This window comes from Flavobacterium aeripolare, assembly GCF_013294025.1.
Taxonomy (GTDB): Bacteria; Bacteroidota; Bacteroidia; order Flavobacteriales; family Flavobacteriaceae; genus Flavobacterium.
In genome coordinates this window covers 1-115,343 of sequence record NZ_JABSNL010000002.1, presented here as the reverse complement: position 1 = coordinate 115,343, position 115,343 = coordinate 1, and the positions used below count along the sequence as shown (strand labels likewise).

117 protein-coding genes, 1 tRNA gene and 1 rRNA gene (1 of these 119 running past the window's edge) are annotated in these 115,343 nt (G+C 33.7%); 38 read left to right on the top strand and 81 right to left on the bottom strand.

What is annotated here, in order from left to right; genetic code table 11:
- The 14 genes from HNQ00_RS02760 to recR all read right to left on the bottom strand — a co-directional run.
- Window positions 1-58, bottom strand: the 5' end (the start) of a protein-coding gene (locus tag HNQ00_RS02760; RefSeq protein ID WP_173836815.1) for a glycosyltransferase family 4 protein. 1,091 nt of this gene lie to the left of the window's left edge; the window shows 58 of its 1,149 coding nt (coding positions 1-58); the start codon lies at window positions 56-58; its stop codon lies beyond the left edge, outside the window.
- Window positions 59-85: 27 nt separating this feature from the next.
- The gene (locus HNQ00_RS02755) at window positions 86-1,222 is read right to left on the bottom strand and encodes a right-handed parallel beta-helix repeat-containing protein (RefSeq protein WP_173836814.1); all 1,137 of its coding nucleotides are present in this window, start codon (window positions 1,220-1,222) and stop codon (window positions 86-88) included.
- Window positions 1,206-2,321 (bottom strand): glycosyltransferase, encoded by a 1,116-nt coding sequence (locus tag HNQ00_RS02750; protein WP_173836813.1) that lies wholly within the window; start codon window positions 2,319-2,321, stop codon window positions 1,206-1,208. The genes HNQ00_RS02755 and HNQ00_RS02750 overlap by 17 nt, the downstream gene beginning before the upstream one ends.
- A gap of 225 nt (window positions 2,322-2,546) precedes the next feature.
- Complete coding sequence (locus HNQ00_RS02745; protein ID WP_173836812.1) at window positions 2,547-3,560, bottom strand: glycosyltransferase family protein; 1,014 nt, start codon at window positions 3,558-3,560, stop codon at window positions 2,547-2,549.
- Complete coding sequence (locus tag HNQ00_RS02740; protein ID WP_173836811.1) at window positions 3,550-4,755, bottom strand: hypothetical protein; 1,206 nt, start codon at window positions 4,753-4,755, stop codon at window positions 3,550-3,552. The genes HNQ00_RS02745 and HNQ00_RS02740 overlap by 11 nt, the downstream gene beginning before the upstream one ends.
- 131 nt (window positions 4,756-4,886) lie before the next feature.
- Window positions 4,887-6,341: an oligosaccharide flippase family protein gene (locus HNQ00_RS02735; protein WP_173836810.1), complete on the bottom strand. Its 1,455-nt coding sequence runs from the start codon at window positions 6,339-6,341 to the stop codon at window positions 4,887-4,889.
- Between the two features lie 16 nt (window positions 6,342-6,357).
- Window positions 6,358-7,632: a nucleotide sugar dehydrogenase gene (locus tag HNQ00_RS02730; protein WP_173836809.1), complete on the bottom strand. Its 1,275-nt coding sequence runs from the start codon at window positions 7,630-7,632 to the stop codon at window positions 6,358-6,360.
- A 297-nt stretch (window positions 7,633-7,929) separates the two neighbouring features.
- Entirely contained in the window at window positions 7,930-9,003 is a 1,074-nt protein-coding gene (locus HNQ00_RS02725) for a Wzz/FepE/Etk N-terminal domain-containing protein (protein ID WP_173836808.1), read from the bottom strand.
- A 9-nt stretch (window positions 9,004-9,012) separates the two neighbouring features.
- Window positions 9,013-11,421 (bottom strand): SLBB domain-containing protein, encoded by a 2,409-nt coding sequence (locus HNQ00_RS02720; RefSeq protein ID WP_173836807.1) that lies wholly within the window; start codon window positions 11,419-11,421, stop codon window positions 9,013-9,015.
- 296 nt (window positions 11,422-11,717) lie between these two features.
- Window positions 11,718-12,722, bottom strand: coding sequence for a mannose-1-phosphate guanylyltransferase (locus HNQ00_RS02715; protein WP_173836806.1), 1,005 nt, complete (start codon window positions 12,720-12,722; stop codon window positions 11,718-11,720).
- A 49-nt stretch (window positions 12,723-12,771) separates the two neighbouring features.
- A complete protein-coding gene (locus HNQ00_RS02710) occupies window positions 12,772-13,236 on the bottom strand; it encodes a UpxY family transcription antiterminator (RefSeq protein ID WP_173836805.1) in 465 nt (154 codons plus the stop codon).
- 29 nt (window positions 13,237-13,265) lie between these two features.
- The gene (locus tag HNQ00_RS02705) at window positions 13,266-14,657 is read right to left on the bottom strand and encodes a UDP-glucose 6-dehydrogenase (RefSeq protein WP_173836804.1); all 1,392 of its coding nucleotides are present in this window, start codon (window positions 14,655-14,657) and stop codon (window positions 13,266-13,268) included.
- Window positions 14,658-14,700: 43 nt separating this feature from the next.
- Window positions 14,701-15,669 carry an SDR family oxidoreductase gene (locus HNQ00_RS02700; RefSeq protein WP_173836803.1) on the bottom strand — a complete coding sequence of 323 codons (969 nt, stop codon included), beginning with the start codon at window positions 15,667-15,669 and terminating at the stop codon, window positions 14,701-14,703.
- A 261-nt stretch (window positions 15,670-15,930) separates the two neighbouring features.
- Window positions 15,931-16,551, bottom strand: a complete 621-nt coding sequence (recR, locus tag HNQ00_RS02695; protein WP_173836802.1) for a recombination mediator RecR — start codon at window positions 16,549-16,551, stop codon at window positions 15,931-15,933.
- Window positions 16,552-16,683: 132 nt separating this feature from the next.
- Between recR and HNQ00_RS02690 the strand changes: the two genes are divergently transcribed.
- Window positions 16,684-18,198 carry a sodium:solute symporter gene (locus HNQ00_RS02690; RefSeq protein ID WP_173837115.1) on the top strand — a complete coding sequence of 505 codons (1,515 nt, stop codon included), beginning with the start codon at window positions 16,684-16,686 and terminating at the stop codon, window positions 18,196-18,198.
- An 84-nt stretch (window positions 18,199-18,282) separates the two neighbouring features.
- Here the strand turns inward: HNQ00_RS02690 and HNQ00_RS02685 are convergent, their stop codons facing one another.
- The gene (locus HNQ00_RS02685; RefSeq protein WP_026706989.1) at window positions 18,283-18,648 is read right to left on the bottom strand and encodes a CoA-binding protein; all 366 of its coding nucleotides are present in this window, start codon (window positions 18,646-18,648) and stop codon (window positions 18,283-18,285) included.
- A gap of 172 nt (window positions 18,649-18,820) precedes the next feature.
- Between HNQ00_RS02685 and HNQ00_RS02680 the strand changes: the two genes are divergently transcribed.
- Entirely contained in the window at window positions 18,821-19,450 is a 630-nt protein-coding gene (locus HNQ00_RS02680) for a MarC family NAAT transporter (protein WP_173836800.1), read from the top strand.
- A 78-nt stretch (window positions 19,451-19,528) separates the two neighbouring features.
- On the opposite strand, the gene ctlX is transcribed toward HNQ00_RS02680, so the two are convergent.
- The 37 genes from ctlX to rpsL form a co-directional block, all read right to left on the bottom strand.
- Window positions 19,529-20,464 carry a citrulline utilization hydrolase CtlX gene (gene ctlX, locus HNQ00_RS02675; protein WP_173836798.1) on the bottom strand — a complete coding sequence of 312 codons (936 nt, stop codon included), beginning with the start codon at window positions 20,462-20,464 and terminating at the stop codon, window positions 19,529-19,531.
- Window positions 20,465-20,514: 50 nt separating this feature from the next.
- On the bottom strand, window positions 20,515-21,429 hold the full coding sequence (locus HNQ00_RS02670; RefSeq protein WP_173836796.1) for a dimethylarginine dimethylaminohydrolase family protein: 915 nt from the start codon (window positions 21,427-21,429) through the stop codon (window positions 20,515-20,517).
- Window positions 21,430-21,504: 75 nt separating this feature from the next.
- On the bottom strand, window positions 21,505-22,776 hold the full coding sequence (locus HNQ00_RS02665) for a citrate synthase (RefSeq protein ID WP_173836794.1): 1,272 nt from the start codon (window positions 22,774-22,776) through the stop codon (window positions 21,505-21,507).
- Between the two features lie 156 nt (window positions 22,777-22,932).
- Window positions 22,933-24,225: a phosphopyruvate hydratase gene (gene eno / locus HNQ00_RS02660; RefSeq protein ID WP_173836792.1), complete on the bottom strand. Its 1,293-nt coding sequence runs from the start codon at window positions 24,223-24,225 to the stop codon at window positions 22,933-22,935.
- 257 nt (window positions 24,226-24,482) lie between these two features.
- Window positions 24,483-25,580 (bottom strand): glutamine-hydrolyzing carbamoyl-phosphate synthase small subunit, encoded by a 1,098-nt coding sequence (gene carA / locus HNQ00_RS02655; RefSeq protein WP_173836789.1) that lies wholly within the window; start codon window positions 25,578-25,580, stop codon window positions 24,483-24,485.
- 210 nt (window positions 25,581-25,790) lie between these two features.
- Window positions 25,791-26,279: a 50S ribosomal protein L17 gene (rplQ, locus tag HNQ00_RS02650; protein ID WP_173836787.1), complete on the bottom strand. Its 489-nt coding sequence runs from the start codon at window positions 26,277-26,279 to the stop codon at window positions 25,791-25,793.
- A 63-nt stretch (window positions 26,280-26,342) separates the two neighbouring features.
- On the bottom strand, window positions 26,343-27,335 hold the full coding sequence (locus HNQ00_RS02645) for a DNA-directed RNA polymerase subunit alpha (protein WP_026706997.1): 993 nt from the start codon (window positions 27,333-27,335) through the stop codon (window positions 26,343-26,345).
- Window positions 27,336-27,356: 21 nt separating this feature from the next.
- On the bottom strand, window positions 27,357-27,962 hold the full coding sequence (gene rpsD, locus HNQ00_RS02640) for a 30S ribosomal protein S4 (RefSeq protein WP_026706998.1): 606 nt from the start codon (window positions 27,960-27,962) through the stop codon (window positions 27,357-27,359).
- Between the two features lie 89 nt (window positions 27,963-28,051).
- Window positions 28,052-28,435 carry a 30S ribosomal protein S11 gene (rpsK, locus tag HNQ00_RS02635; protein WP_024981527.1) on the bottom strand — a complete coding sequence of 128 codons (384 nt, stop codon included), beginning with the start codon at window positions 28,433-28,435 and terminating at the stop codon, window positions 28,052-28,054.
- 8 nt (window positions 28,436-28,443) lie between these two features.
- The gene (rpsM, locus tag HNQ00_RS02630; RefSeq protein ID WP_026706999.1) at window positions 28,444-28,818 is read right to left on the bottom strand and encodes a 30S ribosomal protein S13; all 375 of its coding nucleotides are present in this window, start codon (window positions 28,816-28,818) and stop codon (window positions 28,444-28,446) included.
- A 2-nt stretch (window positions 28,819-28,820) separates the two neighbouring features.
- Window positions 28,821-28,937, bottom strand: coding sequence for a type B 50S ribosomal protein L36 (gene ykgO / locus HNQ00_RS02625; protein ID WP_008992256.1), 117 nt, complete (start codon window positions 28,935-28,937; stop codon window positions 28,821-28,823).
- 12 nt (window positions 28,938-28,949) lie between these two features.
- Entirely contained in the window at window positions 28,950-29,165 is a 216-nt protein-coding gene (gene infA, locus HNQ00_RS02620) for a translation initiation factor IF-1 (RefSeq protein ID WP_007136545.1), read from the bottom strand.
- Between the two features lie 4 nt (window positions 29,166-29,169).
- Entirely contained in the window at window positions 29,170-30,516 is a 1,347-nt protein-coding gene (gene secY, locus HNQ00_RS02615) for a preprotein translocase subunit SecY (protein ID WP_173836784.1), read from the bottom strand.
- Between the two features lie 11 nt (window positions 30,517-30,527).
- Window positions 30,528-30,980, bottom strand: coding sequence for a 50S ribosomal protein L15 (gene rplO, locus HNQ00_RS02610; protein ID WP_026707001.1), 453 nt, complete (start codon window positions 30,978-30,980; stop codon window positions 30,528-30,530).
- A gap of 11 nt (window positions 30,981-30,991) precedes the next feature.
- On the bottom strand, window positions 30,992-31,174 hold the full coding sequence (gene rpmD / locus HNQ00_RS02605) for a 50S ribosomal protein L30 (protein WP_026707002.1): 183 nt from the start codon (window positions 31,172-31,174) through the stop codon (window positions 30,992-30,994).
- 12 nt (window positions 31,175-31,186) lie between these two features.
- Complete coding sequence (rpsE, locus tag HNQ00_RS02600; RefSeq protein WP_026707003.1) at window positions 31,187-31,711, bottom strand: 30S ribosomal protein S5; 525 nt, start codon at window positions 31,709-31,711, stop codon at window positions 31,187-31,189.
- A 6-nt stretch (window positions 31,712-31,717) separates the two neighbouring features.
- Window positions 31,718-32,068 (bottom strand): 50S ribosomal protein L18, encoded by a 351-nt coding sequence (gene rplR, locus HNQ00_RS02595; protein WP_173836782.1) that lies wholly within the window; start codon window positions 32,066-32,068, stop codon window positions 31,718-31,720.
- A 13-nt stretch (window positions 32,069-32,081) separates the two neighbouring features.
- Window positions 32,082-32,624 (bottom strand): 50S ribosomal protein L6, encoded by a 543-nt coding sequence (rplF, locus tag HNQ00_RS02590; protein WP_026707005.1) that lies wholly within the window; start codon window positions 32,622-32,624, stop codon window positions 32,082-32,084.
- A 15-nt stretch (window positions 32,625-32,639) separates the two neighbouring features.
- Window positions 32,640-33,038, bottom strand: a complete 399-nt coding sequence (gene rpsH / locus HNQ00_RS02585) for a 30S ribosomal protein S8 (RefSeq protein ID WP_026707006.1) — start codon at window positions 33,036-33,038, stop codon at window positions 32,640-32,642.
- 71 nt (window positions 33,039-33,109) lie between these two features.
- Window positions 33,110-33,379, bottom strand: coding sequence for a 30S ribosomal protein S14 (rpsN, locus tag HNQ00_RS02580; RefSeq protein WP_026707007.1), 270 nt, complete (start codon window positions 33,377-33,379; stop codon window positions 33,110-33,112).
- A 3-nt stretch (window positions 33,380-33,382) separates the two neighbouring features.
- Window positions 33,383-33,934, bottom strand: a complete 552-nt coding sequence (gene rplE / locus HNQ00_RS02575) for a 50S ribosomal protein L5 (RefSeq protein ID WP_026707008.1) — start codon at window positions 33,932-33,934, stop codon at window positions 33,383-33,385.
- A gap of 2 nt (window positions 33,935-33,936) precedes the next feature.
- Window positions 33,937-34,251: a 50S ribosomal protein L24 gene (rplX, locus tag HNQ00_RS02570; RefSeq protein ID WP_026707009.1), complete on the bottom strand. Its 315-nt coding sequence runs from the start codon at window positions 34,249-34,251 to the stop codon at window positions 33,937-33,939.
- A gap of 11 nt (window positions 34,252-34,262) precedes the next feature.
- Window positions 34,263-34,631, bottom strand: a complete 369-nt coding sequence (rplN, locus tag HNQ00_RS02565; protein WP_007136556.1) for a 50S ribosomal protein L14 — start codon at window positions 34,629-34,631, stop codon at window positions 34,263-34,265.
- Window positions 34,632-34,633: 2 nt separating this feature from the next.
- Entirely contained in the window at window positions 34,634-34,894 is a 261-nt protein-coding gene (gene rpsQ, locus HNQ00_RS02560) for a 30S ribosomal protein S17 (RefSeq protein WP_026707010.1), read from the bottom strand.
- A 17-nt stretch (window positions 34,895-34,911) separates the two neighbouring features.
- The gene (gene rpmC / locus HNQ00_RS02555) at window positions 34,912-35,103 is read right to left on the bottom strand and encodes a 50S ribosomal protein L29 (RefSeq protein WP_026707011.1); all 192 of its coding nucleotides are present in this window, start codon (window positions 35,101-35,103) and stop codon (window positions 34,912-34,914) included.
- A gap of 13 nt (window positions 35,104-35,116) precedes the next feature.
- On the bottom strand, window positions 35,117-35,542 hold the full coding sequence (gene rplP, locus HNQ00_RS02550; protein WP_016989325.1) for a 50S ribosomal protein L16: 426 nt from the start codon (window positions 35,540-35,542) through the stop codon (window positions 35,117-35,119).
- A gap of 18 nt (window positions 35,543-35,560) precedes the next feature.
- Window positions 35,561-36,310: a 30S ribosomal protein S3 gene (rpsC, locus tag HNQ00_RS02545; protein WP_026707012.1), complete on the bottom strand. Its 750-nt coding sequence runs from the start codon at window positions 36,308-36,310 to the stop codon at window positions 35,561-35,563.
- 6 nt (window positions 36,311-36,316) lie between these two features.
- Window positions 36,317-36,727 (bottom strand): 50S ribosomal protein L22, encoded by a 411-nt coding sequence (gene rplV / locus HNQ00_RS02540; RefSeq protein WP_173836780.1) that lies wholly within the window; start codon window positions 36,725-36,727, stop codon window positions 36,317-36,319.
- A gap of 6 nt (window positions 36,728-36,733) precedes the next feature.
- Entirely contained in the window at window positions 36,734-37,012 is a 279-nt protein-coding gene (rpsS, locus tag HNQ00_RS02535; RefSeq protein ID WP_007136562.1) for a 30S ribosomal protein S19, read from the bottom strand.
- Between the two features lie 6 nt (window positions 37,013-37,018).
- Window positions 37,019-37,843, bottom strand: a complete 825-nt coding sequence (gene rplB / locus HNQ00_RS02530) for a 50S ribosomal protein L2 (RefSeq protein ID WP_026707014.1) — start codon at window positions 37,841-37,843, stop codon at window positions 37,019-37,021.
- A gap of 9 nt (window positions 37,844-37,852) precedes the next feature.
- The gene (gene rplW / locus HNQ00_RS02525; protein ID WP_026707015.1) at window positions 37,853-38,143 is read right to left on the bottom strand and encodes a 50S ribosomal protein L23; all 291 of its coding nucleotides are present in this window, start codon (window positions 38,141-38,143) and stop codon (window positions 37,853-37,855) included.
- A gap of 6 nt (window positions 38,144-38,149) precedes the next feature.
- The gene (gene rplD / locus HNQ00_RS02520; RefSeq protein WP_026707016.1) at window positions 38,150-38,779 is read right to left on the bottom strand and encodes a 50S ribosomal protein L4; all 630 of its coding nucleotides are present in this window, start codon (window positions 38,777-38,779) and stop codon (window positions 38,150-38,152) included.
- Entirely contained in the window at window positions 38,779-39,396 is a 618-nt protein-coding gene (gene rplC, locus HNQ00_RS02515; RefSeq protein WP_173836778.1) for a 50S ribosomal protein L3, read from the bottom strand. The genes rplD and rplC overlap by 1 nt, the downstream gene beginning before the upstream one ends.
- A gap of 156 nt (window positions 39,397-39,552) precedes the next feature.
- Window positions 39,553-39,858, bottom strand: coding sequence for a 30S ribosomal protein S10 (gene rpsJ, locus HNQ00_RS02510; protein WP_007803605.1), 306 nt, complete (start codon window positions 39,856-39,858; stop codon window positions 39,553-39,555).
- A gap of 10 nt (window positions 39,859-39,868) precedes the next feature.
- On the bottom strand, window positions 39,869-42,025 hold the full coding sequence (fusA, locus tag HNQ00_RS02505) for an elongation factor G (protein ID WP_173836777.1): 2,157 nt from the start codon (window positions 42,023-42,025) through the stop codon (window positions 39,869-39,871).
- 10 nt (window positions 42,026-42,035) lie between these two features.
- A complete protein-coding gene (gene rpsG / locus HNQ00_RS02500) occupies window positions 42,036-42,512 on the bottom strand; it encodes a 30S ribosomal protein S7 (RefSeq protein ID WP_026707019.1) in 477 nt (158 codons plus the stop codon).
- A gap of 73 nt (window positions 42,513-42,585) precedes the next feature.
- Complete coding sequence (gene rpsL, locus HNQ00_RS02495) at window positions 42,586-42,969, bottom strand: 30S ribosomal protein S12 (protein ID WP_007136570.1); 384 nt, start codon at window positions 42,967-42,969, stop codon at window positions 42,586-42,588.
- Window positions 42,970-43,814: 845 nt separating this feature from the next.
- Here rpsL and HNQ00_RS02490 point away from each other — a divergent pair.
- The 5 genes from HNQ00_RS02490 to HNQ00_RS02470 all read left to right on the top strand — a co-directional run bounded on the left by HNQ00_RS02490 (window position 43,815) and on the right by HNQ00_RS02470 (window position 54,915).
- On the top strand, window positions 43,815-46,910 hold the full coding sequence (locus tag HNQ00_RS02490) for a SusC/RagA family TonB-linked outer membrane protein (protein ID WP_173836775.1): 3,096 nt from the start codon (window positions 43,815-43,817) through the stop codon (window positions 46,908-46,910).
- Between the two features lie 11 nt (window positions 46,911-46,921).
- Window positions 46,922-48,457 (top strand): SusD/RagB family nutrient-binding outer membrane lipoprotein, encoded by a 1,536-nt coding sequence (locus HNQ00_RS02485; protein WP_173836773.1) that lies wholly within the window; start codon window positions 46,922-46,924, stop codon window positions 48,455-48,457.
- Between the two features lie 74 nt (window positions 48,458-48,531).
- On the top strand, window positions 48,532-49,266 hold the full coding sequence (gene rlmB / locus HNQ00_RS02480) for a 23S rRNA (guanosine(2251)-2'-O)-methyltransferase RlmB (protein ID WP_173836771.1): 735 nt from the start codon (window positions 48,532-48,534) through the stop codon (window positions 49,264-49,266).
- Window positions 49,267-50,204: 938 nt separating this feature from the next.
- Window positions 50,205-53,459 (top strand): SusC/RagA family TonB-linked outer membrane protein, encoded by a 3,255-nt coding sequence (locus tag HNQ00_RS02475; RefSeq protein WP_173836769.1) that lies wholly within the window; start codon window positions 50,205-50,207, stop codon window positions 53,457-53,459.
- Between the two features lie 4 nt (window positions 53,460-53,463).
- Window positions 53,464-54,915, top strand: a complete 1,452-nt coding sequence (locus HNQ00_RS02470) for a SusD/RagB family nutrient-binding outer membrane lipoprotein (RefSeq protein WP_173836767.1) — start codon at window positions 53,464-53,466, stop codon at window positions 54,913-54,915.
- Window positions 54,916-54,989: 74 nt separating this feature from the next.
- Here the strand turns inward: HNQ00_RS02470 and HNQ00_RS02465 are convergent, their stop codons facing one another.
- Window positions 54,990-55,763, bottom strand: coding sequence for a rhomboid family intramembrane serine protease (locus tag HNQ00_RS02465; protein WP_173836765.1), 774 nt, complete (start codon window positions 55,761-55,763; stop codon window positions 54,990-54,992).
- A gap of 216 nt (window positions 55,764-55,979) precedes the next feature.
- Here HNQ00_RS02465 and HNQ00_RS02460 point away from each other — a divergent pair, with 216 nt between their 5' ends.
- Window positions 55,980-57,257, top strand: a complete 1,278-nt coding sequence (locus HNQ00_RS02460) for a replication-associated recombination protein A (RefSeq protein ID WP_173836763.1) — start codon at window positions 55,980-55,982, stop codon at window positions 57,255-57,257.
- 63 nt (window positions 57,258-57,320) lie between these two features.
- Here the strand turns inward: HNQ00_RS02460 and HNQ00_RS02455 are convergent, their stop codons facing one another.
- The 6 genes from HNQ00_RS02455 to HNQ00_RS02430 form a co-directional block, all read right to left on the bottom strand.
- Window positions 57,321-58,097 (bottom strand): hypothetical protein, encoded by a 777-nt coding sequence (locus HNQ00_RS02455; protein ID WP_173836761.1) that lies wholly within the window; start codon window positions 58,095-58,097, stop codon window positions 57,321-57,323.
- Between the two features lie 3 nt (window positions 58,098-58,100).
- Window positions 58,101-58,790: a YjjG family noncanonical pyrimidine nucleotidase gene (locus tag HNQ00_RS02450; protein ID WP_173836759.1), complete on the bottom strand. Its 690-nt coding sequence runs from the start codon at window positions 58,788-58,790 to the stop codon at window positions 58,101-58,103.
- Window positions 58,791-58,800: 10 nt separating this feature from the next.
- On the bottom strand, window positions 58,801-59,493 hold the full coding sequence (gene radC / locus HNQ00_RS02445) for a RadC family protein (protein WP_173836757.1): 693 nt from the start codon (window positions 59,491-59,493) through the stop codon (window positions 58,801-58,803).
- Between the two features lie 70 nt (window positions 59,494-59,563).
- A complete protein-coding gene (locus HNQ00_RS02440; RefSeq protein WP_173836755.1) occupies window positions 59,564-60,022 on the bottom strand; it encodes a GNAT family N-acetyltransferase in 459 nt (152 codons plus the stop codon).
- 6 nt (window positions 60,023-60,028) lie between these two features.
- Window positions 60,029-61,384, bottom strand: a complete 1,356-nt coding sequence (locus HNQ00_RS02435; protein ID WP_173836752.1) for a UDP-N-acetylmuramate--L-alanine ligase — start codon at window positions 61,382-61,384, stop codon at window positions 60,029-60,031.
- A gap of 22 nt (window positions 61,385-61,406) precedes the next feature.
- Window positions 61,407-62,090, bottom strand: coding sequence for a tetratricopeptide repeat protein (locus HNQ00_RS02430; protein WP_173836750.1), 684 nt, complete (start codon window positions 62,088-62,090; stop codon window positions 61,407-61,409).
- Window positions 62,091-62,324: 234 nt separating this feature from the next.
- Here HNQ00_RS02430 and HNQ00_RS02425 point away from each other — a divergent pair, with 234 nt between their 5' ends.
- From HNQ00_RS02425 to lysM, 3 genes are all read left to right on the top strand, one after another.
- Complete coding sequence (locus HNQ00_RS02425) at window positions 62,325-63,314, top strand: glycosyltransferase family protein (RefSeq protein WP_173836748.1); 990 nt, start codon at window positions 62,325-62,327, stop codon at window positions 63,312-63,314.
- Window positions 63,315-63,516: 202 nt separating this feature from the next.
- Window positions 63,517-63,978 carry an Mpo1 family 2-hydroxy fatty acid dioxygenase gene (locus HNQ00_RS02420; RefSeq protein WP_173836746.1) on the top strand — a complete coding sequence of 154 codons (462 nt, stop codon included), beginning with the start codon at window positions 63,517-63,519 and terminating at the stop codon, window positions 63,976-63,978.
- A gap of 99 nt (window positions 63,979-64,077) precedes the next feature.
- A complete protein-coding gene (gene lysM, locus HNQ00_RS02415; RefSeq protein WP_173836744.1) occupies window positions 64,078-64,536 on the top strand; it encodes a peptidoglycan-binding protein LysM in 459 nt (152 codons plus the stop codon).
- A 73-nt stretch (window positions 64,537-64,609) separates the two neighbouring features.
- On the opposite strand, the gene obgE is transcribed toward lysM, so the two are convergent.
- From obgE to hpt, 4 genes are all read right to left on the bottom strand, one after another.
- Window positions 64,610-65,611, bottom strand: a complete 1,002-nt coding sequence (gene obgE / locus HNQ00_RS02410) for a GTPase ObgE (protein ID WP_173836742.1) — start codon at window positions 65,609-65,611, stop codon at window positions 64,610-64,612.
- Between the two features lie 122 nt (window positions 65,612-65,733).
- A complete protein-coding gene (locus HNQ00_RS02405) occupies window positions 65,734-67,008 on the bottom strand; it encodes a hemolysin family protein (RefSeq protein ID WP_173836740.1) in 1,275 nt (424 codons plus the stop codon).
- Window positions 67,009-67,099: 91 nt separating this feature from the next.
- Window positions 67,100-67,672, bottom strand: coding sequence for an adenylate kinase (locus HNQ00_RS02400; protein WP_173836738.1), 573 nt, complete (start codon window positions 67,670-67,672; stop codon window positions 67,100-67,102).
- 16 nt (window positions 67,673-67,688) lie between these two features.
- The gene (gene hpt / locus HNQ00_RS02395) at window positions 67,689-68,219 is read right to left on the bottom strand and encodes a hypoxanthine phosphoribosyltransferase (RefSeq protein WP_173836736.1); all 531 of its coding nucleotides are present in this window, start codon (window positions 68,217-68,219) and stop codon (window positions 67,689-67,691) included.
- A gap of 111 nt (window positions 68,220-68,330) precedes the next feature.
- On the opposite strand from hpt, the gene HNQ00_RS02390 reads away from it, so the two are divergent.
- The 3 genes from HNQ00_RS02390 (at window position 68,331) to purE (ending at window position 70,810) form a co-directional block, all read left to right on the top strand.
- Window positions 68,331-68,861 (top strand): hypothetical protein, encoded by a 531-nt coding sequence (locus HNQ00_RS02390; RefSeq protein WP_173836734.1) that lies wholly within the window; start codon window positions 68,331-68,333, stop codon window positions 68,859-68,861.
- A gap of 54 nt (window positions 68,862-68,915) precedes the next feature.
- On the top strand, window positions 68,916-70,070 hold the full coding sequence (locus tag HNQ00_RS02385) for a 5-(carboxyamino)imidazole ribonucleotide synthase (protein WP_173836732.1): 1,155 nt from the start codon (window positions 68,916-68,918) through the stop codon (window positions 70,068-70,070).
- Window positions 70,071-70,327: 257 nt separating this feature from the next.
- Window positions 70,328-70,810 carry a 5-(carboxyamino)imidazole ribonucleotide mutase gene (purE, locus tag HNQ00_RS02380; protein ID WP_173836730.1) on the top strand — a complete coding sequence of 161 codons (483 nt, stop codon included), beginning with the start codon at window positions 70,328-70,330 and terminating at the stop codon, window positions 70,808-70,810.
- 70 nt (window positions 70,811-70,880) lie between these two features.
- On the opposite strand, the gene HNQ00_RS02375 is transcribed toward purE, so the two are convergent.
- Complete coding sequence (locus HNQ00_RS02375; RefSeq protein WP_173836728.1) at window positions 70,881-71,549, bottom strand: hypothetical protein; 669 nt, start codon at window positions 71,547-71,549, stop codon at window positions 70,881-70,883.
- A gap of 222 nt (window positions 71,550-71,771) precedes the next feature.
- Here HNQ00_RS02375 and HNQ00_RS02370 point away from each other — a divergent pair, with 222 nt between their 5' ends.
- From HNQ00_RS02370 to HNQ00_RS02345, 6 genes are all read left to right on the top strand, one after another.
- Window positions 71,772-73,799 carry a M3 family metallopeptidase gene (locus HNQ00_RS02370; protein ID WP_173836725.1) on the top strand — a complete coding sequence of 676 codons (2,028 nt, stop codon included), beginning with the start codon at window positions 71,772-71,774 and terminating at the stop codon, window positions 73,797-73,799.
- Between the two features lie 160 nt (window positions 73,800-73,959).
- Window positions 73,960-74,463 carry a GbsR/MarR family transcriptional regulator gene (locus HNQ00_RS02365; RefSeq protein WP_173836723.1) on the top strand — a complete coding sequence of 168 codons (504 nt, stop codon included), beginning with the start codon at window positions 73,960-73,962 and terminating at the stop codon, window positions 74,461-74,463.
- A gap of 61 nt (window positions 74,464-74,524) precedes the next feature.
- Entirely contained in the window at window positions 74,525-74,887 is a 363-nt protein-coding gene (locus HNQ00_RS02360) for a hypothetical protein (RefSeq protein WP_173836721.1), read from the top strand.
- Window positions 74,884-75,705, top strand: a complete 822-nt coding sequence (locus HNQ00_RS02355; RefSeq protein WP_173836719.1) for a DCC1-like thiol-disulfide oxidoreductase family protein — start codon at window positions 74,884-74,886, stop codon at window positions 75,703-75,705. Before HNQ00_RS02360 ends, HNQ00_RS02355 begins: the two co-directional genes overlap by 4 nt.
- A 10-nt stretch (window positions 75,706-75,715) precedes the next feature.
- Window positions 75,716-76,624: a TIGR01777 family oxidoreductase gene (locus HNQ00_RS02350; RefSeq protein ID WP_173836717.1), complete on the top strand. Its 909-nt coding sequence runs from the start codon at window positions 75,716-75,718 to the stop codon at window positions 76,622-76,624.
- The gene (locus HNQ00_RS02345; RefSeq protein ID WP_173836715.1) at window positions 76,621-77,073 is read left to right on the top strand and encodes an SRPBCC family protein; all 453 of its coding nucleotides are present in this window, start codon (window positions 76,621-76,623) and stop codon (window positions 77,071-77,073) included. Before HNQ00_RS02350 ends, HNQ00_RS02345 begins: the two co-directional genes overlap by 4 nt.
- Before the next feature lie 9 nt (window positions 77,074-77,082).
- Here the strand turns inward: HNQ00_RS02345 and HNQ00_RS02340 are convergent, their stop codons facing one another.
- The gene (locus HNQ00_RS02340) at window positions 77,083-77,895 is read right to left on the bottom strand and encodes a UbiA prenyltransferase family protein (protein WP_173836713.1); all 813 of its coding nucleotides are present in this window, start codon (window positions 77,893-77,895) and stop codon (window positions 77,083-77,085) included.
- A gap of 138 nt (window positions 77,896-78,033) precedes the next feature.
- Here HNQ00_RS02340 and gcvP point away from each other — a divergent pair, with 138 nt between their 5' ends.
- From gcvP to HNQ00_RS02310, 6 genes are all read left to right on the top strand, one after another.
- Window positions 78,034-80,877, top strand: coding sequence for an aminomethyl-transferring glycine dehydrogenase (gcvP, locus tag HNQ00_RS02335; protein WP_173836710.1), 2,844 nt, complete (start codon window positions 78,034-78,036; stop codon window positions 80,875-80,877).
- 289 nt (window positions 80,878-81,166) lie between these two features.
- Window positions 81,167-82,225, top strand: coding sequence for a 3-oxoacyl-ACP synthase III family protein (locus HNQ00_RS02330; RefSeq protein WP_173836708.1), 1,059 nt, complete (start codon window positions 81,167-81,169; stop codon window positions 82,223-82,225).
- A 179-nt stretch (window positions 82,226-82,404) separates the two neighbouring features.
- A complete protein-coding gene (locus HNQ00_RS02325) occupies window positions 82,405-82,926 on the top strand; it encodes a methyltransferase (RefSeq protein WP_173836706.1) in 522 nt (173 codons plus the stop codon).
- A gap of 83 nt (window positions 82,927-83,009) precedes the next feature.
- Entirely contained in the window at window positions 83,010-83,858 is an 849-nt protein-coding gene (locus HNQ00_RS02320) for a glycosyltransferase family 2 protein (RefSeq protein WP_173836705.1), read from the top strand.
- 78 nt (window positions 83,859-83,936) lie between these two features.
- Entirely contained in the window at window positions 83,937-84,686 is a 750-nt protein-coding gene (locus tag HNQ00_RS02315; RefSeq protein WP_035675149.1) for an MlaE family ABC transporter permease, read from the top strand.
- Entirely contained in the window at window positions 84,683-85,444 is a 762-nt protein-coding gene (locus HNQ00_RS02310; protein WP_173836702.1) for an ABC transporter ATP-binding protein, read from the top strand. Before HNQ00_RS02315 ends, HNQ00_RS02310 begins: the two co-directional genes overlap by 4 nt.
- 17 nt (window positions 85,445-85,461) lie before the next feature.
- On the opposite strand, the gene HNQ00_RS02305 is transcribed toward HNQ00_RS02310, so the two are convergent.
- The 7 genes from HNQ00_RS02305 to HNQ00_RS02275 all read right to left on the bottom strand — a co-directional run bounded on the left by HNQ00_RS02305 (window position 85,462) and on the right by HNQ00_RS02275 (window position 93,411).
- A complete protein-coding gene (locus tag HNQ00_RS02305) occupies window positions 85,462-85,728 on the bottom strand; it encodes a DUF445 family protein (RefSeq protein WP_173836700.1) in 267 nt (88 codons plus the stop codon).
- 100 nt (window positions 85,729-85,828) lie between these two features.
- Entirely contained in the window at window positions 85,829-86,329 is a 501-nt protein-coding gene (locus HNQ00_RS02300; RefSeq protein WP_173836698.1) for a hypothetical protein, read from the bottom strand.
- Window positions 86,317-88,308: a dynamin family protein gene (locus HNQ00_RS02295; protein ID WP_173836696.1), complete on the bottom strand. Its 1,992-nt coding sequence runs from the start codon at window positions 88,306-88,308 to the stop codon at window positions 86,317-86,319. The genes HNQ00_RS02300 and HNQ00_RS02295 overlap by 13 nt, the downstream gene beginning before the upstream one ends.
- The gene (locus tag HNQ00_RS02290) at window positions 88,302-89,939 is read right to left on the bottom strand and encodes a dynamin family protein (protein ID WP_173836694.1); all 1,638 of its coding nucleotides are present in this window, start codon (window positions 89,937-89,939) and stop codon (window positions 88,302-88,304) included. The genes HNQ00_RS02295 and HNQ00_RS02290 overlap by 7 nt, the downstream gene beginning before the upstream one ends.
- Window positions 89,940-89,982: 43 nt before the next feature.
- The gene (locus HNQ00_RS02285) at window positions 89,983-91,731 is read right to left on the bottom strand and encodes a dynamin family protein (RefSeq protein ID WP_173836692.1); all 1,749 of its coding nucleotides are present in this window, start codon (window positions 91,729-91,731) and stop codon (window positions 89,983-89,985) included.
- Window positions 91,732-91,904: 173 nt separating this feature from the next.
- On the bottom strand, window positions 91,905-92,177 hold the full coding sequence (locus HNQ00_RS02280; protein WP_173836690.1) for a hypothetical protein: 273 nt from the start codon (window positions 92,175-92,177) through the stop codon (window positions 91,905-91,907).
- A 322-nt stretch (window positions 92,178-92,499) separates the two neighbouring features.
- Window positions 92,500-93,411: a helix-turn-helix transcriptional regulator gene (locus HNQ00_RS02275; RefSeq protein ID WP_173836688.1), complete on the bottom strand. Its 912-nt coding sequence runs from the start codon at window positions 93,409-93,411 to the stop codon at window positions 92,500-92,502.
- A 369-nt stretch (window positions 93,412-93,780) separates the two neighbouring features.
- On the opposite strand from HNQ00_RS02275, the gene HNQ00_RS02270 reads away from it, so the two are divergent.
- Window positions 93,781-94,005 (top strand): hypothetical protein, encoded by a 225-nt coding sequence (locus HNQ00_RS02270; protein ID WP_173836686.1) that lies wholly within the window; start codon window positions 93,781-93,783, stop codon window positions 94,003-94,005.
- A 192-nt stretch (window positions 94,006-94,197) separates the two neighbouring features.
- Window positions 94,198-94,449 carry a hypothetical protein gene (locus tag HNQ00_RS02265; protein ID WP_173836684.1) on the top strand — a complete coding sequence of 84 codons (252 nt, stop codon included), beginning with the start codon at window positions 94,198-94,200 and terminating at the stop codon, window positions 94,447-94,449.
- Between the two features lie 214 nt (window positions 94,450-94,663).
- On the opposite strand, the gene HNQ00_RS02260 is transcribed toward HNQ00_RS02265, so the two are convergent.
- The 3 genes from HNQ00_RS02260 to HNQ00_RS02250 all read right to left on the bottom strand — a co-directional run bounded on the left by HNQ00_RS02260 (window position 94,664) and on the right by HNQ00_RS02250 (window position 97,208).
- Complete coding sequence (locus tag HNQ00_RS02260) at window positions 94,664-95,263, bottom strand: SprT-like domain-containing protein (RefSeq protein WP_173836682.1); 600 nt, start codon at window positions 95,261-95,263, stop codon at window positions 94,664-94,666.
- A 15-nt stretch (window positions 95,264-95,278) separates the two neighbouring features.
- Complete coding sequence (locus tag HNQ00_RS02255; RefSeq protein ID WP_173836680.1) at window positions 95,279-95,956, bottom strand: SDR family NAD(P)-dependent oxidoreductase; 678 nt, start codon at window positions 95,954-95,956, stop codon at window positions 95,279-95,281.
- A 112-nt stretch (window positions 95,957-96,068) separates the two neighbouring features.
- Window positions 96,069-97,208: an acyl-CoA dehydrogenase family protein gene (locus HNQ00_RS02250; protein WP_173836678.1), complete on the bottom strand. Its 1,140-nt coding sequence runs from the start codon at window positions 97,206-97,208 to the stop codon at window positions 96,069-96,071.
- Window positions 97,209-97,423: 215 nt separating this feature from the next.
- Between HNQ00_RS02250 and HNQ00_RS02245 the strand changes: the two genes are divergently transcribed.
- From HNQ00_RS02245 to HNQ00_RS02215, 7 genes are all read left to right on the top strand, one after another.
- A complete protein-coding gene (locus tag HNQ00_RS02245) occupies window positions 97,424-98,533 on the top strand; it encodes an anhydro-N-acetylmuramic acid kinase (protein ID WP_371738734.1) in 1,110 nt (369 codons plus the stop codon).
- Between the two features lie 104 nt (window positions 98,534-98,637).
- Window positions 98,638-99,864, top strand: coding sequence for a Glu/Leu/Phe/Val dehydrogenase dimerization domain-containing protein (locus HNQ00_RS02240; RefSeq protein ID WP_173836676.1), 1,227 nt, complete (start codon window positions 98,638-98,640; stop codon window positions 99,862-99,864).
- Between the two features lie 207 nt (window positions 99,865-100,071).
- A complete protein-coding gene (locus HNQ00_RS02235; protein WP_173836674.1) occupies window positions 100,072-100,776 on the top strand; it encodes a MotA/TolQ/ExbB proton channel family protein in 705 nt (234 codons plus the stop codon).
- A gap of 44 nt (window positions 100,777-100,820) precedes the next feature.
- The gene (locus HNQ00_RS02230; protein WP_173836672.1) at window positions 100,821-101,213 is read left to right on the top strand and encodes an ExbD/TolR family protein; all 393 of its coding nucleotides are present in this window, start codon (window positions 100,821-100,823) and stop codon (window positions 101,211-101,213) included.
- A gap of 37 nt (window positions 101,214-101,250) precedes the next feature.
- Window positions 101,251-102,060 carry an energy transducer TonB gene (locus HNQ00_RS02225; RefSeq protein ID WP_173836669.1) on the top strand — a complete coding sequence of 270 codons (810 nt, stop codon included), beginning with the start codon at window positions 101,251-101,253 and terminating at the stop codon, window positions 102,058-102,060.
- A 48-nt stretch (window positions 102,061-102,108) separates the two neighbouring features.
- A complete protein-coding gene (locus HNQ00_RS02220; protein ID WP_173836667.1) occupies window positions 102,109-103,329 on the top strand; it encodes a bifunctional folylpolyglutamate synthase/dihydrofolate synthase in 1,221 nt (406 codons plus the stop codon).
- Window positions 103,330-103,415: 86 nt separating this feature from the next.
- A tRNA-Val gene (locus HNQ00_RS02215) sits at window positions 103,416-103,490 on the top strand.
- A 103-nt stretch (window positions 103,491-103,593) separates the two neighbouring features.
- Here the strand turns inward: HNQ00_RS02215 and HNQ00_RS02210 are convergent.
- Window positions 103,594-104,175 carry a MiaE family protein gene (locus tag HNQ00_RS02210; RefSeq protein WP_173836665.1) on the bottom strand — a complete coding sequence of 194 codons (582 nt, stop codon included), beginning with the start codon at window positions 104,173-104,175 and terminating at the stop codon, window positions 103,594-103,596.
- A gap of 298 nt (window positions 104,176-104,473) precedes the next feature.
- Between HNQ00_RS02210 and HNQ00_RS02205 the strand changes: the two genes are divergently transcribed.
- Complete coding sequence (locus tag HNQ00_RS02205; protein ID WP_173836663.1) at window positions 104,474-105,709, top strand: glycosyltransferase; 1,236 nt, start codon at window positions 104,474-104,476, stop codon at window positions 105,707-105,709.
- Between the two features lie 169 nt (window positions 105,710-105,878).
- Here HNQ00_RS02205 and HNQ00_RS02200 read toward each other — a convergent pair whose 3' ends face one another.
- The 4 genes from HNQ00_RS02200 to porV all read right to left on the bottom strand — a co-directional run bounded on the left by HNQ00_RS02200 (window position 105,879) and on the right by porV (window position 110,433).
- The gene (locus tag HNQ00_RS02200; RefSeq protein WP_173836661.1) at window positions 105,879-107,558 is read right to left on the bottom strand and encodes a pyruvate dehydrogenase complex dihydrolipoamide acetyltransferase; all 1,680 of its coding nucleotides are present in this window, start codon (window positions 107,556-107,558) and stop codon (window positions 105,879-105,881) included.
- A gap of 7 nt (window positions 107,559-107,565) precedes the next feature.
- Window positions 107,566-108,564, bottom strand: a complete 999-nt coding sequence (gene pdhA / locus HNQ00_RS02195) for a pyruvate dehydrogenase (acetyl-transferring) E1 component subunit alpha (protein WP_173836659.1) — start codon at window positions 108,562-108,564, stop codon at window positions 107,566-107,568.
- Between the two features lie 143 nt (window positions 108,565-108,707).
- Complete coding sequence (gene cdd, locus HNQ00_RS02190; protein ID WP_173836657.1) at window positions 108,708-109,190, bottom strand: cytidine deaminase; 483 nt, start codon at window positions 109,188-109,190, stop codon at window positions 108,708-108,710.
- Window positions 109,191-109,263: 73 nt separating this feature from the next.
- Window positions 109,264-110,433, bottom strand: coding sequence for a type IX secretion system outer membrane channel protein PorV (gene porV / locus HNQ00_RS02185; protein WP_173836655.1), 1,170 nt, complete (start codon window positions 110,431-110,433; stop codon window positions 109,264-109,266).
- 609 nt (window positions 110,434-111,042) lie between these two features.
- Here porV and gldJ point away from each other — a divergent pair.
- Window positions 111,043-112,719, top strand: coding sequence for a gliding motility lipoprotein GldJ (gene gldJ, locus HNQ00_RS02180; RefSeq protein ID WP_173836653.1), 1,677 nt, complete (start codon window positions 111,043-111,045; stop codon window positions 112,717-112,719).
- A gap of 57 nt (window positions 112,720-112,776) precedes the next feature.
- A complete protein-coding gene (locus HNQ00_RS02175; protein WP_173836651.1) occupies window positions 112,777-114,060 on the top strand; it encodes a UDP-N-acetylmuramoyl-tripeptide--D-alanyl-D-alanine ligase in 1,284 nt (427 codons plus the stop codon).
- Between the two features lie 951 nt (window positions 114,061-115,011).
- Here the strand turns inward: HNQ00_RS02175 and rrf are convergent.
- Window positions 115,012-115,121, bottom strand: a 5S ribosomal RNA gene (gene rrf / locus HNQ00_RS02170).
- Between the last annotated feature and the right edge of the window lie 222 nt (window positions 115,122-115,343).

Sequence of the window (115,343 nt, the reverse complement as noted above, 5' to 3'; positions counted from 1 at the left end):
CTTTCAGTAATATTTTTAAAGAAACTGGTACCGTAGTGATACGAATTAATTTTCTCATTCTTAATTTAATCTTAAATATTTCATACTACTTAAATTTGACCCAATCAAAATCCTTATATTTCAACTTTATACCAAGCATTTGTGCTGTGGTAGTTGACTTACTATCGATAACACTATTAGTGAAATCAACTTTAATGCGATCGTTTTTTAAATCATAAAATTGGATAGGCGAAATCTTACTTTTTTTCCAAAGCGAATTTTTAATATTAATGCGTCCTTGTACGCTATTTCTATTTAAATCTTTTTGAGAATCGAGTGACATGCCTATTGCAAAACCAGATTGATCGTCAGTATGATTAAGGATGTTTATTGAAATATCTTTAATTGTATGTCCATAAAAATTGTTTAAAGCCAATAAAATACCTCTATTTTTATTATTAAAGGTTATTGCATTAATGATATTTATATTTTGTAATTCCTCTCCGTTCGTATTAGGTTCAATATCTATGCCTGCCATAGGATTTATCCCATTAGTATTTGATATTAAAGGACTTATTATCTGTAAATTTATTGCAGAAATAACTGATATTCCATTTCTCCTATTATTGTCTAAAGAAGCATTTTCTATCACAATATTTATGTTGGGACCTTTTCCCGATCCAATATAAATGCCGTCTCCCCAACAATTTGATATAGTTGCATTATATACTTTAACATCTTCGCTACCTCTGATGGATATACCCATTCCCCATTCCCCTTTTGTACTAGTATGTAAATCTCTTTCTCCAATTATTGTAGGAGCATATAACGACAGATTACTAACATCGTGAATTCTTAATATTTCATAACTAGGTAAATTATTTCCAATTGCAACTAACTTTGAATTTTTAGGAAAAAGTAAAGTACTATTACTCTTCAATGTGAGACCTGTACTATTTATTAATAATGGGCAATTAGGAAAGTTAACTACAACATTATTATTAAGAACATCTTGGATAATGGCAGTGTAATCAACTTTTCCCTGTGTATTGAAATTTTCAGGTAATGCTTTGCTTAATTGAAAAGCTTTTGCATTTAAGGAATCAATTTTTTCTCCAACAAATTTTTCACTAAGACTATTGACCCTTTTATAATTTGAAGGAATTTTTAGTTTAGTATAACTTTGACTTATGCAGCTTACTTGCAAAAACAATAAAAAATAAAAACTACAAATTGACTTCATGTAAAATATTATTTAAATATATTGTACTATCCCTCTTATTTAGATACTCATCAAATAAAATTCTATTAGATAAAGAGCATTGACTTAAACTTCTTTTTAATGCATTAAAAATACTAATATCAGTAGTTTCAGTGGCTACTATAATACCAGGAATTTCAGTTATACCTCCCGCACAATTTGTAGAAATGACATTCACGTTCTGAGACATCATTTGTAGCAATACATTTGGGAAACCTTCAATTCGTGAAGAAACAATACATAAATCTGCTTTTCTAAAAAAAGGATAAACATTTGATTGAAATCCAAGTAAAAAAACATTGTCACTTAAATTCGAAGCTATTATTTGAGCCTCTAGTTTAGCTCTCTCAGGTCCCTCTCCTAATATATATAGACAAATATTGGGATTATAAGTTTCAATAAGTAACTTAACACTTTTTATCAAAATGTCAAAGCCTTTTTCTTGAATGAGTCGACCAGCTGTAACAATAATTTTATTTTCTTTCTGATTTTGATCGAATGTGGTTATGGTATCTAATGAACACTTTGCTATCATTTGTATATTGATAGGATTGTCCATCACTTTAATATGTGTTCTACTCTCTAAGTACGGTAAATTTTCAACTAATTGATCCTTCATGAATTTAGTTTGACAAATTAAAAGATCTACTTTTTTATAACCAATCCAGTATAAAAACTCATAACTTTTTTTCTTTAATCCTGTGAATCTTTTAAAAATTGAAGTTGACTCCCGACAGACTACTTTTTTAATTTTTAAACAGTGGAAATAATTTAAAATACCTACTAAAGATGTACAAGCTACGTGTGACGTAATAGCTAACGTATATTGCTTCCGGATAAAAATCATTTTAAGAAAAAATTTAAGAAAGCCTCTTTTCTCACTTTTCTGATCAACTATAATATAGGTTACGTTTGCGATATCATTCCAACCTCCATCAGTGAAATATTTTAAGAAGAACACATCAATGTCATAATTCTTCTTGGCTAAGCCTTCTACAAGCATCAACAGCACCTGCTCAGCTCCACCTAATTTGTTATTAGGTAGAACAATTAAAGCTTTATTTTTTAGCGACTTGTTCATGAATTGGTTTTCTTGTTTTAGAGATTTAAACTTGTCATTATACTACTATTTTATAAATAAAATATAGACGCAAATATTTGAAAAACAAAAAATTATACATCTTTTATTAACACTATATCTTTTATCAAACAACTACATTCAAAGTTAAACATGCAATCTATTGGGATTTTAAGGCACATTATGAGAATAAACAATTATGTTATAACAATTATTATTAATTCAAAATCATACTAATTTACTAAAGCTATCATGAACTTTATTAGCGATGATGTTAACATCAAAATTATTTAAGATTGCACTACGACCATTGTTTGCAAATCTATTTTGCAAAGTTTTCGACATTATAATTGTTTCAATTGCATCTACCCATTCATCATTATTACTAACTCCGAACCCAATCTCTCCTAATTTTAGCACATCATTATTCATACCTACAGCAGAGACTACAACGGGCAACTTTCCTGCCATGTAACATAACATTTTGTAACTACATTTTCCCCTAGTTTGAATGTTATCCGGTAAAGGCATAATCCCTAAGTGACAGTTTTTAATAGAGCTAAATTCAATTTCCTCAGACCAATAAGAGAACTCAAAGTCGCCATACTGTAACAATTTAAAATCAGGTGGAGAATTCGATATTATTTTAATTTTTACAAAATCAAATTTGTCGACTATAACTTTCAGTGCTTCCTCCATCTCGTAAACAAAAGGATAACCTGAACTACTACCTGTCCATAAAATATAAAAAATATCATCGTTAGATGTTTTTGGAGTAGAATCATAACGAGATAGATCGACAGCTGTTGGTATAATGTCAATATTCTTATTAAAATTAGAGAAATAATCAGCTAAAAAAATGTTTCCACAAATTACTCTATCTGCCTTCATCGCGATTTTCTGCGCAAATATCCCTCGATTCTTAACAAAAATCGCATCATCAACATCAAATATCAATGGATTTTTTAAAAATCTTTCAAAAGTGTAGTGCTTAGAAAACATTACCTTCTGCAGCCAAGTCACATCTGCATCTGGTTGCATCAAAACTTTTAAAGCATTTTCAGTAAGATTTTTTGCAGCCCAAATAAGTTGATTGTTTATACCCGATGGAGGAAAAGCTCCAGCGCTAGAAAACATCTCACTAACAGTGACGTTCTTCTTCTCAAGGTAAGGTACAAGCTGTCTCACTCTATATCGAGCACTAGGCGTAAGGTATCCTGTCGTGTATGCATTAACTTTCATTGGAACTTGTATCTAAATGATTACTATAAACGATATAAAACGGTATAAAATATATAAATCTAATGTATAATAAAACAGGATAGCCTATTTCAAACAGTAGCGTAATAAATATAAAAAAGTAAGCTTCTCTATTGTTGCAAAGATTGTTTTTTATTAATAGAATGAATCCAAAATAAATACCAAACATCAAAAAAATAGAGCCGCGAAGAAAATAGAGAATAAAACCTGAATCACTATAATATAACTTATCTGAATAAGTAAGACCTAATGGAGAAAAAGGGTTACTTAGTATATAATCCATAGTAACTTGTAATGGTGAAGCTGATGAATAACGACCTTGTAAACCGTTTTTATCACTAGATAGAATTGAAGATATGTCGAAATTTTTTAAAAATAAAATGACACTATCATCTATAAAACCAAAATAGATAATTATTAAAATCACCAACAAAGCAAAATAAATCAAACTAGACTTATTTGACACAAACAATTTAAATAAAATCAAAAAAGAAAATGAAATAAAAACTAATGCACTGTTAGATCTAATAAATAATAGTAACAACAAGAATAAAACTGCTGTCAATAAGTAAATATTTTTTTTAAAACTTTTATAGGCCTTGATATTTAAATAGAAAAAAATAAAAAGAAACAGTGCAGCAATAGAATGTGTTGCAAACGTAGCAACTGGCTTAAGACCAGATAACATATTAGGTAACAAAGCATCGTAACCTGCAGTATAATGATCTAGAATAAAATTTAGTATGGGAATAACTCTAAAAATTATTCCAAAACCTAAAGTAATTATTAAATAACTACATATGAGAAAGAAGAAATTAATACTCTTGTTAACTTGTATATTCTTTAGATCCAGCAAAAACAGACAACTAAGGAATAAAAAATTTGGATAGATCCCAAAAGAATATGTTGAGAGAATAAGAGTACCGGATAAAGTAAAAAAAATAAGGCTACCATTTATTAACAAAAACAAGATTACGTTCGACTTCGTTAATCTCTTTTTTACAAAGATACTAAGGATAATAAATAAAAATCCGAAAGCTATAAATGTAAGAAATGAATTCATAACCCCTCCAGCAGAAGTGGGAGAAAAGACTCCAATGAAGAGCAAAACGACAAAGGTCAAAGTATTCAATCTTTTAAAACTTGTGCCTTTAACTAAATTTAATTTTTCTTTCAATATTATTATTTAACCTTTTAATAGAACTAATTTTAAAACTTTACCTCTAATCAAATACCTGTTATAAATACAGTTTAAACTTAGTGATAAATGATAATTTAAAAGCCATTTATGATTAATATCACATCTGATTAAGATATTATACCCAGCGATTTGAGAATATTAATGAATATTCTTTTGTTAATTATGATCACAACACATAGAAAAATTAAAACTCCTGAACCAACTTTAATAGCAAGCCAAAATACGTCAACTACATTGCCATATAATTGCATGGTAATAAACATAAATAAAGCAGCAAGAATAATTTTAAAAATCGGCACAAAGTCTATTGGTATATATATTATTTTCTTGGTTGCAAAATAAGTACCTACTACGGCAATTGTGCTTGTCACAGAACTACACCAAACAGCAGCTATATATCCATATTGTGGTACAAAAATTAGGTTTAAAGAGATATTAATAGTTGTTACTGCTAATAAAATTAACATTTGAAGTTTGGTTTCTTTCTTTAAGTAAAAGAAAAGATCAAAATAGTAACTTTTAATTCCTAGCACAAATGCATTCACAGAGACTATCGGAAGAAACATGTTGTCTAGTCGAGAGAATTTCTCACCTAGTATTAAATTTGATAAATCAACAGATGTAGAGCAAAAAATAATAACTATTGGCAAGGCAATAAAAAATATCATCAGCAGAGACTTGTTCATATGCAAATGTAATTTTTCGGTATTGCCATGTTCTGTAAATAATTTCATTGCAATTGGAAATGCTGAAGTCGCAGCTATTGAGATAAATACTCCTATAGTTTGCTGGCTAAAGTCAAAACCCAAGGAAAACAATCCCGTTTCCTCTACACTTCGATAATGATTAATGATAAATCGATTAGAATATGAAAGAAAAAAACTCAAACCTGCAGATGCAGACAAGGGCAAACTGTATTGAGTTATTTTAATTAGTAAAACTTTATCTATAGTAAGACTAGCGGAATTTTTCGGGAAATTAATTTTAAGTAGAGAATAGCTGGTAGAAAATAAAAAACTTGCAATAGCACCAATTATTAAACTCAAATATCCAAAACCTAAATAAACAAATAAGACACTGACAACTACTGCAAAAAAGGACCGTATAAAATTAGCCCACATATAATTTTTGGGTTTGAGTTCAGTAATAAATATCTGTGTCAAAAGAGTAAAAACGTATTGCAAAACAACTAAAACTCCTATATATAGAATAAATTCCCTATCAATTCCCATGTTGGGTAATAGTGGTATAGCCAGGTACCATAAAAAACAAATAACAGAAAAAATGAGTATGGCTATTCTCATCTTATTTTTCACAAATAGTAAAAAAACATCACGTTCTCCACTGGCGATATACTCAGGTAGAAAACGTGACATCCCAAAACGGAACCAATCAAAGCATACGATATTAACAATTCCTACAACACTAATTATTAGTGAATAAATACCATAATCCTCAGGACTTAAGTTTTTAGAATAATACAATATTGCTAAAAAAGAGAGTATACCTGGTAAGCCTTTACTTAAAAAGTATATAAAAGTATGTTTTATAAATGTGTTCAATCTTAATACAGATATATTAAAGTTTGCCGTCAACCTTAAAATTAGAAACTCCCTTTACATCATAAATTATACTGTTGTCTTTCTTTAGATTATCTACATTTAAATCTAAAAATTCTTTATGAGCTACACCAAGAATAATTGCATCAAATTTATCGTTAGGAATAGTGGTACTAGTTTTCAATTGATATTCATGCATAACCTCAAGTGGATTGGCCCATGGATCATAAATTGTCACATTAATACCGTAATCCGATAAGGCTGCGATAACATCAACAATTTTAGTATTCCTCACATCAGGACAATTCTCCTTGAACGTTATACCTAACATTAATAATTTTGAGTTATTAACCGGTATACCTTTTTTAATCATAATCTTAACAACTTGAGAAGCAACGTATTCTCCCATGCTATCATTCAATCTTCTACCCGCTAAGATAATTTCGGGATGGTATCCATATTCTTGAGCTCTTTGAGCAAGGTAATAAGGATCTACACCAATGCAATGTCCTCCAACTAACCCTGGTTTAAAAGGTAAAAAATTCCATTTTGTACCAGCAGCTTCAAGTACAGCGTGTGTGTCAATATCCATTAAGTTGAAAATCTTAGCTAATTCATTAACAAATGCAATATTAATGTCACGTTGTGAATTTTCAATAACTTTTGCAGCCTCAGCTACCTTAATTGTAGGTGCTAGATGTGTACCCGCAGTAATAACTGATTTATATAATTCATCTACAACAATACCTATTTCTGGAGTTGACCCAGCAGTCACTTTTAGAATTTTTTCAACTGTATGTTCTTTATCTCCCGGATTAATTCTCTCTGGAGAGTAACCTGCAAAGAAATCTTCATTAAATTTCAAACCAGATATTTTCTCTAATACAGGAACACATTCGTCTTCTGTAACTCCAGGATAAACCGTAGATTCATAAATTACTATATCTCCTTTTTTAAGAACATTTCCTATTGTCTCACTTGCTTTGTACAAAGGAGTCAAATCTGGCCTATTATTTTTATCCACCGGTGTTGGAACCGTTACTATAAAAATATTGCACCCTTTTAAATCTTTTAAATTATTGGAACAAAATAGACCTTTACTGTCGGACAGATGATCTACTAATACCCTTTTTAGAATATCATCATCTACTTCTAGAGTACTGTCGTGGCCTGCATTTAATGCAGAAATTCTACTTTCATTAATATCAAATCCCAATGTTGGGTATTTAGTAGCAAATAACCTAGCTAAAGGTAATCCAACGTATCCAAGTCCAATTATAGCAATTTTCTTCATTTTTTAATTTTTTATTATTTTGGCAATGAGTTTAAAATTTAGGTTATTTCAAGTTATTAAAATATCTGTTAACAGCTTCTTTTGAAGCATCATAATTTGAAAACTGTAGATTGTACCCCAGCAGTCGTTAAGCTTTATCGATACTTGCAAGTGAATGTATTATTTCCCCAGTGCTATTGGGACCATCAATAACATTCAAGTTATTGATTTTAGAATCATATTATATTTTTTTGCTAAGAAATATATAGTCAAATTTAAACCTGTAAATCTAGCCTCATCTGTTATTGAAATTTTTATCTATTTTAGACTTCTTCTTAAAATTAAAAATAAACTTATAAGAAAAGTTGATAGAAATCCACCGATTACAAATCCTTTAATAGGTCCAAGTTTATCCCTCTCTAATGGTAATATGGGTTTATCTATGATTTGAATTAAAGGTGTTTCTTTTCTAAGAGTTACTTTTGCCAACTCAGTCTGCTTTACCAGCTCAGTAAGTATGGCGGTATTAGCCTGAACATCTACTTGCTTGCGAGCAGACGGAGCCCTTTTCACATTAAATGCAGGATTCAAATTAAAGGTATTATCATTAGCGACAGCTACACCTGTAATGGCGCCGTTCAATGCACCTCTAATCGAATCAGTTTGACGCTGCAGAATGAGCATGTTTTCACGTGACTTCTTACTCTTGGTCTCAATATAGAAATTCGAAACTTGCCTAACTAAACCTTCAGTAAATAATTTAGCAAAGAGCTCATCATTTGAAGACATGTTAATATTAATTATAGAAACCTTAATATCTTTTTGCTCTACATTCAAGCAGTTTTTAGAAAGATCGTTGTATATCACCCCTAAAATACTGTCTTTAGCTCTAATAGTTTGTTTTTGATCTTTACTAGTCTCGAAAGTTAATAACTTTAGTTCAGGATTTTCATTCCATTTATCTCTCCAGCCATGACTCTGAATATACATTTCGGCTAATGTAATTTTACTCCCATCTAAACTGACATTGCTTAGCAACGCTTTTTCAACCATAGAGCGCGATTTAAATAGTTCTATTAAGTTAGCGCTAGAGAACATGCTACCGCCACCACCGCCTAAATCTATACCGAAGGTACTTGCTAAACCCATAGCACTACTTAGCCCACCACCAGCTTTATCATCCTCAATTACAAAACTAAGATTAGCCTTATATAAAGGCTTACTAATAAAAGAGTATGTCAAACCTAAAAAAGCACCTAGACTACTAACAATAAGTATTAATTTCCATTTCGATAATAAATGATCAAACCATTCCTTCCCTTTAATAACAACTTCTTTTAGCGATATGTCATCATTTGTGATGATCTTTCCATTGTAATTATGTACATCCATCTCTAGCTATTATTTAAAAGCGGTAATAATCAGTAATGCTAAACTCGCAATCACACTACCTATACTTACTACCTCTGTTGTATTTAGTTTTGTCGATTCCGGTTTTTCTGGAACAATAATTTGCGATCCTGGAGTAACTTTTGGGTATGATTTTATAAATAAGAAAGAATGTGTAACTGCGGCTTTACCATTCGGGTAAATGATATACGCTTTCTTTTTCCATGCTTTAGCATCAAGTCCACCTACCGCATCCAAATAGTACCTAAATCCCTTTCCTTTACTGTAAGGAATCTCAGAAGTTAATAAAACATTTCCAGCCACTTTAACCCCTTCATTAAAAGTACCAACCTCAATAATATCCCCAGGCAATAACCTAACATTTGTACTACTTAAAGGATTCTTCACAATTGCTTTCCAATCAACTGGTATAATAGCATACTTAACGTCATCTTTCAATCTTTTTTCAATATTCTTCTGAATACTATCGTTTAGACCAAGGTTTAGATCAACATTTTCTACTGCTTCTATTTGTTTGGCTTGAATAGGCCTTTTGATTTTCACACCACTAAAATCAGCTAAAGTGGTTAAACCTCCCGCTCGTTCAATAATGTCAGCTATTTTTGATTTTTTACTTGCTAAAACATATTTACCTGCATAATGTACTGCGCCAACAACACTAACAGATTGTGGCTTATCATAAACAGCCATTCTTCTAATGTTGATAACATCAAATGGTTTCAGTACAAAATTCTTTACTTGCTCGTTGTTAGAAGGACTTATTTCGATATTGAATAACTCTGCCTTGTTTGGATTGTTATTATCAATATCTTCTGAAACAATCATTCTCGCTATTTCAACTCTTTTTGATGCAGAACCAGCTAAGCCGCCTGCTTGAATCAATAGGTCATTTAACGTTAAACCTGAGTAAAAATCGTACACACCAGGGTTTTTGATTTCGCCATCAATGGTAACCTTATATTCTTCAGTAAAATCGAGAATGGAATATACTGTAAGAACATCCTCCTTATTTAATAGAATATCAGCTTCTACGTTACCTGACAAAGCGTTTTCTAAATCAACATTGATGACTTCGGCCGTTAAGTTAGCAGTGATACGCAGTATTCTCGCTCTTTTACTGTAGGCATCCTCTTTTAACCCATCAGCTTTCGCAATTAAATCTGAAACACGCATTCCTTCTGTAAAGGAGTATGTATCTGGTCTAAATACGGCACCCTCAATAGCAATTCGATTTTCAAACCTATTTAAAATTTTATTTACTTTGTAGATGTCTCCTGCCTGTGGAATATATGTTGCAAACTCAGAATTACTAATGTCTTGCACTTTAAACTCTTTACTTGTTTTTTGTATCACATTTACGGAAGCAGTGTAAGCAGATTCACTAAAACCAGATGTAAAACTTAATAATGCCGCGAAGGTTTCTCCTTTTTTCAATTCGAATATTCCAGGACGTTTTACCTCTCCCTCTACAGTAACTCTTTTTGTATATGCCGGAATACGGATAACATCATTGTCTTTTAAATTAACGTTTGCCGACTGGTCTCCCTTTACTAGAAAATCATAAATATCAATATATTTTATGACTTGATTATTTCTAATTAATTCAATATTTCTATAAGTACCATTTTTTGACGGCCCACCAGCTAAATGCAAGGCATTATAAACAGAAGCTAAAGACGAAACGGAATAATTACCTGGTTGCTTCCCTCCAATAATGGTAACTTTAATTGTTCTAATTTTACCTAAACTCACGCTAACTTGCGATTGACCTGAAGCTACGGTACTGTATACAGCTGCGATTGCATTTCTAATTTTCTGAGTGGCAGCTTCAATTGTCATCCCTGAGACATATAGCTGTCCTACAGCATCAATTGCTATTTTACCTTCAGGACTCACTTTGATTGTGGCGTTGTATAATTGCACTCCGTACACACTGATTTGCAATTCATCACCAGGTCCTAAAACGTAATTTACTGGAGTTGCCAACTGTAAATCGGGAGCGAAATTAAGCGTTGGATTATCAAATAGCTCCGAACCAAAAATTAATGCGTTTTCAGTATCTTTGACTTTAACATTAGTTATTTCTAATTGCTGAACTGCCCCAGCTGACTGAGCTGCAGTACTATTTTGTAAGGCTGGGACGCTATTATTTGACAATCTTCCTTTTAACTTTTCAAATTCAGACGCACTCAATCCTTTTGCCAGTAAACCTGATTGTGCTTGATCAATCGTCATATTATTACTTGACAACTGAGATTGTATGTTAGCAATATCACTAGGTGATAAGTTATCTACATTGATCGTAGTGAGATCCCTAGATTGCAATGCACTTTGAGCTGCACTATCATGACCCATTAATAACGATACAAATAGCAGCATCGCGAACATTATTTTTTTCATATAATTTGAATTCTAAATTTCGGTTAATTGAACGGCTACGCCACTGCAAGTCACAAAAAGCATACTTACAACGCACATTATCAGAAAATATTAGTATGAGTTTAATAAAAATAATATCTCCTGATTTTTGGCAAATATAGCTAAAACGAAATTTTTAATAAAGCTTTAACACTACAATAATATTTAAATACAAAATCAACTCCATATTAAACAACGGACCAACTACATAGCTATAGTAATATCACCTTATTTGGTTAGTACATTTTAATGTTATATATCATAAACAGATGGTAGTTTTAACTCAATAATGATGGATTATCACGCTCTAGCATTCCATAAACATTTTTGACGTCTTGTGAAAATTCCTTTTGTAGAATTAAATGCGCCGTATCAGTATAGATGAATATGGCATCTTTCATTCCTATAAATGAAGTAAACTTATCAGTACCTATAACCATATTCCTATTTTTATCTATAGGGTGACCTATACTCACTAAATAATCATAAACAGATTCAAAAGAGCCCAAATCTGACCATATAAATTTAGAAGAAACTACCTTGATTTTTTTACTTCTTTCCATTACTGCATAATCTACACTGATAGATGGAATTTCCATTGATGCAGCAAGATCTATGACTCCATCTACATTTTTATCCCAGGCAATTTTAGCCTTTTCATATACTTTAGGAGCATAGGTTTTTAATTCATCTAAAAATACTGATGCTTTAAAACAAAACATTCCACTGTTCCATAAAAAATCCCCTTTAGCAATAAAATCAGCTGCAGTAACTTGGTTTGGCTTTTCTCTAAACGAAATCACATCGTCCCCTTTTCTTTCAATATAACCATAACCTATTTCAGGCTTTGTAGGAATGATCCCAAAAGTAACGATATACCCTTCATTTGCTTTAAGAATAGCTTCATCGATAGCTTCTTCATAAGATTTCATATCACCTATAATGTGATCTGAAGGAGTTACTATTAAAACATCCTCAGGGTTAGAGGCGAATGCAGCAAATGCAATAGCAGCAGCAGTGTTTCTAGGTGTTGATTCTATGATATCAACATAACTGCTATTGCTCTTTTCTAAAATTGCTTTACTTAAATGGCAGTTATCAATATTCCCGACAACCATTATTTTGTTTGCAATATTACTGTTACGATCTACAGTCATTTCAAACAGTGACTTACCATCAAATATATCCAAATATTGTTTTGGTCTCGATTTTCTTGAAAGTGGCCAAAGACGGCTTCCTACTCCTCCTGTAAGAATGACGTGCGAAATTGATTTTTTTTCCATATTTACGTAATTTATATATTAGATAACAAGTACCACGTATAAGCATTTGTTACTTATGATTTATTTTTAATACACAACCTAAACTTTCTAATACTAGTAAGTAATGGTTGTTTGTTACTTCTTGTACTATTGCTCTTTGATTAGCAAAAGGACCTGATTCTACAGTTATTGTTTCCCCTACTTTTATTTTATCCACGGTAAGATCAAATTTCTCTGGAGCATCTAACCATTTTTTTATTACGTGAATTTCATCATCTTTAACTATTGCCGGCTTCCCTAACCAGAATAAATACCGCACAACACCAGCAGATTGAAATATTATATTGCGATCTTTATCCTCTAGACGTACAAATACATACGAATTAAACAGGGGCACTTCTACTTTTTTCTTTCGATCAGACCACTGTTTAATTTGAATAATTAAAGGACAGTAACATTCAATGCCACTTCGAGACAATTGCTCAGCAACTTTTTTCTCCCATTTTGGCTTTGTATAAACAACGTACCAGTTCATACTTTTTATTTTTTTACTTAACTTTTACTTTACGATCCAATGGCTTGATACTTAAATCCTATTTTTGTCAATTCGGCGCTATTTAATATATTTCTTCCATCAAAAACAAAAGCAGGTTTTTGCATATTGTCGTATATTTTTTGCCAATCATACGATTTAAACTCATCCCATTCAGTTAAAACAGCAATCGCATGCGCTCCTTTACAGGCTTCATAAGAAGAGTCAAACGATGACAAGTACTTTTTATTTTGCTCTGCTGATCTTGTTTCAAGATAAGTGATATCACTCAACATTTTATCTTGCGAAACTTTAGGATCATAAACCGCTATTTCTGCTTGCTCGTTTATTAAATCATCAGCTACATAAATTGCAGCAGATTCTCTAGTATCGTTTGTATCTTTCTTAAATGCCCATCCTAAAAACGCGATTTTTTTTCCAGAAACGGTATTATACAAAGTTTGCACAATGTTACTAGAGAAACGCTTTTTTTGGTAATCATTCATGATAATCACTTGCTCCCAGTAATCAGCAACCTCATTTAAACCATAAGACTTAGCGATGTACACTAAATTTAAAATATCTTTTTGAAAACAAGACCCACCAAATCCAACAGAAGCTTTTAAAAATTTAGAACCAATTCTACTATCCATTCCTATAGCTCTTGACACTTCACTTACATCAGCTCCAGTCTTCTCACACAATTCAGACATCGCATTTATAGAGGAAATACGTTGGGCTAAAAATGCATTAGCGGTAAGTTTAGACAATTCAGACGACCAGACATTTGTACTTAAAATTTTTTCTGGAGCGAGCCAATTTGCATATACGCTCGTTAATGCTGCAATAGCCTCTTGTCCTTCTGCTGATTCATCTCCTCCTATCAAAATACGATCTGGATTCAATAAATCTTCAATCGCTGTTCCCTCTGCTAAAAATTCTGGGTTAGATAATATTTGAAATTGAACACCATTTCCAGTATTATCTAAAATACTTTTTATAGCCTCTGCTGTGCGCACTGGCAGTGTAGATTTCTCTACCACTATTTTATCTTCCTTAGAAACTCGAGCTATTTGTCTCGCGCAAAGTTCGATATATTTTAAATCGGCTGCCATTCCTTTACCTTTACCATAGGTTTTAGTAGGCGTATTTACAGATATAAATACAATTTGAGCTTCATCAATTGCTTGGTCTACATCTGTGGAGAAAAACAAGTTACGCCCTCTAGCCTCTGAAACAATTTCAGCAAGCCCTGGTTCGTAAATTGGGATATTATTGACATCTTTATCATTCCACGCTGCAATGCGATCTTCATTTAAATCTACAACCGTAACCTTAATGTGTGGGCACTTTTGCGCAATAACTGCCATTGTAGGTCCGCCTACGTATCCTGCACCGATGCAGCAAATATTTGTAATTTTCATTTAATATCCTTTATATTTCTTTTCGAATAAACATTTTTAGGCACTACTTTAAATTTGCCCAATACCAAGCTACAGCCTCTTTTAAACCTTCTTGCAAAGAAAACTGAGGATCGTAACCTAGTAAATTCTTAGCTTTATCAATACTCGCTAAAGAATGTGGTATATCACCTGCTCTATTAGGACCATATTCGATCGTAACATTTTCAATTTTTGGGTTGTATTCTGATAAATATTTTTTCAAATAAGTCATCAAATCGTTTAACGTGTTTCTATCTCCGTAGGCTGTGTTGTAAACGGTATTAATAGCATCCTGATTTTTTGTATTCATCGCTAAATCATTCATTTGAATCACATTATCGATGTAAGTAAAATCTCGAGAATAATTCCCATCACCATTTATTTTTGGTGATTCTAATTGCATTAGCTGCATAACAAATTTTGGAATAACAGCTGCGTAAGCACCATTTGGATCTTGTTTTCGACCAAAAACATTAAAATAACGCAAACCTATAGTCTCTAGACCGTACGTCTTGCTGAAAATATCAGCATATAATTCGTTTACATATTTAGTTATAGCATACGGTGACAACGGTTTTCCGATAACATCCTCGACCTTAGGCAAACCTTGTGAATCCCCATAAGTTGAAGAACTTGCAGCATATATAAACCGTTTCACATTTGCATCTCTAGCGGCTACTAACATATTTAAAAAACCTGATACGTTAACATCATTACTAGTGATAGGATCATTGATAGACCTTGGTACTGAACCCAAGGCAGCTTGATGAAAAACGTAGTCAATACCTGCTACTGCATTTGCACAGTCATCAGTGTTTCTAATATCGCCTTCAATTAATTTGAAAGTGTCATATTCGAAACATTTTTCTAAGTTATGTTTATGTCCAGTTGCAAAATTATCCAAACACGTTACTGAATGTCCTTTAGCCAAAAAATATTCACATAAATTTGACCCAATAAATCCTGCTCCACCTGTAACTAATATCTTATTCATTTTACTTATTTTTTTTAAATTATTTTTACCACTGATAAAAGCTTGCTCCTATTGCCTAGTTGTAAGACTAGTACCTTCAAAAAATTGTTTAGCATATTCGTTTTTAATTCGCTAATAACACTATTTCGATACCTATCAAACATGCAAATATTACAAAACATCAAGATCCACCTCATACTATCCCATAGACTATAATACATCTGGTAGACAAATATAGCTTTTCATTGACCATATTGAAACTTTCCCTATTTTTTTAAGCAACTAATTATTTTTAAATGATTTTTCAAAAGGCACCCGATGTAAAATACTGCGTCCTAAAGTTACTTCATCTGCATATTCTAGTTCATCTCCCACAGCAATTCCTCTAGCGATTGTAGACATAGTAACACCTGAATTTATAATTTGTTTATAAATATAAAAATTGGTCGTATCCCCTTCCATGGTAGAGCTAAGAGCAAAAATCACCTCCATCACTTGTCCACTTTTTACCTTTTCAACTAGTGTAGGGATTTTTAACTGACTAGGTCCTACACCGTCAATAGGTGATATTTTGCCACCTAAAACGTGATAAACCCCTCTAAATTGCCCCGTATTCTCGATAGCCATCACATCTCTTATGTCTTCAACAACACATACTAATTGATGATCACGATTTTTATTAGAGCATATTTCGCACACGGAATTATCAGAGATATTATGGCAACTCTCACAGTATTTTATTTCCTCACGCATTTGCAACAGTGCCTGTGACAGGAAACTTGTTTGCTCTTTTGGTTGTTTTAATAAATGTAATACTAGACGCAAAGCTGATCGCTTACCTATTCCTGGTAGTTGAGCAATCTCATTTACTGCTTTCTCTATTAATTTTGATGAAAATTCCATAGCTGCAAATGTAACAAATACTTTACTTTTTAATTTACTAATAATTCTATTTACACACAATATTTTAAATAATTTGCATGGTAAATTCCTCATTCATTAAAAAATTGTATTTTGGACTTCAAAAATCAGCCAATGACTCCTTTTACTATACTAATCCTAATGATCACCTACTTTGGGATATTATTTGCAATATCACACTTCACTAGTAGCAAAGACAGTGGGAACGAAGCTTTTTTCAAAGCCAATAAAAATTCAAAATGGTATTTGGTTGCCTTTGGTATGATAGGGACCGCACTATCTGGAGTTACTTTTATATCAGTCCCTGGTGAAGTAGGTTCTCCTAATGGTGAGCAATTTAAATATTTTCAATTTGTGCTAGGAAATGCTATTGGTTTTATCATAATAGCAAAAGTATTATTACCCTTATACTATCGTCTCAACTTAACCTCAATTTATAGTTATATTGAAACGCGATTAGGAACCTATTCCTACAAATCAGCAGCAAGTATTTTTCTGCTAAGCAGGACTATAGGATCGGCCTTTAGACTATATCTTGTTGTCATTGTTTTACAGCGTTATGTATTTGATTTTTATCAAATTCCATTTGCTGCTACAGTATTGATTTCGCTCGCTTTAATATTTGCATACACCTATCGTGGTGGTTTGAAAACGATCATTATTACGGATACATTGCAAACATTTTTCCTTGTAACTTCTGTATTTATGACTATTTACTTTATTTGCGATAGCCTCGATTTGAATGTCGTTCAGGCATTTGAAGCGGTTAAAAATAGTAATTACTCAAAAGTATTTTTTTACGATGATTTTCTTGGAAATAGATTTCACGTTGTAAAACAAATTTTAGGAGGTGTTTTTGTAACTATCGCAATGGTGGGTCTTGATCAAGATTTAATGCAAAAAAACTTGAGCTGTGCGACCATTAAAGAAGCTCAAAAAAACATGTACAGCTTTACTGCTATTTTTGTTTTTATAAATATTTTCTTTTTGAGTGTGGGTGCTCTACTTTACTTATTTGCAAGTAAAAACGGCATTGAAGTTCCGTTAGATTTAGTTACTGGAAAACCTCGAACAGATTTGCTATTCCCAGAAATCGCTTTTAACCATTTAACAATCGTCCCTTCAATAGTTTTCTTGTTAGGATTAACTGCCGCAACATTTGCTACTACCGATTCAGCGTTAACAGCATTAACTACATCCTTTTGTGTTGATTTTCTCAGTATGGATAAAGCAGAGAATCTAAATAAACCTAACGTAGTGCGAACAAGACATTTTGTACATGTGGGCTTCTCTTTACTAATGTTTTTTGTAATCTTATTTTTTAACTCAGTAAACGATAGCTCTGTAGTAGGAATGATTTTCAGGGTAGCATCTTACACCTACGGACCTTTATTAGGGCTCTACAGTTTTGGATTGTTTATGAAATCCAAAACTGTCATGGATAAATTTGTCCCTTTAATTTGCATTTTATCTCCTGCAATAACCTACTTCATTAGTGAGAATTCTAAAACTTTATTCTTTGGTTATGTCTTCGATAATGAATTAATTATTATCAATGGACTACTAACATTCATAGGCTTATTAGTGATTAGTAAGCCAATTTCTAAATCGATAGTAGATGATTTTTAGCCCTGATAGCAGTGTAAATCCTTTTACTTTTTTCTTTAGAAAGTAAAAGATTGCAACGTATAGCAGGAATAGCTTCTAAATAAATTAATATCTATTAGTAGTTAAAAGCACTAATGTACAGGCAACTTCTGACTTGATATTGTTTAATTCTAACAACTGCATTAACTCCGGATTTTCGGTACCTGGATTAAATATGACACGTTTTGGCTTAGCTTCTACGATATAATTATAATAATCTCTTTGACGAGCAGGATTTAAATATAAGGTGATTGTATCTATATTTGACAATGGTATCGCTTTAGTTTTAATTTTTACTCCTGCAACTTCCCCAGCGTTTTGACCAATAGCGAGAACAGAATGTCCTTTCTCAGTTAACATGCTTATTGCTTTAAAAGCGTATCGTTCTGGTTTTGTGGAAGCCCCAAGAACCAAAGTTTTTTTATTTTTCATTACGTATAATTTTTTGTAAAAGTACTAAAATAGTAGGGTTGATCTCAATTAAAATTAATATCTTTCTTTTCTACTAAAGCAATAACAAATGTTAAAAGAAAACAATAACTTTTTCTTAATCTCGATTGAGCATCAGTAAGCTAACTAACCAACTAATTTCGCGCAAAAAACAATGGAACTTTTTATTTATTTATTCGCTGCCTTATTCTCTGTAATTAATCCCATTGGTACAGTACCTATTTTTGTGGGGCTTACTATGGATGATGATGAAAAAGAGCGCTCAAGAATCTCACTATGGACCGCAATTAACGTTTTTATAATTTTAATTATCTCCTTCTTTTTTGGAGAATATGTTTTGACCTTTTTTGGAATTAGCATTGAAGCTTTGCGTATTGCGGGAGGAATTATAATTGCCACATCTGGATTTTCATTACTTACGGGAAATTTCAATAAGAAAAGAGGTGTAAATAAAAAGGTAGAAAATGATGCTCAACGTAGAAACGACATAGCTCTAACACCACTTGCCATACCCATGCTAGCTGGACCTGGATCTATATCTTTATTGATTGCTTTTTACCATGAACACAATAATCTCACTGATATTTTAGTATCTGTATTTGCAATATTAGCAGTAGCTATAGCAATTTTTATAGTACTTAGAAGTGCACATTACCTGGCTAAAATTCTAGGAGCCTCAGGTATTGTTGCAATATCTAGAATAGTAGGCTTCATTGTTATTGCGATTGGTGTGCAATATATCATCAGTTCGATAATTGCCATTGTTCAAGCTAACTTTATGTAACACCGATAATCATTAAAATTAGAAATGCCCCAAGAACAGATCGCTTTTGGGGCATTTTTAATTAGTATCGAATTTGCTTTATGCTAACGGTAAGAATATCTCTGCCATCATGCATCTTGCGCTTCCACCACCACAAGCCTCGATAGTGTCTAAACTAGAGCTTAATATTGTGGCGTGTTTTTCAAGTTGTTCAATTTGCTTACTAGTCAGACTTTGATGTGCAGCAGCGCTCATAATAAGATATCTCTTATCATCGGCTCCACGAACTTCTAACATATTACCTGCAAAATTATTAACTTGAGCTTCTGTTATTAGTATCACCTCTTTACCATCTTCTTTTAGGTTATCGATTACCATTTTACGCTCTTTTTTATCATCGATACATTCTGAACATATAACAGCAAATGTTTCACCTAAACACATCATAACATTTGTATGATAAATCAATTTACGTTCTCCATCAACAGTTTGAAATGCTTCAAAGATAACGGGCGCATAATCAAAATCTTCACAAAACTCGATGAACAATTCTTCATCTGCACGCGGAGACAGCGCACAATAAGCTTTGTGATTCGCTCTATCTAATAATAGAGAACCTGTTCCTTCAAGAAAATAACCATCCTCTTCTGCAGATGTGTAGTCAACAATATTTTCTATTTTAAAACCTTCTTCTTCTAATTGATCCAAAATTTCTTCGCGACGCTCTGCTCTTCTATTTTCAGCAAACATTGGATACATTGCTGCATCGCCATTCTCATGAAATGAAACCCAATTATTAGGAAATATTGAATCTGGTGTGTCTGGATTTAAAGTATCGTTTACCACGGTAACATTAACCCCCACAGCTCTTAATTTAACAACAAAATCGTCAAATTCTTGCTGTGCTTTTGCATTAACTGTTGCAGGTAAAAGTCCATCAATGACTTTTTGGTAATAATTATTTACCGCAGTTTGCTCGTTCATACGAAACGCCACTGGACGAATCATCAATATTGAATTTGTAGTTTGTTTCATTTTATATTATATTTTTTTCTCCATACTATCAATATACAGAGACGTTTATTTTATTCTCTTATTAATGGCAATGTCGAGCAGCGCAACAATCCCTCTTGTTTAGAAATCTCTGCATAAGGAACTTCTTCAACTATAAAATCATTTGCACGTAGCCAATTATTCAAGCGAGTAAAGTTGCGCTCAGAAACAACAACATTAGTATCTATAGAAAACACATTAGAATTCATGTTATACATTTCTTCACGTGTTATGTGAAAAAGGTTTTCTTTTCCAAATAAATCGACTAAGAACATATAGTCTGCTTCTTCACGAAAACCACTTTTATAGATAATCCCTTTATCAGTCCCTATAGGTTGAAAACAACAATCTAAGTGCAATGCATTATCTCTTGCTTCTAATTTAGATTTTACTAGATCAAATTCTTTTACAATTTTATTTGGAAAAAGATTTTTGATAAAGGCAACACCCTCCTTATTAGTACGAGCAGTCATGTAATCCTTGTAATCACTCCCCTTGTAAGTACCCACAAAAATATAATCATTCCATGGCATTACATCTCCTCCTTCAATGTGAACTTCTTCAGGAGGGCGAACTACTTTTAAAGGATTAATTTTATCGATTATATATTGAATAGCATCAAGCTCCCTTTCTCTATCTGGCAATATATTTGCTTTGATAAATATATCATCAATTACAAAACCAATGTCACGTGCAAAAATTTGATTGTAATTTTCGATCAACTGTGGGCGATACACTTCTACATTATACTTTTTTAAAATAGTATAAAAAGCATCCATTTCTTTGATCATATCGCTCTCAATAGGATAACTATTTGCAAGGATGTGTTCTAATGATTTGGGGTCATATGCTTCTTCCGCTAATGGAGTGGGTCCATTATTTTCTGCAATACCTAAAACAACAGCGCGTAGCTTAGCCGTTTCATTACTTACTTTTATATCTAACATATAGTGCGATTAATTTAAACAAAGGTAAAAAAAAGCCCCACTATAAAGTGAGGCTTTTAAAGATATTTTGTGAACTTATTTTTTAAATTCTCTTAAAGGAGAACCTGTATAAATTTGTCTTGGTCTACCAATAGGTTCTTTATTCTCTCTCATTTCTTTCCATTGAGCGATCCATCCTGGCAAACGACCAATAGCAAACATTACTGTAAACATATCAGTAGGAATACCTAAAGCTCTGTAAATGATTCCTGAATAGAAATCAACATTAGGATACAAGTTTCTTGATTTAAAATACTCATCTTCTAAAGCTGCTGCTTCTAACTTTTTAGCAATTTCTAAGATAGGATCCTCTACACCTAAAGTTTCTAATACTTCTTTGGCTGCTTTTTTAATAATCTTAGCACGTGGATCAAAGTTTTTATATACTCTATGACCAAATCCCATTAAACGGAATGGATCATTTTTATCTTTGGCTTTAGCCAAATAAGCATCAGTATCTCCTCCATTATTATTGATTTCCTCTAACATTTCAAGTACCGCTTGATTAGCACCTCCATGTAATGGCCCCCATAAAGCGGAAACTCCTGATGAGATAGAAGCAAAAAGTCCAGCATGAGAAGAACCAACCATTCTAACTGTTGATGTCGAACAGTTTTGCTCGTGATCAGCATGTAGAATAAATAATTTATCTAATGCTTCAATTACTACTGGATTAGCTTTGTAAGGCTCAGTAGGTAATTCAAACATTAATCTCATAAAGTTTTCAACGTAACCTTTTGTATTATCATAGTAATTCAAAGGATACCCCATACTTTTTCTGTATGTCCATGTAGCAATTACTAAAAATTTACCCATAGTTTTACAAACTGCATGGTACATTTCTTTCTCATTATCTACATTAACCGATTTAGGGTTGAAAGCAGTCAAAGCACTTGTTAACGCAGCTAAAACACCCATTGGATGAGCTGTTCTAGGAAAACCATCAATGATATTTTTCATTTCTTCGTTAACCAAAGTATGTTTTCTGATATCATTCTCGAATTGCTCCAACTGCGTTGCAGTAGGTAGCTCACCAAAGATTAATAAGTAAGAAACTTCTAAGAAATCAGCTTTTTCAGCTAAATCCTCAATAGAATACCCTCTGTAACGTAGTATTCCAAGTTCCCCATCAAGAAAAGTAATCTTACTCGTACAAGAACCTGAATTTTTATATCCTGGATCTAAAGTAATATATCCCGTTAAATCTCGTAATTTGTTAATATCGATAGCCTCTTCATTTTCTACTCCTTTAACAGTAGGAAATTCGTACTTTTTACCATCGATTTCTAATATAGCTGTTTTTGACATAATATTTTGGAAATAAATCTTAGTATTTAATAATTTACCAAATCTAAGGATAAAAACAATAACTAAAAAGAGAAAATCACAATGATATTGTTAAATTTAACAAAAAAAGCCATCCGCAAAATACGGATGGCTTCTAGACAACTATTTAGGATAGTCTTATTTTATTTTAAATGCATTTTTACCAGGAAAATACGCAGTATCACCTAGTTCTTCTTCTATTCTTAATAGTTGATTGTATTTAGCCATTCGATCAGAACGAGAAGCTGAACCTGTCTTAATTTGACCACAGTTTAATGCAACTGCTAAATCAGCAATAGTATTATCTTCAGTCTCACCTGAACGGTGTGACATCACTGATGTATATCCAGCATTTTTAGCCATATTAACTGCAGCAATAGTCTCAGTCAAAGTACCAATTTGGTTTACTTTAATTAAAATAGAATTTGCGATCCCTTTATCAATACCAGTTGATAAACGCGTAACATTTGTAACAAACAAATCATCTCCCACTAATTGAACTTTATCACCAATCTTATCAGTTAATAACTTCCAACCATCCCAATCATTTTCATCCATACCATCTTCTATAGAGATAATAGGATATTTAGCTGCTAATTCAGCAAGATAATCAACCTGCTCTGCAGATGATCTTACTTTGCCTGTTTCACCTTCAAATTTAGAATAATCATATTTACCATTTACATAAAATTCTGCAGCAGCACAATCTAATGCAATCATAATTTCGTCTCCAAAAGAATAACCTGCATTTTCAACCGCCTTTTTAATAGTATCTAAAGCGTCTTCAGTCCCGCCAGGTAAGTTAGGTGCAAATCCTCCTTCATCACCCACTGCAGTACTCAATCCTCTATCGTGAAGAACTTTTTTCAAACTATGAAAAATCTCAGTACCCATTTGCATTGCATGTGTAAAAGAAGTTGCCTTCACAGGAAAAATCATAAATTCTTGGAAAGCAATAGGAGCATCAGAATGCGAACCACCATTTATGATATTCATCATAGGGACAGGTAAAGTATTAGCTGAAACTCCACCTACGTATCTATATAATGGTAAACCTAATTCATTTGCTGCAGCTTTAGCAACAGCTAAAGAAACCCCTAAGATAGCATTGGCTCCTAAATTAGATTTATTTGGAGTACCATCTAAATTAATCATAGTTTGATCAATTAAGTGTTGCTCAAAAACAGAAGTACCTAATAATTCCTCAGCAATGACAGTATTAACATTTTTCACAGCATTAAGAACACCTTTCCCCAAGTAAGCTTTTCCTCCATCACGTAGTTCTACAGCTTCATGTTCACCAGTTGAAGCTCCTGATGGAACAGCAGCTCTACCTAAAACGCCGTTATCAGTAATTACATCTACTTCAATAGTAGGATTTCCTCTTGAATCAAAAATTTGTCTTGCGTGAATTTTAATAATAATACTCATATCTATATAATTTTTAAATTTTTATTACAAATATATTCTATCTTTTCTAACAGTAATGTGAAATAAGTGAATGTTATTAACGAAAACGTTGTATATTTTAATAATAATTAAATAAAATTAAAATTTACTAATGTTATTACTGTAAATAAATATGATCGCTTAAAAACTAGCAACAATTTTAAATCATCAATTAGATCATTATCGGTTTAGAAAATAAAAAGGATTACATAAATTAATGTAATCCTTTTTATTTTACTCTATGATAAACTGTCAATAAATTGATCAAAAAGGTAGGATGAATCATGTGGACCCGGACTAGCCTCTGGATGGTACTGCACAGAAAAACATTTTTTATTTTTCATTCGCATCCCTGCAACTGTTCCATCATTTAAATGCACATGAGTTATCTCCAATTCACTATTTTTTTCTAACTCTTCTCTATTTACACTGAAGCCATGATTTTGGGACGTAATCTCTCCTTTACCAGATAACAAATTTTTTACCGGATGATTAATCCCTCTGTGGCCATTAAACATTTTATAAGTAGCTACACCATTTGCCAAACCAATAATCTGGTGGCCTAAGCAAATTCCAAAAAGTGGTTTATCAGATTTAATAATATCTTGCGCAACTTTAATCGCACTTAATAAAGGTTCTGGATCACCAGGTCCATTAGATAAAAAATAACCATCTGGATTAAAACTAGCTAAATCTTCAAAAGAAGCATCGTAAGGAAACACCTTTATATAACAGTCTCTCTTAGCTAAATTTCTGAGAATATTAGTCTTAATACCCAAATCTAAAGCCGCTACTTTATACTTAGCATCTTCATTACCGTAAAAATAAGGCGATGTGGTTGATACTTTAGACGCCAACTCTAAACCTTTCATATCTGGAACATTAGCAAGCGCTATTTTTAAGTCATCAATAGACGTTCCATCTGTACAAATAACAGCATTCATAGCGCCATTATCTCTAATATAACTAACTAATGCTCTTGTATCTACATCAGAGATGCAAATTAAATTTTGCTTAATAAAATAGTTCTCTAAACTGTCACTAGCTCCTTCTCTTGAATAATTAAAACTAAAATTTTTACAAACCAATCCAGCAATTTTCATACTATCAGACTCAACATCATTTTCATTAACCCCATAATTTCCTATGTGAGGATTAGTTGTAATCATGATCTGACCAAAATATGACGGATCAGTAAAAATTTCTTGATAGCCAGTCATTCCTGTATTGAAGCAAACTTCACCAAATGTAGTTCCGCTTATCCCAATTGATTTACCGTGAAAGATTGTTCCATCACTCAATAATAAAATAGCGCTTTGTCGTGTTGTATATTTCATGTGTAGTTAAATATATTGCAAATTTAATTCTTTAATAGAATAGGTGCAAATTTAATAATTTTAATATGACGTAAATTAGTTAAATAATCAACACATGCAGTACTACTGCAATACCATACTCAAGATGGCATGTATCGAAAAAATAAACAAAAAAAAAGGATAAACTATAAATAGTTTATCCTTAATATTATTGAATTATTACCTTCATAATTATTCAGCAGCGTCTGTAGAAGTTTCAGTGTCAGCAGCTGGAGCTTCAGTAGCTTCATCTGCTTTCTTAGCTTTTCCACCACGACGGCTTTTAGCTTTCTTAACCTCTTTTTTACCACCATTATAAAGTTCATTGAAATCTACTAATTCGATCATTGCCATATCAGCATTATCTCCTAAACGATTTCCAACTTTGATGATACGAGTGTATCCACCTGGACGATCTCCAACTTTAGCAGCTACATCTCTAAATAGATCAGTAACAGCATACTTGCTACGTAGGTAAGCAAAAACGATACGACGGTTATGAGTAGTATCTGATTTTGACTTTGTAATTAAAGGCTCAACAAATTGTTTAAGCGCTTTTGCCTTAGCAACAGTAGTATTAATACGTTTGTGCTCGATTAGAGAACAAGCCATATTAGCTAACATAGATTTTCTATGAGCTGTCTGTCTGCTTAAGTGATTGAATTTTTTTCCGTGTCTCATGACTTGTATTTTTATACTTTCATCTTGATACTATCCGCTTTGGAGATCAAAATATGAAGTAATTTATTCTTTATCTAGTTTGTATTTCGCTAAGTCCATACCGAAGGTTAAATTCTTTACAGCGACAAGTTCGTCTAACTCTGTTAAAGATTTTTTACCAAAATTACGGAATTTCATTAGGTCATTTTTATTGAAAGATACTAAATCTCCAAGAGTATCAACTTCAGCCGCTTTCAAGCAATTTAATGCTCTCACAGATAAATCCATATCAACAAGCTTAGTTTTAAGCAATTGTCTCATATGCAATGATTCCTCATCGTAAGATTCTGTTTGTGCAATTTCATCAGCCTCCAGTGTAATTCTTTCATCAGAGAACAACATGAAGTGGTGAATTAAAACTTTAGCAGCTTCAGTTAAAGCATCTTTTGGATTAATAGAACCGTCAGTTTTAATTTCAAAAACTAACTTTTCATAATCTGTTTTTTGCTCTACACGGAAGTTTTCTATTGCATATTTTACATTTTTTACCGGAGTAAAAATCGAATCTGTAAAAATAGTTCCAATTGCAGCATTCTGTTTTTTGTTCTCTTCAGCAGGAACATATCCTCTACCTTTTTCAATTGTCAAATCAAAATTCAATTTGATTTTACTGTCTAAATTACAAATTACCAGTTCTGGATTCAAAACTTGAAAACCTGAGATAAACTTTTGAAAATCACCAGCTGTTAATTGATCTTTACCTGAAACAGAAATAGTAACTGCTTCATTATCGATATCTTCAATTTGACGTTTAAAACGTACTTGTTTTAGATTAAGGATAATTTCGGTAACATCTTCAACAACTCCTGAGATAGTAGAAAACTCATGATCTACACCTTCTATGCGGACAGATGTAATTGCATAACCTTCTAATGCTGAAAGCAAAACTCTTCTAAGTGCATTACCAACGGTTAATCCGTATCCTGGTTCTAAAGGTCTGAATTCAAACTTTCCTTCAAAATCAGTCGAATCAATCATGATAACTTTATCGGGCTTCTGAAAATTAAATATTGCCATAAATTTCGACTAAGTCAATTATTATTTGTTGTACAACTCTACGATTAATTGTTCTTTAATATTTTCTGGAATTTGAAGTCTAGCTGGTACAGTAACAAAAGTACCTTCTTTAACATCATTATTCCAAGTAATCCATTCATAAACATGACTTGAATTAGATAAAGAACGTTCGATAGCTTCTAATGATTTAGATTTTTCACGAACAGCAACCTTATCACCAGGCTTAAGGTGGTAAGAAGCAATATTTACCACATCACCATTAACAGTGATATGTCTGTGAGATACAAGCTGTCTAGCACCTCTACGAGATGGAGCAATACCCATTCTGAATACTACATTATCTAATCTTGCTTCACATAATTGTAAAAGAACCTCACCAGTAACACCTTTAGTAGCTGATGCTTTCTTAAATAAACCTCTAAATTGTTTTTCTAAAATTCCATAAGAATATTTAGCTTTTTGTTTCTCCATTAACTGGATAGCATATTCAGATTTTTTACCTCTTTTTTTCGCCATCCCGTGTTGTCCAGGTGGGTAATTTCTTCTTTCGAATGATTTATCATCTCCGAAAATTGCTTCGCCAAATTTACGAGCAATTCTAGTTTTTGGACCAGTATATCTTGCCATTTCTAAAAATTAATTAAGGTAGAGATTATGAATTCAGGTCATATCCTTCGATAATCGTTTATTCTACCTAGTTATACTTAAATATATTATTAAACTCTACGTCTCTTTGGAGGACGACATCCGTTATGAGGCATTGGAGTAACATCGATAATCTCTGTAACTTCAATTCCACCATTATGTAAAGAACGGATAGCAGACTCACGTCCGTTTCCTGGCCCTTTAACATAAACCTTAACTTTTTTTAGTCCAGCTTCAAGAGCTACTTTACTACAATCTTCTGCTGCCATCTGAGCCGCGTATGGAGTATTCTTTTTAGAACCTCTAAAACCCATTTTACCAGCTGAAGACCATGAAATAACTTCACCTTTTTTGTTTGTCAAAGAAATAATGATGTTATTGAAGGTAGCAGAAATATGAGCTTCTCCCGTTGATTCAACGATAACTTTACGTTTTTTTGCAGTTGCTTTAGCCATATTACTTATTATTTAGTTGCTTTTTTCTTGTTCGCAACAGTTTTTCTTTTACCTTTTCTAGTTCTAGAGTTATTCTTAGTTCTTTGTCCCCTTAAAGGAAGACCAGTTCTATGACGGATACCTCTATAACATCCAATATCCATTAAACGTTTGATGTTTAAAGAAACTTCAGAACGTAATTCTCCTTCAATTTTAAAAGAACCAACTACTTCACGAATTGCTCCGATTTCGTCGTCATTCCAATCTTGAACTTTTTTGTCTTGGCTAACTTGAGCTTTTTCTAAAATCTCAATAGCTCTACTTCTTCCTAATCCGAAGATATAGGTTAGTGCTATAACACCTCTCTTATTTTTTGGGATATCTACCCCTGCTATTCTTGCCATAATTATCCTTGTCTTTGTTTAAATCTAGGATTCTTTTTGTTTATAACGTACAATCTCCCTTTTCTACGCACAATTTTGCACTCGGGACTTCTCTTTTTTACTGATGCTCTAACTTTCATAGTGAATATCCTTTAATATCTATAAGTAATTCTCGCTTTTGACAAATCATAAGGGCTCATTTCTAACTTCACTTTATCACCAGGTAATAATTTGATGTAATGCATACGCATTTTTCCAGAAATATGAGCAATTACAATATGTCCATTCTCTAATTCTACACGGAACATAGCATTTGATAATGCTTCAATTATTGATCCGTCTTGTTCTATTGCTGATTGTTTTGCCATAAAATTAAGCTACTGCTTTTCTATTTTTTCCACTTTTCATTAATCCGTCATAATGTTTATTTAACAAATATGAATTGATTTGCTGAATTGTATCAATTGCAACACCAACCATAATGATTAATGAGGTACCCCCAAAAAACATTGCCCAAGATTGTTGAACATCCATAACACTTACAACAATCGCTGGAAACACAGCTATTAGAGCAAGAAATAAAGATCCTGGGAAAGTTATCAATGACATCACTTTATCTAAGAAGTCTGAAGTCTCTGCACCCGGTCTAACACCTGGTATAAATCCTCCACTCCTCTTAAGGTCGTCTGACATCTTATTAGTAGGAACAGTAATGGCAGTATAAAAGAAAGTAAATACAACAATTAATGTTGCAAACAATAAATTATACCAAAACCCAAACATATTACTAAAAGCGCCAGCGATTGATTGAGATGCTTCTGATTTTGATAACCCAGCTACAGCAGCAGGAATAAACATAATTGCTTGAGCAAAGATAATAGGCATAACTCCCGAAGCATTAAGCTTCAAAGGTATCCATTGTCTATTACCACCCATCAAATCTTGTTCATAATCTCCTGATGTAGTACGGCGTGCGTACTGCACTGGTATTTTTCTAATTGCCATAGTCAACAAGACACAGGCAACAATTACTAAGAGCCAAATAATGATTTCAATAACCAATAACATTGGACCTCCATTGTTATTTGTAACTCTTGTAGTAAACTCTTGTATAAACGCTTGAGGAAATCTTGCAAGTATACCCACCATAATTAACAGCGAGATACCATTCCCAATTCCTTTATCAGTTATTTTTTCTCCTAACCACATAGCAAAAATAGTACCAGTGACCAAGATTATTACTGAAGAAAATAAGAATTCAAAAGAATTAAACCCTAATAAAAATGCACTACTAGGTAAAGTTCTATAGAGATTATAGATATAAGTTGGTCCTTGCAACAAGGTAATCCCTATTGTTAACCAACGTGTGATCTGATTAATCTTTTTTCTACCACTTTCACCATCACTTTGAAGCTTTTGCAAATAAGGAATAGCAATTCCCATTAACTGAACAACAATAGATGCCGAAATATAAGGCATAATTCCTAGAGCAAAAACAGACGCTTTTGAGAATGCACCACCAGTAAACATATCTAAAATAGAACCAATACCACTTTTGGTTTGTCCTGCTAAAGTTGTTAGTTGCGTTGCATCAATTCCCGGAAGCGTAACATGTGCTCCAAAACGATAAACTAAAAGCAGGCCTAAAGTAATTAGAATCCTGTTTTTTAGCTCTTCGATTTTCCAAACATTACTTATTGATTCAATAAATTTCTTCATAAATTGAAAAATTACATTGTTACAGCTTCTCCACCAGCAGCTTCAATAGCAGCTTTTGCAGTAGCAGTAAATTTGTGAGCGGTTACTTTTAATTTTGCTTTCAATTCTCCTCTACCTAAAATCTTAACGATTTCATTTTTAGTAGCTAAACGATTTGCAACGTAAGTTGTCATATCGATTGAATCAGTAATGATTCCATTATCTACTAAAGCTTGAATCGTATCAAGATTAACACCCTCGTAATCTTTACGATTGATGTTTGTGAAACCAAACTTAGGCACACGTCTTTGAAGCGGCATTTGACCTCCTTCAAAACCAATCTTTTTAGAATAACCAGAACGAGATTTTGCTCCTTTGTGACCTCTTGCAGAAGTACCACCTTTTCCAGAACCTTCTCCTCTACCTAACCTTTTATTTTGATTGTGTGTTGACCCTTCAGCTGGTTGTAAGTTACTTAAATTCATAACAGTATTTGTTATTTAGCTTCCTCTACAGAAACTAAGTGTTTAACTTTGTTTATCATCCCAAGGATTGCAGGGTTTGAATCATGTTCTACAACTTGACCCATTTTACGTAGACCTAAAGCTTCTAATCCTCTTTTTTGATCAAGTGGACAGTTGATTTTACTTCTAACTTGTTTTACTAATAATTTAGCCATAATTTCCTTGAATTAACCTTTAAAAACTTTTTCTAAAGAAACTCCTCTTTGTTTTGCAACACTATAGGCGCTTCTCATTTGTAATAAAGCATCAAAAGTTGCTTTAACTACGTTGTGAGGATTTGATGATCCTTGAGATTTAGATAATACATCGTGAATACCTACTGACTCAAGAACTGAACGAACAGCTCCACCAGCAATAACTCCAGTACCATGAGAGGCAGGAATTAAAAATACACGTGCACCACCAAATTTACCTTTTTGTTCGTGTGGTACTGATTGACCATTTAAAGGAATCTTCACTAGATTTTTCTTAGCATCTTCTACCGCTTTTGCGATTGCTTCAGAAACATCTTTAGATTTTCCTAATCCATGTCCTACAACACCATTCTCATCACCTACAACTACAATAGCAGAAAAACCGAAAGCTCTACCACCCTTTGTAACTTTAGTAACACGATTAACACTCACCAAACGATCTTTTAATTCAAGACCAGTTGGTTTTACTAACTCTACATTCTTGTATTTATTAGACATAATATATTAGAATTTAAGTCCAGCAGCTCTCGCGCCTTCTGCTAATGATTGAATACGCCCGTGATACAAGTAACCTCCTCTATCGAATGTCACAACTTCTATCCCAGCTTTTAATGCTTTCTCTGCAACTAGTTTCCCAACTGCAGTAGCAACCTCTACGTTCGTACCTTTTCCTATTTCCTTTTCTCTTGAAGAAGCAGCTAATAAAGTAACTCCATTTACGTCATCAATAAGTTGCGCGTATATTTCTTTGTTACTTCTAAAAACAGATAGTCTTGGATTAGTAGCAGTACCACTAATTGATTTTCTAATTCTGAATCTAATTCTCTGTCTTCTTTCAGGTTTTGTTAATGACATAATCTCTTATTTTTTAAGCTGATTTACCTGCTTTTCTTCTTAATACTTCACCCACAAATTTAACACCTTTTCCTTTATAAGGCTCAGGCTTGCGGAAACCTCTAATCTTCGCCGCAACTTGACCTAAAAGTTGTTTATCAATTGATGTTAACTTTACGATTGGGTTCTTTCCTTTCTCAGAGATCGTCTCCAATGTAACTTCTGGAGCTACATCCAATACGATATTATGAGAAAATCCAAGAGCTAAATCCAATTTTTGACCTTGATTTGAAGCTCTATAACCAACACCTACTAATTCTAATGATTTAGTAAAACCATCAGTTACACCTAAGATCATATTATTAATCAATGATCTATATAATCCGTGCTTTGCTCTTTGGTCTTTATGATCCGATGATCTTTCAACTTGAACTTGATCACCTTCAACTGTTACAGTAACGTCCGAAAACTCCTGAGTTAGTTGACCGTTTTTTCCTTTTACTGTAATAATACCGTCTTTAACTTCTACAGTTACGCCAGCAGGGATTACAATTGGGCTTTTACCTATTCTTGACATCTTATAGTCTTTTTATTAGTATACGTAACAAATTACCTCTCCACCAACATTAAGTTGTTTTGCTTTTTTTCCAGTCATCAAACCTTTAGATGTTGAAACAATAGCAATTCCTAATCCGTTAAGGATTCTTGGAATAGAAGAAGAACTTGAATATTTACGTAAACCTGGTTTACTAATTCTCTGGATATCTTTAATTACTGACTCTTTAGTATCTTTATCATACTTCAAAGCAATTTTGATCGAACCCTGAACAGCGTTGTCTTCAAATTTGTAACTTAAGATATAACCTTGATCAAATAAGATCTTAGTTATTTCTTTTTTTAGATTAGATGCAGGAATTTCGACAACTTTGTGGTTTGCAGCCACAGCGTTTCTAACCCTAGTTAAATAATCTGCAATAGGATCTGTATACATATGTATATATTTGCGGTTATGGTTTTCGCCAGACTTTCTGGCGAACCTTTAACCAATTAAAATTCAATTTTTTACCAACTAGCTTTTTTAACTCCTGGTATCAATCCATTATTAGCCATTTCACGAAATGTAACACGTGAAATACCGAATTGACGCATATACCCTCTTGGTCTACCAGTCAATTTACATCTATTATGCAAACGAACAGGTGAAGCGTTTTTCGGTAACTTTTGCAAACCTACGAAATCTCCAGCTTCTAACAAAGCTTTTCTTTTCTCAGCATACTTTGCTACCGTTTTTTCTCTCTTAACCTCGCGGGCTTTCATTGATTCTTTAGCCATAACTTAATTCTTTTTAAAAGGTAATCCTAGTTCAGTTAACAACGACTTTGCTTCCTTATCTGTCTGAGCAGTAGTAACAAAGGTGATATCCATTCCCGAAATTTTGTTCACTTTATCAATGTCAATTTCAGGGAAAATGATCTGCTCTAAAACTCCAAGATTATAATTTCCTCTTCCGTCGAAACCTGTAGCTTTAATCCCACTAAAATCTCTAACACGTGGTAAAGCTGAAGTAATAAGCCTATCTAAAAACTCATACATTCTCTCTCCACGTAAAGTAACCTTTGCTCCAATTGGCATCCCTTTTCTTAATTTGAAAGACGCAACATCTTTCTTAGAAATTGTAGACACTGCTTTTTGCCCAGTGATTTTAGTTAACTCATCAACTGCATAATCGATAAGTTTTTTGTCAGAAACAGCTGCTCCAACTCCACGGCTTAAAACGATTTTTTCCAATTTAGGAACTTGCATTACGTTTACGTAACCGTACTCTTCTGTAAGAGCAGAGATAACTCTACTCTTATATTCTTCTTTCAATCTAGGTGTATACGCCATTACTATAGTACTTGATTAGATTTTTTTGAAAATCTTACTTTCTTATCTCCTTCAACTCTAACTCCTGTTCTAGTTGCTTCCTTAGTTTTAGGATCAATTAGAGAGATATTAGATATTTGAATAGAAGCTTCTTTTTTTACAATACCACCTTGAGGGCTTTTTGCACTTGGCTTCGTATGTTTAGAAACCATGTTCACACCTTCTACGATAGCTTTGTTTTTCTCACGGTCAACACGTAAAACTTTACCTTCTGAACCTTTATGGTCTCCAGCAATTACTCTTACAATGTCACCTGTTTTTATTTTTAGCTTTATCATCTTAAAACGAATTAAAGCACTTCTGGTGCTAATGATACAATTTTCATGAATTGTTTTTCACGAAGTTCTCTTGCTACGGGTCCAAAAACACGAGTTCCTCTCATTTCTCCTGCAGCGTTTAATAAAACACATGCATTGTCATCGAAACGGATATAAGAACCATCAGCTCTTCTCACTTCTTTTCTGGTACGTACAACAACTGCAGTTGAAACAGCTCCTTTTTTAACGCTTCCGTTAGGAGTTGTATCTTTGATAGAAACTACAATCTTGTCACCAACAGAAGCATACCTTCTTTTGGTACCTCCTAAAACACGGATAGTTAAAACTTCTTTAGCTCCTGTGTTGTCTGCTACTTTTAGTCTTGATTCTTGTTGTACCATAATTATTTAGCTCTTTCTAGGATTTCAACTAATCTCCAACATTTTGATTTACTTAAAGGACGCGTTTCGCTAATTCTTACAGTATCTCCAATGTTACAGTCGTTTGTTTCGTCATGCGCTACAAATTTCTTTGTTTTCAACACGAACTTACCGTATAATGGGTGTTTTACTTTAGTAACTTGCGCAACAACAATAGACTTATCCATTTTGTTTGAAGTTACAACACCAACTCTTTCTTTTCTTAAATTTCTTTTTTCTTCCATCTTTCAGCAGATTACAATTATTGTAACTCTCTTTTTGTAAGTTCTGTAGCTAATCTTGCAACTGTTCTTCTTACACCTCTAATTTGAAGTGGATTCTCAATTGGAGAAATAGCGTGAGCCATTTTTAGGTCGGCATATGCCTTCTTAGTTTGACTAAGTTTTTCTTGCAACTCCGCTGCAGAAAGATCTTTTATTTCTGATTGTTTCATAATATAATATAGATTATGCTTCGAAATCTCTAGCAACAACGAATTTAGTTTTTACTGGAAGCTTTTGAGCTGCAAGACGTAATGCCTCTTTAGCAACTGACAAAGGAACTCCTCCAACTTCAAACATAATTCTTCCGGGTTTAACAACGGCAGCCCAATACTCAACTGCTCCTTTACCTTTACCCATACGTACCTCAAGAGGCTTCTTAGTAATTGGTTTGTCTGGAAATATTTTGATCCATAATTGTCCCTCTCTTTTCATGAAACGAGTAGCAGCAATACGAGCTGCCTCTATTTGACGAGAAGTTAAAAACATTCCATCTTCATGTACAGATTTAATACCAAACATTCCATTAGAAAGTTCATGCCCTCTTCCAGAGTTCCCTTTCATTTTACCTTTTTGTACCTTACGGTATTTTGTTCTTTTAGGCTGTAACATTTTTCTTTAATTTAAAAATTACTTTCTTTTACGAGCGTCTGGTTTTCCACCTTTATTAAAGTTAGATTTCCCACGAGGAGAATCTCCACCTTTTCCGCCAGATTGTTTCTTGTCCATTCCAGCAAGCGGAGAAAGATCTCTCTTTCCGTAAACTTCACCTTTCATGATCCACACTTTGATACCCATTCTACCATAAGTAGTATGCGCTTCAGCTAATGCATAATCAATATCGGCTCTGAAAGTTGATAAAGGAACTCTTCCCTCTTTGAAACCTTCTGAACGTGCCATCTCAGCACCATTCAAACGACCAGAAATCAAAACTTTGATACCTTCAGCGTTCATACGCATAGAAGCAGCAATAGCCATTTTGATTGCACGTCTGTAAGAAATACGGCTTTCGATTTGACGACAGATGCTTGTAGCAACTAGATACGCGTCAAGTTCAGGTCTTTTAATTTCAAAGATGTTGATTTGAACCTCTTTGTCTGTAATTTTCTTAAGCTCTTCTTTCAACTTGTCTACCTCTTGACCACCTTTTCCGATAATAATACCAGGTCTAGCAGTAGTGATAGTAACGGTTACAAGTTTCAAAGTTCTTTCGATAATTACCTTTGATACACTAGCTTTTGATAAACGAGCATGGATATACTTTCTGATTTTGTGATCTTCGGCAAGTTTATCACCATAATCATTTCCACCATACCAGTTTGAGTCCCATCCTCTGATGATACCAAGTCTATTTCCAATTGGATTTGTCTTTTGTCCCATCTTGTATTAAATTGCTTGTGTGTTATTAATAGATCCAAGCACGATTGTTACGTGATTAGAACGTTTTCTAATTCTGTGTGCACGACCTTGTGGAGCTGGACGAAGTCTTTTTAACATCATTCCACCATCTACTCTGATCTCCTTAACAAATAAACCAGCTTCTTCTAAACTAGCATCAGCGTTTTTTTGCTCCCAATTGTTGATTGCAGATAAAACTAACTTTTCTAATTTACGTGAAGCTTCTTTAGAACTAAATCTTAAGATGTTAAGTGCTCTTTCTACCTTCTGACCTCTTACCAAGTCCGCTACTAAGCGCATTTTTCTAGGTGAAGTAGGGCAGTTATTCAATTTCGCGAAAGCAATAGACTTATTAGCCTCTTTTCTCGCATCTGCTGTTTCTCTTTTACGAACTCCCATTGCTTCTTATTTTTTACCTTTATTTTTTGCTCCAGCATGACCTCTAAAAGATCTAGTTGGTGAAAATTCTCCTAATTTGTGACCTACCATGTTTTCAGTAACATAAACAGGTACGAATTGACGACCGTTATGAACTGCGATAGTTTGCCCAACAAAATCCGGAGTAATCATAGAAGCTCTAGACCATGTCTTTACAACTCCTTTATTTCCACCTGCTATATTTTCTTGAACTTTCTTGTCTAACTTATAATGAACGAAAGGTCCTTTTTTTAATGAACGTGCCATATCTTATTATTTCTTTCTACGTTCTACGATATACTTGTTACTCGGGTTTTTCTTAGAACGAGTTCTATAACCTTTTGCTGGTATTCCATTTCTTGAACGTGGATGTCCACCAGAAGAACGTCCTTCACCACCACCCATTGGGTGATCGACAGGGTTCATTGCTACAGGTCTTGTTCTAGGTCTTCTACCTAACCATCTTGTTCTACCTGCTTTACCAGACACAACTAATTGGTGATCAGAATTAGAAACAGCTCCAATAGTAGCCGAACAAGTCAACAAGATTAATCTTGTTTCACCAGAAGGCATTTTAATTGTAGCATATTTTCCATCTCTTGCCATTAATTGAGCAAATGTACCAGCAGAACGAGCTATAACAGCACCTTGACCTGGACGTAACTCAATACAAGAAATAACAGTTCCTAATGGAATTTTACTCAAAGGTAAAGTATTACCAATTTCCGGTTGAGACTCAGGTCCTGAAACCAATTTTTGACCAACTTTTAATCCGTTTTGAGCAATGATATACGTTTTCTCACCATCAGCATAAGCTAATAAAGCGATAAATGCAGTACGATTTGGATCATATTCAATTGATTTTACCGTAGCAGGAATTCCTTCTTTAGTACGTTTAAAATCAATGATACGATATCTCTGCTTGTGACCACCACCCGTATAACGCATGGTCATCTTTCCTTGACTATTTCTACCTCCAGAGTTTTTTATCGGCGCTATCAAAGAGCGTTCCGGCTTATCAGTTGTAATAGCGTCATAACCATTCACAACTCTAAATCGCTGACCTGGGGTAATAGGTTTTAATTTTCTTACTGACATTTTTCTATCTTAGATATTGTTGTAAAAATCAATTGTTTCTCCTTCTTTTACTTGAACAATTGCTTTCTTAATTGCATTTGTTTTTCCAGTAATTAAACCACTTTTAGTGTATTTTGTAGTTCTATCCGGTCTTACGTTCATCGTGTTAACACTCAAAATAGTTACACCATAAGCAGCTTCTACAGCTTTCTTAATCTCAACTTTATTTGCTTTTTTGTTAACTACGAACCCGAAGCGGTTTAAAACTTCACTTTCTTTGGTTACTTTTTCCGTTACTATAGGTTTAATTATGATACTCATATCCTATTATTTACTTAAATTTTCTTCAATTACTTCCAAAGAACTCTCCAAAAGCACTAAATTATTAGCGTTCAATATAGCGTAAGTACTTAATTCTAAACTACTTACAACACTAGCCGCTTTTAAATTACGTGACGACAAATATACGTTTTTATTCGTATTGCCCAACACAAACAATGATTTTTTATTCTCTAACTCTAAAGCTTTCAAAACATTAATGAAATTTTTAGTGTTTGGAGCATCAAAATTAAAGTCTTCAAGAACGATTATGTTTGACTCTTTTGCTTTCATTGAGAATGCAGATTTTCTAGCTAAACGTTTCAAGTTTTTATTCAATTTGAATGAATAACTTCTTGGTCTAGGTCCAAAAACTGTTCCTCCTCCTTTAAACAATGGATTCTTTGCACTACCCGCACGAGCAGTACCAGTTCCTTTTTGTTTTTTAATCTTACGTGTACTTCCCGCTACTTCAGCTCTTTCTTTAGCTTTGTGCGTACCTTGTCTTTGATTAGCTAAATATTGCTTAACATCAAGATATACAGCGTGATTATTTGGTTCAATTGCGAATACTGAATCAGAAAGTTGAACTTTTCTTCCAGTATCTTTTCCGTTGAAATCTACTACTTTTACTTCCATTACTTGTGAATGATTACATAAGAGTTATTATGACCAGGAACACATCCTTTAATCACAAGTAGATTCTTTTCAGTAACTACTTTTAAAACTCTAAGGTTTTGAACGTTTACATTTTCTCCTCCCATACGTCCAGCCATACGCATTCCTTTGAATACTCTAGATGGATAAGAAGAAGCTCCTACAGAACCTGGCGCTCTTAAACGGTTATGTTGACCATGAGTTGCTTGACCAACACCACCAAAACCGTGACGTTTTACAACCCCTTGAAAACCTTTACCTTTAGACACACCTTGTACATCTACAAATTCTCCTTCTACAAACATAGAGACATCAATAAGATCCCCTAATTTTTGTTCTGTTGCAAAATTTTGGAATTCAACGACTTTTTTCTTAGCTACAGTTCCAGCTTTTTTAAAGTGACCTAAAGCCGCTTTAGTGGAATGTTTCTCGTTTTTGTCATCGAAACCCAGTTGCAACGCTTCGTACCCGTCAACACCTTTGGTTCTGACTTGGGTAACAACACACGGACCAGCTTCGATTACTGTACAAGGAACATTTTTCCCGTTTTCATCAAAGATGCTAGTCATGCCGATTTTTCTACCAATTAACCCAGACATAAATATTAATTATTAATTATTAAATATAAAAATAGAACACATCATTTAAGTGAACTCTTATTTTTAAAGTGGTGCAAAAGTATAACTTATTTACACACAATCCAAAAAAAGTTTTCACTTAAACAAAGTGCCCTCAATTTTCCTTTATTAAGATACTTAAACTTTGATCTCTACTTCAACTCCACTAGGCAATTCTAATTTCATTAAAGCATCAATTGTTTTAGATGAAGATGAATAAATATCAATTAATCTCTTATATGACATTACTTCAAATTGTTCTCTCGCTTTTTTGTTAACGTGTGGAGAACGCAATACTGTAAAAAGTTTTTTGTGAGTTGGCAATGGGATTGGCCCTGTAACAACTGCACCAGTAGTTTTAACTGTTTTTACAATCTTTTCAGCAGACTTGTCTACTAACATATGATCGTAAGATTTTAGTTTTATTCTGATTTTTTGACTCATTTTCTTAAAATTAAGCGTTTCCTTTTGCTTTTTTGATTACTGCTTCCGAAATATTAGAAGGCGTTTCTGCGTAGTGTGAAAATTCCATAGTTGAAGTTGCACGACCTGAAGACAAAGTTCTTAAAGTTGTAACATATCCAAACATTTCAGATAATGGCACATCTGCTTTAATAGTTTTTGCTCCATTTCTATCACCCATGTCATTAACTTGACCTCTACGACGGTTGATATCACCTACGATATCTCCCATGTTTTCTTCAGGAGTAATAACTTCCATTTTCATGATTGGCTCAAGAATTACAGCTCCAGCAGCTTTAGCCACTTCTCTATAACCCATTCTAGCAGCTAACTCAAAAGAAAGTGCATCAGAATCCACAGGATGGAAAGATCCATCCAATAAAGTTACTTTTAAACTATCAACTTGATATCCTGCTAAAGGACCAGTCTTCATAGCTTCTCTAAATCCTTTCTCTACAGAAGGAATATATTCTTTAGGAACGTTACCACCTTTTACAGAGTTAACAAACTGTAATCCAACAGGAGCTTTACCATCAACTTCATCAGCAGGCTCTAAAATAAATACGATATCACCGAATTTACCACGACCTCCAGATTGTTTTTTGTAAGTCTCTCTATGTTGAGCAGTTCTAGTAAATGCTTCTTTGTATTCAACTTGAGGCTCACCTTGGTTTACTTCAACTTTAAATTCACGACGCATTCTATCTACTAAGATATCCAAGTGAAGCTCACCCATACCAGAAATAATTGTTTGCCCTGAAGCCTCATCAGTTCTAACTGTAAACGTAGGATCTTCTTCAGCTAATTTAGCCAAAGCCATACCCATTTTATCTACATCAGCCTTAGTTTTAGGTTCAATAGCAATACCAATTACCGGTGCAGGAAATTTCATTGACTCAAGAATAATTGGGTGTTTTTCATCACACAATGTATCTCCAGTTTTAATATCCTTAAATCCTACTGCCGCTCCAATATCTCCAGCTTCAATATAATCGATTGGATTTTGTTTGTTAGCATGCATTTGGTAGATACGTGAAATTCTTTCTTTGTTACCTGAACGTGTGTTCAAGACATAAGAACCGGCATCTAAACGCCCTGAATAAGCACGGAAGAAAGCTAAACGACCTACGAATGGGTCAGTAGCAATTTTAAATGCTAAAGCAGCGAAAGGCTCTTTAACATCTGGCTTACGCAAGATTTTAGTTTGATCTTCTTCTAATAACTCAGCATCATCAGGATGAATTCCTTCAATCCCGTCTTTATCCATTGGAGATGGCAAATATTTACATACCGCATCTAACATGAATTGAACACCTTTGTTTTTAAAAGACGACCCTGCAATCATAGGTATGATCGCCATATCCATTACAGCAGCTCTTAAAGCAACATTGATCTCTTCTTCTGTAATAGATTCAGGATCTTCCATATACTTGTCAAGCAAATTCTCATCATAATCAGCAACTGCTTCGATAAGAATATCTCTGTATTCTTTAACTTCATCAACCATATCAGCAGGAATATCAACAACTTCATAAGTCGCTCCCATTCCAGCATCATCCCAAACAATAGCTTGGTTTCTTACTAAATCAACAACACCTCTAAAGTCATTTTCTTCACCAATAGGTAAAGTAATCGCAACAGCATTAGATTTCAACATATCTCTTACTTGTTGACATACCATCAAAAAGTTAGATCCTTGTCTATCCATTTTATTAACGAATCCAATACGAGGCACTTTATATTGATCAGCTAATCTCCAGTTAGTTTCTGATTGAGGCTCAACACCATCAACAGCACTAAACAAGAAAACTAAACCATCAAGAACACGTAACGAACGGTTTACTTCAACTGTAAAGTCAACGTGTCCCGGTGTATCGATAATATTAAAGTGATAAGGTAGCGTCTCAGGTAAAATTTTACCTTGAGTAGTTGGAAAATTCCACTCACAAGTAGTAGCAGCAGAAGTAATTGTAATACCTCTTTCTTGCTCTTGTGCCATCCAGTCCATTGTTGCAGCACCATCGTGTACTTCACCAATTTTGTGTGACTTTCCTGTATAGAATAATATACGCTCAGTAGTTGTTGTTTTACCAGCATCAATGTGAGCAGCAATTCCTATGTTTCTTGTATATTTAAGTTCTCTAGCCATTTCTTAAGAATTAAAATCTAAAGTGAGAGAAGGCTTTATTTGCTTCTGCCATTTTGTGAGTATCCATTCTTTTCTTAACTGCAGCACCTTCTTCTTTAGCCGCAGCTAAACATTCTGAAGCTAATCTCTGAGCCATTGATTTTTCGTTTCTTCTTCTTGAATAAAGAATCAACCATTTCATCGCCATAGAAATTTTTCTATCTGGACGAATTTGCATTGGAATTTGAAATGTCGCTCCACCTACTCTACGACTACGTACTTCTACGTGAGGCATAACATTAGTTAAAGCATCTTTCCAAATTTCTAACGAAGGTTTTTCTGCATCTTGCTTTTTAGCCTCTATAATGTCAATTGCATCATAAAAAACTTTAAAAGCTGTTGATTTCTTACCATCCCACATTAGGTTGTTCACAAAACGTGTTACCAATTGGTCGTTAAACCTAGGATCTGGTAAAAGTGGTCTTTTCTTTGCCGCTCTTTTTCTCATGTCTTTTTTTTAATAAAACAACACACCAATATAGCTGCGATAAATCACAACACTATTAGCACATTACTTTAAATTACTTTTTTGCTTCTTTTGGGCGTTTTGCTCCGTACTTAGATCTTCTTTGCGTTCTTCCTGCTACTCCTGACGTATCAAGTGCACCACGAACGATGTGATATCTAACTCCTGGTAAATCTTTTACCCTTCCACCCCTAACTAATACTATCGAGTGCTCTTGTAAATTGTGTCCTTCTCCAGGGATGTAGGCATTTACTTCATTACCATTTGTCAAACGTACACGCGCTACTTTACGCATTGCAGAGTTTGGTTTTTTTGGTGTTGTAGTGTAAACACGCGTACAAACCCCTCTTCTTTGAGGACAAGAATCTAAAGCAACCGATTTACTCTTCTTAGTTATCTGAGTTCTTCCTGTTCTTACTAATTGTTGAATTGTTGGCATAATTAATACTAAAAATTTATTATGTATATTTAATTCCCGCTTTTTACGGGGTTGCAAATGTATTAAATATTTTTTACCCTGCAAACCATAAATCATTAATTTTCAACAACATTATTTATTTAAAGACCAACAACTTGCAAATACACCTAAATACAACAGCTAACTACACCTATATAAATAACCCCAAAATCAATATACTGTGTTAAGAAGAAGGTAAAAACAACAAAAAAGAAGGATTTAAAAATCGTAGCTAATTAACAACGGAAAATTACAACCAATTAAAACATCCTTTTTTTACAAGAATTTCTCAACTACATCACTTTTAAAGTTTGTTCCAAAACATTATACATTAAAGACCACCATGTCAGAAAATCTGAACGAATGAACAAACCTTTAATTTTATCTTAAAAATCGTGAACTACAATTAAGAATTAGAACGCTTAATTTACAATAACATTAACTTTAACTAACGAAGCTTCACAAGGATAGAGACACTAATTTTCATAAAATTAAGATAAAAACAATTAAAATTTAAGAAAAAAAATTAGCGTGTCATTTATTATTTATCTTTATAATTAAAAACTTACAAATAAGTTTTATTCTAATTTTAACTACTTTAAAAACAGTAACTGCATTTAATGTATTAAAAATATAAATAAAAACAGCTTTTTTAACTATAAAATAATCCCAGCATTTGATATCAACACAATAAACACGTGTAAGTAAAGTACCCACTGTATCAATAAAAGTTAAAATTCGCAATAGATAGAAAAATACTACAGTACTTATTAGGAAAGTTAACGAATTATTAAGAAGTTCGCAAGACTAATTCAAATAAACATAAAATGAAACTAAAGTTCAATGGAATCTTAGTACTACTATTAGTACTAATGGCGCAATTAACCTTCGCGCAAGAAAGACCCGTAAAGGGAAGTGTTTCCGATAATGCAGGATTACCACTACCAGGGGTAAGCGTATTAATTAAAGGCACACAAAACGGAACACAGACTGACATTGATGGTAAATACTCCATCAAAGTAAGCCCGAACCAAACGCTAACGTTTACCTACATTGGAATGAAACGTCAAGAGGTTTTGGCAACTTCTTCAACAATTAACATCAAACTATTAGATGATTCAATTGAACTTGAAGGAGTAATTGTAGGAGCACTAGGTATAAAAAGAAAAAAAGACGCAGTAACTTCTGCTTCACAAATCGTTAAAAGCGAGGAACTTACTCAAGCAGCAAATCCTAACGTTGTACAATCTCTTGTAGGAAAGGTATCAGGACTACAAATCAACAAGACTTCAGGAGGTGTGAATGGCGGCACTAGAATAGTTCTAAGAGGGTCAAGATCTATTACGGGTAACAACGAAGCATTAGTAGTTATAGACAATGCTATTTCAACAGCATCTGCTTTACAACAATTACCTCCAGAATTAATTGAAAGCCTTAACGTTCTTAAAGGTGCACAGGGAGCAGCATTATATGGTGAACAAGGAGTAAACGGTGTTATAATTGTTTCTACTGTAAAAGGCGCAAAACAAGGCTCTAAATTAACAGTAAATGTAAATTCAGTAATTGATTTTGAATCAGTTGCTTATGTTCCTACTACACAGAGCAAATATGGTCAAGGTTGGTTTGGAGCACATGATCCATACGAAAACGGATCATGGGGTGAAAAATTTGACGGTAGCATCAAAGAAACAGGGCTTCCTCAAAAAGATGGAAACTCAATGAGCTTACCTTATTCTTATGTCAAAGACAATGTGAAGCAATTTTACCAAACAGGCACAACATACCAAAACGGTTTCTCTCTTAATGCAGGAAGCAGCGATTCGTACGTATTATTCTCTGCAAACAACCTTAAAACAGACTTTGTTGTAAAAGGAGATGTTCTAGAAAGAAATAGTTTTTTATTGAAAGCCGGAAAAACTTTAGGTAAATTTAGCATAGATGGAAATATCAATTATAACTACCAAAGCTCGAGTGAAACATCACCTGACTTACTTAGTGACTTAATTCAAACTCCTGGAAACATTCCAATATCACAATTTGCGAATTCTAGTAATGAAGGTCATTGGACACAATACTACTTAAGCCCTTATTGGACTCAAGCTAACAATCGTAGTGAAGCTTCAAGATCTTTCGTAAACGCGATCGCAGCTTTAAAGTATGAAATCAATAAAAACATTAATGTTACATATACGGGAAACTTACAGTTTACCAATACAGACTCACAATCACATATAAACGCCTACAAGGAAAATGCTTTTTTAGCAGGAATTGGAGCTAATAGGGATCAAACATCTGAGTACTATGCAACTCAATCATTTACCAGGAATTTTTATGGAGATTTACTAGTTAATTTCGACTACGATTTAAACGATGATTTAAATTTAAAGGCTAATATTGGTAGCAACATGCAAGACAACTCTTATAGAGTAACATCGCAAGGAGGAACAAATTTAGACATCCCTGGCTTCTACAACATTAAAAATGTTTTAAGCCCAGCAAATCCATCTACATTAGATAATAGGTATTTGAAATCAAATAGAGCGTCAGCTTTAGCGAATATAGATTTAGGTTATAAAGACTATTTATTTTTAAACGTAACAGGAAGAAATGATTGGTCTTCAGTGCTACCTAAAGACAACAATAGTTTCTTTTACAGTAGTGCAGGACTATCATTTATTCCAACTGTAGCATTTGAAAGTTTACGTGGAGATGTATTAAATTATGCTAAAGTTTCTGCCAACATTACCTCTGTAGGAAATTCATCAGCAGTTGGTACTTACGCTATTAACGACATAGGTGTATCACCTACAGGGTTTCCTTACGGTAATCTAGGGTCATATATTGACAATCAAAGACCTACAGATAAAAACATCAAGCCTGAGTTTGTAACAACAACAGAACTAAACTTGAGCTTAGGATTTTTTAAAAATAGAATCACACTAGATGGTTCAATTTATAAAGCTGAAACAAAAGATTTGATTACAGCTGCAACAACATCATCTGCGTCAGGATTAGCTACATCTCAATCTAATATTGGCGACATGACTACGACAGGATTCGAAATTGATTTAGGATTAACACCTTTTAAAACAGAAAATTTTAATTGGAATATTCGCGCAAGCTACTCTACTAATAAATCAGTAATAAATGCATTAGCACAAGGAGCTAACGAAATCAACTTACTAACAGACACAACTACCGGAACTGGAATATTCGCTCAAGTAGGACAAGAGTTCCCATTAATTAAAGGAACGACATTTGTTAGAGACGAAAACGGAAGTATTATCGTAAATGACCAAGGTTTACCATCAAGAACTTCTTCTAATTCAATTTTAGGAAAAGCAACTCCAGACTATATATTAGGCTTAACTAATTCATTTGAGTTTAAAGGATTAAAATTAACTGTAGTAATGGATTATAGAACTGGTCACTCAATTATTTCTGGAACTAAATATGCTTTAACTTGGCCGGGACGATTAGAGGAATCAGCAGGTTTTGATAGAGAAACTGGATTCATACTTCCTAATTCTGTCATAGAAACGGCACCAGGATCTGGAGTTTACACAAAAAATACTACCGTAGCATCAGCTGCTGGGTATGACACTAACGGAGTTATCGATTATTATGATGCATTAAGTAGAACAGGGGAACACAATGTTATAGACGCATCAGCTTTTAAAGTACGCGAATTAGCTTTGAGTTACTCAATACCATCTACTCTAACAACAAAATTTGGCCTAACTTCACTTAGAGTTGGTATCAACGCGAGAAATCCATTTGTTGTACTAGCAAAAGGAAATAAAGGGTATACAGACCCAGAAGCTTCAACTTCAGGCTCAAGCGGTAACGGTTTAGGATATTCAAATATCGGTCAATACCCTAGCACAAGAACATTTGGTGGTAGCATCAATCTAACCTTTTAATCAAAAATAAAATGAAAAAAATAAGTTTAATATTAGCAGTATTTGCTATCTCACTATCTTCATGTAATGATTATTTAAACGATAACATTACCCCTGATAGCGCATTAGCAGAAAATTTACCTCCTAGATTAGTTCTACCAGGAGCACAAGCTCAATCTTTTAGAATACAAGCAATCAACATGAATAGGCTTGGAAGCATCATGGGTAATTCATGGGGTGGTAATATTTATCAATTCACTAACCCTCTTAGATTAGAATATTCATACAATTTTGACAACACCACATATGCAACAATATGGGATGGCTTGTATAGAAATGTTAGTAATTTCCAGCAGATTATTGACACTCCTCTTCCTAATCAAGAGAACTATATTGCTATTTCGAAAATTATGAAAGCGCACTATATGCAGTATATTGTTGATTTGTATGGAGACGCGCCATATTTTGAAGCTTTCAAAAAGCAAGAAAACACAACACCAATATATACAGATGACGCCGTTATATACAAAGAACTAGTAAAAGAACTTGAAGAGGCTAGAGCATTAATTGCGAGCCCTACAGCAACCACTGAAGGAGTTACAACTGATGTTATTTTTGGTGGAAACATGGCACAATGGACCAAATTAGCAAATACTATCGAATTAAGAATTTTACTTAGACAGAGCCAATTAACAGATGCAGAAACAGTAACATATCTTAATAGTAAATATGCTACTTTAAAAGCGTCAAACAATTTTATAGACTCGAACGTTTTGATAAATCCGGGCTACTCATCATCTAATGACGATTCTCAAAATCCATTCTTTAATTCAAATGTAAGAAATGCAGCAGGATCAACAGCGGATACGAATTACACCCTATTCACTTCTTCAAAATATTTTGCAGATCTACTAAATGGAGTTACAACAGGAGTTGTTGATCCACGTGGCGACAGATTATGGCTGAAAGTTGGAGGGAAAATTGTTGGAACTGACCAAGGGCAAACAGCAAGTCCAGGACAAACAAATGCAACGAATCCTACTTCGCGTTTTGGATTAGGAATCACTAATTACGTAGGTACTAGTACCGCTACTAGAACAGCAGCAGGATCTGCAAAAGCAGGTGTTTTAATGTTATTGTCTGAAAGTAAATTTCTACAAGCTGAAGCAGTGGAGAGAGGTAAACTAATTGGTGTGGCAAAAACATTGTTTGACGAAGGAGTCCAAGCATCATTTACCTATTTGGAAGCACCGATAGGTACCTATTTATCTCAAATAGACTCAAACAACGGCTTTGGTTATACAGGTAGTACAAATAAAATACAAGCTATTTTATCTCAAAAATGGATTGCGTTAAGCAGTATTCATGGAGTAGAAAATTACATAAATTTTACAAGAACTGGATTTCCAACCATAACTTCTACAATAAACAATGCAAACATTCAACCGTCAAGACCAAAGAGATTAATCTATCCACTTTCAGAGTATAACGCTAACTCGACTAATGTACCGATATTAACATCTTCGCAGATTATTACGCAAGGCCCTTTCTGGTACGTTGCTAAATAGATAGTCAATCTTATTCATACAATAAACCTCAAAACCATCAGTTCAAACTGATGGTTTTTTTATATATTTGCACCATGGAAAAAGAACATCAAATATTTGGAATTAGAGCGATTATTGAAGCAATACAAGCAGGATCAACAATTGACAAAGTATACATTCAAAAAGAAATTTCGGGTGAGTTAATGAAAGACCTTATGAAGGTTATGAAACGAGCCAACGTAAATTTCTCCTACGTACCTGTTGAAAAACTGAACAAATTAACACCTAATAATCATCAAGGTGCTGTTGCTAATATATCACCAATTTCATTTTTTGATTTGGAGAATCTAATCGAGACTGTTGTTGAAAATGGTAAAACTCCATTATTTTTAATCTTAGATCAAATCTCTGATGCACGTAACTTTGGGGCTATCATTAGAACCGCAGAGTGCACAGGTGTAAATGGTATTATTATCCAAAAATCTGGTGCAGCTCCAGTAAATGGAGATACCGTTAAGACATCTGCCGGTGCCGTATTCAATATTCCTATTTGTAAAGTTGAGCACATAAAAGATGCAATATTCTTATTACAAGCAAGTGGAATCAAAACAATCGCAGCAACAGAAAAAACAGACCAGAATATCTACGATTTATCACTTAATGAACCTATCGCAATAATCATGGGGTCGGAAGATCGTGGTGTAAACCCATCTGTTTTAAAAATCGTAGATGAGAAAGCAAAGTTACCCATGTTTGGTACTATTGGCTCATTAAATGTATCTGTGGCATGTGGCGCATTTTTATATGAGGCCGTTAGACAAAGAAGCTAAGACACACAACTTCAAAATATTTAAAAGCGTTAATAAGATTTTCTTATTAACGCTTTTTTTTTATGCTAAAAACCATCATTTAATGCATAACGAATCAGTTTTATACTTATCTAAAAAAACTTCTGAGTGTAAGAATTAATTGCAAAAAATGCATAGTCCTCCCCTATCCACAATTCAAAACGTAAACTCAAAAGCACAGGACTAAAGTCATACAAAAATTAAGCTACAGTAAAAGCTATTTAAATGATCAACCTCCATAGCCTAAAACTTCCTTGGCCAACTACAAGAACTCATTAGATCTTAGCAAAAAAAACTATTGCTTAATAATATTACCTACAAAATAACTACTAAGCAGTTACAAAATAATTGATTACTAAAAACAAAACTAATATGGAATGTAAAATTAACAGAAAGGAAAAACAATTCTTAAACATTCCTATTTTGTCAATTTCCCCAGACCGATATAAAAACTAGAAATAGAAAAAATTGTTGGAAAAATTAAGGACATAAATAATAAACTAAAAATACACTAGGCCATACGTGCTAGAATTTTAACATTTGGGCCATTTTGTATTACCATCTAACTTAGAAAAAATAAAATTACACAATATGCAATTAAACCAAAATTCTTACAATAAATATTCATAAAAAAGAATAAAACGACAGAATATACATCGTTTATATGTTAATTTAAAAATATTTAACAGTTAAAACAAAACTTAACATGAGTAGTAACAAGTAAAAAGCGTCTTAAGTAAATTATGAAAACACAACCTTAAACCATTCATTTAAAGCATATTGCATTAATACAGATTAAAACCAAAAATAAGTAAAAGGGGCTACCTTACCGAAACAAACACGCAATTGCAAATAAATACTTTAATAAAATATTAACAATTTTTTATGATATTTGCATAACAAACCAAAACTTATAAATAATGAAACTAAAGTTGAATCAAATCTTAATACTACTTTTAGTATTAGTGACACAAATCTCTTTCGCTCAAGAAGGAATTGTACGAGGAACTGTGACGGATGCTTCAGGCATGCCGCTACCGGGAGTAAGTATATCAGTAAAAGGTACCACAAATGGTGCACAAACTGATTTTGATGGAAAATATGCTATCAAAGCTGCGACGAGTCAAATTCTAGTATTTAGCTACATTGGGATGAAAACACAGGAGCGCAAAGCTTCATCATCTACTGTTAATATAAAATTAGTGGGAGATGCGTTAGAATTAGAAGGGGTAACAATTAACGTTTTTGGTATTGAAACCAAAAAGAAATTATCAAACTCATCGTCTTCAAAAGTAAAAGGAGAAGCATTAGCTTCTACGGGTGAGACAGGTTTACTTAACTCGTTATCTGCGAAAGCATCAAACGTAGTGGTAACATCTAGCTCTGGAGACCCTGGAGCAGGATCATATGTACAAATACGTGGACAAAATACAATTACAGGAAACACTCAACCACTTTATGTAGTGGATGGTATCCCAATTTCTGGACAAGAATTAGACAATGGTAATCAAGTTGGTGGTGTAAACCAGCAATCAAGAGTGGGAGATATCAACCCTAACAGCATAGCAAGCGTTACAATCCTTAAGGGAGCGTCTGCATCTGCATTATGGGGTTTTAGAGCGGCAAATGGTGTTGTACTTATCACAACTAAAAAAGGAAAAGGAAAACTATCTATTGAGTTAAACTCATCTTATTCTATTGATGATGTGAACGTTCGTTTCAAAACTCAAGACCTATTTGGTCAAGGGTCTAATGGATCGTTTGCAAGAAACACTGGTTCATCTTATGGGGATTTGATTAGTAGTCGTAGTGGAGCAGCAGATGCAGTAAACAATGCTGGATCGTATTTTGTATCTGATAGAGGTAACACTTACTACGGAATCACGAAAAAAAATAGCACTGCTAATTTTAACGATTCAAACTATGATGAAATCTTAGGAACTGGAAACACAAGCAATCAAAATATCGCATTTAGCGGTGGTAGCGAAAACGGGAGTTTCTACTTAAGTTTAGGTAATACTAAACAAGATGGTGTTGTAAGAAATAGTTCTTATGAAAGAACAAACATTGACTTTAATACTGTTTACAAATTAGGAGAAAAAACTACATTTACTGGAAAAATGAGTTACTCTACGTCAAATTCAAATAGAGTACAACAAGGTTCAAACACGAGTGGATTATTACTTGGTTTATATAGAACTGCACCAGATTTTGACAATAGAGATTTCTTAGGAACAAACTTTACAGCAGCTGGAGTTGCTACAGTTGGAAGCCATAGATCATATAGAAAAGATCTAGGTACCACTGAAACTTCAACAAGTCCTATATACAATAATCCATTCTGGTCAACTGATATACAAAAGAATCCAAATACAGTTAACAGATATATTGCAGGTATCCAACTAGAGCACCAATTTTCTGATCAATTTAGATTAATTGGTCGTGCAAATGTGGATGGGTATTCAGATGATAGACAATCTATGTATCCAATATACTCTTCTGAGAATGGTGGAGGTGGATTTGCATCAGAAGATGGTGTAACACACAGACAATACAATGTAGATGTTTTAGGGATAGGAAACTTTAATTTTACAGATGATTTACGTTTTGAATATACTGCAGGGATCAACACAGCAGAGATAAACACTGTATTTAGAGGTGGTGATTATAAAAACTTTTTAATCAATTCTCCTAAATTTGTTTATTCTAACTCACTGTTAGCTAACAGATCGACTTACTTAAATAGAAGTAATACAAAAACTAATGCTGCATTTTTATCTACATCTTTAAATTACAAAGACTATTTGAATGCTAACATAGGAGCCAGAGCAGAAACTTCATCTGCACTTGACCCTAACTTAAAGACATATGTTTATCCATCTGTTGAACTATCTTACTTATTTACACATCATTTGAAAAGCGAAACTTTAACATTTGGTAAAATTAGAGCAACATACGGACAGGTAGCTATTATGCCTGGTATCTATAATGGATACACTTACATTACTGGAGCTACAGGAACAGAATCTTGGGGACCTGCGTATGATGCAGCAGCTTACAATGGTGGATTTGAAAGAGAATCATTGGCAGGTAATCCTGGTTTAAAACCAGAGATAAAAACGCAATATGAAGCTGGAATCGATTTAGGCTTTTTCAATAGAGTGAATTTAGGAGTAACGTACTATACAGATGTTATTAGAGACAATTTAGTTGCAGCAGCAAATAACCCATCATCATCAGTTAGTGATCTTTATGGAAACTTCGCTCAGCTATCAAACAAAGGTTTAGAAATTGACTTTGACGCAGCTATCCTAAAAAATTCAGATTTCAAATGGAATATAGCAGCTACTTTTGGTACTAATAAAAATGAGGTAACAAAATTAACTGGATCAGAATCTATATTACTTAATGGGTTTGCTGGAACATCATCAAGAGCTGTTCTTAATCAACCACTAGGAGTATTATGGGGAGGTCGTTGGGACAGAGATGCCTCAGGTGAGTTAGTGTTAGATGCACAAGGTTTTCCTGTAGCATCAGCTACTGAAGGAGTAATTGGAAATCCAAATCCAAAATTTAGAGCAGGTTTAACTAATACATTCGAATATAAAGGGTTATCGTTAAACGTATTATTTGATGCGTCTGTTGGTGGTGATTTATGGGATGGAACTAATGGAGCATTAAATGTTTTTGGTAAATCAGTTGAAACTGCTAATATCCTTAATTTAACAGCAGCAGAAGCAACAGCACTTACAGGATCTAACGGAGCAACAGCAATCTCACAAGGATGGTTAAACAGCGACGGTTCATATAGCGTGAGAGGAAATATTAAAGATTTTGGAGCTGGACCTAGATTACTTAATCAATCATGGTATAGTGCATTAGGTGGTGGATTTGGAGCAGTATCTGAACAATTTATTAAGTCTGCTACATGGGTAAAACTTAGAGAAGCAACTGTAGCATACCGTTTGCCAAATACTACATTTTTAGACAAGGCGGGAATACAGTCTATGACATTCTCACTTACGGGAAGAAATCTATGGTTATGGACTGAAGACAAGACTCTAGGTCAAGATCCTGAAACAAACTTAACAGGTGGATCTAACGGTAGAGGTTTACAGTACTTCAACAGTCCTAATACTAAATCTATTATTTTCTCACTAAACGTAAAATTCTAAAAAAATGAAAAAATATAACAAATACATAACACCACTACTATTAGCACTTGCTGTAGTGAGCTGTACAGATTCTGTTGAGGGTATCAATGAAAACCCTAATAAGTTACAAGCGGACGATGCTCAAGCAAAAAATATATTTCAATCAGTATTATTAGCTAACCAGTATTTTCAAACAACAAATAATGTAAGAAATACAATGTTGTGGCTTGGTCAGGCAACTGGAATTGATAGACAATATATTCCGCTAAACGACTGGAATGCGAACACATCTGCAGATTCTGATTCTGCTTGGGGCCTTCTTTATGTTAACTTTTTAACGCAAGATAGAATCACGCAACAAAAAGCAATAGCAGAAAACAATTCAAAAGTGCTTGGAGCGCTTCAGATTGTGGAAGCGCACAGTATTGGTACTGCAACTTCTCTTTGGGGAGACATTCCCTACTCTGAATTTATTACAAATGATCCATTTAACAAACCAAAATTTGACAAACAGTCAGATATCTATGCTAAGTTGCAAACGTTACTTGACGATGCTATAGCTAATCTTGCTAAACCTGGATTAATCCCTGCAAATCTTGATTATCATTACCAAGGTAACACAGCAAAATGGACTCAATTGGCATACTCTTTAAAGGCTAGATATTACTTGCACGTTAAGAATTATACTGCAGCAAAAGCAAACGCACTTAAGGGTTTTAATACTTCAGCTAATGATTTTAATGCACTTTTTCAAGGTGCAACTTCTCAACAAAACTTTAATCCATTCTATGAATTTTTAGAGTATGAGAGACAAGGGTATATGAATGGTGCAGGATACGCAGTAACACTTTTAAATAGTACTTCGGCAATTACTAGAACAAATAGTAAAACGGATGAAGCAGCACGTTTAGCATTCATATACACTGGAACGGAGCTAAATATTAATGGTCTTGACTATGATACTGAAACGGGTAAATTTGGATCAGACTCTAACTTACCTCTAGTAACTTATGGTGAAATGTTATTAATTATCGCTGAGGCAGATGCTCGTGTATCTTTTAGTACAGGTCTAGCATCTTACAACGCTTATAGAATGTTGTTAGATACAGGATATTCTATTGGTAACGTGACAGGCGGTGTAGCAAGTTTAGGTTATAAAGGTCTTACTTTTAAATACTCAAACTATGATGCTGCTGATTTTACTGCCGGAGGTATGGAAAACATGGCTGGAACCTTAACTAATCAAAATGCTTTACTAAGAGAAATATACGAAGAAAGATATATTTATTTCTTGGGTAATTATGAAGCATTTACTGATTTCAGAAGAACAAACAACATTGCTGGTATAAAAATCAACAGTCTATTTGCTGGAACGCCGCAACGTTTAATTTATTCTCAAGATGAGATTAACGCAAATGGAGCTAATGTTCCAACTCCACTGCCAAAAATTACAGATAAAACAGAAGTGAATCAATAACACCTCACTGTTTTTTTTAATACTAAAAAGGCTGTCCTATCAAGGACAGCCTTTTTTGTTGACATGTAATTTGACTAATTAAATTCACTATCGCTGGCAATACTTCGCTCCACATAACTATAATTCACTCTAATATCTCCAGTAAAATAAGAATAAACAACTTCCTTCTCTTCTATCGCTTCTTCGGGTAAGTTTACAAAATTCCCATTTTCATCAAACCGCTGCATAAACTTATCTTCGGCAACATCATATTCTGGAAGTTCCCATTCGTACTTTGGAACTTTTTTATATTCAGGCGATTTTAGTATAATGGCAAAAGCGACTCCAGATACTAAACCTGCAAGATGCCCTTCCCACGAGATTGAATTATCCACATCTGGCAGTACATACCAGATCATTCCACCATACAATACAATTACCGTTAGCGATAACGCAACGAGACGATAATATCTAGTAAGCACTCCTTTAAAAAATATAAACCCTACAAGAACATAAATGAGTCCGCTAGCGCCAATGTGATAGCTTGTTCTGCCTATTAACCAAGTTAGTAGTCCGGAGGACAAAATACCATAGCAAATTACTGCAAAAGAATGACGAGGATAAAAATATTGCAAGGCTGCTAAAAGGACTAAAAGCGGAATTGAGTTGTTATACAAATGCCCCAGATTAGAATGAATAAAGGGACTAAATAGCACACCTTGCAAACCGCTAATTTCTCTAGGTAAAATACCGTTTGTCACAAAATTATAATGAAATCTTATTTCGAACCAATATACTAGCCACATGGAAAGCACAAAAAATAATGGCACTGCGATGACAGCATTTGTATATTTGAATTCTTTTTCCATAGTATCTGATAATTATTCTTTGTTGTAATTGCAAAAATGAAACCAAAGATATTATATGCTATTTTGTCACCTTACCTACAAACATTCTTAGATTTCTAATCGAAATAGCCCAGATAGTAACGGCATCCTTTTTATAAACTGCGAGGCACGAGCTGTTTATAAAAAGATATAGTGGATAGCTGGAATAGCTTCAAATAAATTGATTAATTTTGCAAAATGGAAGCACCATTAGCAGAACGCATACGCCCACAGAATTTAGAGGATTACGTTAGCCAGTCCCACTTGATAGGACCTAACGGATCATTAACAAACCAAATTACGAAAGGAATTATTCCCTCATTAATATTATGGGGACCACCCGGTACGGGGAAAACAACGTTAGCACAAATCATTGCTCAGGAATCTAAACGCCCGTTTTATATCTTGAGCGCCATCAATTCTGGCGTAAAGGACATTAGGGAGGTTATTGAGAAAGCAAAACAAAGTGGCGGACTTTTCACCGCAAAAAATCCGATTCTATTTATAGATGAGATTCATCGCTTTAGTAAATCACAGCAAGATTCGCTACTTGCAGCCGTTGAGAAAGGCTGGATTACATTGATAGGCGCAACGACAGAGAACCCCAGTTTTGAGGTGATCCCTGCCCTATTATCACGTTGTCAAGTGTACATTTTGAATGCATTTACAAAAGCAGACTTGGAAGCGCTATTACAAAGAGCTTTGAAAAAAGACGCCTACCTACTTACAAAAAATATTGTTTTAAAGGAAACAGAAGCCTTACTGAGACTTTCTGGAGGAGATGGCCGTAAATTATTAAATATCTTCGAGCTGGTGATCAACGCATCTGCAGAGGATGAAATTGTAATTACAAATGAACGGGTGTTTGCATTAGTACAGCAAAACACCGTCTTATATGATAAAAGTGGTGAGCAACATTACGATATCGTTTCGGCATTTATAAAATCAATTCGGGGTAGTGACCCCAATGGAGCGGTTTACTGGCTTGCTCGAATGATTGAAGGCGGCGAGGATGTAAAATTCATCGCGAGACGCATGTTAATTTTATCTAGCGAAGACATCGGCTTAGCAAATCCTACGGCATTTATTATGGCTAACAATACTTTTCAAGCAGTTGCAACAATTGGTTATCCTGAAAGTCGCATTATTTTAAGTCAGTGCGCCATCTATTTAGCAACATCGCCTAAGAGTAATGCTTCTTACTTAGCCATAGGCTCAGCACAACAACTGGTAAAGCAAACAGGTGATTTATCTGTGCCAATTCACTTAAGAAATGCTCCTACAAAATTAATGAAAGAATTGGGTTATGGAGACGAATACAAGTACTCTCATGATTACCAAAACAACTTTGCAGAACAAGAGTATTTGCCAGAAGAAGTGAAAAACTCAGCCTTGTACACGCCAGGAATTAATTCTCGTGAAAACACAACCAGAGATTTTTTAAAAAATCGCTGGAAAGGAAAATACGGTTATTAAATAAAAAGGTCCTAAATGCACGTTAATGCTTTTAGGACCTTTTTTATTATCGCTCTAAACTTTTTAAAATTTCACCTCAACTTTTTCTGAAATAAGATTTTGGTCTTGATAATATTCAAAAAACCATGCCCCATTTTTAGAAACTAAAACACCTTGAGTATCACCTTTTACAGCGATGTAAGTAGCAGGATTAGAAGTTTTAGTTACTTTCATAACCACTTTTGGCGTAGCATCTATTAATTGGTAACCATTAGCTATTGGTTGCGCATATAGCAATCCTTCTGTGGATGCAACTGTTGTAACAGTAGCTTGTTCTTCTTCCTGAACGTTGATCTTAGTTGCAGGAGCATACACTGTTTGATTATTATTATAAGTTTGATTTTGATCCATTTGATCTGCAGCTACATTAGCAGCTGGACCTTCATATTTATAATGCAAAGCATAAACAGATTGGAATGCTTCGTTTAAAGCCTCCATATAAGCTGCTTCATACTCTTTCTCTTTACTTTTACCTGTCTCAGATTGAAATATTATAGTACCATTACAATCTTTGAAAGTCACAAACAATTTAGTAACTAGAAAACCGCTATCTTTCTCTACATTAAGATAGAGTAAATCACAACGATTAGTCATTTCTCTTGGGATAGATTGATTAGCATAAAATGCCTCAAATCCAGCTTTCTTTGTATTGAATTTTGATATAGTATTTAAACGATATGCGTTTTCTGACTTCAAAAAATCATATTTTAAAGGTACAATAACTGCTTTATAATTGTTAACAGTTTGAGCGTTAATGGCACTACCTACAACTAGCAGTAGTAATAAAATGTATTTTTTCATGTTCTAAAGGTATTTCTTTAATTCTAATAAATGATTAACTTGTTTAATATTATCGACGACTTCAATTTTGCTCTCATTAAAAAATATCGCGTCAAGGCCCATGTCTAGAGCTCCCTGAACATCTGCTTCTAATGAATCACCTATCATGATGCTATTTTCTTTTTTTGCACCAGCTAAATTTAAAGCATATTCAAAAATTATAGCATTGGGTTTCTTTACACCGGCCAACTCTGAGTTGGTAATAGTTCTAAAATAGCTCTCAATTTTTGAGTTTTTTATTTTTCGATCCTGAACCTCGGCAAAACCATTTGTGATGATGTGCAGCTTATAATTCTCGTTTAAATAATCTAAAACTTCGATCGTACCATCAAAAAGGTGATTATTATCTGGCAAAAAGGTTAAGTACTCTTGAGCAATCACCTCGATATGACTGTCACTAATCGTATAATTGATAGCATCAAATGAATCTTTTAAACGGTTGTATCGCAACTCATCATGCGTTATTTTATCAAATTGATATAATTGCCAGCAAGCTTGATTTATGGGAACATATTTAGCGATAAAATCCTTAACGTCTATCGTAGGATGATTATTAGCTAATATTTTACCAAAAGTTATTTCAGAATTTTTATCGAAATCCCAAAGTGTGTGATCCAAGTCAAAAAAAACATCACTTATATTATTAATTTTCATTTTTATTTTTTTAAAATATTCCCGAATCTACAAAACTGAAGTAACTATTTTCGGTTACAATTACGTGATCTAAAACTTTTATTTCTAGACTCTCCCCTGCCAGTTTCAGCTTTTTAGTAATGTGTTTGTCTGCCTCACTAGGCACTAGCGTTCCTGACGGATGATTGTGACACAAAATTAAGGCCGTAGCACTTAATTCTAATGCTTTCTTGAACACTATCCTAACATCAACTAATGTTCCCGTAATACCTCCTTTACTAAGTTGCTCCTTAGAAAGAACCTTATTTGAATTATTTAAATACACAATCCAAAACTCTTCGTGAGCTAACTCGCCGATGATAGGCTGCATTAATTCAAAAATTGCTTTACTAGACGTTATCTTTACTAATTCTACAGCTTCCTCTGCTCGACGACGTCTCCCTAGCTCTAGCGCTGCGATAATCGAAATCGCTTTTGCCTCTCCTATTCCCTTATATTGAGTTAAGGGTGCTATAGATAGTTTTCCTAATGCATTTAGATTATTACTAACACCACCTAAGATCCTTTTACTTAAATCTACTGCTGACTCATTGCGATTGCCTGAACCAATTAAAATAGCAATTAACTCAGCGTCACTAAGGGCACTCTTGCCTTTAAGCATTAATTTTTCTCGAGGTCGATCATCTTCTGACCAGTTTGTAATTGGAAAATTACTTTGTTCCATTGTTACCGATTTAAATTAAATCTCACGACAACACTTGCCGCTCGCATAAATTCAATCGGGGCAATTGAATCTAAATATTTTTACCCATACATATACTTGCTGTTCGCCCTACATAAGGAGGATAATTATCAATATTTTCGTAACCTGCTTTTGCATACATCTTCATAGCAGCCTCTTGCTTATAAAGTGTCTCTAGCACTGATCTTGTAAAACCTAAATCAGTAGCCCAAGATTCCAGTTCCTCTAGCATCACTAGAGCCAAACCGTTTCCTCTATACGCATCGGCAACAAACATGCGTTTAATTTCGATGGTTGTATTGTCTTTCTTTTTAAAACAGCTACAGCTAACCGCTTTATTGTCGCTATAAACGATCACAACGTTTGGGTTAATTTCTAAAATATTATTTCCCCAGTAATCGCTAGCCAACTCAGGGTAAGCAGCCCACAGACTTTTATCTAAAAGCGCCACTAGTACAGCAAAGTCAGGATGCTCTGATGTGGTTCTTATAATTTTAAAATTATTTTCCACCAGTATTTAAGCTATTACTTTTTTAAGTTCGTCAAAATCTAAGCCACCATAATTTCCTGAGCTCATTAGTAAAAGTGCCGAGTTATCAAAGTCTAAACCAAACAAATATTCTTTGAATTCGCCTGGATTAGTATATATAACCAAATCTTCTCTATTAAAAGCAGTAGCAATTTGTTCATAAGTTACTTCATCAAGCTGCTTAATCTTTACAGCATCTGGAGAATAGAATACGACAGCGGTATCTGCATATTGCAACGCACCCTCATATTCTTTCAAAAAATCAGCGTTCAAGCTACTGTACGTATGTAATTCTAAACAGGCTATTAATTTTCTATCTGGATATTGTTCTTTTACAGCCTTAGTAGTCGCAGCTACTTTACTAGGAGAATGTGCAAAATCTTTATATGCAACCTTCCCTTTTCCTTCTGCTATTTTCTCTAAACGTTTAGAAGCACCTTTAAAACTAGCTATTGCCTCATAGAATGCTTCTTCGTCAACACCCATATTTTGACAAATCCATTTGGCTCCAGCCAAATTGTTAAGATTATGAGCACCAAAAACTTCGATAGGCATATCCCCTTCTGGAGTTTCTAGTAAAGTCACACCATTCTCTACTTTATAGTTAGGTGTGGTGTAGGCTAATTTCCTAATAGGATTAGTAGCAGCGTCAGCAACTTTTTTAACTTCAGCGTCATCCTCATTGTAGACTAGAATACCTCCATTTGTGATTTTTGAAACAAAAATTTCAAACTGCTCTACGTAATTTTCATAAGTAGGAAACACGTTAATATGATCCCAAGCAATTCCTGAAATTAATGCAATGTTAGGCTGGTATAAATGAAACTTAGGTCTTCTATCTATCGGTGAAGACAAATACTCATCACCTTCAAGAACAATAAAATCATTCTCCTCTGTAAGATGTACCATTGTGTCAAATCCTTCTAACTGCGCTCCTACCATATAATCAACAGCAATATCATGATAATGCATTACATGTAAGGTCATAGAGGTTATTGTTGTTTTACCGTGAGACCCTCCTATTACAACACGTGTTTTATTTTTTGACTGTTCGAATAAAAATTCAGGATACGAATAAATTTTCAATCCTAGCTCTTGCGCTTTTAGCAACTCTGGATTATCAGCCTTTGCATGCATCCCTAAAATAACAGCTCCAATATCATTTGTTATTTTCTCTGGAAACCAACCCATTGTTGCAGGCAACAATCCTTTTTTATCTAGACGCGATTTAGACGGCTCAAAAATAGCATCATCGCTACCAGTTACTTGGTATCCTTTATTATTTAATGCTAATGCTAGGTTATGCATTGCGCTACCTCCAATAGCTATAAAATGAGTTCTCATATCGTATTCTTAAATGTTCAATTTACTTTTTCAACTGTTCTAAGAGTGCACTTGCCTTTGCTGGTTCGTTCATCTTATTTTTATATAAATCTGCTAATTTTCTATAACTCTCCACCGAATTATTACTTGCTATAATTGCTTTTTTGTAAGCGACTTCGGCAGCCTTATATCTTTTAAAGTATTCCTCTATTTTCCCGCGTGATAAATAACCATCAACCGCTGAAATAGCCAGTAACTCATTAGAATATTTCTTTGCTTTAGACTCACTTCCACCCACTATTCCTGGCAATTTGATATAAAGCTCCACTAATGCCCATCGAGCACCTATATGTTTTGGATCTAACTGAATTGCTTTTTCAAAGGATTCTTTTATATCGTCAAGCATTCCTAACGCCTTAAAATTGTTGACCTCTAAGGCATACATACCACTTGCACCACCATATTTATAATAGTAGTTAGACTCCTGAGGCTTTAATGTTTTAAGCTTTTTATAATATGCTATTGCTTCAGGCCAATCTTTATTATAACCCGCAATATCACCTAAGTTTTCAATAATAGTCAAATTAGTAGCATTCGATCTATATAAAGACTCTAATAAAGGTTTTGCTTGATCGTACTTTTTATCGTCAAAAAAACGCTGGGCTCTATCATAGTTCGATTGAGCGAAAAGTAGGAAAGGGAATAATAGAAATAATAAGTGTTTCATTTTTCAAAAATAAGAAATTATTACAAGCATGGAAAAGTTTATTGACCAACATTGAAACTAAAAAGTATAATAAAATAGAAATCTTTAAAACACTTTCTAATAACATACACTTTCTAAATTAGCATTTTAAGCCTTAAAACAAATAATACATATCGTCCTACTTCACAAAGTTCTTGCCAGTAATAATTTCTAAATAGCGACACCAAGCAATTGCACGCTAATAAACCAACCACTATGAAAATATTTTATGCCATTCAAGCCACCGGAAACGGACATATAAGTAGAGCCACACAATTACACCCTTACCTTTTAAAACATGGTCAAGTAGACTTTTTCCTTAGTGGTAGCAACGCCACCTTAGAATTGAATATTCCCATCGCTTATCACAGTAAAGGCTGCAGTTTGTATTACAGTAAGTGTGGAGGCCTTGATTACTTAAACATCACTAAAAACATTCGACCGAGACAAATCTACAAAGATGCAGCCTCCCTACCTCTCAAGAACTACGATATTATTATCAATGATTTTGATGCTATCACATCACTCGCTTGCAAATTGCAAAAAGTTCCTTCAGTACAGTTTGGACATCAAGCTAGTTTTATATCACAAAACACACCCAGACCCGAAAAGAAAAGTGTCCTTGGAGAAATGGTTTTAAAACATTACGCCCAAGCACCACAAAATATTGGTCTCCATTTTGAAAACTACGATAGCTTTATTAAGCCTCCCATTATCAAGGATGAGATAATTGCCGCAACAGCCGTAGACCTTGAGCACATTACCGTTTATCTTCCCTCATTTGATAAAGATTGCTTAGAAAAAGCTTTTAGAAACTTGCATAATGTCAACTTTCACTGGTTTCTAGCAGGTACGACATACAAGCACACTATTGCCAACATTACTTACTACCCTGTAAATCAGCAACAGTTTAATCAAAGTCTTATCACATGTCATGGCATTATAACTGGCGGCGGCTTTGAAACACCCGCAGAGGCCTTATATCTTGGTAAAAAGCTACTATCTATTCCCATTCGTAATCATTATGAACAAGAATGTAATGCCGCTGCACTAAAAAAACTAGGCGTGCCTGTGGTATACCAAATCGATAAAAACTTTGACAAAATCATTACTAACTGGTTAAACTCACACATCTTATATCCCAAAATTCAAGCAAACAATATTCCCGAAACATTAGATTATCTTTTTAATAATTATGCTCGATAGATAAAGTTGCAGGGGCTGCCCCACCACAATCCCAAAAGGTCTTGTGAGGGTCGGGCTATACATTGCAATCTTTTATGAGTAAAAACTCATAAAAGGAATCCCATTGCTATCCCTCATCCAAAAAAGAAAACCACATTCGCAACAATAAAGAGCTTATTCGATAGATTTCGCTATTTTTTATTAAATTAGTAAAAAATAAAACATGAAAACACTAGAGGAATGGTTTGCAGAATATGGCGTTAGTCATAAGAATGTTACTAACAAGAAAATACACTACATATGTGTTCCCCTAATATTTTTCTCAGTGGTTGGTTTATTCATGAGTATTCCAAGTGAGTTACTACTACCTCTTGCCACAATTCATCCCGTATTTGCTAATTGGGCTTTTATGGTGATATTATTTGTATTGATATTTTACTTTAGACTATCGCTACCTATGGGACTAAAAATGACTTTATTCACGGCAATCTGTTTAATAGGCAATTATGCAATAGGACAACATATTCCATTACTTTGGTTCTCTATAACCGTTTTTGCTGTAGGATGGATAGGACAATTTTATGGACATAAAATAGAAGGCAAAAAACCATCGTTTATTAAAGATTTACAATTTTTACTTATAGGCCCAGCATGGGTAATAGACTCAGTAGTAAAGATTAGTTAACATTCTCTTTGTAAAATTTCACAAAACTTTAAAACTGTAGTTAACTGTAGCTTTAAAAAAATAGCTAACTTGTTCTGTATTAACCAATACATAAAAAATATGGGACTATTATCATTTATAAAAGGAGCCGGTACAAAATTATTTGGCAAAAAAGAGGAAGAAGCACCAGTTGCTGAAAAAGAAACTTTGAAAGCTAGTGCTCTGCTCAATCACGTGCAATCTATGAAATTGCCTTTTAAAAGTTTAAAAATATACCTACAAGGTGGAACAGTGACCTTAAAAGGAGAAGTCGATAAGCAAGTAGATGCCGAAAAAATTGCACTAGCAGTAGGGAATATTGAGAGTGTATCTGAAGTAGACAATCAGATGGATGTGGCAGTAAAAGAGCCCGAAGCTAGGTACCATACTGTTGAAACAGGTGATTGGCTTTCTAAAATTGCAAAAAAATATTATGGAGATGCTAATAAGTATAATCTAATTTTTGAGGCCAATAAACCAATGCTTACAGATCCAGACAAAATCTATCCTGGACAGGTACTAAGAATACCAAATGAATAATGTTAAAATAAAAAAATCCGTTTCAAAATATTGAAACGGATTTTTTTATAACAAGAAGAAAATAAACAACTAATTAGTCATTTAACATTTTCCATAATTTATCTTTTAACTCAGTTAATCCTTGTTGCGCTACAGATGAAATAAACATATAAGGAACATCCTTAAACGATACATCTAATTCTGTTTTAAGCTCGGCTTTTAACTCGTCGTCTAGCATGTCACACTTAGATATCACTAATAAACGTTCTTTATCTAACATTTCTGGATTATACTTAGTCAACTCATTTACCAGAATATCATACTCTCCTTTAATATCAGGAGTATCTACTGGAACAAGAAATAACAAGGTAGAATTACGTTCAATATGACGTAGAAAATAATGACCTAAACCTTTACCTTCAGCAGCACCTTCTATAATTCCAGGAATATCAGCAATTACAAACGACTGATAATCTCTGTATGCAACGATACCTAAATTTGGTTTTAACGTTGTAAAAGGATAATCAGCAATTTTTGGCTTAGCAGATGTCAACACTGATAATAAAGTAGATTTACCTGCATTAGGGAAACCAACTAATCCTACATCAGCTAGCACTTTAAGCTCAAGAATCACATCCATCTCTGTACCTGGTAAACCTGGTTGAGAATAGCGAGGTGTTTGATTTGTCGAACTTCTAAAATGCCAGTTTCCTAATCCACCTTTACCTCCTCTGGAAAGCACTTGTTTTTCTCCATCATCAGTGATTTCGAATAAAACTTCTCCAGTTTCTTTATCTTTAACGACAGTTCCTAATGGCACTTCGATAATTTTATCGTCTCCATCAGCTCCTGTACTTCTATCTCCACTACCGTCTCCACCGTTTCCAGCTTTTACGTGTCTTGCAAACTTAAGGTGAAACAAAGTCCACAATCCTTTATTACCTACTAAATAAATGTGTCCACCACGACCTCCGTCACCTCCATCAGGTCCACCTTTTTCAATAAATTTCTCTCTATGCAAGTGCGTAGACCCTTTCCCTCCTTTACCAGAAGAAACAAATATTTTCACGTAATCTACGAAGTTCCCTTCAGTCATAATTTCTATTGTATTTATTTAGCGACAATCAAAACAATTTTAAATTGCTCACTAAATTTTCTGTATTCTTAATCTATTATTTCTAGTAAACGTCTCTATTTTAAAAACGTTTATATTGTGCTTTATTTGCGTAGTGACTTTACAATCACTTTGTCAATTTTGATACCATCCATATCGATTACCTCAAGCTGAAACTTGTTCCAAACTAATTTCTCACCTTGCTTAGGTATGTGTGACAATTCAGTCATAACTAAGCCGCTTACTGTGGTAACATCGTAATCATTTATCAAATCGTCTAATTCAAAATAAGTTAGAAAATCATGTAATGAATAATGACCATCTACCAGCCATGTACCATCTTCTCGTTCTACCAACTGAAAATCGTCTTTATAAAATTCAGAAGCATCACCTACTAATGCTTCTAAAATATCATTCAAAGTAATGACTCCTTGAAAAATACCATATTCATCAGCGACAAATGCATAATGAATACCGGTTTTCTTGAACTGCTCTAAGGCTTTATAAGCCGTAGTATGTTCCATCATAAACGGAGCGTCTGTCATGATTGAGGCGAGATTAAAATTCTCAGCATCAATATTAGCAAACATATTTTTTAAATTTGCTACCCCTACAATATCGTCGTAATTATCGTTATATACAGGATAAATAGAGTGAAGTTCTTCAAGCATAAAGCTCTTGACCTCGCTCTTTGTAGCATGTAATGGCAAGAAAACCACTGATTTTCTATGCGTCATCAATGAATTTATTTTTCTATCTCCAATATGAAAAACGCGCTCTACGATATCTTGCTCAATTTCTTGAACCTCTCCACCTTCTGTACCTTCTTTTATAATCGCTTTAATCTCTTCCTCAGTGACTTTACCATCGGTATTAGGTCTGATTTGAAGAATATTCATTAGAAATTCAGTCGAATTTGTCAACAACCATATAAAAGGAGCCGTAACTATCGACACAACTTTCATAGGCATTGCCACCTTTTTTGCAATTGTTTCAGGATAATTCAAACCAATCCTTTTAGGTAATAATTCCCCTAACACTAGAGAGAAAAAAGTCAAAATAACAACAACAATTACCACAGACATTGTTGCAGCATATGGCTTAAGTGCATCAAATGAACTCACAAAAAGTTGTACATCACTAGTAACTTTATCTCCACTATAGATACCTGTTAAAATACCTATAAGCGTGATCCCTATTTGAACTGTTGACAAGAACTTATTAGGAGCATTAGCTAGCTCAAGTGCTATTTGAGCACTTTTGTTGCCTTTTTTAGCCGCAGATTCAAGTCTGTTTTTTCGAGCAGAAATCAATGCGATTTCCGACATAGAGAAAAGTCCGTTCAGGATAATTAAAAAAAGAATTATTAGTATTTCCATGTAAGATTTATAGCAAAATGGTAATTTAAATTAATTGTGTTACAGTATTTTTTTTCGAATAAATAAATTTTCAAAAATTAGAATGCGTTTCCTATAAACTATCTATAACTGTGCTCAACCTTTTTGTTATTTCATCAATAGATCCAATACCGTCAACAGCATGAAACTTATTTTGTTCTTCGTAATAACCCATTAAAGGAGCTGTTTTCTCATTGTATTCTTGGTAACGATTTCTAATCTTGTCTTCATCCTGATCGTCAATTCTTCCACTTGTTTTTCCGCGTTCTAATAAACGTTGAATCAAGATTTCGTCATCTGCCTCAAGAGCAATCGTTGCTGCAACTTTTGAACCTATCGACTCCAGAAAAACATCTAAGTCTCTCGCTTGTGATAATGTTCTTGGATATCCATCAAATAAAATACCATTAGTATCAGGATGTTTATTAACCTCATCGATTAACATCTTAGTTGTTAATTCATCTGGAACTAAATCTCCAGCATCCATAAAAACTTTACATTGTTTCCCTAATTCAGTATCATTTTTTAAATTGAAACGAAATACATCACCTGTTGAAATGTGTGTTAATTTATATTTCTCTTTTAAAAATTCAGCCTGCGTTCCTTTTCCTGCTCCTGGTTTCCCAAATAAGACGATGTTAGTCATAATGTGTGTTGCGTGATTATTCTTTTAATTGATATACTTCTGAAAGGTTTCTTCCATGACCATCATAGTCCAGACCAAAACCTACTATAAATTTATTTGGAATTTCGATTCCAATATAGTCAATCTTAATGTCTTTTTTGTACGCTTCTGGCTTATAAAACAAAGTTGCTATCTTTAGCTCCTTTATATTACGTGCCTCAAATAAAGCTTTAATTTCAACAAGTGTATTTCCAGTATCTACGATGTCTTCGATAATTACTACAGTACGGCCTGTTAAATCTTGGTTTAAACCTATTAATTGCTTTACCTCTTCTGTAGAAGATGTTCCTTCATAAGAAGCCATTTTTATAAAACTAAGCTCGCAAGCACCTTTATATGCTTTCATAAAATCAGAAACCACCATAAAAGAGCCATTTAAAACCCCTATAAAAACAGGTATTTCTGCCCCTAAATCAGCGGTTACTTGAGCTGCCATTTTATCGATTGCCTGAGCAATTTCGTCTGCTGATATAAACGGAACAAATTGTTTATCGTGAAGTTGAATCATTATTTTTGTGTTTAAAATAATGGACAAAGATAGGAATTTCTGAGTTGCCATTTCAGAATTAAAAGCATAAGAATAGCGTACAACTAAAAAAAGAGCTAATTTTGATTCTAGATGGACGATCAAATTTATAAAAACATTACTAATAGCACCGCGCATCGCAGTAGTCGCCTTGCTAATGTCACCATTATTTTAAATGACCCTACCTTATTATGTGATTTGGTTACACTCTCATTTAATACACTCGATTGCAATCACCACAAAGCTACATGGATTCTCGAAATGATTATCGACACACAGCCTCATCTGTTAACCGATCATTTGGATTTCTTTTGTCAAAACATAAATAAATTCAAAAATGAAAGTGCCATTCGATCTGCTGCTAAAACCTGCCTTCATATAAGCAGACACTTAACTCTAAGCAGTAAGCAACAAAACTTAATCACAGAGAATTGCCTCGATTGGTTAATTACAACAAATAGAAAAGTAGCTACAAAGGCGTATGCTATTCGAACATTATACGAACTCGGTAAAGAAATTCGTTGGATTCACCCCGAATTAAAAGAAATCCTTATCCAAGATTACCCTACGCATTCCTCAGCATATAAAGCTGTAGCACGTGAAATATTGAAGAAAATAAAATAGCGCTTCTTCATTTGAGCGATAAAAAGTATCTTTGCTCATACAAACTACAACACAATGAATTATTTCTCTTCTGAATTCAAATTGGGCATCTTAGGTGGCGGCCAATTAGGTAAAATGCTACTTTTTGATACTCGAAAATTTGATATTCAAACCTATGTATTAGATCCAAGCGACGAAGCTCCTTCGAGAATGGCATGCAACAAGTTTTTTAAGGGCGACCTAATGAATTTTGAAACCGTATACCAATTTGGAAAAATGGTCGATGTGCTAACAATTGAAATCGAACTAGTCAATCTTGAAGCGTTAGAAAAATTAGAAAATGAAGGTTTAAAAATATATCCTTCTCCTAAAACGTTAAAAGCAATTCAAAATAAAGGAAAGCAAAAAGATTTTTATGTTGAGAATACTATTCCTACTTCAAAACACCTTCGTTTTGTAGATCTCGCTGACCTTAAAAAATCATTGGAAAAAGACGAGTTAGACTTCCCGTTTGTTTGGAAGTGTGCCGAATTTGGTTACGATGGAAATGGTGTAAAAATCGTTCGTTCGACATTTGACCTTATTAATCTACCCGATGTAGAATGCATAGCTGAGGACATGGTACCATTTAAAAATGAATTAGCAGTAATTGTTTGTCGCAATCCATCAGGCGAAATTAAAACCTACCCCGTTGTCGAAATGGAATTTCATCCAGAAGCAAACCAAGTAGAATATGTAATTTGCCCTGCAAGAATAGATGATAAAGTAGCTGAAAAAGCAAGAGCAATCGCCTTGAATGTTTCAGAGAAATTCAACCACGTAGGATTGCTTGCGGTTGAAATGTTCCAAACAGAAGATGACGAAATATTAGTAAATGAAGTTGCTCCTCGCCCACACAATTCTGGTCATTACTCTATTGAAGCAAGTTACACCTCACAATTTGAAAACCATATACGCGCTGTTTTAGATCTACCTTTAGGAAATACAGATAGTAAAGTAGCCGGAATTATGGTAAACTTAGTAGGTGAAGATGGATTTTCTGGAAATGTTATCTATGAAAACATTGAAACTATACTAGGATGGAACGGTGTTACGCCACATATCTATGGGAAGAAACAAACCCGTCCTTTTAGAAAAATGGGACACGTAACCATTGTAAATTCCGATATTAAGGAAGCAAGAAGAATAGCTGAGGATGTTAAGAATACTATTCGAGTGATCAGTGAGTAGTTTTTCAGTTTTTAGTCGCAGTTTTCAGTCTAGGTTACCGCTAAATAATTACAAATGGATTTTTTAACCGCCATACTAGATTTTTTAAACATATCTGATAATTCTCATTACATAAAAAAAATATTATAAAACTACTAGATAAAAACGAATATGTAGCCCCGAGAATTTTAAGCTTTTTATCGTTATTAATAACTTTAATTGCTGTTTTATTCTTTAGTTATATCATCTTTATAATCATCAAACAAAAAATATAAAAAATGAAAGTAGCCGTAATCATGGGAAGCATCTCAGACATGCCCGTAATGCAAGACGCGATTGATATATTAAAATCATTTGACATCGAAGTGGAAGTTGATATCGTATCTGCTCACCGTACCCCTGAAAAATTATTTGATTTTAGTAATAATGCACACACACACGGTGTATCAGTGATTATTGCTGGTGCTGGTGGTGCCGCACATTTACCTGGAATGGTGGCTTCAATGTCTCCTCTTCCTGTAATTGGAGTTCCAGTAAAATCGAGTAATTCAATTGATGGATGGGATTCTATATTATCTATTTTACAAATGCCTGGTGGTGTTCCTGTAGCAACAGTGGCCTTAAACGGAGCAAAAAATGCTGGAATATTAGCGGCACAAATTTTAGGTATCCATGACAAAGTGATTATGGATAAAATGATTGCCTACAAATTAAGCTTGAAAGAAGCTGTCTATAAATCATCTGAAGGATTGAAAAAATAATGTACAAATACGTACGATGCGAAAAAGGCTTCCATTTCTGGAAGCCTTTTTTTATTATAAGCTGTAAAGCTTAGTCCTCTTCTTCGATTTCTTCAAGAACAGCCTCAAATTCAGATGCAATAATATCGTCATTGTTAATCCAGTTTTCTGAAGTTACCAAGTTAAAATTAATGTTGTCTGTAGTATTCAGTTCCCAAATAATGGCTGCGGCATTAGGAAACGGAATGTTCTGTGTCATTTGGTCGTCAAATAATCGTTTGATTAAATTTCGATCAGATAAACCGTTGTTCAACAATTTCAGTACATTTTCAGGAGTTAATTCCGCAGGCTCACCATCTATACGAGTCATAGAAAAATGAACTACAGAAGCTTTTGCATTTGGAAATTTTCCGTTATACGCTTTAAAAAGCAACTGATTAACGTGAAACAATCTTCCTTGCATGTGAATTTCAGGATATTCTTCGCAAACTTTATCAATAAGCATGTTGTGCGATATCTGTTCGATTTGTCCCTCATTAAGCTCCTCGCCTAACTTATAATCTAGTACAATTGCAGCTGCCTCGTGCGGTTCGTAATCAGAAATCGCCATTTCTAGCAATTCTGGTAAATTCTTCACCTCTGCAGTAGCAGCATCTGGAAAATTAAATCGTTCACACAATTGTATTAAATCATCGGTAGACCAATATCCTTCTACTTCATTTACAGTATCTATTCTTTTTATTGCTACTTGGTATTTCATTTTATCTTACTTTTTAAGACCGCTTTAATTATGGCCAATCATGATTTTTACAATTTAGTCTATTTAACGACACTCAGAACATAAATAACAATAAAATAACACAAGAATCTAGACCTATCTTTTACAAAGAATCAACTTAGATAAAACAGCTAGAATTTTATAAATTACTATCTTTACACTACAAATAGACTTGACAGCGAGTCACAAAATAATTACATTACAATGAATATTTTACTATCAAAATTCACTACAAAATACGATACAGCGCCTTTTTCACAAATTAAAAATGAAGATTACGCTCCTGCCATTCAGCAAGGAATTGCTTTGGCTAAAGCCGAAATTGATGCCATTGCTAACAATCCAGAAGCACCAAGTTTTGAAAACACTATTGTTGCCATGGATTATACTGGCGATATCTTAGATCGTGCGTCAAGCATTTTCTTTAATTTGAACTCGGCAGAGACTAATGACGAAATGCAAAAAATCGCTCAAGAAGTATCTCCTTTATTATCCGAATTTGGAAACGACGTTACATTAAATCCAAAATTGTTTGCTCGTGTAAAAGCGGTTTATGACAATAAGGCATCTTTAAATCTAACAGCAGAACAAGCCACTTTATTGGATAAAAAATATAAAGGTTTTTCTCGAAATGGTGCTAATTTACCTGAAGATAAAAAAGACCAATTACGCGCTATTGATAAGGAACTATCGAAGTTAAGCTTACAGTTTGGTGAAAATATTTTGGCTGAGACCAATGCTTTCGAAATGCATTTGACAGACGAAAAGGATTTGGCTGGACTACCAGAAGGAACTATCGAAGCCGCGCGCTCTTTGGCGAAAGCCCAAGAAAAAGAGGGTTGGATTTTCACATTAGATCATCCAAGCTACGTTCCGTTTATGACGTATGCAGACAATCGTGAATTGCGTAAAAAACTAGCGATTGCTTTTGGTGCAAGAGGTTTTCAGAACAATGAATTTGACAATCAAGAAATCGTCTTGAAGATTGCTAAACTTCGTTTTGATAGAGCGCAATTATTAGGTTATGCGACCCATGCTCATTTTGTATTGGAAGAACGCATGGCGCAAACCCCAGAAAAAGTACTTTCTTTTTCGAATGATATGCTAGCCAAAGCCAAACCGGCAGCCTTGAAAGAATTTGAAGAGTTGACGGCTTTCGCCAAAAAACTAGACGGAATCGAACAACTAGAAAAATGGGACGGTGGTTATTATGCCGAAAAATTAAAACAACAACTTTTTAATTTGGATGACGAAAAATTGAAGCCTTATTTCCAGTTGGAAAAAGTATTGAACGGTGCTTTTACAATCGCTGATAAATTATACGGTTTAACTTTTACCGAAGTATTTGACATTGACAAATACCATCCTGAGGTAATGACTTATGAAGTTACAGATGAGAAAAAAGATTTAGTTGCTATTTTCTACGCTGATTTTTTCCCTAGAAAAGGAAAACGCAACGGTGCTTGGATGACGTCTTTCAAATCACAATATGTAAAAAACGGAATCAACGAAAGACCACATGTGTCTAACGTTTGTAATTTCACTAAACCAACCGAAACCAAACCTTCGTTATTGACATTTAACGAGGTTACCACCTTGTTTCATGAATTTGGACACGGATTACACGGAATGTTAGCCAATACAACTTACCCAAGTTTATCTGGTACATCCGTATTTTGGGACTTTGTAGAGTTGCCTAGTCAGGTGATGGAAAACTGGTGTTACGAGCCAGAAGCTTTGGCTTTGTTTGCAACGCACTACCAAACGGGTGAAGTGATCCCGCAAGAATATGTAGAAAAGATCAAAGAAAGCGCAAGTTTCCACGAAGGATTAGCAACGATGCGCCAGTTGAGTTTTGGCCTTTTAGACATGGGATGGCACGGACAAGACCCTACGGGAATCACGTCTGTGAAAGCATTCGAAAAAGAGCAATTTGAATCTACTAGATTATACCCAGAGGTTGCCGAAAACGCTATGAGTACGGCTTTCTCTCATATTTTTCAGGGTGGTTATTCATCAGGATATTATAGCTATAAATGGGCAGAAGTATTAGATGCAGATGCTTTTGAATTTTTCCAAGAAAAAGATATTTTCAATAGAGAAGTCGCTACAAAATTCAAAGATAATGTACTTTCAAAAGGAGGAACAGAACCACCAATGGAATTGTATAAACGCTTTAGAGGACAAGAACCGAAGCCTGATGCTTTATTGAAAAGAGCGGGGTTGTTATAGATTTTAAAAGCATTTTTTTTACCATTAAGAGATTAAGATAATTAAGTAACAAGTGCTTAACTAAACTTAATTTCTTAATGGTTTTTTATTTTCTGTAGGCTTCTACAATAAACTTTCATTTATTTTTGAAAGTTTAAAAACTTTAGCTTACATTTGTACTATGGAATTCAAAGAAGCAAAAAATAAGTTTGTACAAACCTGGGGAGCACTAGGATCGCAATGGGGAATTAATAAAACCATGGCGCAAATTCACGCTCTTTTGATGGTTTCAGCAGAACCGGTTTCGATGGAAGATGTGATGGAAGAATTGCAAATTTCTCGCGGGAATGCCAGCATGAATTTACGCGCTTTGATGGATTGGGGAATTGTTTACAAAGAATACAAAGCGGGAGAACGAAGAGAGTTTTTCACCGCTGAAAAAGACTTAGACGAATTAGCCGTAAAAATTGCAAGAGAACGCAGCAAGAGAGAAATCAAACCTGCTTTAAAAGTATTAAAAGAGGTGTCGTCGATTACTGCCAACCAAACCGAAGAAGAAAAACACTTTGTAGATCAAACAACCAAGCTGTATGATTTCGTTTTAAAAGCCGATAATGTTTTAGATAAAATTACCGAATACAAAGACAATTGGTTGACTAAGCTCGTTGTGAAATTCATGAAGTAACAATAAAAAAATTTAATCAAAACTTTCATTTTTTTCTGAAAGTTTAAAAATAAAAAGAATTATGAAAATACTAAATTTTTTAAACCTAGCGATTGTTCTAACCGTAGTAATAACTGGAATATTAAGTCCTTTCATCAAAGATTGCGGACTTATTGTTTTCTTCACTGGACTATTTATAATGCCAGCCTATCAGCTATTATCTGGACTCATTTGGTTGACAAACGAAACTAATAACAAAGATGTGACTAATTATTTCAAAGGTGTTTTAGGCTATTTCTTTTTAATGTTCGCCATTTCATTATCACACAACTCTTTAATAAATCAATCAGTAATTGAAAGCATAATGATGTATATAGGAGTTTCTATACCTATACTACTCGCTTTGTATTTTACTTTCATACTAAACAAAAACACAAGAAGATGAAAACCCTAGCCAACCACGCCCTTCTTTACGATGAAGAATGCCCAATGTGCAACCTCTACACTGCCGGTTTTATCAAAGCAAATATGTTAGATAATCAAGGTAGAAAACCATTTGTAAATATTACAACCGAAGAAGAAAACTATATTGATATACAAAGAGCCAAAAACGAAATAGCCTTATTTGACACTCAAAGCAAAAGAGTTTACTACGGAATTGAAAGTCTATTAAAAGTAATTGGAACTTCTTTTCCATGGATGGAGAAAATAGGTAATTGGAAACCCATAAATTACTTTTTGAAAAAGTTATACAAATTCATCTCTTACAACCGAAAAGTAATAGTACCAAACAAAACGAATGTCGGTGACCAAATCAATTGCATTCCTGATTTTAACAAAAAGTACCGATTGTTTTATATTGCATTTGCGACTTTATTTACGGCTTTAGTCTTATTTCAATACGCAGAATTGATTGTATTTTTACCAAAAGCAACTTTCGTTAGAGAAGTCCTTCTAGCAACTGGACAAATAGGTTTTCAAGCACTTTTTATTCGAAAAATAGACAACCAAAAGCAATTGAATTACATTGGGAATTTAATCACCGTTTCTATAATAGGAAGTTTACTTTTGTTACCGATAGTATTCTTAAACAGCTATTTTGAGCTAAATGATTATTTTATTTTGGGCTGGTTTGGATTGACCGTGAACTTTATGATCTATGAACATTATAGAAGAATCAGCTTACTCGAATTACCTAAATATTTGACTCTAACATGGATTTTGTATCGAATACTCGCTTTGGTAATCATCTTAAATTTTTAAATTTAACATCATGAAAAAACTAATCATAGCAGCAGGAACAGGATTTTTAGGTCAAGTTCTGGTAAATTATTTCGAAAGCAAATTTGACGAAATTGTCATTCTTACACGAGGACAAAACAGCGTGAGCGGTAAAATTAAATTGGTCAATTGGGATGCTAAAACATTGACAGGATGGGAAACAGAATTAGAAAATGCAACAGTGCTAATTAATCTTGCAGGAAAATCTGTGGATTGTCGCTATACCGAAAAGAACAAAAAAGAAATATTACTTTCTCGTATACAAAGTACCAAAGTCCTTAATCAAGCCGTACTTGCTTGTAAAAATCCACCAAAACACTGGTTGAACTCTTCAACCTCAACTATCTACAGATTTTCATTAGACAAACAAATGAGTGAAGAAAATGGAGAAATTGGCAATGATTTCTCTATGAATGTAGCGCAATCTTGGGAGAAATCATTTTTTAAAACTGCAACGCCACATACCTTAAAAATCGCTTTACGTACCTCTATTGTTTTGGGTAGAAATGGTGGTGCTTTTATACCGTTAAAACGATTAACACGATTAGGACTGGGAGGTAAACAGGGAAAAGGAAACCAATTTATTAGTTGGATTCATGCCGAAGATTTTGCTAGAGCCATTGATTTTATTATCGAAAAACAAATGAAAGGCGTTGTCAACATCGTTTCACCTCAACCTATATCTAATACAAATTTCATGGAGAAATTACGAAAACAATTGAACGTTTTCATCGGTCTACCCACAGCTAAGTTCATTTTAAAAATTGGAGCAAAAATCATTGGAACCGAACCTGAATTGGTATTGAAAAGTAGAAATGTGATTCCGACCCGACTTTTAGAAAACGGATTTGAATTCGAATACAAAACATTAGAAACAGCCTTAAAAAATCTAACAAAATGACAACGATACAATTAGCAACCGCAATTAACGCACCGATTCAAATCGTATTTGATTATGCTCGCAATATTGACACGCACCAACAATCTGCAAGTAAGACTAGTGAGGTTGCCATAGCAGGAACAACGCACGGATTGATCAATAAAGGTGAAACCGTAACTTGGAGAGGTAAACATTTTAGCTTCTTTCTACAGCATCAAAGCATCATATCCCAAATGGAGCCGTACTCGTATTTTGTAGACGAACAATTAAAAGGTCATTTCAAATCCTTCAAGCACCAACATTTTTTTGAAGAAATAGATGGACAAACGATTATGAAAGATGTGATGGAATACGAAACTCCGTTTGGGATTTTCGGAAAATTGTTTGACATAATGATGTTAAAAAATCATCTTACTAACTTTTTGTTGCATAGAAATGCACATCTAAAGATAGTTTCTGAAAATAGTTAAAAAATAAATTTAAAAGAATACAACCATCAACCACCAAATTATTGGGATACTTTCTACCCAAAATGAGGTGTAATATGTAGAGCGTTTCTCATTGGCAAAAGCCAAAAACAAGGAAAGGATCACCACTAAGATTCCGTTAACTATTAACTGCTCTGCGATGAATTTATATTTAAAAAACTCTAAAAAATAGAATGGAATAAGAAGTAATAGTCCAATAATTTTTGTATTTCTAGTCCCTACTTGCTGGGGTACCGTTTGCAAATGAGGGTCATCGTTTGCCATGTCGATTATTTCAAAGATAAGAATTAACACAAAAACCAAGATAAACCGCTGAATGCATTTCAAGAAAAAGTCATTTCCTAAGGCAACATGAGCGTTTACTAAGGGCAATACTAAAGTTACTCCTACCCAGCATAAAGCCACAATGTATATTTTTACTCCAGCCCAGTTGCGTGCATTTTTTCGATTAGGAAAAAAAGGCAAAGTATACAACAAGGTTAGCGCAAGTACAGCAACTGATACAACCTGAGTGATTAATTGCAGTTTAAAAAAGTAATAGCCCACGCCAAAGAGCGAAATCGAACTCAAAAGAGTAATTAATTTCAACTCACTACGCATGGTTCTTTTTTTGGCTCGAGCCAATGCATCATATTTAACAAAGTTATACCCCACAATAGTCCCTAGAAAAGCAAAATTTGCAATGGGTTCGTCGCTAATTATGTTGAACATAAAATGCGTCATTCTAACTAGTGCATACACTGAAAAAGCCACGTGTAAACTACTACGGAGATAAAAATCAAAAACCTGCTTTAAACTTACCATTAAACAAAATTAATCAATTGTGAACAAATACCAGATTTAGTTGAAAAATTGCTAAAAAATCAATCTAAAAACACGAATTAGATTGTTTATAATACTTATTTTTGCAACACTAAAAAAACACAACATTACTATACTTACATGAAAACAGACTCATTTGCTTTAAGACACTTAGGCCCAAGGGAAAACGATTTACCACAGATGTTAGAAACCATAGGTGTAGATTCATTAGATCAATTAATTGATGAAACGATTCCATCTGACATTCGATTAAAAAACCCATTGGAACTAGAGCATATTATGACTGAGTACGAATATGCAAATCACATTCGTTTATTAGGTCGTACAAATAAAGTTTACAAATCATATATTGGGTTAGGATACCACCCAACAATTGTTCCTCCAGCGATTCAAAGAAATATTTTTGAAAATCCAGGATGGTACACTGCTTACACACCGTATCAGGCAGAGATTGCTCAAGGTCGTTTAGAAGCGATTTTGAATTTTCAAACCATGGTTATTGAATTAACAGGAATGGAAATTGCTAATGCCTCTTTACTTGATGAGAGTACAGCTGCTGCTGAAGCTATGGCGTTATTGTTTGATGTACGTACTAGAGACCAAAAGAAAAGCAATGTATGCAAATTTTTCGTTTCAGAAGAAATTTTGCCACAAACATTATCAGTTTTACAAACACGTTCTACCCCTATAGGTGTAGAATTAGTAGTAGGAAATCACCAAGAATTTGATTTTTCTCAGGATTTCTTTGGTGCAATTTTACAATACCCAGGTAAATACGGTCAGGTTTATGACTATGCTGATTTTATTAAAAAAGCAAATGATAACGAAATTAAAGTAGCTGTTGCCGCTGATATCTTATCATTAGTTAAGTTGACTCCTCCAGGAGAAATGGGAGCTGCCGTTGTTGTGGGAACTACACAACGTTTTGGTATCCCAATGGGTTATGGTGGCCCACATGCAGCATTTTTTGCTACAAAAGAAGAATACAAACGTTCTATGCCAGGTAGAATCATAGGTGTTTCACAAGATGCAAATGGCAACCGCGCTTTGCGTATGGCTTTGCAAACTCGTGAACAACATATAAAACGTGAAAAAGCGACTTCAAATATTTGTACTGCACAAGTATTATTATCTGTAATGGCTGGAATGTTTGCCGTTTATCATGGTCCTAAAGGATTAAAATATATCGCAAATAAAGTGCACTCAACTGCGTCTACTCTTGCTGAAGCATTGAACAAATTAGGTATTTATCAAACAAATACTGCCTTCTTTGATACTATTGTTGTAAAAGCAGATGCTCAAAAGGTTAAAGCAATCGCTGAGAAAAATGAGGTCAACTTTTATTATATTGATAAAGACACCATCTCGATCTCGATTAATGAAACGATACTTGCTCCTGATGTAAATCAAGTAATTGCAGTATTTGCTGAAGCAGTAGGAAAAGATGCTTTTGAAATTGAAGAATACGTAAACGAAAATAATTATCCTGATTTCTTAGATAGAAAAACAGACTTTTTAACGCATGAAGTATTTAATAAATACCACTCAGAAACGAGCTTGATGCGTTATATCAAAAAACTAGAACGTAAAGATTTATCATTGAATCACTCGATGATTGCGCTAGGATCTTGTACTATGAAATTGAATGCAGCAGCCGAAATGTTGCCCTTAAGTATGCCTTACTGGAATACAATACATCCATTTGCTCCATTAGATCAAGTAGAAGGATATACTAAAATGTTGAAAAAACTAGAGCATCAATTGAATGTGATTACTGGTTTTGCTGGTACAACATTACAACCTAACTCTGGAGCTCAAGGAGAATATGCTGGATTGATGACCATTCGTGCTTACCACCAATCAAGAGGTGATAATCAAAGAACCGTTTGTTTAATTCCTGCATCGGCTCACGGTACAAATCCTGCGTCGGCAGCGATGGCTGGAATGAAAATTATCGTAACTAAAACAATGGAAAACGGTAACATTGATGTAGAAGATGTACGCGAGAAAGCGTTACAATACAAAGATGAATTATCTTGTTTAATGGTAACTTATCCATCTACTCATGGTGTTTTTGAAAGTGCTATTAGAGAAATTACTCAAATCATACATGACAATGGTGGTTTAGTTTACATGGACGGTGCTAACATGAATGCACAAGTAGGATTGACAAATCCAGCGACTATTGGCGCAGATGTTTGTCACTTAAACTTACATAAAACATTTGCTATTCCTCATGGTGGCGGTGGACCAGGTGTGGGACCAATATGTGTAAACGAAAAATTAGTTCCTTTTTTACCTACAAATCCATTAGTGCATGTAGGTGGTGAACAAGGAATCACTGCAATCTCTGGAGCCCCTTATGGATCGGCTTTAGTTTGCTTAATTTCTTATGGATACATTTGTATGTTAGGAGCTGAAGGAATTACTAACGCTACAAAATATGCCATACTAAATGCTAATTACATGAAAGCGCGTTTAGAAGAGCACTACCCTATTTTATATTCTGGTGAGAAAGGAAGAGCAGCACATGAAATGATCTTAGATTGTCGTGGCTTTAAAACTAAAGGAATCGAAGTATCTGATATTGCAAAACGTTTAATGGATTATGGATATCACGCTCCAACAGTTTCATTCCCTGTAGCTGGAACATTGATGATTGAACCTACAGAATCTGAGGATTTAGCTGAGTTAGATCGTTTTTGTGATGCAATGATAGCTATTAGAAAAGAGATCGAAGCAGCTACTACTGAAGAGCCTAATAATGTCTTGAAAAACGCACCACATACTTTGGCAATGCTTACTGCAGACACTTGGGTATTACCCTATTCTAGAGAAAAAGCAGCCTATCCATTAGAATATGTTGCCGAAAATAAATTCTGGCCAAGTGTTCGTCGCGTTGATGAAACTTATGGTGATCGAAATTTAATTTGTAGCTGTGCGCCAATTGAAGCGTATATGTAAAAACAAAATTTGATATATTTAAAATGCTTCGACTTGTTCGAGGCATTTTTTTTACAACACTTTACTTAAAACGAGCGATATCATTAGGCTAAGGGACAAATCGTATGCCTAATTTTAAGTTATTTCAATAGAATAGCAATACTATAACGTTTTCGAAAAAACATTAAAAAATCATCAGTATTTAAGCCAAATACCTATGATTTAATAATTATATGCACGCATAGTAAATATCATAGCTAGAATCATTTTTTTATTTTTAAATTAGCCTAAAATTTTGGAAAACAATTCGATGAAAATAAAAATAACTGGAGTAGGAAGTTATATTCCTGAGAAGAAAGTAAGTAATACAGACTTTGGAAATCATGTGTTTTTAAATGAAGACGGAACCCCTTTTGCTCGTCCAAACGATATTATAATAGAGAAGTTCAAAGGAATAACAGGAATTGAACACAGGCGTTACGCTGAAGAAAATCAAACCTCTTCTGACTTAGCTTTTCTAGCATCACAAAAAGCAATTGAGAATGCAGCAATCGACCCTGAAACCATTGATTACATCATTTTTGCACATAACTTTGGTGAGGTAAAATTTGGTACTACACAAGCCGATACAGTACCTAGTTTAGCGACTAGAGTAAAGAATAAATTACAAATAAAAAACCCTAAGTGCGTTGCTTACGATATCCTTTTTGGTTGCCCAGGCTGGATTGAAGGTGTACTTCAGGCAAATGCTTACATCAAATCTGGAATGGCAAAACGCTGTTTAGTGATTGGATCTGAAACTTTATCGAGGGTCGTTGATGACCACGATAGAGATTCAATGATTTATTCTGATGGTGCCGGCGCCACAATAATCGAGGCTTCTGATGATGATACAGGATTACTTTCTTATGAGAGTGGTACCTACGCTATGGATGAAGCTAACTATTTATTTTTTGGACAGTCGTACAACAAAGATTTAGAGGAAGATACGCGTTATATAAAAATGCACGGTCGTAAAATTTATGAATTTGCACTTACAACAGTTCCTGCAGCTATGAAAAGCTGTTTAGATAAGAGCGGAATCGCAATAGATGATGTGGCAAAAATATTGATTCACCAAGCCAATGAAAAAATGGACGAAGCCATCATACAACGTTTTTACAAACTCTATGACAGACCCGTTCCTCAAGACATTATGCCTATGAGTATTCATGAACTAGGAAACAGCAGCGTGGCTACCGTACCTACTTTATTTGATTTATTGATTAGAGGTGAAATAAAAGACCAACAAATAAATAAAGGAGACATACTTCTTTTTGCTTCGGTAGGAGCTGGAATGAACGTAAATGCTTTTATATATAGGTATTAACTGCTCTCAATCTAACTGGATAAAACATCATGTAGTCCGCTATTATATTTTAATAGCGGACTATTTAGTTTAAGGCAACTAACCACTGCGCGATAAAAAGCCTAAAATAAAGAGAAGCCAAATCACTGTTACAAGAAAGATATCTTTGTACATTTGCAACTGCATAAATTTATTATCACATGTACGAAAAAACGTTTCCTAATAAAAGGTTTAAACATACTTTAGAATTTTTAAACAAACATATTTCAAAATCTGAAACAATACTTGATCTAGGTGTCGAAAATCCTTTTTCAAAAATTATGAAAGAAGATGGATACACTGTTAAGAATACCTCTGGCGAAGATTTAGATTTAGATCAATCAGTATTTTCAGAAGAAAAAAAAGAGGTAGTTACAGCATTTGAAATTTTCGAACATTTGCTAAACCCTTATACAATTTTAAAAGAAATCAAGTCAGATAAACTGCTAATTTCTATACCAATGCGTTTGTGGTTCTCTCCAGCTTATCGTAGCAAAACAGATATGTGGGACCGTCATTATCACGAATTTGAAGATTGGCAATTAGACTGGTTACTTGAAAAAGCAGGTTGGAAAATTATAGACCGTCAAAAATGGACAAACCCAGTTAAAAAAATTGGAATCCGTCCATTGTTGCGTTATTTCACAAACAGGTACTACATTATATACGCTGAAAGAGTTTAAAATTAAATAAGTCTTCACGTAATACTAGATAGCGCGTCTCCTAGCCCTTCTAGAAAAACTGTTGGAACTGTATTAAATATATCATGAATTACTATCTAGTTATACCTGCTCACAACGAAGCTACTTTAATAAACTTGACCTTACAATCACTGGTTTCACAAACAGTTTTACCAAAGAGGATTGTTGTAGTCAACGATAATTCTACTGATAATACGGAAGCAGTAGTCAACGCTTTCGCGAAAGAGCATCCGTACATATCGTTAGTAAATAAGCAATCGACAGCCATCCATTTACCGGGAAGCAAAGTTATCCAAGCCTTTAATGCTGGTTTTGCAACATTAGATGAGCAGTACGATATAATAATGAAAATAGATGCTGACCTAATATTCCCTAAGAATTATATAGAAACATTATCGCGCCATTTTAACGCTGACCCTAAAATAGGTATGGTAGGAGGATTTTGCTATATTGAGAAAGACGGAAAATATGTACTAGAAAACCTAACAGATAAAGATCACATTCGTGGGGCTTTGAAAGCGTACAGAAAAGAAGCTTTTAAACAAATAGGCGGGTTAAAATCACAGATGGGTTGGGACACGGTAGACGAATTACTTTGTAAATTCTATAACTGGAAAGTAGTAACTGATGCATCTTTGCAAGTTAAACACCTCAAACCTACGGGAGCAAATTATAATAGAACAGCCCGTTTTAAGCAAGGTGAAGCTTTTTACACCTTGGGATACGGCTTTCTTATCACAGCTATTGCATCAGCTAAGTTGTCTTTTATGAAAAAAAAACCTTTACTATTCTTTGACTATATCCAAGGGTTTTTTAAAGCCAAACGCGCTGGTATAGATTTAATGGTGACTAAAGAGGAAGCACTATTCATTAGAAATTACCGTTTAAAGAAAATGAAGGAGAAACTATTTTAGTTAAATCAATTACTTTACTATTTATAAAATACTATTTACAATCGCTAAATTTGTAATTTAGCCCATATTCACAAAACTATGATGCTCATTCGATATTTATCACAAGTAGGTCGCTACTTTTTAATGCTACGAGAAATTTTCATCAAGCAGACTAAATGGTCAGTGATGAAAAAACTAATTTTCAAGGAGATTGACGATTTAATAATTGACTCTTTAGGAATTGTTGCATTTATATCCTTCTTCGTTGGTGGGGTTGTTGCTATTCAAACAGCGTTGAACCTAACCAATCCTTTGATACCAAAATATTTGATAGGATTTGCCACAAGACAGTCGGTTATCTTAGAATTTGCTCCCACGTTTATCTCTGTTATTATGGCAGGGAAAATGGGTTCATTCATAACATCAAGTATAGGTACGATGCGGGTAACAGAGCAAATTGACGCCTTAGAAGTTATGGGTGTAAATTCACTTAATTACTTGGTTTTTCCTAAAATTATCGCTCTACTGATGTACCCTTTTCTAATAGGAATCAGTATGTTTCTGGGAGTACTTGGTGGTTGGATGGCAGGTGTTTATGGCGGTTTCACATCTAGCGATGAATTTATATTAGGAGCACAAATGGAGTTCATTCCTTTTCATATTGTATACGCCTTTATTAAAACACTAATTTTTGCGATGTTGCTAGCAACTATACCTTCTTTTCATGGTTACTACATGAAAGGTGGTGCACTAGAAGTAGGTAAAGCAAGTACTGTGTCGTTTGTATGGACGTCAGTTTCTATAATCCTTTTCAATTACATATTAACGCAATTACTACTTGGATCATGATAGAAATAAAAAACATAGAGAAGTCTTTCAACGGCAATAAAATATTGAAGGGTATATCCACTGTTTTCGAAACAGGAAAAACAAACCTAATAATAGGACAAAGTGGATCTGGAAAAACAGTATTACTAAAAAGCCTACTTGGAATTCACACACCAGAATCTGGGCAAATTTGTTTTGATGGCCGTGTATATTCTGAATTAGAGGATGATGAGAAAAGAGAGTTGCGTACCGAAATAGGCATGGTATTTCAAGGAAGCGCCCTTTTTGACTCGATGACTGTAGCTGAAAATGTAGCGTTTCCATTAAAAATGTTTACAAAAGATAACAGAGCAGCCGTTAAAGAAAGAGTAGATTTTGTTCTAGAAAGAGTTGCATTAAAGGATGCTCATGATAAATTACCATCAGAAATCTCTGGAGGAATGCAAAAACGTGTTGCTATTGCGAGGGCTATCGTTAATAGACCTAAATACCTTTTTTGTGATGAACCTAATTCAGGACTAGATCCTAATACAGCAACCCTAATTGATAATTTAATCAAGGAAATTACTGAGGAATATGGCATTACAACTGTGATCAATACGCACGATATGAACTCGGTGATGGAAATAGGAGACAACATCTTATTCTTAAAAAACGGTATAAAAGCGTGGCAAGGAAATAAAGACGAGATATTTAAAACAGATAATGAAGATGTTGTAGCATTTGTGTACTCATCAAATTTATTTAGAAAAGTAAGAGAAGCTTATTTAAGGGAGTAATCTTAAAAATATAATTTCTAAAAAGAAAACGGAGATCGATTTAAAATCAGTCTCCGTTTTTTTATACTATTGGTATGCTTCCGCACAATCGGAATAGGAATCTCCCGAAACAAAGCACTGACCGCAAACCAATCGGCAAAGCCACCAATATTTGCCGCTTCAAAACCTGCATTCACGATTTTCCAAGCTGGATGGCTTAAAATATCCATACGAACTAGTAGCTCAAAAAGCACTAAACCTGAGAAAGCGATTAGAAGCGATATGGAGTCTAGCTTGTTTTTCATTATGGAAGATGTTTGTATCGTAATAATACTAAGTGTAATTTATGTGTTTTTAGTAAAAAACAACTTGAATTTCCTACAAACACAAAACTATTTTTAATAATTATAAAGTTTTAGGCAAAGTGCCACGAAAATCATTAAATTTTTTTTGCGCTTTCAACTTTGCTTTATTTTTTACAAAATTTTCAAATTGTAGAAACGGCTCGCTTGTAGATTTTTCTATTTCCAAATTATTCGACATTTCGATTATTTCTAAAATACATTCATTAACTAAAGCTGAATCATATTTAGTAAATAAAAAAGTAAATTTAAATGGTTCTCTACTTATAGTTATTGGATAAGTTTCAGCAATACGATCTCTATCCACTTGATTATCTAATTCCGTTTGTGAAAACAATGTCACATAATAATTAATTAAGTTTTTCAAATGCTTTGATCTTATTTTATCTAATTCAATTTTAATCTCCTTTTTGTCATTATTTAAATTGTTGTTTGATTGGTTATTTTTCTCGAGTGAGTGATCGCTTTTTCCTTTTTTAGTTTTATAAATCCAAAAAGTAATGAATGCAATGACTAAAATAATTATTAAACCTATGCTTCCCATAACTCTTCAGCGTTAATTTTATTATTAATTTCTTCTTTTAATGTATCAAGTTTTGATTGATTTTCTTTTAGATGCAGTAGCTTTTCTTTTTCTATTTTTTTTTGATTTTCAAGTTCAATAGTTGATTTATTTTTTAATTGTGCAATCTCAGATAACTTATTCGATAACAAAGTTCGATTGTTTTCTTCAATCTTACTTATTATTTCAGAAACGTCTGAAGATAAATTTATTTTTAAAATACTTTCTTGTTTATTTACTTCTTGTATTATAGGCTCTATTTCATTCATAATAAAAGCTTCAAGCGCTAAAACTCCTTTATGCTTGTCTGTCCAAGTAAAGTTACGAGACCACCAACCAACATTGTCACTATACAATTGTTTTAATTTAGTAGCTGCATCATATAATTTATATTTTAGATTTTCAATTTGTAAATTGATTAGGCTTGTACATTTAATTTGAATTTTTTCTTTTAATAAATCAGTATTTATATAATCAAATTGAAAATCGAATTGATCAAATGTTTTTTGTAAGCCTTTTGAAAAATCTATTGAAAATTTATCTGACTGTTCTTTTAATTCATCAAGATACTTAGTCATATAATTATTGACTATGATAGAAGCTTGAATATTTAATTCATTAAAATTCATCCCTTCTAATTTTCTTTGGATATTTGCTTTTACCGTTATAAATCCATTAAAAATTTGCAAAGTACTAACCTCTTTGTTATATAAATTTGTAATTTTACTACTTAGTACATCAAGATTTTCACTTATATGTTTAATATCATTTTGAATGATTTTTTCTTTTTCAGTAAGTCCTTTTTGATCCGATATTAAAAGGTCTAAACTTTTCTCTGTAATATCTATTTCTTCTTTAATATTCAATGATTTACTATCAAGAAGAGTTGATAAATAATTTTGATTTGCCTCGATGACATTTTCATCTTTATTAGAAATCATTTTATTTTCGACTGCTTCCTCTAGTTTTGAAAATTGAATATTAGCATGATCAAAAATATTTTTTTTATCAAAAGTATCATATTCTTCCTCCATTCTTTTAGAAAAAGGCAATTTAGATTTGTTCATTTTATCCAATAAAACAGCCATTTGGCAAACAGGAAAAATAGAATCCTTACTTGGAATTAATTTTTTCTCTCGATTCCATTCCGAATCAATCATATCGTCTATTGTACTCCTCAATTTGTCTTCACCATTAATTAAATCAGATTTAGTTAAGGCAACTAATCTGTGTTTAGGTGAAATATGAAGCATATAATCATTGATGAATCTAAGGTCTGTTGCATCCATTGCTCGTCCTACGTAACTACAATATACTACTGCATCAGCTTTTATAATCCAATTTTTAACTACGTTATCTCTTAATTTATTTGGAGAATTCATTCCCGGAGTATCTACAACAATAATATTTCTAACCCACTTAGAACTAGTTTTTAATGTTAGGGTGTTTACGAAGGGAGTAAAAGTACCATTTTTACCCACAAAATGTATTAATTCCTTAAAATCAGTGCCTTTAACAATCTTCTTACTCAATAACTCATCATAAGTTGAATAACCTTTGTTTTGTAATGTTTCTAATGAATTATTAAGAAGTACATTAAAGCCGTTTTCATCAGTAGTTCCTTTTAATGAATTTCTTAATTCATTAAATTCATCAACTGTATATAGTGTAGCTTCAAACGATGGCTTGTCATCATAAGTTATGAAAGTGATTTTTGCGGTAAGCTCAGTGTCATCAGCTGGTAAAATATCATCACCAAAAATCATTGCATTTAACAAAGTGCTTTTTCCTGCTTTCATCTGCCCTGCAACTGCAAGAATAAATTTATCATTTACTAATGATTTTTTCTTTTCAAGAAGTTCTGTTTTTAAATCGGCATTAGTAAACTCTGAGTTATTTGCCAATAGCATATTGTAAATAGCTAAAAGAGTTTCTTTTTTTTGAGTATATAGTTTTAACATATTTTTTCTAATTTTTTAATAATTTGGTTGCATTCATCAATATTGTTTCCTAGAATTGTTACTTCTCTTTCAAAAAAAATATTATCTAGATAGGTTCTAAAGAAACCTAGAGTTTCATCTGTAGCATATTGAACCGGTTGATCATAATCAATATTTGAAAATATCAAACTTTTAAATAAAAACTTCAAGTCAAAAATTTCAATTTCAGATTCAGCATAACTATACTCTAATTCTTTTTCGATATTTAAAATGAATTTATTAAATAAAACCTTAATGAGTTTCATAAATGAATTTGAAATTGCATCTATATTTTGCTTGATTAAGTCATTTGTATTGTAATATACAAGGGAATTTACAACTTCAGAGATGCAAGCGTCATTAAAATAATTTAAGTGTTTATTGAAATTGTTGTAGCGATCGCTTTTTTTAATTTTTGTTTCATTTAAATACTTTAAGTGTTCCTGTATTTCTAATTTATAACCTAATAAACCTTTTTTATCAAATTCATAATTAGATAATCCTATTTGTAAATTTTTAACTGTAATCTCTTTATTACGAGATCCTATTTCTTTTAATTTTTTTAGTATTTCCTGTCTATTTGGAATAATACCTTCATCAATAGAATCTTCAGTATATGAAAACATGGACTCTATTCCATTATCGTTGTAGTGAAATCTTAACTTACCTCTTCCTCCAATAGAGCTTGAAAATTTCAACTCCCAAGATTCATTTCGCAACTGATTTTGATTGTGAATATTACTTTTAATATTTTGGATAATTGTATTAAAATCAGTTGAATCATTTTGGTTACTTGTTTTTGAAGAGTATAAAATCACATCTTTAATTACGTGACCTAAATCTTTTTTAATGTCATCCAAAATTTTTTGTCTTGCCGTAGCATATACTTTTTGGTCAGCTTTATTTAAGATTATATATATCTCAACATTCGTTGTTTCTTTTTTTAACTTTTCAATTCTTTCTTTTTGATCTCCAGTAATACTACCAGTATTAATATCCATTAGCCAAAACAAAACATCCGCTTCGTTTTTAATTACTCTTTCTGTCTCTTCATCGTCTCCGCCTTTAAGATTGTTTCTATCTGGTGTAAAAACATCATTAGGATTTTCAAATCCTGGAGTATCTAATAATGAAATGTCTCTTACAAATTCCCAAGGACCTTCAATAAAAAAATGGGCGGATTCTTTAACTGTTTCTGCTGTTCCGTGCTGAATCATCTCTCTGTAATTTTCAGACGAAATTTTCTTTTTATTACCGTTTATATCCAGTATATAGAATGCTTTCTTATGAGAAAACGAAAGAGTTGTAACTGAAGAAGTTGTTGGTTTATCACTTACAGGGCATATTTCTTCTTGTATTAAAGAATTAATAAAAGACGATTTACCTGCACTAAAATTCCCAACGATTGCAACTCGAACTGGTTGCTGGTTTCCAGAAACTAAAATAGATTGCTCTAATAAAATTTTAGCATCAACTTCTAATTTTTTTAATAATTTTTTTTCCCAAATGTCGTCTTTATGCTCCCATAAATCAGAATAAATATCGTTATAATGAATGATGTCATTTAATAAATTGCTAAAAAGTTGATTGGGATTTTTTTTACTATTCTCCATAGTTCTGAGGGTTATTTTTCAATTATCTTTCCTAGATTCATGATTAACTTAATTTAATAATTTCATCTTGAATATTACGTTTGGTGTTTTCTACTTCATTTTTTCCTTTTTTTAATTTTTCAAAAGCGACACTTAAGTTGTTGTCGTGAATTTTCACCTTTTCTTCAATCTCTTTAAATAATAAATTTATCTGATCTTCAATAGAAGCCATAGTATTATTTAAAATTTTTCTACCAATTTGCGAAACTTCAATTTCTGTTTTAGATTGGATAGCAAAATTAGCGACAAAAGCTCCAATATGTTCGATTGGATTTATTTCTTTTACACCATCATTTAATGCAGCAATACCTTGTAGAGCCATTGATTTTAATCTTTGACCTAAAGCTTTTTTAATCATTGTTTTACCAGCTTCTTTTGCGACCGCTTTAGCAGCTTGGCTTGCAACTACTTTTGAAGCAGCTTGACCGCCTAATTCGGCACTTGTAGCAACAGTAGCTTCAGCAGCATTCGCAGCCGCACCTGCACCTCCAGTTGCCAGTGCAATTGCAACTGCCGTTGTTAAGCCTGCAAAAGCATTTTTAGTCTTAATAATTAAATTAATGGATGAGGTTAAAATTCCAAAATCAGTATTTATATTTGCTGGGTCAACAATGTTATATTCTTGAAAAAATCTCTGGACATTTGCTCTAATTAATTCATTTACATTGTCTGTATATTGATTATATAAATCACTTAAATTTTCCATATTCGGAGACACGCTTGCAAATTCTAATTTAATGCTCGAGCTAAAACTTTTCCCAATTGATTTAACTTCATCAGATAATAAATCCTCAAATTTTGATAATTTTTTCTTGATATTGCTTTTTTGCAATTGCAAACTTTCAATATCTTCTTCTAATTTTATTCTTTCTTTTTTAAATTGAGAATTGTCAAAACTTAATTTTGTTTTTAAATCCTTGAGTGCATCTATAATTTTATTTTTCAAAGTTTCCTCTTGAACTTTTAGACGCTGAGAGATTATGTGATTTCTTCTTGAATTTATAGAAACTTCAAATAAATCAAGTAGTTTCTCATTACTACTATTATTTTCTTTTTCAAAAATATCATTCGCTGAAAATGAAATTATTCTAGAATCAATGTCGTCTACTTTTAAGTATTTATTGATATCTATTTTAAAACCTTCAATAATTTTATTTATTCCTTCGGTGGTTTTTTGATCTGATTTTGTAAGTATAAAAATAATTTTATCTTTTATCAACTCAATTTCAGGTCTCTGCAAAAATAATTCCAGGCTTGCGTTCAAAGTACCTGTATTACAATCAATACAGACTAGAATTCCATCTAATTTTGGTAACATTCCATAAGTAATGTCAATATCTGTTTGATCCAATGAACTCACTCCAGGTGTATCTATAAAAATATATCCTTTATTTAAAAAATCATTACTTTTAACAGAAACGAGAGATTCACCTGCTCGAATACCTTTAGCAATATCTTGAAATTCTATTAATGAAATTTTTAATTCGCTATCATTTTTAGAGATTTCAAAGTACTCTACTTCTGAATCTTGAGCTGTATCCGATTTTATATAAGTAATTGATTTTGTAGTTGCTTTGTCCATTGCAGGAAGTATTTTCTTCCCTAAAATACTATTCAACAATGATGATTTACCAGAGCTAAATTCACCCAATACACCGATGTAGATGTTCTCAACATTTTGTGTACTTTCTAATTCACTTGCTAAAGCATCAAATTCATAAGTGTCGATAATTCTTTTTAATTCTAAATTCATTTTAATATTTTTGTTTTGATTGATATATTATTATAATTTCTCAAAATCCCTTCATCCGCTTTCTTCAAGCTCGATAAAATATATTGTAAATTGACTCCCAACTATGGCTTGTTTAATGAAGAATTCAACCAATCTTCCATTCGTCTTTTTCCTTTTGACTGGTTAATAGTCCTTTAAGTCACTCCAACATTTTCAGGGAAATTGACTACTTCTGCAATTTGCTCGTTGGTTAGTATGTGTCTGTATTTCATGAAGATTTCTTCAGAGGATCGTAGGTGTTCGTAGTCATAACGTTCTCCGCCTCTGAGTATTTTCCCGGTATAGCAATCTTGGTACATAGCCCAACCGTCACCACTACGTATCAAGGCTTCTGCTTGCATTACTGCTTTACGTTTAGTAAAGGCAATAGAAATTTCGGTGCGGCAATATGGCCTTTCTTTGTCCATGATTCGCATATTTTATGGTGTAAAATGTATTTCACTAGTTCTTTTTTTGAAAATAAGGCAAGAATATCATTTTTTCATCTCATTATATTACGGTTTCCCTCATTGTGGTCCGTTTTTTTTTAAAATAATTACATTAATTCACAAAAACTGATCACCACTTACCCCAATTAAATTCAAACAGCATATAAGTTCAACATCCATTGGCATCTTTAAACTATAACTATATTGTTATTAACCACAAATAATATCAATAGATATTCAGCTATTATTGTTAGTAGTTTTCTGTCAGTACAACTTTCTCAAATATAATTATTTGCAGTAATTATTTGTAATTCGCCACTGCTTTTTTTAGTTCTTTTTTCATTTCTTCTACTAACCATTTCGGTTCTAAAACTTTAACAAGACTACCGTACTTCAAAACTTGTTGGTTGAATTCGAAATTAGGATGAATTAGCAACTCTACCGTAAAACTGTCATCCTCAATAGCAGCTATTTCCTTTTGTGTACGGTGCAGTGGAAGCGACTCAAGATATGGTTTTTGAGAAATATGAAAATTTAATTGCACCCTTTCCAGTTTATGGTCTGTGTAATTGAGTCCGATCACGTTGCTAAACAACTCTTTTGCCTCTTCAGATTTGGCTTTGAATTTTTGCGACCCCATACTAATAACTGACAAACGATCTATTCCGAAGGTACGGTAGCCTTTTTCGGTTTCGCCAATCACATACCAACGGTTTTGATATTGCTTAAGGAAGTAAGGCTTCAAGTTGTACTGTTCTTGTTTGAGATGATAAAAACTATTGTGCAAGAAAGTGATTGGCAACTGCATTTGAATTGCATTTAGAATGATTTTAAAATTGGGAATACTCGCAACCGAAGCTGTATTTTCAAACTCAACATAATCTAGGGTTTTGCTTTTCTCTTGAAGATTGGAGGAGAATAATTCGGCAGTTGTTACTAGTTCTAACAAGCTTAGAAAAGACTCTAAGTTTCTACTATTCTCTTCGTCAAAAAAATAACCATTTTTAAAATAGTCAAATACAATAAGAATATCATACTCCTTTTTTAAGGTTTGATTTAATCTGTAAAAAGTACGCTCGGTCAATTGTTTGTCTTTTTCTCTAAATGCTTCAATTATATCGTCCAAAGTACTATAAGGATTGTCCTTTAAATAGGCCAATAACAAACTAATTCTACGTAATTGAGTGAGGTTTAAATTTTGCGTTGCTGCCATTCCGTTTTTAATTTTGACAAACATATATCATTATACCGCCAAACGATGTTAGCACATTACTTTTTTTTTATGCTAGTTAGAGTAAGAGATATTCTATTACGTTTCATTTCAAGATAATACCAAATACATTTTGGTTCGCCTATTTGCAATTTCAGGCGAGGGTCAATTTAGTACAATTACGTTGTACTATTTTCATATTGTATCGGCTTTATACTAGGAACTCTTTGACTAAATATAAATTCATTTGTCATCTCATGGAAAAAGTAAATAGACCAATGTAAAAAGAATTTTTTATACTTTTTTTTCATAATGACACAAAATGGCAGTAGGATGCAATATCATTGCAATATCAATTTTAAATCAAAAATTATGAAAAATCCAGAAAAGAGATCTAAATCAGAATTAAACTTAGGCAATGCTAGTGAATTACTAACTGCAGGTGCGGCGGCAGGAATGGCAATTGCATCATTCGCCGGAAAAAAAGGGAATATTGGCGGCATCATTGGCGCGGGCTTTACACTCCTTATTGGCGGGTTAATTGTAGCTATGGATGACGACGAACCTACAAAGAATAAAAGAGATTATTTTATATAATCTACTCCTAAACATTGTTAGTGAGTAGAAAAATTACTGTAATAAAATTACAAGAAAACATACTAAATCAAACGACTCAATGACAGAGTTTTATTTGTATATCATCTAATTTATAAAGTCGAAATTACAAAATGTTTATTACTTCTTTTCACCATTCTATTAATGTGACAAAAGTCACCACAAATTTTAATTATGTTAGCACAATTTTTATTGAATTGCATCGCTTTTTTTATCAAGTTAGCCGCTTGGGTTGTTTTTGCTTTTCTAGCTGTTCCATTTGGGATTTACGTGGCACTAAATGAATTTTTCCCAACATTTGTGAGAGAGGCCAATTTTGGGTTTTGGGCACTATTCTCAATTCTGACCATTATTACCTATGTTGTTTTCTGGAAACCTATTTTATGGATTGTCAGCTCGCTCAACTTTCTTAGTGCCGGATCATAAAACTATCCCCATTAAATACGAGGAGAATAACACATAAAATCTCTGTAGAATTGTATATCCAAAATATGTCATAATTGTCGCTTGAGTTGCATCTATGGCTAATTTTATTGAATTACATTCCGGAATTGGAGGTTAAAAGTAAAGGATATAACCGAAAACGAGAAACCGATAAAAAAAACGGAGATCGATTTAAAATCAGTCTCCGTTTTTTGTTTTAATTTGGTAGTAATTCAACCTCTGCATTTGGATTGAACAAATACAATTTCCCTGAGCTTATTTCTAGACACTCGAAACGCTTTGTACGCACCGCCATTTTCTTAAATATCTTACCGTTTTTGATTCTGAAAACGCTGCCAAACGGAATTTCAAAAACGTAGTTGTTATCATTTTGCTTGTCAAATTGCTTTAGAGCTAGCGCTAAATTTGCATCAGTATCACTACTTGCACTAGGGTTTCTGAAGTGCTTCGCAAGTAATGGTAAAAGATGATTAGGAAAAATCTCTGGTCTAATATAAGGCACCATTAATTGTTGAAATGTGTATTTCCACTCTTGGCCATGCGGCTTGATTTTTCGACCAAACTTTTCAAAGGCAACTAAGTGACCTATTTCGTGAATAAGCGTAATTAGAAATTTGTACTTATTTAAACTAGAATTAACCGTTATTTCATGTTTGCCGCTAGGACCTTTTCTATAATCACCATGACGCGTGGCTCGTTCATTTACAATCTTTAAATGTACTTGGTTGCCTACTATTAAATCAAATACAGGTTTAACAGCGTGTTCGGGAATATATTTAGCAAGTGTTTCAATCAAAACTAGTAGTAACTTTTATGGATTAGTAGACGAAACTTCCAACACTTTTCCGTTGAAATACTTGTTCCCAGTCAACGTAAAATTATAAATATAGTCAGCCATTTCAACTGCCTTTATAGGCGCTTGGTAACCTGGAAAAGCTTCTTCTAACATTTCTGTTTGTACTGATCCTAATGCTAACACATTAAATGATATTCCTTGCTCTTTATATTCTTCGGCAAGTAACTCAGATAAAGTTATGACAGCTCCTTTACTAGAACTGTAAGCTGCAAGACCTGCAAACTTTAAGCTTCCTTGAATACCACCCATAGAACTAATTGTTACAACATGGCTTCCTTTTTTTAAATACGGAATACAGATACGTGTCAAATTAGCTACAGCAAAAACATTTACCTTGTATACACTTTCAAAGTCAGCTTGTCTCAGTTCTTGAAAAGGTTTATTAACTAAGCTACCAGCATTATGAATGATAGCATCTACATTTTTCCAAGTGGTAGAAAGAAAATGGGTTACTTTATCTAATTGTGTTTCTTCAGACAAATCGACTGAGAGACACTCAATATTTTTGTGATCAACAAGCTGTTGTGGTGTTTTTCTAGATATTGCCAGAACATTATGTCCTGCATTAGCAAACTGCAATGCCATTTCATACCCTATACCTCTACTCGTTCCTGTAATAATAATATTTTTCATAGTACAAAAATAAACAAAACAACTAAAATATTCCACATCACTATTGGCAAAAAAAAATCCATTCTCCTAATTAAGGAAAATGGATTTTAAAATACTTTATACGAAGCTTACCTTATGAAGTCAAACCTCTAGAAATTACAATTCTTTGAATCTCTGAAGTTCCTTCATAGATTTGAGTAATCTTAGAATCACGCATCATACGTTCTACATGGTATTCAGCAACATATCCGTTACCACCATGAATTTGAACCGCTTCGTTTGCTACTTCTAAAGCAATTTCAGAAGCATATAATTTTGCCATTGCACCAGAGTGTGCAATATCCATACCTGCATCTTTCTCGCACGCTGCTTTCATTACTAATAATCTAGCCGCAGTAACTTTTACATACATATCAGCTAATTTAAAAGCTATTGCTTGGTGATTAAAAATTTCCTTACCAAATGCTTTTCTTTCGTGAGAATATTTCAATGCAACTTCATAAGCTCCAGTAGCGATACCTAATGCTTGAGAAGCGATACCAATTCTTCCTCCATTCAAGACATTCATTGCAAACGCAAATCCAAATCCATCAGCACCAATTCTATTTTCTTTAGGAACCTTTACATCATTAAACATTAATGAGTGCGTATCTGATCCACGAATACCCATTTTTCTTTCTTTTGGACCAATATCAAATCCTGCCCATCCTTTTTCAACGATGAAAGCATTAATTCCTTTGTGTCCTTTTTCAATATCAGTTTGTGCAATTACAATATAAGTAGAAGCCGTAGATCCGTTTGTTATCCAGTTTTTTGTACCATTTAAAAGGTAATAATCTCCTTTATCGATAGCTGTTGTTTTTTGAGACGTAGCGTCAGAACCAGCTTCTGGCTCAGATAAACAAAAAGCACCAATTACTTCTCCTTTAGCTAAAGGAACTAAATATTTCATTTTTTGTTCTTCACTACAATATTTCTCTAAACCTGCACATACTAGTGAATTGTTAACTGACATGATAACCGCTGCAGAGGCATCTATCTTAGCTATTTCAGTCATTGCAAGAACATAAGAAATGCTATCTAAACCTGACCCACCATATTTAGGATCTACCATCATTCCCATGAAGCCTAAATCAGCCATCATTTTAACTTGTTCAGTCGGAAATTTTGAATGTTCGTCACGTTCAATAACTCCTGGCAACAATTCTGCTACAGCAAAATCTTTAGCTGCTTGTTGAATCATTAATTGTTCTTCGGTTAGATTAAAATCCATAATTCTATTTCGTTTTTTATTAATTTTTTTATTCTTCTTATTCCTTTTCTTTTGATGTAAATTTACAACTTAAACAGCATTCAACACAGTATTTTTCAAAGCTTGAGAATTGATGAATATTTGATGTAGTTTAACTTTACTACCTATATACATAAAAAAAGTAGTCAAAGATACTTTATTCTTATGAAATTTTCAATTTTGATTTATAATTTAGCATGATGATAAAAGAAAACTATAACGTTATCGGAGTTATGTCAGGAACTTCCCTCGATGGAGTCGATCTCGCTCATATACAATTTTCCATCATTGACGGAATTTGGCAATTTAAAATCCTGGAAGCCCAAACGGTTGCATACAGCGATGACTGGGTAGAAAAGTTGAAAAACGCTCTAAATCTCGACGCTACATCATTATCACATCTAAACAATGCGTATACCATTACTCTAGCTAGCATTATAAAGCGATTTATCACTACAAACAAATTGCATACTATCGATGCTGTATGCTCTCACGGCCATACTATTTTACACCAACCTCATAAAGGTATCACTTTGCAAATAGGAAACCAAAAGGAGATCGCTTTATTAATTGATCAAACTGTGGTTTGTGATTTTAGAGTAGACGATGTAGCGCTAGGTGGTCAGGGAGCTCCTCTAGTACCTATTGGTGATCAAAAACTTTTCAATCAATATGATTATTGCATGAATTTAGGCGGGTTTTCTAATATCTCTTACACTGAAGACGGGAACCAAATCGCCTATGATATTTGTGCTGTGAATACCGTATTAAACTTTTATGCAAATCAATTAAACCTACCTTATGACGACCAAGGAAAAATTGCTAGACAAGCTAAAGTCGATACTAAATTATTACAGGAGTTAAGCGAACTTGACTATTATAAAATACCGCACCCTAAATCATTGGGATACGAATTTGTACAAGAAATTGCAATTCCGCTTATTGATTCTTATTCAATTAGTATCGAAGATAAGATAGCAACATTTACGCATCATATAGCGCAACAAATCGCAGCAGTCTTGCCTAATAGAAAAGCAGCTATTTTAATTACAGGAGGCGGAGCTTACAACAGTTTCTTGATCGAAAAACTTCAAGAGAAATTACCTTTACTACATATTGTGATTCCAGACAGAAAAACAATTGAATTTAAAGAAGCACTAATTTTTGGGTTTCTAGGTATTTTGAAATTGCGTGAAGAGATTAATGTTTTAAAAAGTGTAACTGGCGCACGTAGAGATCACTCATCAGGAAGGATTTATCCTAGACCCACTTCACCACTTGAAAAGGACTTTATAACCGCAAAATAAGAGAGAATATTTGTATACTTATTTTTCTAAAAAAATTATAGTTTATTAAATGATTCGCATTATTCCTTTTTTTATATTTGTAAAAATAAACATATCACAACAAAATGAAAGATTTACTAAAGAAATTTGAAAATAAAGAACCTGAAATTGTTTTTAACTGGAAGGATTCTGAAACTGAAGCTGAAGGTTGGACTGTAATTAATTCATTAAGAGGAGGAGCTGCCGGTGGTGGTACTCGAATGAGAAAAGGATTAGACATGAACGAAGTTTTGTCTCTAGCCAAAACAATGGAGGTTAAATTTTCTGTTTCTGGACCAGCAATTGGTGGAGCTAAATCTGGAATTAATTTTGACCCTAATGATCCAAGAAAAAAAGGTGTATTACAACGCTGGTATAAAGCAGTTTCTCCCTTGTTAAAAAGCTACTACGGGACTGGTGGTGATTTAAATGTTGATGAAATACACGAAGTAATCCCAATGACCGAAGAGTGTGGTGTTTGGCATCCACAAGAGGGTGTTTTCAACGGCCATTTTAAACCTACAGAAGCTGATAAAATTAACCGTATAGGTCAATTGCGTCAAGGAGTTGTAAAGGTGATCGAAAACCCACAATTCTCTCCAGATGTAGCTAGAAAATATACTATTGCCGACATGATTACTGGATACGGTGTTGCAGAAGCAGTTAGACATTTTTACAGCACCTATGGTGGCGATGTAAAAGGTAAAAAAGCAATTGTACAAGGTTTTGGAAATGTAGGATCTGCAGCTGCTTTTTATTTAGCTGACATGGGCGCAAAAGTGGTAGGTATCATCGATAGAGATGGTGGACTAATCAATGAAAACGGTTTCTCATTTGAAGAAATTAAAGAATTGTTTTTAAACAAAGATGGCAATAAATTGGTTTCAGACAAAATGATTCCTTTTGACGAAATCAACAAAAAAATATGGACCCTTGGTGCTGAAATCTTCACCCCTTGCGCTGCTTCAAGACTAGTACAACAAGACCAAATAGACAGTCTAATTGCAAGCGGACTTGAGGTAATATCTTGTGGCGCTAATGTTCCCTTTGCAGATAAAGAAATTTTCTTTGGGCCTATTATGGAAGATGTTGACCACAAAGTAAGTTTGATACCTGATTTCATTTCTAATTGTGGTATGGCTAGAGTATTTGCTTACTTCATGGAGAAAAAAGTCCAAATGACTGATGAAGCGATCTTTCATGACACTTCTGAAATTATTAAAAACGCCATTGTAAAAGCACATGCATTAAACAATAGCAAAACAAATATTAGTGCAACTGCCTTCGAAATTGCTTTAAAGCAACTAGTGTAGTAGCAACCAGATAATAGTTTAATTTTAGCCAAATGGTTTTCATTCGTGAATTATCATTTGGCTAAATTTTTTATTTCAATTACTTCATTTGTGGTATAATTATTGGAAATTAGAGCACAGATTAAAAACTAATTTTGTTTCTTTTATTATACAAAGAAGTAACAATTTTTATAATATATTAGCGTTTCATTACTAAAGAAAATTTGTATGAGTTTAATGTTACAAGCAGACACACTATCTGTAGCACAAGAGAGTTTAGCAGAAGCAGTACCGGTAGAGAAGACTTTGTCTATTATCGAATTACTAACTAGCGGAGGATTAGCCGGTCAAATCATTATGATCGCTTTATTTATAATGTTTTTTGCAGCATTATACTTGTATTTTGAACGCTTAATGGCAATCAACGCAGCTTCAAAAATTGACGGTAGCTTCATGAGCCAAATTAGGGACAATATTAGAAACGGTCGTATCGATAATGCAAAATTCTTATGCGCACAGTCAAAATCTCCTGTAGCACGATTAATTGATAAAGGAATTTCTAGAATAGGAAAACCTCTGGACGATATCAATACTGCAATTGAGAATGCTGGGAAATTAGAAATATATAAATTAGAGAAAAATGTAAGTATGCTTGCTACAATTTCTGGAGCTGGTCCTATGACCGGTTTCTTAGGAACAGTTGTAGGAATGATTCAAGCATTTCATAAAATGGCCAGCGCAGGAGGTCAAATTGAAGTAGGAGCTTTATCTGAAGGAATTTATACCGCTATGACAACCACTGTAGTAGGACTCGTTGTTGGGATTATTGCTTATGTTGGTTACAACCATTTAGTGGTTAAAACAGATAAAATAGTCCATCAAATGGAAGCCAATGCAGTAGATTTCTTAGACCTATTGAACGATCCCGCTTAAACACAATTTTAAAGATTAATTCCTACCGATAACAAAATAAAATTATGAATTTAAGAGGAAGAAATAAAGTTAGTCCAGAATTTAATATGTCATCTATGACAGATATTGTTTTCTTGTTACTAATTTTCTTTATGTTGACATCTACAATGGTTACTACAAATGCGCTAGACCTAGTATTACCAAAAGCTAAAGGAAAAACAGACAGCAATAAAAACATCTCAGTAAGCATCAATAAAGACCTCGAGTTTTTCATCGATAAAGAAGCGGTGCCTGAAAACGAACTAGAAGCTAAGCTTTTAAGTACACTAGGTAGCGACAAAGAAAAAGCAATCATATTACGTGCAGAAGAAGGTGTACCTATTGAAAAAGCAGTCAATGTACTAGATATAGCTAATAGAAATCAAATCAAGGTAGTTCTTGCAGTAAGACCTAAATAAAACCCTTTTTTTCGAATAAAAATCAGCACCAGCTTACATGAAATATTTTAAAACAGAAGAGGAAAAAAAATCATTAGCCATCACAACAGTTTTGTTTGTGATCATGTTCATTTTGTTTTTTTATTTAGGACTGACCTCTCTAGATCCACCACCAGAAAATGGTATTGCCATTAATTTTGGAACTACAGAATTTGGATCTGGAGACAAGCAACCTACAGAAGCAATCGCATCAGCACCACAACCTACAACTGCTCAAGAAGCTAAATCTAGTGACGACGAAGTTCTTGCGCAAGATATTGAAGATGCTCCAGTAATGAAGCAGGTAAAAAAAACGCAGCCAACTAAAGCTCCCGCCAAAGAAGTTATTAAAGAAGCTGCAAAACCACAACCTAAACAGAGTCCTAAGCCCTCAAAAAGTACTTCAGACGCGTTATCTAGTTTAATCAACGGACCAAAGTCTGACGGTAGAGCAAGCGGTGGAGAAGGAAACGACAATAAACCTGGAGATAAAGGAAGCTTGAATGGTGATCCCTATGCCAATAGTTACTACGGCTCCGGCGGTGGTAGCGGTACTGCGGGTGGATGGGGTTTAAATGGTCGAACAATTAGCTCAAGAGGTAAAGAAGTACAAAAATGCAACGAATTTGGAACTGTTGTAGTACAAATTACTGTAAACCGTAGCGGAAATGTAGTAAGTGCAAAATACACAAAAGGAACCACAAATACCAATCCCTGCTTAGTAGAACCTGCACTAGCAACTGCAAGAAAGTACAAATGGCAAGCTGACTCTAATGCTCCCGAAACTCAAATCGGATTTATTACTGTAAACTTCAAACTTGGAGAATAATCAGCAGTTAATAAACGTGCTACAATCTTAAAAATTAAAATACCAAAAATGAATTACCAAGAAACTACAGATTGGATGTTCAACCAACTTCCTATGTACCAAACTCAGGGAGCTTCTGCTTATAAAAAAGATTTAGCAAATACTAATGCGCTTATCTCACACCTTAAAAACCCTCAAGAAGGAATAAAATTCATTCACGTCGCAGGAACAAACGGGAAAGGATCTACTTCTCACATGCTTGCCTCTATATTCCAAGAAGCTGGTTATAAAGTGGGACTATATACCTCTCCACACTTAAAAGATTTTAGAGAAAGAGTAAAAATAGATGGTAATCCCATATCTGAAAAATTCGTTTGTGAATTTATTGCTTCTAATAAAACCTTTTTTGAAGAGCACGATATCAGTTTTTTCGAGATGAGCGTAGGATTAGCTTTCGATTATTTCAAGCAAGAGCAAGTTGATATTGCAATCTTTGAAGTGGGTATGGGCGGTAGATTAGATGCCACTAATATAATTTCCCCTTTAGCATCTGTTATCACAAATATTGGTTTAGATCACACGCAATTTCTGGGAAACACACTTGCCTTAATTGCTGCCGAAAAAGCAGGAATAATCAAAGAAAACATTCCCGTTATAATAGGTGAATACAAACCAGAAACAAAACAAGTCTTTGAGGTTACTGCTGCTAAAAATAAATCAAAAATCTATTTCGCTTCTGATTTAGTGACTGTAGAATACCCGTCAGATTTAATAGGACATTATCAAGCACACAATAAAAAAACCGTCTTACAAACGATAGCCGTAATTAATTCATTACAGCTTTTCAATATAAGCAAAGACAACATCACAGAAGGATTATTAAACGTTGTAAGAAATACGGGATTACTAGGCAGGTGGCAACAAATTAGGACAAAGCCAACCGTCATCTGTGATACCGCACATAATAAAGAGGGCTTAGAAATAGTAGTCAACCAAATCAATTCTGAAGAATTCAGGAATATTCATATTGTTTTTGGAGTAGTTAATGATAAAAATCTTGATGACATACTACCTATTCTTCCTACAGATGCAAAATATTATTTTGCCAAGCCAAATAATCCCAGAGGACTTGACGCACAAATTTTAATGGAAAAAGCAAATACTTTTGGATTAAAAGGAAAAGCATTCAATTCAGTAACAGAAGCTTATGAAAAAGCACTGCTTTTGGCGACTCCCACTGATTTTATCTACATAGGCGGAAGTACATTTGTAGTTGCAGAAATTTTATAATTTTTTTTTTAAAATGCTTGTTTATCCAAAAAACAGTCTTATATTTGCACTCGCAATAAGGAAATTAAAATTATCAAATTGCACTAGGGCGATTAGCTCAGCTGGTTCAGAGCACCTCGTTTACACCGAGGGGGTCGGGGGTTCGAACCCCTCATCGCCCACAAAACTTCTCAAGAAATTGAGAAGTTTTTTTTTGCACTAAAGTCAAATAAAAAAGCCAACTCATATCTGAATTGGCTTTTCGATTATCATACTATTTGTTTGTTACCCGTGAATTGTTTCTTGCTTACCATAATTAGTAATTATCGAAGTTTCATAAGTAATCCACTCTTGCCAGCGCTTCTCAACATCTACATTGTCTGCATATTTTCTAGCAAAGCCTAAAAAAGTAGTATAGTGTCCCGCTTCACTGACCATCAAATCTCTATAAAACTTAGCTAATATAGGATCCTTAATGTTTTCTGATAGCACTTTAAACCTTTCACAACTTCTTGCCTCTATCATAGCCGAAAACAGCAAGCGCTCACACAAAGCATCGTTCCTACTACCGTCTTTTTTCATGAATTTAAAAAGTTCGTTAACGTAGCTATCTTTACGTTCTCGACCAAAGTTGAGTCCGCGTTCTTTTATAAGATCGTGCACCATTTTAAAATGCTCAATTTCTTCCTGAGCAATAATCATCAGCTCAGAAACTAATTCTTCCTTCTCCGAATTCTGGGTAATTAAACTTATCGCATTTGATGCTGCTTTTTGTTCGCACCAAGCATGATCTGTTAAAATCTCCTCAATATTCGATTCTACTATATTTACCCATCGTGGGTCTGTGACTAATTTCAATCCTAACATCGCCGTTCGTTTTATTTTTTACAAAATTAGTGTTTTCTTTCTAATTAAGTTAAATCCTTTCCATAATCAACATTGGAACATTTTGGGCGTGTCCCTCCGAAACCCCGATCGCAATCAGGGTCGTCGGGTCGGGCTATTCGATACAATCTTTTATTTCATTACATTCCATAAAAGGATTTCCACTACTATCCCTCACGCAAAAAAAAAACGACTACATACCATCATAAATTAAGTATTTGAAAGTTATTTTAAGCAAAATAGACTTATTTTGTACCTAATATAAATCTACAATAGAACGATGAACACACTTTTAATAATTGGATTTGTTTGGCCTGAACCTAATTCCTCCGCTGCAGGTGGCAGAATGATGGCACTGATAAGTCTTTTTCAAGAACAAGGTTTCAAAATTACTTTTGCTAGTCCAGCTCAAGATAGCGAGCACATGGTGGAACTTAGTCAATACAATGTAGAAAAAAAGTCCATTCTATTAAACTCAGAAACATTCGATACTTATATTAAAAGCCTAAATCCCAAAATCGTTTTATTTGATCGTTTTATGATCGAAGAGCAATTTGGATGGAGAGTAGCAGAACAATGTCCAGATGCGATTAGAATTTTAGACACAGAGGATTTACATTGCTTAAGACTTTCGAGACAAAAAGCATTTAAAGAAAATCGAGGATTTAGCAACAACGATTTATTACAAGAGGAAGTAGCAAAAAGAGAGATTGCGAGTATTTTAAGATGCGACTTGACCTTGATGATTTCTAAATTCGAAATGAAGCTACTTACAAAACTATTCAAAATAAGAAAAAGTCTTTTATATTACTTACCGCTATTACTAGACGACAACCAAATTAAACCTCTAGAAAAATTACCAGCTTATGAAGAGCGAATAGATTTTATTTTTATTGGTAACTTTTTACATGAGCCTAATTGGAATGCTGTGCAATACTTAAAAGAAACAATATGGCCATTGATTAAGAATAAAATCCCAGAAGCCAACTTAAATATTTATGGCGCCTACCCTACTCAAAAAGTGCTACAATTAAACAATTCAAAAAGTGGATTCCTAATAAAAGGACGAGCCGAAAATGCAGACAAAGTGGTAAGCAAAGCTAGAATAGTCTTAGCCCCTATCCGTTTTGGAGCGGGCATAAAAGGCAAACTAGTCGAAGCGATGGTTAACGGCACTCCAAGCATAACCACACAAATTGGTGCCGAGTCAATGCACGGCAAACTAGCATGGAATGGCCACATAACCGACGACCCTGAAACTTTTGCGACACAAGCAACAGCACTATACAGTAACAGACAATTGTGGATCGAAGCACAAAAAAAAGGGGTAAAAATAATTGAGAATCGATTTAAGAGAGACAAATACAATGAAGACTTTAAAAATTGCATACAGCTATTAAGAACCAACTTAGAACAACATAGATTAAATAACTTTATGGGGCAGCTATTGCAACATCACAGCCTAAAAAGCACAAAGTACATGGCGAAGTGGATTGAAGAGAAGAACAAAGTTTAAATCACTTTATTTTGAGTATTCTGAGTAAATAACCACAAGCACATAACAATAAAAAAATATTAAAGAAAGTTTAGTATCGTTTAGAAACAACACTATTTTATTACTTGTTTTAGCATAAAAAAACCCGTCTTGAATCAAGACGGGTTTTATATTTATATAAGTTTAGAAATTATGCAAGCATAGTAACTGGACTTTCAATATATTGTTTTAATGTTTGTAAGAACTGCGCTCCAGTTGCTCCATCGATTGTACGGTGGTCACATGCTAAAGATAGCATCATTGTGTTTCCAACAACGATTTGACCGTCTTTAACAACTGGCTTTTCAACTATAGCACCTACAGATAAAATAGCTGAATTAGGTTGATTAATAATTGAATTAAATTCAACGATACCAAACATCCCTAAGTTAGAAACAGTAAAAGTACTTCCTTCCATTTCTGTAGGTAATAATTTTTTGTTTTTAGCTCTTCCTGCTAAATCTCTAACACTTCCTCCAATTTGAGATAAGCTCATTGCATCTGTAAATTTCAATACAGGAACTACTAAACCATCTTCAACAGCTACCGCAACACCAATATTTACGTGGTGATTAATAGTAATTGCATCTTCTTTCCATTGAGAGTTAATTTTAGGATGTTTTTTCAATGCCATAGCACATGCTTTGATGACCATATCATTGAAAGACACCCTAGTATCAGGAAGTGAATTGATTGTGGCTCTTGACTTCATAGCCTCATCCATTGTAACTTCAATTGTCAAGTTATAATGAGGTGCTGTGAATAAAGACTCAGCTAAACGTTTCGCAATGATTTTACGCATTTGCGAATTCTTGATTTCTTCTTTATATACTTCTCCTACTGGAACATAAACCTGTGGCGCAGCAGCTTTTGCAGGAGCCTCTGTTTTAGCAGCAGTTGCAGGAGCAGCTTCTTTTTCTGCAGACACTTTTGGAGCTGCAGCAGTAGCTGGTGTAAAGTTTTCTATATCACTTTTAATGATTCTTCCGTTCTCACCAGAACCTTTCACTTGATTTAATTGAATTCCTTTATCGCTTGCTATTTTCTTAGCAAGTGGTGAAGCTAAAATTCTTCTTCCATCAGCAGATGCTTCTTGTTCAACTGGCGCAGCAGTATCAGCAGTTGCTTCTTGCTTAGTAGAAGTTGTCTCAGTAGTTTCGGTGCTAGAATTTGTTGTTGCACCTGCTTTATAATTAGACGCAATACCAGAAACATCAGTTCCTTCAGGACCTATGATAGCTAACAAACTATCAATTGGGGCAGCATTCCCTTCTTCTATACCTATATATAATAAAGTACCTTCATTAAAAGATTCAAATTCCATTGTAGCTTTATCAGTTTCAATCTCAGCAAGAATATCTCCCTCACTAATTTTGTCTCCAACTTTCTTCAACCATGTCGCTACAGTACCTTCAGTCATTGTATCACTCAAACGTGGCATTGTCACAACAACAACTCCAGCTGGCAATTCAGCACTAGATTCAGCTTTAGGAGCTTCCTCAGTTTTAGAATCTGCGCTAGGAGTACTAATCGTTTCTTTTGGCGCATCAGCCGAAGCTTCTCCACCAGATAATAAAGCAGAAATATCTTCACCTTCATCACCTATAATTGCTAGTAAAGAATCTACTGGAGCAGTTTCTCCAGCAGGAATTCCTATATGCAAAAGAGTACCTTCATTGAAAGACTCAAATTCCATAGTCGCTTTATCTGTTTCAATTTCAGCAAGAATATCTCCTTCGCTTATTTTATCACCTACTTTTTTAAGCCATGTTGCTACGGTTCCTTCTGTCATAGTATCGCTTAAACGAGGCATTGTTACTTTTATAGCCATAATATTTTTATAGTTTGTGAGGTAAAAATGGATAATTCTCTTGTTCGTATACTACATCGTAAAGCTGTTGAATCGGAGGATACTCTGATTCTTCGGCAAAATCAACACATTCTTGAACCAAAACTTTAACTCTTTGATCTATCGCATCAATTTCCTCTTCAGTAGCGTAGTTTTGATCTTTTATTACATCCAATACTTGAGTAATAGGATCTATTTTTTTATACTCTTCAACTTCTTCTTTAGAACGGTAAAGCTGAGCATCAGACATTGAGTGACCTCTATATCTATATGTTTTCATCTCTAAGAAAGTAGGTCCATCACCACGACGTGCTCTGTCGATTGCTTCAGTCATTGCTTCTGCAACTTTCACAGGGTTCATTCCATCAACTGGTCCGCAAGGCATTTCGTACCCTAATCCTAATTTCCAAATATCAGTGTGATTTGCTGTTCTTTCTACAGAAGTACCCATGGCATAACCATTGTTCTCAACAATAAAAACTACAGGAAGTTTCCATAACATAGCCATATTAAATGCCTCGTGTAATGATCCTTGTCTTGCAGCACCATCACCAAAATAGGTCATTGTAACTCCACCTGTTTCAAAATATTTATCAGCAAATGCTAAACCAGCTCCTACAGGTATTTGACCACCTACGATTCCGTGTCCACCATAAAAACGATGCTCTTTTGAAAAAATATGCATTGAACCACCCATACCCTTTGAGGTACCAGTTACTTTTCCTAACAATTCGGCCATTACTCTTTTAGGATCAACACCCATACCTATTGGCTGAACGTGATTTCTATAAGCAGTAATCATTTTATCCTTAGTTAGATCCATAGCATGTAATGCACCAGCAAGCACTGCTTCCTGTCCATTATACAAGTGTAGAAATCCTCTAACTTTTTGTTGAATATATAGCGCAGCTAGTTTGTCTTCAAACTTTCTCCAAAGCAGCATATCTTCATACCACTTTAAATAAACCTCTTTTGTAACTTCTTTCATCTCAGTTGTTCTTTTTGCTAAAGTTTTTTTTATTGTTTAATCAATTACTTCCGCAAAATAGTTTCCTCCAACAAGTTTGCGAAACGCAAAAATAAGACATTCAAACTTAGAAGTAAAATTAAAAAGCTAATTTTCTGTTATTTTTATAAGAACTTCTTATCAAACATGAATGGAAGTAAATTTTTAAGAGAATCTGACTTATATACAGCTCCAACCTCACCCATGAAATAAATTTCAATTGGTGTCTCTTGACGAATTTCATATTCTGCTATTGATTGTCTACATGAACCACAGGGAGGAATAGGACTCGTTGTTTTATTAGTATCAGAGGCAGCAGTAATTGCCATTTTTAAAATTTTAGCATCAGGATAAACCGCACCAGCTTGAAAAATAGCTACACGCTCCGCACACAAACCAGATGGGTATGCTGCATTCTCCTGATTTGAACCCAAAATTACTTTACCATTGTCTAACAATAATGCCGCACCAACTTTGAATTGAGAATAGGGTGCATAGGCATTTTTTCGAACAGTAACAGCATCATGCATTAATTCTTGAATATCAACTGACAGTTCAGTTATTGAATCATAAGATGAAAATTGTGTTGTAATAGCTATTTGTTTCATTTCTATAAGGGAAAAAAAATCCAAATCTCAAGAAACTGAAATTTGGATTAGTAATTATTATTATTTTAAATTTTTAATATACCGTGTATTTATCACCAAAGTTAAAGGTTAATGAAAAACGGAGTGTATTTTCTAAAGGATTTTTTATTGCTGATGTAGAAAATAAGTAAGACACATCCACTTTAACAACATCGTATTTAAAACCAGTACCTAATGAAAAGTATTTTCTAGCTCCTTTAAGTTGATTTTCATTGAAATATCCTAATCTAAAAGCAAAAGCATCTCTATACAAGTACTCTGCTCCTACCGAATAAGTAATCTCTTTAAGCTCCTCACTAAAACCGTCAGGTGCATCACCAAAAGATTTAAAAATTCCAGGAACCCATCCTATATCTCTATAGTTATTATTGTTTGTCGCTCGCTCACTACTTGTAATTTCGCCATCTCCATTTAAATCTGGGTCTTGCGGAGTAGGAACTAACAGTTTATTTAATTCTAAGTTAAGAGAAACTTTATTATCTGTATCCAACATAAAAGTAAAACCAGTTCCTAATTTAAGATTGGTCGGTAAATAAGCAACATTTATAAGATCATTATCATATTTAATTTTAGGTCCAATATTCTGAATATTGAAACCAGCTCTCCACCTACCATTGAAGTTTTTATAAGCGATTTCATCAGATCTATAAAATCCTGCAATATCTACAGCAAAAGTGCTAGCAGAACTGGCGTCAACATCAGCTGAAGCTATTTTCAAATTAGATCGAATATACCTACCAGCAACTGCCATAGAAAACTTCTCACTTAGCTTTAAAGAGTATGACCCATCAAGAGCCAATTCACTAGGAGCAACAGTAACAAAAGACTCCTCAGCATTTCCCGTTTGTCTCAGTTCAATGTCACCAAAACCAAAAAACCGAATACTCCCCGCAAAGGCATCGCGATCACTAATCTTGTTATAATAGGTTAATTGACCCAGTGAAATATCGTTTGCTAAATCAGTTAAGTAAGGAGTATAACTTATAGATAAGCCTTGCTTATTTTCAGCAAATACGTATTTAGCAGGATTCCATTGTTGTGAAAAAACATCTACCGAAGTTGCAACACCTTGATCAGCCATACCAGCAGCCCTAGCATCTGCAGAAACAGTTAAAAAAGGAACCCCAGTTAAGATGCGCATATCTTGGGCATTAATCGAGGATATTCCGACAAAGCAACTAATTGCTAATATTGTTTTTCTCATAGAAGTATAACATTCATTGAACAAATATAGTATTTTATTAAACTATCACAAGTTTTAAATACTTTGCAAACTAACAACTTAAATGCATCTGCATTTTTCAATTTAATTCGCACAAAAAAAATCGAAATTTAAATGAAAGTTATTTGTTAGCGATAGATAAACCAAAAAATTAGATTATGACCACTCAAAAATTAGCGCGCAGAAAAGACAACTACGGCAACTACACAGTACTATAAACTGACTTTAACGTATAAAATTGCACGCTATGTCATAATTTACTCGTTACAAACATCAAAAATTAACGAGAATGATGCATTTAATAAGCAAATACAAGCCAACCGAATAGAGGATAGCAATACACAAAAGTTGTAAATTATTTCTTAACTAGCACAAAATTTATTTTTTGCCAATATCTTCTTAATTAAATCTTAACTTTGGAACTAAAATTGTGACACATAATTATAAAAATCAATAATAATTTATATAATTTTGCGTTTGCATTATATAGGAACAATTAATTGTTTCTTCTGTATAAATTATTTAAAACGGTCTTGCACATTAATTGTTAATTATTATATTGCAAAACCAATTTATTACCTTTAAAATATTATGAAAGTAAACAAATTCATGACTTTAAGATTCATAGTTCCTATGGTTCTAATTTTAGGCGCTACGAGCTGTAGTAAAAAATCTAGCTCTAGCAATACATCTAGAGCTACTGGTTGGGATGTTGACGGTAAAAAAGCTTCCGTTAAACAACAAAAAGGACCAGGATTAATATTTGTAGAAGGTGGAACTTTCACAATGGGAAAAGTACAAGATGATGTTATGCATGATTGGAATAACACTCCAACGCAGCAACACGTTCAATCTTTTTACATGGATGAGACAGAAGTTACTAATGCCATGTACTTAGAATACCTAGACTGGACAAAGAAAGTATTCCCGCCTAGCGAGGAAAAATATAAATATATTTATTCAGGTGCATCTCCAGATACATTAGTATGGAGAAACAGACTTGGATATAATGAGACAATGACTAATAATTACTTAAGACATCCTTCTTACGCTAATTACCCTGTCGTTGGTGTGAATTGGATTCAGGCTAATGAATTTAGCAAATGGAGAACAGATCGTGTAAACGAAGCTGCACTAGAAAAAAATGGTTACCTTAAAAAAGGCGCTAAAACGAATGATGTTTCTGCTGAAAGTTCTTTTAGTACCGAAACTTATTTGATCGCTCCAACATTAACTTATGGAGGTGATGAAAATTTAGTTCTTAAAAAAGGAACTAGCAAGAAAGGAAACAAAGTAGACGCAAACGGAAACGCAATTGCACAATCTAATGTGTACGCAGAACGTTCTTCAGGAATTGTTTTACCAGAGTATAGACTTCCTACAGAAGCAGAATGGGAATATGCAGCTGCAGCAGATGCAGGACAAAGAGAGTACAATATTTACAAAGGTCAAAAGAAATATCCTTGGTCTGGAAATAATACACGTTCTAGTAAAAGACAAAGCAAAGGAGATCAATTAGCAAACTTTAAACAAGGTAATGGTGATTATGGTGGAATTGCAGGTTGGTCAGACGATGGTGCCGACATTACAAACGAAGTTAAAAAATACCCTGCAAATGACTTTGGGTTGTATGATATGGCTGGAAACGTAGCCGAATGGGTTGCGGATGTTTACAGACCAATAATAGACAATGAGGCAAATGATTTCAATTACTATAGAGGAAACAGATACGCTAAGAACAAAATTGGTAAAGACGGAAAAGTAGAAATTGTTACTATCGAAACAATGCAAATGGACACATTGAGTAATGGGAAAATAATTGTAAAAACATTGCCCGGAGAAATCGCTCAAGTACCTATCGACATTAACGATACCTACCTAAGACAAAATTTTGACAAGAGTAACAATATAAACTATAGAGATGGAGACAGACAGTCGTCAAGAAACTACTACATGAACGGCAACGAATCTAATTCAGATATTGAATCAGATACTAGAAAGATGTACAACTCTCCTAATCATAATGTAACAACTGATAGTTTAGGCCAAATCGTAAAACAATATGATAGGTCTAACGCCAGAACTACTTTAATTAATGACAATGCTAGGGTATATAAAGGAGGATCGTGGAGAGATAGAGCATATTGGTTAGACCCTGCACAAAGAAGGTACTTCCCTCAAGATATGGCTACAGATTACATTGGTTTCAGATGTGCAATGTCAAGCGTAGGACCAAAATCTAAAAAGAAAAAGTCAGCAAGAAACTAATTATAATATAATATCAAAAAGCCCTTTTATTAGGGCTTTTTTTTTAACATATCCACAATGAATATTCAAGACATTCACAGCCTATTTCTTCAATGCACAGCCATTGCTACTGATACTAGAAAAATTGAAAAAAACAGCCTATTTGTAGCTCTAAGAGGAGAAAACTTTAATGCAAACACCTTTGCTAAGCAAGCTTTAAATTTGGGCGCAAAATACGTTTTAATTGATGATACTACGTACTATATTAACGAACAAACAATTCTTGTCGAAAACTGCCTTGAAACATTACAAGAGTTAGCTAAGCACCATAGAAATTATCTTAAATTACCTATCATAGCGCTAACAGGAAGTAATGGAAAAACAACTACAAAGGAATTAATTAACGCCGTCTTGTCGCAAAAGTTCAACACCAAAGCAACAGTAGGAAATTTAAATAATCATATAGGAGTACCACTGACATTATTATCATTCGATAAAAACACAGAAATTGGGATTGTTGAAATGGGCGCCAATCATAAGAAAGAAATTGAATTTTTATGCAGCTTGGCTACTCCTGATTTTGGTTATATAACTAATTTTGGAAAAGCGCACTTAGAAGGATTTGGTGGTGTAGAGGGAGTAATTGAGGGCAAGAGCGAAATGTATAATTATTTAAAATCAGCAGATAAATTAGCATTTGTAAATCTAGATGATCAAATCCAAGTGGAAAAGACGGCAGATATCCGCAAGTATAGCTTTGGAATAAAAAAACAAGTTGCAGACCTTAACATCAACTCAATTACAGCAGACCCTCTAGTCACTATAAATGTCTTAAATAAAACTATTTCCACTAAATTAATAGGACTATACAATGGATCTAATGTAAGCGCGGCAATAGCAATTGCTACTTATTTTAAAGTCGATTTCACACAAATAAAGTTAGCATTAGAACTCTATACTTCAGATAATAATAGATCACAGCTATTAAACAAAGGATCGAATAAAATAATACTAGATGCCTACAACGCAAATCCAAGTAGTATGGCGGTTGCAATAACTAATTTTGCACAATTAGAAGCAGTAAATAAGGTGATGATTTTAGGCGATATGTTTGAGCTCGGAAAAGAAAGTAAACATGAACACCAAACAATAGTCGAAACAGCGAAAAATTTCCAAAATATCAGTTGTCATTTCGTTGGAACTCACTTTTACCAATGTAAAGAAACTATTGATTACGTTCATTTTCATCATACTTTCGAACAATTAGAAAAATTTGTAAATGAAAATGCATTTTCAGACAGTACAATACTAATAAAAGGTTCAAGAGGAATGAAATTAGAACGCACCTTAGATTTAATTTAAACGATCACCAAAAAGTATATTACTGACACAATCTCTTTACAACTTAGTAAGGAGATTTTTTGTATATGATGATGCCATAATCACCAAGTTTAAGATGCCTTGTTATAACTTTCGAGAGCACTACTGATAGCACATACTCCTGGATAGAATCAAATAATATAAATATAAATACACTAGACTACATCTCAACAATTATTTCATATTACAAGCTTATAACTCTCTCTTACGTTAAAAGAAATTTAACCAACTAATTCGTAGAACGCACATTTTGCGTTAAAATTAGGCCCTTCATCTAGCGTAAAACTTATTTTAACTTAATAATTGATAGTATGTATACATAATAAAATGATCTGTACAAGAATATTAGCAATCTAATTTTATACTGATATCAATGCATACGCTAATTGATATTTAACAGAAAAGTCATCAATAATTAAAAACAAAACTTACTAGCTTAACACATACGTTTACATTACTTGAAGAGCAACCAATTTCCCACTTTACTCCCTTACCTCCAATAATCAAATAATACAGAAGCAGCTACTAAATATTTACCGCAGTGGCCTGATATAGTTGAACTAACAAATCTAAGATAGTCATTACCATAATTAAGGCAATACAGTATAAATAGTAAACCCTATTAACCTGGTTCCCTCAAAGAATAATAAAAATCAATGCACCCATCACTTAATATGAAAAAAAAGCAATTAAAAGTTTCCAATCAGACATTTGTCCACGGTTTTAAGAAGTAGTGAATAAATACAATTTAGAAAATAAACATATAGACTTGATTATTTCAAATCAATAACTCTGTAAAACAATCTAGTCTTAGCATTAAATTAAGTCGTTTATGCTAAACTCATAAAATTGTGTACAATAGTTTACACAACAAAAAACCCTTATCCGATTGGATAAGGGTTCTTAGAGATCCTAAAATAAATTCAGGATAAAGAAAGGCGACGACATACTCTCCCACATAACTGCAGTACCATCTGCGCAGGCGGGCTTAACTACTCTGTTCGGGATGGGAAGAGGTGAGCCCCGCCGCAATAACCACCTTAAGATTATTGTTTAAGGAGTTTAAGGTTTTTATAGTTTCAAGTTATACCACTTGCAACATTAAACTTAAACTTTAAACGCAGCTTTGCTGCAATATCTTAACATACTGAGATAAAGAAAAAAGTATTATATTCCATGTCATTCTGAAAGAATCTAGGAACTAGAAAGTTTCCCCAGTGCACTTGCGTGCACTGGAAAGGGTGTACATAAGCTTACGGATTATT

Bases quoted from the DNA above. Each gene is read 5' to 3' on its own strand.
- HNQ00_RS02755 (WP_173836814.1), bottom strand. From the start codon at position 1,222: ATGAAGTCAATTTGTAGTTTTTATTTTTTATTGTTTTTGCAAGTAAGC.
- HNQ00_RS02750 (WP_173836813.1), bottom strand. From the start codon at position 2,321: ATGAACAAGTCGCTAAAAAATAAAGCTTTAATTGTTCTACCTAATAAC.
- HNQ00_RS02745 (WP_173836812.1), bottom strand. From the start codon at position 3,560: ATGAAAGTTAATGCATACACGACAGGATACCTTACGCCTAGTGCTCGA.
- HNQ00_RS02730 (WP_173836809.1), bottom strand. From the start codon at position 7,632: ATGAAGAAAATTGCTATAATTGGACTTGGATACGTTGGATTACCTTTA.
- HNQ00_RS02725 (WP_173836808.1), bottom strand. From the start codon at position 9,003: ATGGATGTACATAATTACAATGGAAAGATCATCACAAATGATGACATA.
- HNQ00_RS02720 (WP_173836807.1), bottom strand. From the start codon at position 11,421: ATGAAAAAAATAATGTTCGCGATGCTGCTATTTGTATCGTTATTAATG.
- HNQ00_RS02715 (WP_173836806.1), bottom strand. From the start codon at position 12,722: ATGGAAAAAAAATCAATTTCGCACGTCATTCTTACAGGAGGAGTAGGA.
- HNQ00_RS02710 (WP_173836805.1), bottom strand. From the start codon at position 13,236: ATGAACTGGTACGTTGTTTATACAAAGCCAAAATGGGAGAAAAAAGTT.
- HNQ00_RS02705 (WP_173836804.1), bottom strand. From the start codon at position 14,657: ATGAAAATTACAAATATTTGCTGCATCGGTGCAGGATACGTAGGCGGA.
- HNQ00_RS02700 (WP_173836803.1), bottom strand. From the start codon at position 15,669: ATGAATAAGATATTAGTTACAGGTGGAGCAGGATTTATTGGGTCAAAT.
- recR (WP_173836802.1), bottom strand. From the start codon at position 16,551: ATGGAATTTTCATCAAAATTAATAGAGAAAGCAGTAAATGAGATTGCT.
- HNQ00_RS02690 (WP_173837115.1), top strand. From the start codon at position 16,684: ATGACTCCTTTTACTATACTAATCCTAATGATCACCTACTTTGGGATA.
- HNQ00_RS02685 (WP_026706989.1), bottom strand. From the start codon at position 18,648: ATGAAAAATAAAAAAACTTTGGTTCTTGGGGCTTCCACAAAACCAGAA.
- HNQ00_RS02680 (WP_173836800.1), top strand. From the start codon at position 18,821: ATGGAACTTTTTATTTATTTATTCGCTGCCTTATTCTCTGTAATTAAT.
- ctlX (WP_173836798.1), bottom strand. From the start codon at position 20,464: ATGAAACAAACTACAAATTCAATATTGATGATTCGTCCAGTGGCGTTT.
- HNQ00_RS02670 (WP_173836796.1), bottom strand. From the start codon at position 21,429: ATGTTAGATATAAAAGTAAGTAATGAAACGGCTAAGCTACGCGCTGTT.
- HNQ00_RS02665 (WP_173836794.1), bottom strand. From the start codon at position 22,776: ATGTCAAAAACAGCTATATTAGAAATCGATGGTAAAAAGTACGAATTT.
- eno (WP_173836792.1), bottom strand. From the start codon at position 24,225: ATGAGTATTATTATTAAAATTCACGCAAGACAAATTTTTGATTCAAGA.
- carA (WP_173836789.1), bottom strand. From the start codon at position 25,580: ATGAAATATACAACACGACAAAGCGCTATTTTATTATTGAGTGATGGA.
- rplQ (WP_173836787.1), bottom strand. From the start codon at position 26,279: ATGAGACACGGAAAAAAATTCAATCACTTAAGCAGACAGACAGCTCAT.
- HNQ00_RS02645 (WP_026706997.1), bottom strand. From the start codon at position 27,335: ATGGCAATATTTAATTTTCAGAAGCCCGATAAAGTTATCATGATTGAT.
- rpsD (WP_026706998.1), bottom strand. From the start codon at position 27,962: ATGGCAAGATATACTGGTCCAAAAACTAGAATTGCTCGTAAATTTGGC.
- rpsK (WP_024981527.1), bottom strand. From the start codon at position 28,435: ATGGCTAAAGCAACTGCAAAAAAACGTAAAGTTATCGTTGAATCAACG.
- rpsM (WP_026706999.1), bottom strand. From the start codon at position 28,818: ATGGCAAGAATAGCAGGGGTAGATATCCCAAAAAATAAGAGAGGTGTT.
- ykgO (WP_008992256.1), bottom strand. From the start codon at position 28,937: ATGAAAGTTAGAGCATCAGTAAAAAAGAGAAGTCCCGAGTGCAAAATT.
- infA (WP_007136545.1), bottom strand. From the start codon at position 29,165: ATGGCAAAACAATCAGCAATAGAACAAGACGGATCAATAATTGAAGCA.
- secY (WP_173836784.1), bottom strand. From the start codon at position 30,516: ATGAAGAAATTTATTGAATCAATAAGTAATGTTTGGAAAATCGAAGAG.
- rplO (WP_026707001.1), bottom strand. From the start codon at position 30,980: ATGAATTTAAGTAACTTACAACCAGCTGAAGGGTCAACACACAATCAA.
- rpmD (WP_026707002.1), bottom strand. From the start codon at position 31,174: ATGGCTAAATTATTAGTAAAACAAGTTAGAAGTAAAATCAACTGTCCA.
- rpsE (WP_026707003.1), bottom strand. From the start codon at position 31,711: ATGTCTAATAAATACAAGAATGTAGAGTTAGTAAAACCAACTGGTCTT.
- rplR (WP_173836782.1), bottom strand. From the start codon at position 32,068: ATGTCATTAACAAAACCTGAAAGAAGACAGAGAATTAGATTCAGAATT.
- rplF (WP_026707005.1), bottom strand. From the start codon at position 32,624: ATGTCAAGAATAGGTAAAAGCCCAATTGTAATCCCTGCTGGCGTAACT.
- rpsH (WP_026707006.1), bottom strand. From the start codon at position 33,038: ATGTATACAGATCCTATTGCAGATTATTTAACTAGGGTTAGAAACGCT.
- rpsN (WP_026707007.1), bottom strand. From the start codon at position 33,379: ATGGCTAAAGAATCAATGAAAGCCCGCGAGGTTAAGAGAGAAAAAACG.
- rplE (WP_026707008.1), bottom strand. From the start codon at position 33,934: ATGGCGTATACACCTAGATTGAAAGAAGAATATAAGAGTAGAGTTATC.
- rplX (WP_026707009.1), bottom strand. From the start codon at position 34,251: ATGATAAAGCTAAAAATAAAAACAGGTGACATTGTAAGAGTAATTGCT.
- rplN (WP_007136556.1), bottom strand. From the start codon at position 34,631: ATGGTACAACAAGAATCAAGACTAAAAGTAGCAGACAACACAGGAGCT.
- rpsQ (WP_026707010.1), bottom strand. From the start codon at position 34,894: ATGGAAGAAAAAAGAAATTTAAGAAAAGAAAGAGTTGGTGTTGTAACT.
- rpmC (WP_026707011.1), bottom strand. From the start codon at position 35,103: ATGAAACAATCAGAAATAAAAGATCTTTCTGCAGCGGAGTTGCAAGAA.
- rplP (WP_016989325.1), bottom strand. From the start codon at position 35,542: ATGTTACAGCCTAAAAGAACAAAATACCGTAAGGTACAAAAAGGTAAA.
- rpsC (WP_026707012.1), bottom strand. From the start codon at position 36,310: ATGGGACAAAAGACAAATCCAATTGGAAATAGACTTGGTATCATCAGA.
- rplV (WP_173836780.1), bottom strand. From the start codon at position 36,727: ATGGGAGTTCGTAAAAGAGAAACAGCAGATGCGAGAAAAGAGGCTAAT.
- rpsS (WP_007136562.1), bottom strand. From the start codon at position 37,012: ATGGCACGTTCATTAAAAAAAGGACCTTTCGTTCATTATAAGTTAGAC.
- rplB (WP_026707014.1), bottom strand. From the start codon at position 37,843: ATGTCAGTAAGAAAATTAAAACCTATTACCCCAGGTCAGCGATTTAGA.
- rplW (WP_026707015.1), bottom strand. From the start codon at position 38,143: ATGAGTATCATAATTAAACCTATAGTAACGGAAAAAGTAACCAAAGAA.
- rplD (WP_026707016.1), bottom strand. From the start codon at position 38,779: ATGGAAGTAAAAGTAGTAGATTTCAACGGAAAAGATACTGGAAGAAAA.
- rplC (WP_173836778.1), bottom strand. From the start codon at position 39,396: ATGTCTGGGTTAATTGGTAGAAAAATCGGCATGACTAGCATCTTTGAT.
- rpsJ (WP_007803605.1), bottom strand. From the start codon at position 39,858: ATGAGTCAAAAAATCAGAATAAAACTAAAATCTTACGATCATATGTTA.
- fusA (WP_173836777.1), bottom strand. From the start codon at position 42,025: ATGGCTAGAGAACTTAAATATACAAGAAACATAGGAATTGCTGCTCAC.
- rpsG (WP_026707019.1), bottom strand. From the start codon at position 42,512: ATGAGAAAAAGAGCGGCAAAGAAAAGACCACTTTTACCAGATCCTAGG.
- rpsL (WP_007136570.1), bottom strand. From the start codon at position 42,969: ATGCCAACAATTCAACAATTAGTAAGAACAGGAAGAACTCAGATAACT.
- HNQ00_RS02490 (WP_173836775.1), top strand. From the start codon at position 43,815: ATGAAACTAAAGTTCAATGGAATCTTAGTACTACTATTAGTACTAATG.
- HNQ00_RS02485 (WP_173836773.1), top strand. From the start codon at position 46,922: ATGAAAAAAATAAGTTTAATATTAGCAGTATTTGCTATCTCACTATCT.
- rlmB (WP_173836771.1), top strand. From the start codon at position 48,532: ATGGAAAAAGAACATCAAATATTTGGAATTAGAGCGATTATTGAAGCA.
- HNQ00_RS02475 (WP_173836769.1), top strand. From the start codon at position 50,205: ATGAAACTAAAGTTGAATCAAATCTTAATACTACTTTTAGTATTAGTG.
- HNQ00_RS02470 (WP_173836767.1), top strand. From the start codon at position 53,464: ATGAAAAAATATAACAAATACATAACACCACTACTATTAGCACTTGCT.
- HNQ00_RS02465 (WP_173836765.1), bottom strand. From the start codon at position 55,763: ATGGAAAAAGAATTCAAATATACAAATGCTGTCATCGCAGTGCCATTA.
- HNQ00_RS02460 (WP_173836763.1), top strand. From the start codon at position 55,980: ATGGAAGCACCATTAGCAGAACGCATACGCCCACAGAATTTAGAGGAT.
- HNQ00_RS02455 (WP_173836761.1), bottom strand. From the start codon at position 58,097: ATGAAAAAATACATTTTATTACTACTGCTAGTTGTAGGTAGTGCCATT.
- HNQ00_RS02450 (WP_173836759.1), bottom strand. From the start codon at position 58,790: ATGAAAATTAATAATATAAGTGATGTTTTTTTTGACTTGGATCACACA.
- radC (WP_173836757.1), bottom strand. From the start codon at position 59,493: ATGGAACAAAGTAATTTTCCAATTACAAACTGGTCAGAAGATGATCGA.
- HNQ00_RS02435 (WP_173836752.1), bottom strand. From the start codon at position 61,384: ATGAGAACTCATTTTATAGCTATTGGAGGTAGCGCAATGCATAACCTA.
- HNQ00_RS02430 (WP_173836750.1), bottom strand. From the start codon at position 62,090: ATGAAACACTTATTATTTCTATTATTCCCTTTCCTACTTTTCGCTCAA.
- HNQ00_RS02425 (WP_173836748.1), top strand. From the start codon at position 62,325: ATGAAAATATTTTATGCCATTCAAGCCACCGGAAACGGACATATAAGT.
- HNQ00_RS02420 (WP_173836746.1), top strand. From the start codon at position 63,517: ATGAAAACACTAGAGGAATGGTTTGCAGAATATGGCGTTAGTCATAAG.
- lysM (WP_173836744.1), top strand. From the start codon at position 64,078: ATGGGACTATTATCATTTATAAAAGGAGCCGGTACAAAATTATTTGGC.
- obgE (WP_173836742.1), bottom strand. From the start codon at position 65,611: ATGACTGAAGGGAACTTCGTAGATTACGTGAAAATATTTGTTTCTTCT.
- HNQ00_RS02405 (WP_173836740.1), bottom strand. From the start codon at position 67,008: ATGGAAATACTAATAATTCTTTTTTTAATTATCCTGAACGGACTTTTC.
- HNQ00_RS02400 (WP_173836738.1), bottom strand. From the start codon at position 67,672: ATGACTAACATCGTCTTATTTGGGAAACCAGGAGCAGGAAAAGGAACG.
- hpt (WP_173836736.1), bottom strand. From the start codon at position 68,219: ATGATTCAACTTCACGATAAACAATTTGTTCCGTTTATATCAGCAGAC.
- HNQ00_RS02390 (WP_173836734.1), top strand. From the start codon at position 68,331: ATGGACGATCAAATTTATAAAAACATTACTAATAGCACCGCGCATCGC.
- HNQ00_RS02385 (WP_173836732.1), top strand. From the start codon at position 68,916: ATGAATTATTTCTCTTCTGAATTCAAATTGGGCATCTTAGGTGGCGGC.
- purE (WP_173836730.1), top strand. From the start codon at position 70,328: ATGAAAGTAGCCGTAATCATGGGAAGCATCTCAGACATGCCCGTAATG.
- HNQ00_RS02375 (WP_173836728.1), bottom strand. From the start codon at position 71,549: ATGAAATACCAAGTAGCAATAAAAAGAATAGATACTGTAAATGAAGTA.
- HNQ00_RS02370 (WP_173836725.1), top strand. From the start codon at position 71,772: ATGAATATTTTACTATCAAAATTCACTACAAAATACGATACAGCGCCT.
- HNQ00_RS02365 (WP_173836723.1), top strand. From the start codon at position 73,960: ATGGAATTCAAAGAAGCAAAAAATAAGTTTGTACAAACCTGGGGAGCA.
- HNQ00_RS02360 (WP_173836721.1), top strand. From the start codon at position 74,525: ATGAAAATACTAAATTTTTTAAACCTAGCGATTGTTCTAACCGTAGTA.
- HNQ00_RS02355 (WP_173836719.1), top strand. From the start codon at position 74,884: ATGAAAACCCTAGCCAACCACGCCCTTCTTTACGATGAAGAATGCCCA.
- HNQ00_RS02350 (WP_173836717.1), top strand. From the start codon at position 75,716: ATGAAAAAACTAATCATAGCAGCAGGAACAGGATTTTTAGGTCAAGTT.
- HNQ00_RS02345 (WP_173836715.1), top strand. From the start codon at position 76,621: ATGACAACGATACAATTAGCAACCGCAATTAACGCACCGATTCAAATC.
- HNQ00_RS02340 (WP_173836713.1), bottom strand. From the start codon at position 77,895: ATGGTAAGTTTAAAGCAGGTTTTTGATTTTTATCTCCGTAGTAGTTTA.
- gcvP (WP_173836710.1), top strand. From the start codon at position 78,034: ATGAAAACAGACTCATTTGCTTTAAGACACTTAGGCCCAAGGGAAAAC.
- HNQ00_RS02330 (WP_173836708.1), top strand. From the start codon at position 81,167: ATGAAAATAAAAATAACTGGAGTAGGAAGTTATATTCCTGAGAAGAAA.
- HNQ00_RS02325 (WP_173836706.1), top strand. From the start codon at position 82,405: ATGTACGAAAAAACGTTTCCTAATAAAAGGTTTAAACATACTTTAGAA.
- HNQ00_RS02320 (WP_173836705.1), top strand. From the start codon at position 83,010: ATGAATTACTATCTAGTTATACCTGCTCACAACGAAGCTACTTTAATA.
- HNQ00_RS02315 (WP_035675149.1), top strand. From the start codon at position 83,937: ATGATGCTCATTCGATATTTATCACAAGTAGGTCGCTACTTTTTAATG.
- HNQ00_RS02310 (WP_173836702.1), top strand. From the start codon at position 84,683: ATGATAGAAATAAAAAACATAGAGAAGTCTTTCAACGGCAATAAAATA.
- HNQ00_RS02305 (WP_173836700.1), bottom strand. From the start codon at position 85,728: ATGAAAAACAAGCTAGACTCCATATCGCTTCTAATCGCTTTCTCAGGT.
- HNQ00_RS02300 (WP_173836698.1), bottom strand. From the start codon at position 86,329: ATGGGAAGCATAGGTTTAATAATTATTTTAGTCATTGCATTCATTACT.
- HNQ00_RS02295 (WP_173836696.1), bottom strand. From the start codon at position 88,308: ATGTTAAAACTATATACTCAAAAAAAAGAAACTCTTTTAGCTATTTAC.
- HNQ00_RS02290 (WP_173836694.1), bottom strand. From the start codon at position 89,939: ATGGAGAATAGTAAAAAAAATCCCAATCAACTTTTTAGCAATTTATTA.
- HNQ00_RS02285 (WP_173836692.1), bottom strand. From the start codon at position 91,731: ATGAATTTAGAATTAAAAAGAATTATCGACACTTATGAATTTGATGCT.
- HNQ00_RS02280 (WP_173836690.1), bottom strand. From the start codon at position 92,177: ATGGACAAAGAAAGGCCATATTGCCGCACCGAAATTTCTATTGCCTTT.
- HNQ00_RS02275 (WP_173836688.1), bottom strand. From the start codon at position 93,411: ATGGCAGCAACGCAAAATTTAAACCTCACTCAATTACGTAGAATTAGT.
- HNQ00_RS02270 (WP_173836686.1), top strand. From the start codon at position 93,781: ATGAAAAATCCAGAAAAGAGATCTAAATCAGAATTAAACTTAGGCAAT.
- HNQ00_RS02265 (WP_173836684.1), top strand. From the start codon at position 94,198: ATGTTAGCACAATTTTTATTGAATTGCATCGCTTTTTTTATCAAGTTA.
- HNQ00_RS02255 (WP_173836680.1), bottom strand. From the start codon at position 95,956: ATGAAAAATATTATTATTACAGGAACGAGTAGAGGTATAGGGTATGAA.
- HNQ00_RS02250 (WP_173836678.1), bottom strand. From the start codon at position 97,208: ATGGATTTTAATCTAACCGAAGAACAATTAATGATTCAACAAGCAGCT.
- HNQ00_RS02245 (WP_371738734.1), top strand. From the start codon at position 97,424: ATGATGATAAAAGAAAACTATAACGTTATCGGAGTTATGTCAGGAACT.
- HNQ00_RS02240 (WP_173836676.1), top strand. From the start codon at position 98,638: ATGAAAGATTTACTAAAGAAATTTGAAAATAAAGAACCTGAAATTGTT.
- HNQ00_RS02235 (WP_173836674.1), top strand. From the start codon at position 100,072: ATGAGTTTAATGTTACAAGCAGACACACTATCTGTAGCACAAGAGAGT.
- HNQ00_RS02230 (WP_173836672.1), top strand. From the start codon at position 100,821: ATGAATTTAAGAGGAAGAAATAAAGTTAGTCCAGAATTTAATATGTCA.
- HNQ00_RS02225 (WP_173836669.1), top strand. From the start codon at position 101,251: ATGAAATATTTTAAAACAGAAGAGGAAAAAAAATCATTAGCCATCACA.
- HNQ00_RS02220 (WP_173836667.1), top strand. From the start codon at position 102,109: ATGAATTACCAAGAAACTACAGATTGGATGTTCAACCAACTTCCTATG.
- HNQ00_RS02210 (WP_173836665.1), bottom strand. From the start codon at position 104,175: ATGTTAGGATTGAAATTAGTCACAGACCCACGATGGGTAAATATAGTA.
- HNQ00_RS02205 (WP_173836663.1), top strand. From the start codon at position 104,474: ATGAACACACTTTTAATAATTGGATTTGTTTGGCCTGAACCTAATTCC.
- HNQ00_RS02200 (WP_173836661.1), bottom strand. From the start codon at position 107,558: ATGGCTATAAAAGTAACAATGCCTCGTTTAAGCGATACTATGACAGAA.
- pdhA (WP_173836659.1), bottom strand. From the start codon at position 108,564: ATGAAAGAAGTTACAAAAGAGGTTTATTTAAAGTGGTATGAAGATATG.
- cdd (WP_173836657.1), bottom strand. From the start codon at position 109,190: ATGAAACAAATAGCTATTACAACACAATTTTCATCTTATGATTCAATA.
- porV (WP_173836655.1), bottom strand. From the start codon at position 110,433: ATGAGAAAAACAATATTAGCAATTAGTTGCTTTGTCGGAATATCCTCG.
- gldJ (WP_173836653.1), top strand. From the start codon at position 111,043: ATGAAAGTAAACAAATTCATGACTTTAAGATTCATAGTTCCTATGGTT.
- HNQ00_RS02175 (WP_173836651.1), top strand. From the start codon at position 112,777: ATGAATATTCAAGACATTCACAGCCTATTTCTTCAATGCACAGCCATT.